Raw genomic sequence first — 101,712 nt, 5'->3', positions numbered from 1 at the left:
CTTTTTAACTGATAAGGACCAACGCAAGCAGCATGAGTTTTCAAATACTGATTTCCCAAATCACCATTTTTTTCGTGCTTCATGATCGTCTTACGATCAAGCAAAGCTGTTGCAGGACTTGCAACAATATTATTCAGAATGAGCTCTGCTGGATAAGGCTTATCAAATTTCATCACCACTGTTTTTTCATCAACAGCTTGCAAAGCATCATCAACATTTTGTTCTGTAATTCCATATTCATTAAAAATTGCCGCATTACCCATCTTCAATTTGACAACCCGCCTCATACCCCAAACAAGATCATTGGCATTGGCTGATCTACCATCGTTAAACTTTAAACCATCGCGCAAATGAAAGGTAATCACCGTACTGTGATCATCACCTGAAACATCCCAATGTGTTGCTAAAGCGGGAACCATTTTAGCAGGATCATCTGTTGCTGTACTGACTAAGTTATCACAAACATTGCGAACAATTTCACTTCCATAAACATCCGTGAGCTGCGCAGGATCAAACGTACTGATTGCATCAAGATTCCAAGCCATCACAAGGGTATCAGCCGGTGTTTTTGCTGAAACCTGTTGTACAACTACTCCCAGTGCAATAAGAGCAGCAACAAGAGATCCGCTACTTTTCAATATTTTTCTTTTTAAGTTCATAGACTTTTCCTTTTAAAGTTTATTGTATAAATTCCCCACGCAACAAGAATGTGCAAAATAATAAAATTAGACAAACCATAGGCTCTGAGAGATAAAGTATTAAAACTTTCAAATAACATCACTTATCAACCACTCCTCCTGCCCATAGTTACAAACCAACCCCTGAATTATGCACCGAAAAACAATCTAATATATGATGAATGACATAACCCATCACCAATTATTGATGATATTACAACGTCTACCATTGAAGGCTATAAGACAAAGACTTCTTCTCTCTTGTCGGACAAGCTCAGCTCTTCTTTACTCTAGCGTTTTTATGCCATCAAAGGACAATCCCCTGTTAGCTCAAAAACCTTAATAACAAAGAGCCTTCATGATAATTTGACATTTCAACAAAACAGAAAAATTTGCCCATCGCCCAACATCAACCACCTCTACCCCTTCTGCAAAAGGAATTTTGGATTTTTCCATAATTCCCCACTAAATAACAGCTTCTCATTATATCTTATTTCCAAATAAAAGGAGTACGGGCACCACAAACCTCTGACATTCCCTCACGCGTCCGTACATAACAAAGCTTTTTTCAATATTGTATTTTAAATACCTTTGCTCCTTTAACAACACTCAATTCATTGCTTGCATTTTTTCAGAAAAAAATCTTTTCAATGACTAAGGTTGAAATACCTAAATATAATACCTATATAAGCACACCCTTATCAGAATAGATAGTCTTTTTTTAAGTAAACTGTCTTGAAATATTATTTCTATACACAACAATAATAAGTCGGTTACAAAATCTTCAACGAACAAAAACTCTCACCCTGACGCGGAATATCGAAACGTTATAAAATTTCTCTACAAATTCTCAGCAACAAAAGGATATCCCTTCATTTAATGAAATGAAGCGCCCTGAAAATATCGCGAAAATGCAATAAAATACGCGTATATTTCAAAAAACAGCACTGTTATTACACCAGTACTAAGGTAGTGAACTTAAAAAAGTAAGAAAAAATAAAAAATGTTTTTCTTTTATGCTAGTAACATCGCTGTACTATGATAATATAATAAAAAACACGATCTTCGAAAGTATATTAAAATGAACCGAAAGAAAAAGTTGTTAAATTCTTCTCATGCGTTTCTTGGAGGAACATTAAACCGTGCTAGTCTAAAATTACTTATCCTTTCATTCTTCATTGGCATCGTAATGAATTTTTTGGGATGGACACCTCGAAACCTCATACAAAGAATAGTAGATTTTTTTCAATCACTATGGAAAGCAGGATTTATAACGCTTACAAATTTCTTTCATATAACTATGACGGGAGCTATTGTTGTTGTACCTATTTTTCTTATCTTACGAATTTTTCATAAAAAATAAAAGCCTTAACATTTTCCTTGCGCTAATCTTTTCGAAAAATCAAACGACATAAAAATCCTGTAGTAATAGCAATAATCACTGCAACAATACCATATAAAAAACGATACTTGTGCGCTGCATAAAAAATTGTATAAGCGATATGTGCTTTAACAATTTCAAGAGTCGTTGTTGCACTATCAATAAACTGTCCATCACGAAAAAGATAAGCACGAACTTTATAATGTCCAACAGGAATATTTGCTGGCAAACGAAAATGTGCTGTGAAAAGTGTGTCAGAACCAAAACGAACACCACCTACTTCCTCATAATAAAGGCTTTTAGCTTTTTGCAATTTTATAAGTTCATCGCGAAAGCTTTGTATTTTTTTCTGATCTTGTTCATCCGTCTGTAATGGCAAATAGAGCAATCCTAACCCCAAGCGTTTATAATCTTCAATGCTCGTAATATCGTCAATTTCACGTGTTGTGACCATAGAGTAAAAAAGAGGAACCTTTTTAAAAATAAGAGAATCTGTATTAACCCATACACCGGCATTGCGTTTTTTTTCTCGCATCACCATTGTCCGATCTTGTCCCTCCAAGCTTACAACAATATCATAACGGTTTTGTCGAGAATATAACGGATCAATATTTTCCAAAACACCAGCAATATAAAGATCACGACCAGCAAAATTTGCATCCACAGTAATCGTATTCGTTGTTACGATAATTTGGACAGTTTCGTGGTCAAGTTGATCAATGGATGTAGCTGGCGTCCCAACATGTGACCATGTAGAAAAAGAAATAAAACAAAAAAAACCTGTAATGATGTATAAAGAAAATAATCTACCCATTTTTATCTCATAAGAATATCCAGAGAGAAAAGATTATCAGGGCGTATAAATAATTGAAAAGCAAGACGCATACACACAATCAACACTAAACATGCAAGCGCCATACGCAATTGTTCAGCCTTTAACTTCCTTCCAGCCCTTGTTCCATATTGCGCACCAATACTTCCTCCAAGCATTAACAAAAAAGCCAAGACAATATCAACGGACTGATTAGTCATACTTTGCAAAACTGTCGTGAAAGAAGACACAAATGTAATCTGAAAAAGTGAAGTCCCAATCACCACACTGGTTGGAACACGCAGAAGATAAATCAATGCTGGTATCATAAAGAACCCCCCACCAATTCCCATAATAGAAGACAACAACCCCACAATGAGACCAATCCCTAAAACTGGAATAATGCTAACATATATCATAGATGTCCGAAAACGCATTTTTAAGGGTAAGCGATGAATCCAGTTATGTCGACCAGCAAGACGAATATTGGCTTTTCCTGCCTTACGCTTGCGCATCATATCATACCAACTTTCAACGATCATTAAGCTTCCTACACTTCCAAGAAGAATCACATAAAGAAGCGAAATCATTAAGTCTAATTGACCTAACTTTTTCAAAACAGAGAAAACCTGAATCCCGATTAAAGAACCACCCCCTCCTCCAATCGCTAAAAGAATACCAAGTTTAATATCGAGCGTACGTCTTCTAAAATGTGTAATTGCTCCTGTTACAGATGACGCAATCATCTGGTTAGCACCTGTTCCAACAGCAATAGCAGGAGGAATATTATAAAAAATCAATAACGGTGTGATGAGAAACCCACCACCGATTCCAAAAAGGCCTGAAAAAAAACCAGCAACGACTCCCATACCAATCAAGATCAGCATATTGAGTGACATTTCAGCAATTGGTAAATAAATACTCACTTACAGAACCTTCAAGATAATCTGAGGTTTTTTTAACAATTAGAGAATCCTTCTCCAATTATCCTCTTTTCCAATAATCTTTGTTGCGTGTTTAAAAGAATAATTCTAGTTGCTATAGCTTTCGTACAAACACGAATGCGCAATACATTTCACATCTATTAACATCAACATCATACAAATTAAAAAAAACGAGCTCCTTTTAAAAAGCTATAAAGACATAACGTTATCGCTACCACAAATACAACGGTTAAAAAACAAAGAACACTTTTTTTTACCAAATAAGATAAAAAGGAGACATGTTCCCGAGACTGCGCCTTTAAAGAAGAAAAATCATTCTCACTGCAATGATTAGATACCTGAACATCCATCATACCCTTTTCTTCTATCACAGCACGCTTCACTACTCCCTCATCCTTTTTAAAAGAAGGTTTCAGAGCATCACTGGGCAAAGAACTTCTATTTTCTTGCTGCAACGTATTTTCAACATTTGTTTGGAGTGGAATTATACCGTTTTGTTTTGAAAAATTTTGCATCTTTTGAAGGAATAAACGTTCTTGATTTTCCTGACATTCCATATGAGCAAGTTTTTGTACAACAGAATCAGGTGATTTTGAACGAGATACCCGTCGTGTTACCGCTTCTTCTTCTAAGCTTTTTTTTTCACTCTGCAAACTTTTAACAATTGTTTTAATCTGCTCTAAAGACTCAAAAAGCTTTTTTTCTCTTTGACGACGTATATAATGTTCAGCCAAAATGGCTCGACTAATATCATCTAAGTAAGATTTAAAATGCTCTTCTACAGAACTCTGCTGCATCAAAGAACGAGGCGGATGCTTCATTTGCATTTGCGTATAAACGGTGCGTAATTTTTGAGCAATATCCGACATCGTTACTTCTACAGAAGTATCCATTCTTTCTTTCTGTTCAACAAAAGAAAAGAATTTACCATTCCTAACCTGATTGGTCGCCTGATCGATCGTATGACCCTTCGTATTCACAAACGCCTACCCCTCATTAACCTTTTTGAAAAGAATCGTAACAAATGATGAGAAAGTGTGCTCTATTTTAGTAAATAGAGCTTTAAGAAGTCCTAAAAACTTTTTTGTTAGAAATATTTTCCCCAATCTTTATCCAAAATACTTGAAAGACAGATCTTTAATTTTTCTGTCTTCAAGATTTGAAGAGCAAAATCATTTCCCCATTTTTATCTTTTTCACTTAATTTTTCATTGTATAAAGGACCTATTGCACCATCATAAACAAAGCATAAGAAACTAAAAAAGAATATTCTCACAAGACAGATTGATTTTTTTACTTTTTATTCAAGCAAATAAGGCAATTATAGCAATGCAAAAATATGAAGATTGAAAATAACGACGAGAAAGTACAAGTAAACGTAAAAAAAGCTTATATGAAAGATAACACAGGTTATAAATGAGACTTCATTCTAAACAATTTGGTTTCTTATGAGTATTGCTATAAACTTGTGGTCATACAAACAAAGAGGATCATTATGAAGATAATTGTCGCTGTCAAACGTGTTGTTGATTATAACATCAAGATACGCGTCAAACCCGATAGTACAGGTGTTGATCTGTCTCACGTAAAAATGTCTATGAATCCTTTTGATGAGATAGCCGTGGAGGAGGCTATTCGCCAGAAAGAATCCGGTAAAATTTCAGAAGTTCTTCTTGTTTCAATTGGCCCAGAAGCAGCCCAAGAAACTCTACGAACAGGACTTGCAATGGGCGCTGATCGCGCACTTCTTGTCACAACAGATCAAACACTTGAACCCTTAGCAATTGCTAAGGTTCTCAAAGCTATTGTTGATGAAGAAAAACCCGATATGGTCTTTTTAGGAAAACAAGCAATTGATGATGATAGCAACCAAACAGGACAAATGCTCGCAGCTCTTCTTGGTTGGGGACAGGCAACTTTCGCTTCACATCTTAACATAGAAAATGGGCATGCTACAGTTACTCGTGAAGTTGATAATGGAACACAAACTCTTTGTCTTCCCCTTCCCATGGTTATGACTGCCGATCTACGGCTCAATGAACCGCGTTACACCTCTCTCCCCAATATCATGAAAGCAAAAAAGAAAATCATTGAACAAAAATCTCTTGCTGATCTTGGCATCGATACGGAAGCACGCTTAACAATTTTAAGCGTTGAAGAGCCAAAACCCCGTCAACCCGGTATTAAAGTGGCGAATGTAGTAGAGCTTGTCAGTGCGCTAAAACAAAAGAACTGCATTTAATATTCTCACCACTAGAGTAAAAGCAACACTCACATAAAAGGGCAAAAACTTATGGCAATTCTTTTATTGGCTGATCATAATACAGAAGAAACAGCAAAAGCGCTCACCGCTGCACGCGCACTCAGTAATGATATCGATATTCTGGTTTGCGGAGAAAAAATTCAAACGATAGCGGAAAATAGTGCTAAACTTAATGGTGTGCGGCAAGTTCTTATTGCAAAAGCAGACTATTTAGCCCATCAACTTGCCGAGCCTATGGCAGATACAATTCTCACGTTAGCAAATGATTATGATGTGATCATGGCTGCATCCAGCAGCACTGGAAAAAATGTGATGCCACGCGTAGCAGCCCTTCTTGATCTTGTACAAATTTCAGATATTACCGCCGTTCTTTCACCTGATACCTTCAAACGACCCATTTATGCAGGCAATGTACTTGAAACTGTCCGTACCAATGATCATAAAAAAATTATAACAGTTCGCACAGCTTCTTTCACACCAACGCCTTCCCAAAATAATTCTGCTCCCATTAAAATAATAACACCAGCTCCCAATCCAAATCTTTCTTCTTTCGTAAAAGAAGAAACCAACAAAAGTGATCGTCCTGATCTTACCTCTGCACGTGTTATTATATCAGGCGGGCGTGGTCTTGGTTCTCAAGAACAATTTATGGCACTTCTTCTTCCTCTTGCAAACAAATTAGATGCCGCTTTAGGTGCCAGCCGCGCAGCAGTTGATGCAGGCTACGCCCCCAATGAATGGCAAATTGGACAAACAGGAAAAGTCGTTGCCCCTGAACTCTATATCGCTGTTGGCATTTCCGGTGCAATCCAGCATTTAGCAGGTATAATGGATGCACAAATTATTGTTGCCATTAATAAAGATGAAGAAGCTCCCATCATGCAAATTGCCGATTACAGCCTTGTAGGTGATCTCCACCAAATTATTCCAGAATTGGAGAAAGCTTTATAAGCCATGAAAGAACCTCTGCATGACCAACGTGAAAGTATGGAGTTTGATATAGTCATTGTCGGAGCAGGACCTGCAGGGCTTTCTGCCGCAATTCGTTTTAAACAAATTAATCCTGAGCTTTCTGTCACAATTGTTGAAAAAGGGACCGAAGTTGGTGCACATATTCTCTCGGGCGCAGTTGTTGACCCCATTGGTATCGATACACTCTTACCAGAATGGAGAAATGACAACGACCATCCCTTCACAACCCCCGTCACCCAAGACAAATTTTTTTTTCTAAAGCCTCAAAAAGCGACACTATTGCCCAATATTTTGCATCCCAGAATCTTATCAAATAACGGATGTTATATCGTTTCGCTTGGAAGCGTCTGCCGCTGGCTAAGCAAAAAAGCTGAAGCGTTGGGTGTTGAAATCTATCCTGGTTTTGCAGCAACAGAGCCCATTATCCAAAAAGATAACGGAGCTATTATTGGTGTTCTCACCGGTGATATGGGGCTTAACAAAGATGGAACCCCTGGAAAAAATTATATGCCTGGTATGGCTTTATTGGCAAAATATACTCTGATTGCGGAAGGAGCACGCGGCTCAATTGCAAAACAACTGATAAAACATTTCAACCTTAGCAAAAATCGTGAACCACAAAAATTTGGTCTTGGCCTCAAAGAACTCTGGGAAATTGATCCCCATAAACACCAACGCGGTTTAGTGCAACATTTCACGGGTTGGCCTTTAGACAATAATACCGGTGGTGGTGGCTTTCTTTATCACCAAGAAAACAATGTCATTTCTGTCGGTTTTGTTGTGCACTTAGATTACAAAAATCCTTATCTTTCTCCTTTTGAAGAATTTCAACGTTTTAAAACACATCCAAAACTCTATGAAATCTTCAAAGGTGCAAAACGTCTTTCCTATGGTGCACGTGTTATCAGCGAAGGAGGTTGGCAATCTGTACCAAAACTCACCTTTCCTGGTGGAGCACTTATTGGCTGCTCTGCTGGCTTTGTCAATGTTCCTCGTATCAAAGGCTCACACAATGCCATCTTATCTGGCATATTAGCTGCCGATAAAATCGCTACCGCTCTCGCGCAAGGACGTGCCCATGATGAGGTCAAAGAAATCGAAGAACAGTGGCGAAAAGGTCCCATTGGCAAAGATCTTTATAAAGTGAGAAATGCCAAACCGCTCTGGGCACAATATGGGACAAAATATGGAATTAAACTTGCCGGTTTTGATATGTGGTGGCAACAGCTGTTCGGATTTTCCTTATTTAAAACACTCCCCCACAAAAAGGAAGATTATGCATATCTTGAACCAGCAGAAAAATTTCAACCCATTGCTTATCCAAAACCAGATGGTGTTGTAACCTTTGATCGCCTTTCAAGTGTTGCCCTTTCCAATACGCACCATGAAGAAAATCAACCTTGCCATTTAAAAATAACCTCATTAAGAAAACAAAAAGACTCCGAATATGCAATCTATGGGGCACCTTCCACACACTATTGCCCCGCCGCTGTCTACGAGTGGCTAGAGTATAATGATCATCTGACTTATATTATCAACGCTTCAAATTGCATACATTGTAAAACATGCGATATCAAAGATCCGAACCAAAATATCACTTGGACCTGTCCGCAAGGCAATGAGGGCCCCTTCTATCCCAATATGTAATGCCCCAATGTATAATCATTGTTCACTCTCCTAAAATTGAAATATCCAAAACGTAATAAATAAAAATATTTCCCTCAGATCAGAAATCTATCAATCCCCTTCCTGCATACGTTCTTTCACAATGTAAAAAGGACTCTATTTTCATATAAAACACTCTCCCCACCGCATGACTTTTTTCAATAGCAAAACATAACATATTTTTATCAAAAATTTTTTATCTAAATGACAAAACAATAATGAATATATCTTGACAATTCTGCGATAAAGAAACAGCAGCGCTTCTCGAAAATCTGAAGGAAAATAAGTCCGCTCTACTTTGCCCCCTCTCCTACATGATCCAAAATGCTTTTAGCCCCCTCATAAGAAACATCAATTGTTTTAACTAGCCAAGAACAAAACCCATGAAGATGCGCTTCAAGTTTATTTTTTCTCTTACACTTTGCCAAGTAATGCTCACTAAAGAAAACCACAGAAAAATGTAGAAAAAACATTGCGAGATAACGAGATAAAGAGCATGCTTGTTCAAGCTATTTCAATGTTTCTACTAATAATGACACAAAAAAATCTTTAATATCACATTGACCTTTTATTTTTTCATCAAGGATAATCGCCTTGCATCTAACCTTTACCAATATACTGCAATGAATATGTACAAACACCGTAAGAATAAGCAGATGCCAAACCATGGAGACTATCGCTATTAGCAAAACCATCTGATAAAAAGCCAAAATAGCTTTCATGACCACTCTATGACGCGTTTTATAGGGTTGTTTTTCTTATAAAGCTTGTGCATTCGCTGTTTCTTGTAAATCAACATCCAAATTTAACACAAGTAGTATATTTAAAAGAAAGATTAAGGTAAATGAAAGCTCTGCGCGCCGTTCCAGCTTTTGTAGTTAGAGCAAAAATATTGCGTATTCTATTTGATTAATCTCTGAAACGAAAATACAGCTTCATTTAGCAAGAATATGAAATCTGAAAGGAGAGAAACCTGTTTTCCTCTTTACTATCATCTATCCATTCGGTTTTAGAACTTTCAAAAGCATCACAATATCTTTTAAAAAGAAGAAACCACAAATTGCCCCTGCTTTTATTACTTACGTTTTTTTATGGGAGCATATCCTTCAGAAAAATAAGGCATCCAAAATTAAAACAGACTTGTGTTGTTCACTCATGGGCTTGTTTTTAAGAGATAGCTCTTAACACATATCGAACAATTATTTTGCGACACTATTCAAAAAAAGTATAACGTACTCCTGTGAACAAACACTTCCATATTTACGAAATAAAAAATACGAGCTAACAGCGTCATTTTCTCTGCGAGCCCCAATGATGCAATAATCTTTGCTTTGAGAAGGCTTCAAAATGCACGAAAATAATTTTGATTAATTGACTATGAAATGAGATAGTTTTACGATATTTAAAGCTCCTAATCAATATGCAAAACGATAAATTATCAATTATAAATCAAATCTTTAAGATAAAAATTAGCCTTAAACGTTTCTAAGGTACTCATTCATACTGTTAAAGCTGTAGAGAATATGAAAAAATGAAATATTTTTCTGATAAGGGCTTATCTTTGATCAATAACAATACAATTAGCTGTTTATGTTTCAAAACAGGCTGTTTACATTTGCTCAGAAAAACAGTTTGGATATCAATAGAATATTTGAAAGATAGACGTTATGGAAATAGTCTAAAAAGCTTAGCTTTTAAAAGATCACAGCCAAGCGTGAGATGGTGGCATAGGTAAAATTGTTTTTTGGTTCTCGAAGGAAAAACTTTATAGAAAATCATGGAGCTGATAGAATATTGGTTACATCTGGAATTTGTTTTACTAAAAAAATAACGCGGATCAAAATAGATAATAATGTTAGATTAAGACGTTAAAGATGAGATTATCTTATTGAAGTGTAATCGATTATTCGAGTAAGGTAAGCTTTTATAATGATAAAAATGTGCTGGTAAAAATGAGCCAAAATGGCTTATGAGTATGGATAAAAATCTTGTGGTGAGGGAAATTTGATGAAAAGAAAAGAGCATGTGTGAAAAAGCATATTTTATAGGTGCGCATGCTTATTCTGCCCCCGTTATAGAATCAGGGCTTTATCTTGTGGCAACGCCTATAGGAAATCTTGCAGATATTACGCTTCGTGCTTTGCAAGTGCTTGCAGGAATTGATATTTTAGCGTGTGAAGATACGCGGGTAACGCGTGTTTTGTTGGAACGTTACGGGATTCAAAAAAAACCTTTTCTCTATCATGAATATAATGCGCAAAAAGCGGGTCCGAAGCTCTTAGCAGCTTTAGCAGAAAACAAAACAGTCGCGCTTGTTTCAGATGCGGGAACACCACTTATTTCTGATCCCGGATTTCGATTGGTGGAAGAAGCCCGTAAAGCTGGTCATAAAATTATTCCTATTCCTGGAGCATCCGCTCTTTTAGCCGCTCTTATACCGACAGGGCTTCCTACTGATAGCTTTTTTTTTGCAGGTTTTTTGAGTGCACGCAAGCTACAGCGCCGAAAACGGTTGGAACAATTAAAAGAGATTCCAGCAACTTTGATTTTTTATGAATCACCGCATCGTCTTGTTGAAACTTTACAGGATATGGTCACTCTTTTTTCGGCTGATCGACCTGCTGCCATTTGTCGTGAATTAACAAAGAAGTTTGAAACAGTAAATGTTTCCAATTTGGGAAACTTGTTGGAAAATTACAGAAAACAAGCACATATTCGTGGGGAAATTGTTGTGCTTGTTGGAGAATCACCTTCTTCTTTAAATGTGATAAGTGATCAAAAAATTGATGAAATGCTATTAGAACGCGCACAGACACATTCCGCTGCTCAAGCAGCAGCTTTGGTTGCAAAAGAGACCGGTTTTAAAAAGCAGGAACTTTTTCAGCGATTAATTTTTTTAAAAAATGCGTAAGATGATACAAAAAAAACGTAGACAAAAGTCTTTTTATCGAGGGATTCGTGCAGAAAAATTGGCAGCTTGGTGGCTACGTTGCAAAGGGTTTCATATTGCCGAAATGCGTTTTAAAACAAAGTGTGGTGAAATTGATTTAATTGCACGACGTGGAAATCTTGTGTTAATTGTTGAAGTTAAAGCACGTTCAACGTTAGCTGAAGCAATGGAAGCGGTCTCCCGAATGAATGAAAGGCGAATTGAGGCAGCAGCCGATATTTGGCTCGCACGGCAAAAAGATTATGCCCTTTTGTCTGTACGCTTTGATTTGATTGCAATTTTACCTTGGCGTTGGCCACAGCATATCCCTGCATTTTTTACATCTGATTAATGAAAGGCAGACCCCATTTTAACCATACTCAATAAAAAACATTTCGTTTTTATGTGCATATGCGTTAAAAAGTGTGTAATCGTTTGAGCGCTATAAGGAGCGAAATATGGATGATTATGAAAAGTTTGCAACAGCTTTACTCATTGTTTTTGGAGCGCTGATTATTGGTGGTTTAATGGCAATGCATATTGTACTTATGAATAAACCAGGGTTTTTATTTGCATTAGCCGCAGCTGTTGTTGGTTGGTTTTCTGCTTTTGCCGTTCTCTTTGACAAACCAAAAATCTATCTGGGCTTGATTATTCTTGCTATATTATGTGTTGCTTCTTCAATTAGCGTTTATGTTAGTTAAAGCACCTGAAATGTTGATTGAGATTCCTTTTAAAATATAAAACTGAAGAATAAAAATGAAACTTGGCTTTTTGGGAACAGGTACAATCAGTGCTTCAATGGTGAATGGACTCATGACAAGCACCTTTGATGTTTCTTCCATTATTGTTTCACCTCGCAATGCACAAACAGCAGAGCGCCTTTCAAACACTTATGATAAAGTTATAATTGCTGAAAATAACCAAGCGTTGCTTGATGTTAGTGATTGTGTTTTTCTTTGCTTGCCCAACCAAATTGCAGAAGGCGTTTTGCGCTCTCTTCGTTTTCGTCCAGAACAGCTGGTTATTTCCGTACTTGCTATGGCAAAAGCAGCAGAAATAGAAGAGTGGATTAATCATAAAGTTTATCGTGCTGTTCCATTACCTTTTGTTGCAGAGTGCAAAAATTTAACCCCAATTTATCCCGATCATTCCTTTTTACGCACTTTATTTGATGCATTGGGGGGCACATTGGTGCTGGATAAGGAAGAGCACTTTAATCTTTTTATGACGGCTGGTTCACTTATGGGAGTATATTTTAATTTTATAGAAACCGCTCATCAATGGTTTATAACACAGGGGTTAAAAAAACAGCAATCAGCAGAGTTTCTTACCATGATGTTTGGAAATCTTACGGATGAAATGCGTAAAATTATGGCAACGGATCATTCTGCATTTCTCGATTTTGCACTGCTTGAAAAAGAGTTTTCAACAAAGGGTGGAACAAATGAATTTTTGTCAAATTACTTTTCTCATCAAGGGGGAAGGAATGCTTTAACAACAGCTCTTGAGGCTACTTTGCAAAAAATGAATGCTTCTAGAAAGACTTAACCAACATTTTTTATCAGCTCAATAAGAAAGAGCTAAATGTTGAGATTGATATCAAGAAAATTCATATCGAAAAATGCTTTTTTTACACCTGAAAAAGATACCACCTTATGAAAAGAATTGATTTTTTAAATATTTTTTACAACCGTTTACAATTTTTCTAAATTATTTTTATTTTCTGTCTTCTTTTATCCTCAATACCAATATTTTTTTTCTACCTCATGGCTCTATCTCTTCAATTTGGTTCCCCTTCAGGTTATCCAAACGCATGAATAATTTTTTGTTTATTTAACCTATATACTCCACTCACACATTAAAACTTCCCCTTACAAAGAAGCAACTATTTTTATGTCCTTCATGATTGTGTTTTAATATCTTAAACAAACATCCATTCAAAAGAGTTGATTTTTTATTTGATCAACAATTTTACGATACAGGTTAGTATGCTCTGTACTAGGCTTAGCAACAAAAATAGGGATCCCCTCATCTGAAGAAAATCGTAAAGCTGCATCAAGCGGTATTTCCGCTAAGAAAGGGACTTCTCGACGTTCCGCTTCTGCCCGTGCACCACCATAGCCAAAAACATCATAGCGTTTTCCCGTATCAGGAGCGATAAAATAACTCATATTCTCAATAATTCCTAAAATAGGAACATTGACTTTCATAAACATTTCTATTGCTTTACGCGCATCCACTAAAGCAAGATCTTGGGGCGTAGAGACAACCAACGCACCTGTTAATTGTACCTGTTGTGCAAGCGTTAGTTGTGCATCCCCTGTACCGGGCGGCATATCAACGACTAAAACGTCCAGAGGTCCCCATAAAACGTCTCGTAACAATTGCGTTACCGCTGCCATAACCATAGGACCACGCCATACTACCGGCTTTTCTTCCTCAACCAAAAATCCCATCGACATCAATTTAAGTCCGAATTTTTCAAGAGGTTGAATCTTTTTTTCTCCAATGAGCTGTGGTTTTTGATTAACAAGTCCTGTCAAACGCGGCAAAGATGGACCATAAATATCAGCATCCATCACCCCCGTCTTGAAACCAGAATCTTGTAAAGCTAAGGCGATATTTATTGCCATCGTCGATTTTCCGACCCCTCCTTTTCCAGAAGCAACAGCAATCACATGCCGCACACCTTCTATGGGCATTTTGATCGGTAAGAGATTTGCTCTCCGTCTAGGTGCTGCCTTTGTTGTTTTTTCTGCTGTAAGTGTGACAACAACAGATTTCACTCCCTCCAAAGCACATACCATCTTTTCAGCAGAACGACGCAATGATTCCCATTCTTGCACACCTCCATCAGGAACTGTAATGGAAAAAAAAACCTTACCATCAGCAATCAATATTTCTGAAAGAAGCCCCAACGACACGATATCACTTTCAAGATCTGGTCCTTTGATTTTACGTAATACGTTGCGGACAGCCTCACTTGTAATAGAATCCACGTTCTTTCCTCTCTATAAAAATACCAGCAAATATAAGCATAAGAACGAAAAATACTTACAGGTTCATCACCTGATAATTTTCTACTTTACTCAAAATTATAAAGTATAAATTACTTATATCTTTTCTCTTTAAAAATATGAAACCATCCTTAAATAAAGAATCTCAAACATAAAATCTGCTATAAAATCCTATCAATCGTGTTTGTCTACAACCACTTTAATGAATGTTCTGATAAAAATTTTGTAAAAACAAAAACTGAAAAAATTTTTAATATTAAAGGATACTTTAAATTGAGTATACAATAATCAGTCACACTTTCTTTAATTCTTTAACGCCCTAGTCATTTATTTTCTATAGACTTAATCGTTATTTCTGACACTCTTACAGTATCGTAAAAAAAGTATCACAGACGATTATAAGGTGTTTTGTATTCTTTCAAGAGCGAGAAAAACAATCTAAGATTGACTTTTTTTATATTTTTCCTTATGGGTTAACAGCCGTATGATAGGATAAAATCGTTCATCTCGCGCATAACTGCTCATAAAACGAAGATTAAGAAGGGCCGCACTCCGCGGTATTTAAATAAATGAAACGTACTTACCAACCCTCTAAACTTGTCCGTAAACGCCGCCATGGGTTTCGTGCACGCATGGCTACAGCTGGAGGACGTAAAGTTATTGCTGCAAGACGTGCTCGTGGACGTAAGCGGCTCTCTGCTTAACCATTTAAATTTTCACAACCGTTGAGGATTGCTCACCATTTCTTCGTTGTGAAACTTTTGTTATGAACCTCTAATGCCTGCTTGCAGGCATTTAGTGAAATTGCGAAATGTTCTTTTATGAAGAAAAAACATCCCTGCCGTATTCGCAAAAGAGCAGACTTTTTGGCTGTCCGTACAGGAGAAAAGCGGCGTGGTCCTTTATTTTTGCTCGAAGTTAAATCTCGTGAACAAACAACAGAAAGAAAAGATTCTCTTGTTGCACGTGTAGGCTTCACTGTTACTCGTAAAAACGGTAATGCTGTGAAACGTAATCGTATCAAAAGGCGCTTGCGTGAAGCCGTAAGAGTTGGTGTAACAAACCACATGGAAGCAGGAACAGACTATGTCATTGTAGCATATCGTGATGCGTTACATGCGCCTTTTACATCCTTAATTAGTGAATTAAATCGGCGAATAAAACCAAAAATAAAACATCAGCAACAACAACAAGGGTGTACGGATGGAATATAACCGCAATTTCTTTATCGCTATTGGCTTATCTTTCGTAGTGCTCATCGCATGGCAATTTCTTCATGTTGCTCCCAAACAAGCAAAGTTACAAAAACAACAAGTCATCACACAGCAATTGTCAAAACAACAATCAACCCTTTCTACTACCACGACGAATTTTTCTGACGATACCTCAACGCATCAAGCAACATCTATCATCGAACAGCCAATGACACCTGAAATCCGGAAAGCTGTATTGGCCAAAACAAAGCGTATTGCGATCAAAACCAATGAACTGGAAGGCTCTATTAATCTTGTTGGAGCACAATTTGATGATCTTCACCTCAAAAAATATCGTTTAACAGTCGATAAAAAATCACCGGAAATCGATTTGCTGAATCCTAAGGGTTTCAAAACGACCTACCTTGCTGAATTTGGTTTTGCAAGTGCATCTTTACCAGCAAAAGCTTTGCCACAATCGGATACACAATGGCAAATAGAGGGAAACAATACAATCCTGACTCCTTCAACACCCATCACTTTAATTTATAATAATGGACAAGGACAGATCTTCCGGCGTATTCTTTCTGTTGATGATCATTTCATGTTTACCATTGAAGATTCTATCAGCAATGAAAGTGATCAACCAATATATCTCTCATCCTATGCCCGCGTTGCACGTGCAGCACCACCAGAACATACAAATGCAACCTATTTACTTCATGAAGGTATGATAGGTATTGCAGGAGATTCGCTCAAAACTGAAAAATATAAAACCTTAGCAGAGCTTGACCCGAATCCTGATAATGGGCAGAAGAGTATGACTTTCTCCAAAGTAACAGGAGGTTGGATTGGTATTACCGATAAATATTGGGCTGTAGCAGTTATTCCCCCGCAAAATAAAGAATATACAAGCCGTTTTATTTATTTTGATCGTTTGCAAACGCATTATCAGTCTGACTTGCTAGGATCGCTTTTAACGATTGCTCCAAATGAAACAAAAACTATTACAAATCGGCTTTTTGCTGGTGCAAAACAAGTTGAAATTATTAATAACTATCAAAATGATCTAAAAATCAAAAAGTTTGCTCTTTTAATTGACTGGGGTTGGTTTGATTTCATCACCAAACCAATGTTTTCTCTCATTGATGTTCTTTATAAACAAACAGGAAATTTTGGTATCGCCATCCTTCTTGTCACAGTGCTCTTAAAAACTCTTCTTTTTCCTCTAGCCAATAAATCTTATAAATCTATGGCACGCATGAAGCTTTTACAACCGCGGTTGCTAGAAATAAAAGAAAAATATCCCGATGATAGAACCAAGCAACAACAAGCAATAATAGAACTATATAAAACCGAAAAAATTAATCCCCTTGCTGGTTGTTGGCCAATGTTGGTTCAATTCCCAATATTCTTTGCTCTTTATAAAGTTCTCTATATCACCATTGAAATGCGCCATGCCCCTTTCTTTGGCTGGATTAAAGATTTAGCGGCACCCGATCCAACTTCTCTTTTTAACTTGTTTGGTCTCTTACCGTATACAACTCCAACATTCCTTATGATTGGTGCATGGCCTTTGATTATGGGAATAACGATGTTTTTACAAATGCGTATGAATCCCGCTCCTCAAGACCAAACCCAAGCGATGATATTCACATGGATGCCTGTTGTCTTTACTTTTATGCTCGCCTCTTTCCCTGTTGGTCTCGTTATCTATTGGGCATGGAACAATATATTATCAATCATTCAGCAAGGTATCATGATGAAGCGCCAAGGAGTTAAAATTGAGCTTTTCGATAATCTGAAAACCATGTGGAGAAAATCACCCAAAAAAGAAGTGCATGAATGACAAGAGATTCTTCCCTTTCTGGAATTTTTTCTCGCAATTGGATTTTTATTCGTGGTGTACCAGCAATACGCTTTCTCCCCCCTGAAGGACCACCAGAAATTGCATTTGCAGGACGTTCCAATGTTGGAAAATCATCTTTAATAAACGCACTCGTCGAACAAAAAAGCTTAGCACGCACCTCAAATACACCAGGACGAACTCAAGAGCTTAATTATTTTGTCCCCGATGGCTTCAGTGGGCAGCTGGGAGATCTTCCCCCTCTAGCATTAGTAGATATGCCTGGTTATGGTTTCGCTGCTGCTCCTAAAAATCTGGTTGATGCGTGGACAAATTTGATTTTTAGCTATTTACGGGGGCGCACAACATTAAAACGTGTATATATCTTAATTGATTCACGGCACGGAATCAAAAATAATGATGAAGATGTTCTTGCTCTCCTTGATAAAGCAGCCGTTTCTTATCAAATTGTTTTGACAAAAAGCGATAAAATCAAATCAAATGCCTTGGAAAAATTAATTATAAGCACACAAACAAAGCTTCTCAAACGTCCGGCAGCTTATCCTGAGCTTCTTGTAACCTCTTCAGAAAAAGCTCTCGGTTTAGAAGAATTACGTGCTGCCATTTTGCAAACCATCGCATAAAAGAACAATTGCTATTATTAACAATTTATTAATTATAATTACTAGCAGCTGCTAATGATCTTGTACTTCTAGTCAAGCATCTTTATAAAAATGATTACTTGAAAGAATTCTCATCAACTCTATTTGATAGTGTAAATTATGCTGACACTTTTTCACTCTCCCCTATCCGCTGCCTCGCGCTTCATACGCCTCATTCTTGGGGAATATGGTGTAACCACTCAACTGATTGAAGAATATGAATGGGCAAGAAGACACGAATTTCTAGCCCTCAATCCCGCTGGTCATGTTCCTGTTTTTCTCGATGAACACGAGGTTCCATTATCAGGTCCTCTTGTTATCTGCGAATATTTAGACGAAACACATGGAAGTTTACGACAAGACAATAAGCTCTTTCCGGAAAATCCTTTAGATCGTGCGGAAGTACGCCGTCTCAATGACTGGTTCTTAAATAAATTCGAAAATGAAGCAACGCGCCATATCGTACGAGAACGAATCCATAAACGTGAAATGCCACTTGCCATTGGTGGTGGTGCTCCTAATTCACAAATTTTACGCAATGCACGTGCCAATATTTTACCACATATGAACTATCTCAACTGGCTCTGTGCCTCTCGCGATAGCTTAGTCGGTTCTACCTTGTCCTATGCAGACCTAGCAGCAGCAGCCTCTATTTCTGTACTTGACTTTCTAGGGGAAATTGACTGGGAACAATCTCCTGCTGCCAAAGACTGGTATATGAGAATTAAATCACGCCCTTCTTTTCGTTCTCTTTTAACAGATCGCGTCCGCGGAATTGTTGCAAGTGCTCACTATGCAGATCTTGATTTCTAGCCTTCTCCCACAAACAAAAGTAAAAACGATATTTTATCTACAGGATATTTATAGGCTTATGAATTTTTATGCATGCGTATAAACAATACGATAATACATTGATTTAGAATCATATTAAACAGAGAATAAGCCCCCCATAATATTTTCTTATTTTATCCCCCCTTATAATGCATGAAAAAAATCACTTTCTTGACGTGTTACAAAAAGATTAGCATAGGAATAATAAGAAAGGATTTTAAATACTCTCTTTAAATATAAGAGCTGTAGCATCACTGGAAGCTAGGAAAATGAAATAACAATACTTAACGCATGTTATCCTCCATTCTCCCCAATATATGAAAAAACGCATTACATAACATATATACTCTTTGCTCTATAATAAACAAAGCCTCATCATGCGTTTTTACAACATAACAATTTTTTCAACTGACTTTCCTAAAAGATAAAGAATCCGACCAACTCTCGTGTGTAAACAATCCAACTTCTTGTTGGTCCCTTATTTCCACCCCCCTTTTACGTAATTTTATTAATAAATAACATATTGATATAAAATGATTAAATAATCTTTTTTTTAACTTGAATCATCAATTCCAAATACCTTTTTCTCATTACCTTCATCAAATTTGAAACAATCAAAATCGCTTGCTTATGCGTCACACATGGAATTGGTTCGTGAAAAAATATTAAAGAAAAGAATGGAAATGCCTAAGTACCAAGGATTGTTAAAACATTAAAGGCTAACAAAACGTACGCTAGTGCTAATTTTCTCTTTTATGAAGCATAAAGATAGTGGCGCAGAATAGATTTTATATTATTCATGGATACTCTCTCGTGATACCACTCACGAGCACTATCATAAAATAAGTTTAGAAGTATTGAGAAATATTTCTTTAAGACAAGCGCATGAATTGACAACATAAGTGTATTTGTTTGGGATATCTTGTTTTGCATGAAGAACGCCCCTCCCCTTAAAGAACGAAAGAAACAAAAACGTGAAGTAATACACTATCTTCATTAGGTTTCATAAGAAAACCTTACTTAGGAATATTCATCACACACTCTAACGAAAAACATCTCTACTTAGATTTGTAGATCATATATTACTTTCTCTAAACAACAATGTTTTACAGCACAACAAGATAAATTAAAGCAGGAAATTTTTTTCCTATAAAGAAAAAGAACCATTGGAAAGAAGGCAAGAATTTGCCTATACTGCACAGTGAAATGTCATAAGGAGATAAGAATGCGCCTTACAGTTGTTGGTGCAAATGGAAGAATGGGACGTGAACTGATTACAGCAATCCAACAGAGGAGAGATGTAGAGCTTTGTGCTGTTCTTGTACGCAAAGGCTCACCGTTTGTAGGAAAAGATGCCAGTGCCTTAATTGGTTCAGATTCTCTTGGGATTGTCATTACTGACGATCCTGAAAATGCCTTTTCTAACACAGAAGGTATTTTAGATTTTTCTCAACCAGAAGCCAGTATTCTTTATGCTAACTACGCTGCTCAAAAAAGCCTTGTCCATATTATTGGCACCACAGGATTTAGCAAAACAGAAGAAGAAAAAATTGCAGATTTTGCGAAATATACAACAATTGTCAAATCCGGAAATATGAGCCTTGGAATAAATCTTTTGGCCAACCTTGTAAAGAAAGCCGCTAAAGCATTAGGCGCCGATGATTTTGATATCGAAGTTTATGAAATGCATCACGCGAACAAAGTTGACGCCCCTTCTGGAACAGCCCTTCTTCTTGGCCAAGCAGCAGCTGAAGGGCGCAATGTTATGCTTAAAAATGTACGTGTCAACGAACGCAATGGTCATATAGGTAAACGCGAAAAAGGCTCCATTGGCTTTTCTTGTTCACGTGGTGGAACAGTTGTTGGAGAACACAGTGTCATTTTTGCCGGTTCCCATGAGCGCATTATTCTTTCACATACAGCGCAAGAACGCTCTATCTTTGCCAATGGCGCATTAAAAGCAGCTTTGTGGGCAAAAAATCATGAAAACGGTCTTTATTCAATGCTCGATGTTTTGGGATTGAACGATGAATTTTAAACAATCAATAGAATAGAGGCAATTCATAATGGAACGCATACTTGTACTAATTCGTCATGGACAAAGTGAATGGAATCTCAAAAACCTTTTTACCGGTTGGAAAGATCCCGATTTAACAGAAAAAGGTCATGCAGAAGCGATAGCAGCAGGAAAAAAACTGAAAGAATATGGTTTGAAGTTTGATATCGCTTATACATCTGCCTTACAGCGTGCTCAAAAAACGGCTCAGCACATTTTAGAGCAAATGGGACAATCAGATTTAGAAGTGATAAAAAATCCCGCATTAAATGAACGTAATTATGGTGATCTTTCTGGTTTAAATAAAGATGAAGTACGCCAACAATGGGGACAAGAGCAAGTGCAAATGTGGCGCCGCTCTTATACGATTGCGCCCCCGAATGGAGAAAGCCTACGCGACACCGGTGCGCGCATCTGGCCTTATTATCTTTACCACATCCAGCCTCATATTTTGCGCTCCCAAACTGTTTTGATCGCAGCGCATGGAAACTCTCTTCGTGCTCTTATTATGGCACTTGAAGGTCTCTCCGGTGAGGAAATTATATCTCAAGAATTAGCGACCGGCATTCCTATTATTTATACATTTAATCCGGATTCAACAATTTTATCGAAGACAGTCCTCACACCTTAAACTTCTAAAATCATGATCTCCCAAAAAATCAATTCAATCGTTTTAAGCTAAAAAAATAAATTCTATAATTTCATTGACAGAATTGCTTGATACGCTTAGATCAATTTTATGAGCCCAGATGGCGGAATTGGTAGACGCGCAGGTTTCAGGTACCTGTGCCGCAAGGCGTGGAGGTTCGAGTCCTCTTTTGGGCACCATTTTCATCTTTAATATATTGAAATACATAGATTTTTTCTTTAAATAACCATTTTAAGACCACCTTTTGAACCGCCTTCTACGGTTTATACAACTTTACCTAATTTACTCCTATTTTCTCCTTATTTTTCTTTGGAGTGACGGTTAAGATCTCTTTCTTTCTCCACCTCACTGCTCTACCTAGCTTATATAGTTCTGGAAATACCCCTTTGAAATACCTAATTACAAATCGTGGTTGTGGATACACTAAAAAGCTTTGCACATTCACGGGTTGTTACATATCTATCTCCATCATCAAGTATCATCTCATTACCTTTCTCTTTTTTATGTTATACAAATGGGCGAGGGTGTTGGGGGAAGAAACCCCATAGGTTTAAGCAGCTTTTGTCAAAATCTTTTGCATCTCTTGTTCTATTTCCGCTAAGAAGGTTTCAACAGTTTTATTGATCTCTTCAATGTGTTTCTCATCACGGAGGATGCGTTTGATTTTCATTCTCAAACCAGTAGATTTACCTACAAAGTTTGGATTATAGCTAATGAAATCACACCATTTGCATCCTATGCATGCCATTTGGAATTGCATCTGCGCGTGATATTCAGGCTTGATTTCGTCATACACAAAAAAACAAAGATGAGTCGTTGATTGTGGACATTTGACTTCAATTAAACCGTCTTCTCCAATAAGCCCCTTTTGTAAAGGTGAATCGTGATGGAGAAATCGTAGAATAGCCAGCAAGCGCAGCTGTTACAAGTATCATTGCTAAAACTGATTTTACACATGGCTTTTGGCATTCTCCTTAAAACAAAGTAATCAATGGCATTGTTGGAACTGCGCGTCCAATTGATTTTTCCATTGATGATAGATCAAGCCGCGCCAACCTTCTCAATGAACAAACCATCACAACAATTATCCGCGAAAACGATTATCGTCTTTGGGGCAATTGCACTCTTTCAAGTAATACAAAATTTGCTTTCTTATCGGTGGTGAGAACCGATGATATGATCAATGACGCCATTTTGCGTGGGCATCTATAGGCTGTCGACCGCAATATCAAAAAAAACTACATGAGTGACGTGAGTGAAAGCGTCATCCATATGGATAAAGAGGATACATGATAGGTTATAAACCAGATGTAGAGCCCCTCATTAAAAAGGTTGCTTAAGTACCTCCCTTCCCCCATCTTTAAAAGTGGGAAGCAGATCAAGCTGCTTCTTCTAAAGCCGCTTGTTCCTTACAATTATTTTGGATAGGCGTTAAGCTAATCTGCAAATTTAAAGCACTCAAAACACTGAGAAAAGTAGAAAGTCGTGGGTCACCCTTGTCGCTTAAAGAACGATAAAGAGACTCTCTTGATAACCCTGTATTTTGAGCGATTTTACTCATTCCTTGATTTTTCGCTATTATGCCAAGAGCATGCGCAAGATACTTGCTATCCTTGCTTTCAAGAGCATCTTGTAAAAGAATTTTCTGAGTCTCAGGCGTTTTGAAATATTCCCTTGTATCAAACTTGGTGATTTCCATTTTTTATTTCCTTTACTAATTAAAGAGCTTTTTCAATATCTTTTTGCTGAGTAGATTTATCGCCGCCATTAAGTAACAAAATAATCTCTTTTCCTTGTTTGAAAAAATAAACACGATAGCCTAGTCCGCGATTTATTTTTAATTCTCCAATTCCACGAAAGAATTTTGCGTTACCAAGAAATCCTGTTTCTATTCTTGCAATCCGTGTAACAACATGTGCTTGCGCAATCTCATCTTTTAAATAATCTAGCAATTTCATAAAGTATTTTGTTTTGTACACTGTAAATAGTTGTGTCTTATCAGATACAGAATAAATACTGTCAAATACATTATTTTGTTCCAGTGAAAAAGCTACATAGGTTTTAACAAGCCATCCTTTCGAATGAGAAAAATGTCAATTTTTTAATCCAGCTCTGCTTTTTGCGGAGCTTTTTTTATGAAGAAGCATATGCGAAAATATCATCAGAAGGACTTGCACTCATTAAACAATGGGAAGGTTTGCGTTTGAACGCCTATAAAGATGCCATTGGGGTGTGGACAATAGGTTATAGACATACAAACAGTGCTGGAGGCAATTTCTCGTAAAGAAATCCCCCCCCTTGCCCGACGCAAATTTTCTTTTTGTTTTTGGTGAATTGGGTCAATTCCTTGATCCCAAAAGTCATAACAAGCTGAAGCCTTGAACCGTGCTTCTTTTAAAGATACATTGCTACAAAAGCCTAATCCCGTTTCTCGTCGTCTTTTATTGAGGTCAAACCTAAAAATCCATCATCCTTGATCTGATGCAGTTTTTATAAGCCATAAACCAGCTCTGTCAGCATATTTGCCTTTAGATAGATTTTTTACAGATAAGACTAATAGCTTATCACATGTTCTTATTTTTCGAACCACCTTTTAAAAGCCACCTTTTGAATCGCGCTTGGAGCACTTTCATCTGATACCAAGATTATATTAAAAAAAATAATAAATAAAATAAAAACAATTAGTTATTAAATAGAAAAAAGATAAACCGCGCTATCAGGTGATATTGTAGAGAATTCTAAGGGAAAAAATTGGTGCATAAACGTGCACGCCATCCGCACCACTCTATGTGAATTTTCTTTATCTTCTAATTGTTTAGATAGAAAAACTATCTTTCAGTTTACTTTTTTTTACGCTATAATGATATTATCATATGATAACGTAATAATACAAAAAACGAATCATTCAATCTTTGCAAATAAATATTTTAGCTACACCTTGTGAACCAAAGAATTTTCATTCTTAACAATTAAGAATTTAAATAATTCTTTCTTATCTCCTCATCATCACTCAAAATCAAAGACCCTTTCTCACCATAAAATAGCATTTACAATGCATAACATTAAAAAAATAAAGGCCCTATCAAAGAGATAGGACCTCTTAAATTTAAGCTCCTTTATCCTACAAAGCTAGAATTTGTAAGCTATTCCTGCGCGAAAATCATTCGTCTTATACTTAACTTCAATCTCGTCTTTAAATTTCTTTTTACCAAAATCTGAATAACGATATTCCGCACGCACAACAAGATGATCTGTCATTGCAAAATCAACACCACCACCGAGAGTATAACCAATCATCGTTTTTGTTACATCCGATGTCCTATTAAAGGGCTCACCTCCCGTAATTACTGTCGACAAAATATCTTGAAACTGTCCATAAGCAACACCACCAGCAATATAAGGCATCACACGCCCCGCAGAAAATCCAACACGCACCCGTGTAGCACCTGTCCATTTTTGTTTTAACGTATGATTAAAAGTTAAACTATCTTTATCCTCTGCAACAGAGCGAGACAATCCTCTACCCTGTCTACTGACAAGTTTTGCCCTTTTTCGACTTTTTTCTTCAGTACCCGATCCTTCAGTACCCGATCCTTCAGTGCCCGATCCTTCAGTGCCCGATCCTTCAGTACCCGATCCTTCAGTGCCCGATCCTTCAGTACCCGATCCTTCAGTACCCGATCCACCAGTGTCAGGACCACCAGCACTCGATTCATCAGCATAAAATCTTGTTTTTGTATCCTTTTTTTCCGTTAAAAGCATATCCGTATCAATCCCAACAATAAAATTATTACCGAGATCAAAATTAACACCCGCATAAAAACCACCTATAAATCCAGAAAGCTCAGGCATATCCTGTTTCTCGACAGGTACCCATGGTTTACTTTTACTCTCCTCATCAGGATAGAGAGGAATATCAACATCACGCGTTATTGCAGAAGTCTTACCTGAAAAGCCACCCACTTGCCCCCCGAAATAAATACCTGCCCAAGAAAAAGGTGAAGAAGCAACAACTTCTGAGGCAACATGTACTGGCTCTTCATGAGCCACCACATCTGCAGCCTGTACTATAGAAGGTGAAATCAAAGAAAAAACAGATGCTGTTATAAATTTTGTATTCATAAAATTATACCCCATTGCTAAATTTAAATATAATCAAAAATCACATTTAGAAAAACAAAGTTTTATAAAATATTATGCTGCAAAATCGCATGTACTCCTTTATAGTTACATATAGTTACATTTAAATCTATCACTAGATTGGTATATCTTTACATCAAAATTTAATATTATCAAATAAATTTTAAAATATTAGAATAATGAATACTTTAGATAATAAATATTTAATAAAAATACCTATTATATTTTTTAATGAGGAAATATAAAACATTTTGTATCAAAACAAACGCAAAAAAATCACAAAACAGTATATTTTACACCTTTTTTCGTAAGAAAAATTCTAAAAATGGTGTAAATATTTTTAGAAAATAGATATTTATTAAAAATATTATAAATACCTCAATATTCTTATATCCAAAATGCATACTGTAGATTCTATATAGTATAAAAATATACTTAATTTATACTAAAATCATACCTTTTTTCTACCATTTTTAAAGGATGAGATTATTAATACGACAATATCATTGTCCTTCTAAATCTTATCTCCAAATAAAAATTCTCAATCATTTTATTTAAAAATTGCTCTTCCCCGACTGATTTCTATATTATCATCTGCCTTTATTGCAAAACGGTCTTTATTAGGAAAAGTTATAAAACATCCCTTCATACAAATTGTAATTGTTTGATGAGTATTTAAAGAAACTTTTGAAGGTATACTTCCCTCGACAACAATGAGAGATTGTACCTTTAAATCTGTATTCTTCACTGTTGCGGCAAAAGCTGGTATGGTAAAAATATTCAACAGAATAACTGTACTCAAAGCATAAATATATTTCAGCATTCTAAGATTCCTTCCTCAGCAAAACGCTTATATAAGACAAATCGAAGAGCATTGGTCACATGAGAAGGTGAAGTAATATTAGGCACATAAATAGCTAAATTAAAGGAAAAACTCTTATGATCAAATGCTGTAAAACTCACCTGCGGGGTAGGATTTTTTAAAATGCCTTCTGTCGCAAAAGCAATCTCCAACAAAATTTCAGCAACATGCTCTGGAGCAACCTTAGATGATACTGTAACAGGTATATCAATTCGTCCTACTTTATTACGTCTAGTCCAATTACTAACGTTGTTATTAATAAGGCTTGAATTGGGAATAATAATCGTCTTACGCTGAATGGTTTCAAGTTCCGTTGCACGCACACTAATACGCTTAACAACACCACCTACTGCTCCAGATTCTATATAGTCTCCTATTTTAAATGGTCTTCCAACTAAAATAATAAGTCCAGAGACAAAGTTTTGGACAATATTCTGTAAACCAAAACCTATACCAAGTGAAAGTCCTCCAGCAATGAGAGCGAAATTTCTAAGATCCAAACCTGCCATTGACAATCCCGTCAAAGCAGACACAACAACGCCTCCATAACTTATCACTGTTTTGATAGAATTACGTATACCAGAATCGAACTCTCCATGAACCAACACCACACTATCTAACCAACCAATAAATCGGCGAATAAGAAACCAGCAAACACAAAAAGAAATAATTCCTGTTACAATAGAAATCAAAGAAAGAGTAATATTTCCAATCTGAAAACCGGTAACCAATTGCCATAATACTGCTTTCAAATCAGAATAGGAAAATCCAAACTGTACAGCAATTGGCATTGCACAAAATACAACAACAAATAAATTGAGAAAAACGCTCACAAAAACTCCCAATTGATTCATCGTTTTTTCTTCTAAATGAAACCTCTGCATCAAAAGATGACCAACCGTTGTTTTCATAAATTGGCCTTTAGTTCCAAGTGCTTGAGCGCTTTGTATTCCTAAATACATGAGAACTAAAAATGCTCCACCAATCATAATTTGCTGCATAATAAAACGTGCAAGACCAACATAACCTAAAAGATTCAACACAAAGAGCAGTAACCCCAAGCCAATAAGAGGAATGCGTATATAAAATGGCCAAAAGTATGGTTCTTTTTTTTCTCCTTGAAAACGCTTACGTCTAAATCGCAAAGGTACAAATGATATTATAAACAGCAATATCGCTACAAGAAAAACAGCAATAAAACTTTTAGCAATTGTCAAAGATAGAGGCGCTGAAATGATTTGATAAATACTATCAAGAACAGCATCAAATGCCAACACACCCGCTAAAGAAGTGAGTAAAATCACTAATTGATAAGCAGACGATGGTGCAATACTGAGAAGACGCGCATGGGGCATATTCGAAGATAAAAGAACAATTGCTAAGCGATTGATTAAAAATACTAAAATAATCTGACAACCTATCATATCAAAAACTGTTGTAAGCTTACCTAGATCTAAGTTAAAACTACGAAACAAAAACAACACAAGATAAACGCAAAAAGTACATATAAGCGAAGGTAAGAGAACTGAAATAAAGGCGATCAATAAGCGTTGTAAATAAGATATTTCCTCATTAGACTTCCTAAAGTGGCAATACACATGAACAAGAACTTTTCGAGAAAAATACGAAAGACCCAAAGTGATAAAAAGTGGAATTAAAAAGGAAAGAAATAGTTGTAATAACTTGAAATAAAATATAAAACTCCACCAAGAATTTAACAACAAAAGAAAATCGGATGAAGCCTCTTTTGTTTTTTGGGCGAGCTGTTGAACCATCGGAATCGAAAACTCAAGCCTATACGTAAGCGTGCGTTTAAAAAGCTCCCGAGATTGAGAAATAGAAAGTTCAGCTATTCTATTTGCCGCTAAGAAAATTTCTTCGAAACGAAGCATGATACTGTTAATTTTAGCTTTTTGCTCTATCAAGTAAGAATATTCTTTCACTGAGCTTTTCATTTTTTTTACGTCACGATGAAGCTCTGTTAATTGATCAAGAAGTGTATTAATCTCATTAAGAGGAGGACGCAAAACAAATGCTGCCTCAATAGCACGTTCACTGATATCTTGTGCACGTAACCGCAATTCTTCTAAAGAACGCTCATCTTCTGACTTTCTGTCAAAATCTCTTTTTAAAGTTTCACTATTTTCTTCAAGAGTCTCAATAATCAACTGTTGTTGTTGAATAATTTTATCAACTGAATAAGAATCTATTGTTTGTTCGACAATTGTATTTTGTGCACCCCTATTCCCCCATGCACCAGAATTAAATACAAAGATAATCCCCAAAAGAAGGAAAAGTATGTGGATGTTTTCTCTACAAAATGAATACATATCGACCTTATGCGCACAAAAAGGATTTTATCCCCCCCTCCTTAATATGGTATAAAGCAGATATTTTCAACTTTTGTAGAATAATCTTATAAAAGCTTTCCCTTATCCTATAATACTGATAATAAGAGAAAAGGATAATAAATAAGCTGAACTCAATAAGATTAAAGAAGGCACTCTAGCATGTGTTTTTTGCACCTCTATTGCAAAAAAGAAGATTTTCTTCCTTTGACAACTTGGATTTTTCTATCCAGTTTAGGTGTATTCTTGACGAGCAACCTAGGAACGCGTGCTTATTTAATCAAACAATCACACACCAATAATATCATTAAAACGAATAGATTTGATTTACACAATAAATGTAATCAGTTGAATGTTACCACAACTGAAAACAAAAAACTTGTAACACTCCATACAGAATCTATTTTTACGAGAACCTTTCAAAAAATCCTAACATTGGATTTCTTTTTAATAAAGATTCCAGCTATTGATACACGATTTCGTAGCGTTAAAACGCAATATTTCTCAAATAAACGCGCTCCTCCTAATGAACACACTTAAATTCTCTTCCTTGAATTATAAAACGATCATCTTATTTTACTTGTGCTTTTAACTTTGAATAACTGTTAGATTGCCTATTAGCGGAATATATCATGCGTACACCTGGTTGGTTAACTACCCTTTATTGTTTTATTCTTTTAAGCAGCATTTATGTTGCCTTGCCCAATTTATTTTCATACGAACAAGTTAAAAACTCGAAATTCTTACCCGACACCCGTGTAGCACTTGGTCTTGACCTTCAAGGAGGCTCTTCTCTCCTGCTCGAGGTTGATAGCAAAACGTTAAAACGCGATCAGTTACACATAGTTTTAGGCAGTGTACGCAATGTATTGCGTGAAAAACAAATCCGCACCTCAAGTGTGCGTATCGTTGAAGATAGCATTATTGCCCTTATTTCTGATCCATCGCAAACTGAAAAAGCACTCTCTGCTTTGAAAACATTAATAACCCCCATACACAGTAGCTTTGGTACAACAGAACATAACATCACGATCAGTGCTCAAAATGAAACTCTCCGCGTCACATTAACGGAAGCTGGTATAAAAGACCGTGTAAGCAATGCTATTGAACAAAGCTTAGAAATCATCCGTCGCCGTATAGATCAAGTTGGTGTTTCAGAACCAGCCATCCAAAAGGTCGGAAATGATCGTATTATGGTCCAATTGCCCGGACTACAAGATCCAAAACAACTACGTGATCTTTTAGGAACAACCGCTAAGATGAGTTTTCATCTTGTTCCTTCTAATGTGGACCCCAATAATCCCCCTATAGGTGTTTCTATTCTTCCTGGATATACTGATGCAACACAGCATTATGCAATTTATGATCAAATCGCTTTAGATGGAAATGTCCTGAAAGATGCCCGTGCAGGTTTTGACCCCCAAATACCAGGGCGTTCCATTATTTCATTTACTCTAGATTCCGCTGGTGCAAAAATATTTGCCGATATAACACGACAAAATATTAACCGTCCTTTTGCCATTGTTCTGGATAATAAGGTTTTAACCGCTCCTACCATCAATAGTGTCATTCCCAATGGACAAGGTCAAATTACAGGAAACTTTGACCCCAAAGAAGCCTCAACTCTGGCTGCTCTGCTTCGTGCCGGTTCCCTCCCCGCACCACTCACGGTCATTGAAGAGAGAACCGTAGGTCCAAATCTTGGTGCTGATGCCATCCAAATGGGACTTTACACCGGCATAATTGGCTTTATTCTTGTTGCAATTTTTATTTTTCTTCTCTACCGCATTTGGGGATTAATTGCCAATATAGCACTAGCTCTACACACGATTTTAACATTTGCTGCACTGAGTCTTTTGGGAGCTACGCTTACGCTACCTGGTATTGCTGGTATTATTTTAGGCATCGGTATTGCCGTTGATGCTAATATTCTCATCAATGAACGTATCCGTGAAGAAAGTCGAAAAGGTGTGAGTGCTTTTGCAGCCCTAGATCGTGGATTTAAACACGCTTTTGCAACCATTGTTGATGCAAATGTTACAGCAATTATAGCGACTGTCTTACTATTTTGGTTTGGCACCGGTCCCGTTCGTGGTTTTGCCGTAACAATGTTGCTTGGTATTATCATCTCCATGTTTACAAATATCACCATTGTACGCATCATCATGATTTGGATCGTTCGTAAATGGAAAATTAAAAAATTGCATATTCACTCTGCTTTCAACATCATGCCAGAAAACACAACTTTCCACTTTATGAAAGCACGTTTCATTGGTATTGGCGTCTCAATTGTTTTATCAATGGCTTCAGTCTTTCTCTTTTTTAAGCCTGGATTGAACTTCGGAATTGATTTCATTGGCGGAAGCCAAATGAGTATTACCACGGAAGCACCAGCAGATCTAGCAACTCTGCGTTCCAAGCTTTCTACTCTTAATATTGGTGAAGTTACCTTGCAAAATATTGATAACGAAAACACCGTATTAATTCGCATGCAGAAACAAAGCGGTAGCGAAGCACAACAAACCATCGCCATTGATAAGGTCAAAACAGCTGTACAAAATATCTATCCCGATACCACATTCGATCAAATAGAAGTTGTTGGTCCCAAAATTTCAGGCGAGCTTGCCACAGCTGCTTTTACTGCTGTTATCCTTGCGGCTATTGCCATGTCTCTCTATATATGGTTACGCTTCGAATGGTTCTTTGCTATTGGAGCAATTATCACTCTCATTCTAGACACCACAAAAATGATTGGCTTTTTTGCTTTATTTCAATTTGATTTTAATTTAACGGCTATCGCTGCACTCTTAACAATTGTTGGATATTCTATAAATGATAAAGTTGTCGTCTATGATAGGATGCGCGAAAATATGCGTCTTTATAAAAAAATGCCGTTGCGCGAGCTGATTGATCTGTCAATTAATCAGGTTCTTGTACGTTGTTTTTTTACATCAGCCACAACAATTCTTGCTATGCTCCCCATGGCGATATGGGGTGGAAGTGCTGTTCATAATTTTGCATTGCCCATGGTCTTTGGGATTATTATTGCAACATCATCCTCTATCTTTATTGCTGCTCCTATTTTACTCCTGCTAGGGAATTGGTGGCGTGAGCGAAATAATCGTGCAAATACCAAAGTGAAATGAAAATGCCCTTTAATACGTATGATACATTTCGCTTCTCTTCTCATAGAAATATAGTCATTTTCATTCATTCGCTTTTTGATCAAGAATAGTAAATAATCCATGCTCCACGACACACCACTTATCACAACTATTGTTGCAGGTTTATGTTTAGCATTTCTCTTAGGAATGATTGCTAGCCGTTTGCGTATTTCACCACTTGTAGGCTATTTGTTAGCCGGTGTTATTGTGGGACCCAATACAGGCGGATTTAAAATAGATTCCGTCATCATTAATCAACTTGCTGAAATTGGTATTATTTTGCTGATGTTTGGTGTTGGGCTCCACTTTTCATTAAAAGATCTTTTATCTGTCAAAGCTATTGCTGTCCCCGCTGCTATTGCACAAATGGCATTTTCTACTTTTCTAGGTTTGTGCCTTGGTTTGATTATGGGATGGGGCTTCAGTGGTAGTTTGATCTTCGGCCTTGCTTTATCCATAGCAAGTACTGTTATCCTTCTACGTGCTTTGCAAGAGCGTCATCTTATTGAAACAGAAAAAGGACGCATTGCCGTTGGATGGTTGATTATTGAGGATTTAGCAATGGTCCTTATACTTGTCCTCATTCCTTCCTTGGCAAGTGCCCTCAGCAATACCAAAAAAGAAGCGTTGGATCCTCTTGTTCAATGGTTGGATTTAAGTATTTGGGGTATTTTTGGTCTCACCATCCTGAAAGTGATTGTATTTATTGCACTTATGCTCGTCATTGGGCGACGCGTTATCCCATGGCTTTTAAAAATGAGCGCACAATCGGGATCACGTGAATTATTTCGTCTTAGCGTTTTTGCTATTGCATTAGGAGTAGCTTTCGGAGCTGCTCATTTATTTGGTGTTTCTCTTTCTCTTGGTGCTTTTTTTGCTGGTATGGTCATGAGCGAATCAGAATTAAGCCACCGTGCCGCGGAAGAATCTTTACCACTACGCGATGCCTTTTCTGTTCTCTTTTTTGTTTCTGTAGGCATGTTATTTGACCCAGAGAAACTCTTAACTCATTTTTTTCCTCTCTTAGCAACCTTATTCATTATCGTAATCGGAAAATCTGCTGTTGCCTTTTTCATCGTTAAGGCTTTTCGCTATTCTAATGCAACAGCTTTGACTATTTCTGCAAGCCTTGCCCAAATCGGAGAATTTTCCTTTATCCTTGCTGGTTTAAGTTTAAGCTTAGGACTTTTAAACAATGACGCTCATGATTTAATTCTTGGAGGAGCAATTTTTTCTATTTTGCTCAATCCTCTTGTTTTCATTGCCTGTAATAAAATTAAAAAACGTCTAGAAAAAAATTCTGCATCTTCACAAAATGCCCAAACAATTATTGATATTGATCCACAAGATCCTGACCAAGATTTTTTACCGATGACCTTAAAAAATAACCATATCGTAATTATTGGCTATGGTCGTATTGGTAAATGTGTTGCATTATCTTTAATAAATAGAGGTAACCCTGTAGTGATCGTAGAAGAATCAAAACGCCTCTCTGATAAAGCGATTGCAGATGGCTTTGAGGCTATTTGCGGTAATATCATTCAACAAGAAATAATGAACGCAGCAAATATAAATAATGCACATAAAGTTGTTATTACAATGCGAAGCACCATTGAAGTAGGAGAATGTATCGTGAATATACGTGATATGAAGAAAGATATCCAGATAATCACACATGCATTATCCGACACAGAAACAGCATATCTCATTGATTTAGGTGCTGATGTTGTAGTAACGGATGATGAAGAAGTTGCCAATGGCATTATGGAGTATATAACGGAACGAAGATCTGTACAGAATGTGCTCAATCATGAAAATTTATAGAAAACATAAAATGGATAAAGAATCGTGAAAATAAAGCAATTTATATGGCCCTTGATTGGTATCTTAGCAATGCTGATATCTATTCGGATTCTTTATATGAAACTCTCTGCCATTTCATTTGGGGATGTATTGGAGCGCTTGAGCGATTTAAATGCACAGCACTGGTTACTAGCCTGTTTATGTTCCCTCCTAGCTTATGCTGCTCTTGCTGGATATGATCGAATTGCCTTACAACATCTAGGCCATAAAATTTCTTGGATTTTTATCGCTATATGTTCATTTACAACCTACGCTCTTTCACACAATATCGGTGCTTCAGTTTTTTCTGGTGCCGTTGTGCGCTATCGCGCCTATAAAATGAAAGGATTAAGCGGAACAGAAATCGCAATATTAGTAGGTTTTTGCTCTTTTACTTTTGTAATCGGCACAATCTTACTTTTGGGAATCGTTTTGGTGCTGCAACCCGAAATTATCACCCTCATTCATAAAGAACTTCCTGAATGGCTAGGGACAACGAGTGGAGCAATTTTACTCAGCTGTATAGCACTTTATACGTTTGGCAGCTGGCTTCAGTTAAAACCCTTACGCTTGGGTAAGAAAATTCAACTTTCCTATCCACGGTTGAAAATTGTTATTCAACAGCTTCTCATTAGCCCTCTAGAGCTTTTAGGAGCAGCAGGAATTATATATGCTGTTCTCCCACACAACGCAGATATTCATTTTATCTCTGTTCTTGGTGTTTTCCTAGCATCTTTTACAATAACTCTTCTCTCCAATGCTCCAGCAGGAGGAGTAGGAGTTCTTGAAGCTCTCTTCATAACAGGCATGCCCAATATAAATCCAACCGATGTTATTGCAGCACTTATTGTCTTTAGAATGTTTTATTTGATTATACCGCTCATCATTTCATTATTTGTGGTCGCCATTTTTGAAGCGCATCAATATTGGAAAAGAACCTCCAAAACACCACCTGAATAAATAAAAAGCTATCAGCGACTTCTTTTTTGTGTGCCTATAAAGATTATCATCCATGCTAAATTCGATTGTATATGTAAATTAATACAAACATTAATTGTATTAATCTTTTTTATATTGAAACTTGAAGGTCCCCTTTTATAAGAATCTTACTTTACAAAAAGCATAGAAATATTTATCTATTTTCCTTCAAAAAAACTCCCATAGACTTGAATATTAAAAGGACTATTTCATTATGTAATCGATTTGTATGTTGGATAAAACACATCATTGCAAAAAACAAATGCTCAAATTAAAAACCTCTATCTGAAAATAACTTTATTTTATTATTAAAAAAAGAAAAAGTATATAAATCAAGAATACTTAACCCTTTTAATAAAAGAATTTTTCCTAAACGATCATAATAAAAATACAAGGAAAAACTTTACGAAATTTTCATCTCTCAGTGCTCTTCCCCATTACACAGTAACACCCGTAAAAGCCATTGTTGCATCATCATCTTTATACTTAATAAAAGAGAAAGCCTGTGCCATTATACTATTTTTCCAATGTTGTGATAACTTTTGACGCTTAAGAACGTTAATAAGTATCATTTTTATGCTTTTCTTCAATAGTCTTTATCCACACGTTAATCTCATTTATAATGCAAAAGTAATAATTTTAATTAATTCATTATAAATCAATATATTATAATGATTCTGAGCAGCTTTCTTAATGTTTATCTTTTTAGCGGTTAAGCTAACGGGAAAACAGCATAACGTAACTGCACGGTTTAATATTTTAGAACTTGAATCCTTATTAAAGCTTATTTTCTATCGTTTAGCAGGTATTAGCTTTAAACTATTAAACTGATCTAATTTTATTCCTGTTATGTCCAGCTAATTACTTTGTTTTATTTTGATTCACCCTCTTGGAATACTGATGATTATTACAGAGATTTTTTGTTTAAGCGGGAGAGTTATCAAAAAATATCCACGCTGCTGACACAACTAAAATGTAAAGTCTCTTCTATCTTTAAACAATATGCCAAAAATCCAAAAAATTTTAGTCAATTTATATTAAAAGAAGTGAAAACTCTTGATTTTTATACCCCTTTAAATAACACAATTGTCGGTAAGAAACTTCTCCTTACCAATTGCGATTAAAAAAAAAGAAACAACATTAAAAGATCTTTAAGCCCCCTAAAAGTACAAAACCTGATGACTAAGCTATATCAACAATCTTTACTTTTACACAAACGCATATGGGAAAATCCTACTTCCCAATTTTATTTAGCAACTCGTATTTTAAAAAAATTTACGCAATCAATACGTTATTTATGGTATCAAATCAAATGGTGGGTGATGAGGGGATCGAACCCACGACCCGCTGATTAAGAGTCAGCTGCTCTACCGACTGAGCTAATCACCCATAAGCTTCCCGAAAGATGAGAATGAGCGTTTCTATAACGCTCCTAAGGATGGATGTCCAGATATTTTGTTGTTTGTTATATAGACTCATTGTCTGTAAGGTTAAAAATATGATATTCACCACTTGATCTTATATAAAAATAAACCCATTATAGGAAGCTTTATAAATAAATGTTCTGATTGTTATACAGAACCTACAGTTGGAGGATTATCGAGCATAATGCCCGAGCAAAATTTAGAGGAACCTTCTTGTGGTTGTAAGCGGGATGGGGCATCATTTTGTTTTATCAATAATCACATGCATTCAAGCAATATTTTGCTGTTGTTTTCGTTGAATATAAATTTTTTTACATTCAATGTTCATGATCCAATATACGAATAAAAGCCTATGAATTTTTTTTGTCAATCGCGCGCTTTTAAGCTTCTAAAAGGTAAGGAATGATGGAATGGATCACTGATCCCCATGCGTGGTTTGGTTTGATCACGCTGGTTTTTCTCGAAATTGTTTTAGGAATAGATAACCTTATCTTTATTGCAATTTTAGCTGAAAAATTGCCACTGCGTTTGCGTGACCGCGCACGCTTTCTAGGTCTTACTTTAGCACTAATTATGCGGCTCTTCCTTCTTACAGTTATCGGATGGGTTATGAGACTCGATAGGGTAATTCTTTCATTTTCATCTTTTGTCTTTAGTTGGCATAGCTTTATTTTAATCGGTGGTGGAGCCTTTTTGCTAGCAAAGGGAACGCTAGAATTACATGAAAGGTTAGAAGGGGTATCACATGAAAGAAAAACAGGCGTTGCTTATGCTGTTTTTTGGCAAGTAATTGTTCAAATCGTGGTGCTGGATGCCGTTTTTTCACTAGACAGTATTATTACCGCGACAGGTATGATTGCAAAAGAGCAGGCAACAGTTATGTATATCGCAGTCATAGCTGCTATGGGAGTAATGATGTGCGGATCTGGTGTTCTTATGCGTTTTATTAATCGTCATCCCACTATTGTAATCCTCTGTCTTGGTTTTTTGATGATGATTGGTTTCACTCTCATTGTTGAAGGATTTGGTTTTCATATTCCCAAAGGGTATTTGTATGCTGCTATTGGTTTTTCTGTTCTCATCGAAGCTTTTAATCAAATTGGACGTCGTAACCGTGAAAAAATGATTAAAACAAATGATCTACGCAGTAGAACAGCTGATGCTGTTTTGAGGCTCTTAGGAGGAGGAAGTAAAGATAGTCATCTTGCTGAGACTGTAGATGTTATTGCTGAACAGGCTGCAGCTTCTGAGTTGTTTAGACCAGAAGAAAAGGAGATGATTCGTGGTGTTCTCGATTTAGCTGATCGCCCTGTTCGCTCTATCATGTCGCCGCGTAATGAGATTGAGTGGTTAGATTTAAATGCTGATGAAAATGAAATGCGTGAAGAATTACAAAAGGTTAAACATAGCCGCTTAATTCTTGCGCGTGAAAAAGTAGATGAATTTGTTGGCGTTGCGTTGACAAAAGATCTTCTTTTGAATTTGGCTGAGGGGAAAAAAATTAATTGGAAAAAAGCTATGCGAGAACCCCTCGTTGTTCATGAAAATACAAGTGTTTTACGATTGATGGAGCAATTACGTCATTCTTCGATTCAGCTTGCAATTATTGTTGATGAGCATGGATCTTTTGAAGGAATTGCAACACCAACCGATATTCTTGAAGCTATTGCAGGAGACTTTCCTGATGACGACGAAGAACTCATGATCGCAGAACAACTTGAAAATGGCAGTCTTCTTGTCGAGGGATATGCTGATATCCGCCGTTTAAGTGGTTACCTTGGGCGTAACCTTGTGGATGAAGCAGATCGTTATACGACTCTGGCAGGCTTTATGCTTTGGCAGTTTGGTCATTTACCAAATGAGGGAGAAAGTTTTGAAACTGATGGTTTACACTTTAAAGTGATTGAAATGGAACGCCGAAACATATCTAAAATCCTTATTTCTCCAATTGTCTTACCAGAAAAAAGCTAATTCTTTTTATAAGCAAAATGAATAAAAAGATTTTTTTATGATTAAAAATTGAAAAGAATAAGAAGTTGATGACTTAATTGCATTTCATTATTTTTATATTTTTTAAGCGTAAAGTAATGAACATACAAAAGTTATGTTATCAATAAACTTTCTATTATAAAAATTTTCATTGATGATTTACAAAAAGCTGTAAGAGAAAAAATGATGCAAAATTATTTGTCAATGGTCATTAATCTCAAAAATTATGAATATATACAACATTTTGATTTATAATAATTATTTATTATAACATTAGCTTCACATCAAGAAATCATCTTTCAAACATCAGATTTCCGCCAATGGATAGAACTCCGCCATTGTTGGGTTCACTCAACTGATAATGGCAGCGTTAAACTAGACTCTGGTTCCTATAATTTTTTGAGATCTTCTTGATATTTCTTATCTTTTGTTTCGATAAATTTAGCTATTTTTTTCCTTCCAAGAATAAAGCTCCACCTCTCTGGAAAGCTCTTATTAAGAACTTTGTTTTTCTTCCACATGGCTCATATTTTTTGCTACTTTTGCAATTAAAGTGTAGCTGAGTTTCTTAGATTTCACCACTTCTTTGGCTAAAGCCAATGCACGTTCAAGATGAGTCTTTTGGGTATTTTTATCAACGCCTAAATGATCCCCTGCACTGAAACTTTGATAATAAGATTGTAAGGTTGCAACATCACCCAATAAAGCCAGTGCACCAATATGAAGTAGCTATAATCTGCATCATCTATCTTGATAACCTTATATGCCTCAACTTCACTCTTTTGCCAAGGTAGTGCTCCATATCTGGAACAAAAGCATTCATGAAGATCAATTTTTTTCCATCACCCATTTCAAGACATAATCAAGCTCTAATTTCAACCAATCCGCATATATTTCTTCTTCATAAACTCTCAACCACTTTTTATCAAAGTCAAATTTTAAATCTTGTAAGTGCTGAGAATTGATAGGAGTCAATTACCATGCAGGCAGCAGCTAAAATACCAGTACTAATCGAAAATCCAACATCAAATTGCGGATAACCTTTGATAATTGCGTCATTATAAAGAACTTGTACTTCACGATCTGGTAGTTGATAACGTGCTGAATAATTATCTACCTCCTTAATTTTCTCAACAGACCAATCAAGATTTTTGAAGAGCGCTGTTGCACTCTCCATGGCTAAAAAATTCTTTGCTCTACCTCAAAAAAGGTTGTATCTATATCAAAAGTCAAAAGCGAAGCAGCTTTCTGCAAATAAAATTGATAACGCCGTATAAGAGAAGAATCTTATCAATAAGGTCTTTGGTGATTTCTTTTGCAACGTCTAAACGAGATGAAATCTTATCATAAAAAACAAACAACAAAGTCAATAGTTTGTGTGAAATTATTTTATATGAATTCCATTTAGAATTCACACTTTATACGTGATTCAATTGACCATTTTTTATAAACAATTGCCATGTATGAATAGACTATAAAAAGCAAATTATGATACAAGTGTTATAAGGCATGTAAACATTCAAATGAAGTAAAAAGCAGCTATCATTCATAACAGTTCATAAATTTTATGATACGTTTTTATCACACACAAATCGCATTGTTAAAAACGTAATCGTTTGAAATTATCGATAACATAAATTGCATGCGCTTAAAGAATAGTATGGGTTTTACTTTTTTTTTGAGCGAAACCTTAAAAGAAATAATCATTTGAAGCTATCATAAGATAGATTTTAATTCATTAAGAACACATAAAAGGATTTAAAGACAAGTCGATTTTAAAGCGCCGCTTACTAAAAAGTTAGTAAATGACAAGCTGGCATTATATAAATACTATCATCACAACAGATAATAAAATTGATAATGTTATGTCTTATGAAATCAAAAGTCTTTTAATGATATAATGCAAGCAAACAAGCAAAAAACGTTTTAAAAGAGGCATTTTGATAATGTGCTTTGTTTCAAATGCTCCCTCAAAAATGAAGGCGTTATTCTTAATACGTTTTATAACCATAAACAAAGTGTTTATAGGTTCTGTAATTCAAATGAGTGATTAAAAATCATACCTGTCATTTATGTTCCTTTTGATAAGTTTTAATCAATAAAATAGAACGCTTGCAATATGATACGTTGTATATATGCATTCATTATTGATTTCTTTTGTATGATCTGTAGCACCTCTATTTAAAAGCCGCGTCATATCAATTGACACAGCTTTCTTTTATGACAGGTTTTTATAGCCATCAAAAAGGCGCTCCCCACGCCTGTCATTTATTCTGTTTATCAATCTTGACAACATTATCACTTTCATAAACCTCACAATTTATGGGAACCGAATATAAATCGCTATGTCTTTTTATTCTTGCATTGCCATATACATTACCTCTAATCACGAAATAACCAGAGATCTTGGCATTGCCATAAACTTTGCCATACTAACAACAGCATGATCATAAACCTCGGCATTGCTACGAATAGGTACACTACCGGATAATTTTGCATTTCCATAAACCCGCGCATAATGATAAACTCAAACGTTATAAGAAAGATGAGCATTGTCATAAATATGAGCACCAAAATACACGCGGGTTTTATCACATATAAGGGCATTGCCATACACATAGCCACCAATGGCAGCATTGCCATTGCCCCTTGCATTTTCATAAACACGACCAGATTTTACAACACAGGCATTATCAGCAACCCAGCAATTGCCATCATGAGAGAGATTGCTTTCATTTTCAATAAAACCATCTAGATCGCTTTTTTTACATCACCAAAATCTTTTAAAGCACAAATGCAATATAATATATGACCAGTCACGAAATCCATTTGATTGGTCAATTCATATTTTGGGGATGTTTTTTCTTATTAACAGGAGCGATTTCATTTGCAATGGAATAAATAACGGGGATGTTTTTTGATATTGTTGTCATAATTAAACCTGTATGTTTTTAAAAATTTTGAACAAACATTAAGCCGACTTCAAACCAAATATTTGTCGCATCAAGCGTCCTGTTCAAACTAATAATAACATATTCATTACCTAGTAGAATACCAACTCCTACACCTGCATAAAGCGAAGCAATAATCCGCCTATTATGGCTATACTGCATGACCATAATAGAACCCAAAACCATCATTGCTACACTCGCAACACCAGAAGCAAATCGGATCAAAAGGACCAAGTGTTAACGCCATGGAAATAATAAGTGCACTCATTACTATAGCTGCACAAAATAGCATGTGAGGAGCAAGAGATATATTCCCAATTCTGCCAAACGTAAAGAACATACTCCCAACTAAATAACCACCATAATTAGCGCTAGCTATATAAAAAGGTTGATTAAAGGTAAACAACCCCTCATCCAACATAACTGGCAATATTGGTGTATAAAGAAATCACCCGATACCCATTCTCAAAACCATAAGAACCATACCGAATACAGCGTTTTGAAATAATTCAAATCTTGACGATTATTTTTATCCCTATTATTATTCCTTTAACTGGTGATATTTCTCATCCGCGTTCCATTTCACCATAACAGCCTTTAGCTCCAAAAATAGAATAAAAGCAAATTTAGCTATCTATTTTAATGCTCAAAACAATATATTTAGCGATCTACTGTCAAAATTGCCAGATCAATTATACAATAACATATTGAATTAATATGTATTTTTATGTTATAAATGTTTATATTTAAATTGAAAGCATATTTAGATAATCTTGCTTTTTTATCTCGATATTCAAAATGACTAACCGAAAAGTTATATACGCAATCGTAAATTTTACTTCTCTTAAAATCATTTTCTTATTCGCTATAAAACTTAATAAACAACTCAAATGACCATTTTCATAAAAGAGGAAATTGGCTTCTTTTTAGGTAATATTGTTATTTAGGATAATATGAAGTTGAAGAATTTGGTGCACCCGACAGAATTCGAATCTGTGACCTCTGCCTTCGGAGGGCAGCGCTCTATCCAGCTGAGCTACGGGTGCTTCAAACTGATTATTAAAATCAGTTATGGTCTTTTAACCAATCATACTCTTAGCTTCAATGCTAAATTATCATTTTAATAAAAAATTACTTGTTTGTAACTTATCTAACAACGCACTCCTCTTACTTTTCAATGATACTTTACCTTGAAATAACTTCTCTTTATTCAATGCTCTTTTTATTATAAAAAGAGCTTTTGTTACAACTTCAAAACTCTCAAAAATAAATTACAACATACATTATAAATATCAGGATAATTTTTTAATGACTACATTACCAAGTCGCTTTCATTTTATTTCCGCAGAAACTGAGGACGCTATCAAAGCTACCCATAAATTAATTTCTGTTTATGGTCATTCTTCTCTGGAAGAAACTGATATTGTTGTTGCAATCGGTGGTGATGGGACAATGTTACAAACCGTACGAGACGTCATGAACACAGGCAAACCTATTTATGGCATGAATCAAGGTTCCGTAGGATTTCTTATGAATGAATTTCATGAAAAAAAATTGCCCAATCGTATTGCTGTCGCACATAAAAAAGAAATTCATCCCCTACGCATGATTGCAAAATCTGAATGTCAAGATTCTATCGAGGCGCTTGCAATTAATGAAGTATCCCTCTTTCGGCAATCTTATCAAGCCGCAAAAATTCGCATCACCATTGATAACAACGTACGCATGGAACAATTAAGTTGTGATGGTGTTCTCGTCGCTACACCAGCTGGATCGACCGCCTATAATTTATCAGCACAAGGACCTATCTTACCTCTTATGGCCCCCCTTATGGCCCTCACTCCCGTTAGTCCTTTTCGCCCTCGGCGTTGGCATGGAGCTTTGCTTCCCAATACAGTAATAGTGCGCTTTGATATGCTTGAACCTGACAAACGCCCTGTCAACGCTGCTGCAGATAATATTGAAGTTAAATCTGTTCATTCAGTTACTATTTCAATGGCAACAGAAGTAACAGCTTCAATCCTTTTTGACTCAAATCATTCATGGGATGAGCGCATTTTATCAGAACAATTTCGCTATTAATGATTGTATTATGCGTTTTATATGTATATGATTGTTATAGTTAGTTTTTTTGTGAAAACATCTTAACACTTTTTAAGAGTGTAGAATATTGGTTATAATCATCATTTAGATAGCGCAGTTAAAATCACAGAGCAATTGATAAAAAAATGATACCATCTTTAAACAGTTTTGATGATTTAGGTCTTTCCGCAAAGGTTATTAATGCGGTGAAATCAGCGGGATATACAACTCCAACACCTATTCAAAGTGAAACAATTCCGCATGTCCTTCAAAGAAAAGACGTTTTAGGAATCGCCCAAACGGGAACAGGTAAAACCGCCTCTTTCGTATTGCCTATGCTCACTCTCCTTGAAAAAGGTCGTGCAAGAGCACGAATGCCCCGTACGCTCATCTTAGAACCAACACGGGAAATTGCAGCTCAAGTTGAAGAAAATTTCGATAAATACGGAATAAATCATCGTTTAAATGTTGCTCTTTTGATTGGTGGAGTTTCTTTTGAACTCCAAGATCGCAAACTTGAACGGGGAGCTGATGTTCTTATCGCAACGCCAGGACGCCTTCTTGATCATTGCGAGCGCGGTAAACTGCTCCTGATGGGTGTTGAAATCCTTGTTATTGATGAAGCTGATCGCATGTTGGATATGGGCTTTATTCCTGATATTGAACGCATCTGTAAGCTAACTCCTTTTACGCGTCAAACTTTGTTCTTTTCTGCAACAATGGCACCAGAAATTACAAAATTAACGAAACAATTTTTACATTCTCCTGTATCTGTTGAAGTTACAAAAGCATCCTCAACCGCAACCACAATTACACAGAGGCTCGTCAAATCTGGAAGTAAGTCATGGGATAAAAGAGCTGTTTTGCGAGAACTTATTCATAATGAAGGTGCAGAGCTTCAAAATGCAATCATTTTCTGTAATCGAAAGAGAGATATCTCTGAACTTTTTAGATCGCTCATCAAACATAACTTTAATGTAGGGGCACTTCATGGAGATATGGACCAATATTCGCGCATGAACACCCTAGCTGATTTTAAAAATAATAAACTTACACTTCTTGTTGCTTCTGATGTTGCTGCCCGTGGACTCGATATTCCAGCTGTAAGTCATGTCTTTAACTATGATGTTCCTACACATGCTGAAGACTATATCCATCGAATTGGTCGTACAGGGCGTGCAAATCGTAGCGGAAAAGCTTTTACAATTGTCACAAAAGCTGATCAAAAATATATCAATGCCATTGAGGAAATGAGTAATGAAAAAATTGAATGGCTCAATGGAGATCTCTCAACTTTAATAGTCGATGATCAAACAGAAGATATTGTTGTAAAGAAAAAATCTTCAAAATCATCAAAGAAAACTGCTCCCAAAGAGCCTGTTGCTCACACTAAAAAATCTGTAGAAGAGAATAAAACAGAATATATCAAAAATGCAAATAATAAAGAGAAACCCTCTGAGCACCAACGCCCACGAAAAAATAAGAATTACACGCCCCTTGGATTTGGTGATGATATTCCTGCTTTCATGCTTATAAAAACGTGTAAATAAATCCGTTCTTTACTCTCTTTAAGAGTGAAATGAACGAAATGCTTTAAAAAAGCCGCTCTTATTTCCTAGAGAGTCTTTCTGCTACCTTTTCACGCCCTAAAAGCTGCAAAATTTTTCCCATTTCAGGTCCATGATCCATGCCTGTAAGTGCCTGACGTAATGGCATAAATAAAGCTTTTCCTTTTCGACCTGTTTTTTCTTTTAATGCTGTTGTCCAAATTTTCCAACTTTCCTCCTTCAAAGCACCTTCAGGTAAGAAATCGAGTGATTGGCGCACAAAAGCACGATCCTCTAGTGCCACTGTATCAAAATTCTGTTCATCATGAATGATTTTCCACCACAAAACAGCATCATTGACTTTATTAATATTGCTTCTTATCGCGTTCCAGAAATATTCCGCCTTATCTCCCTCAATAGAAAGTTTTTTAAGGCGCATTTTTACTTCCTCATAGGTTAACTCATGGACAAGATGACTATTCAAAGCAAGAAGATCAGCAATATCAAATTTTGCAACGGATCTTGACGTATCTTGGAGATTAAAATGCTCTAAAAGCGCTGCTTGATTAGGATAGGGATGCACATTTTGCGATGTCCCAATCAAAACGGCAAGGCATTGAACAGCTATAGATTCAAATCCTTCTTCCCGTAGAGAACGAATAGAAAGATCATTATTACGTTTTGAAAATCCTTTTCCTAAAACTGTCGCCAATAAATTGGTATGAGCAAAAACCGGTAATTCTGCATTAAGAGCTTTAAAAATAGCAATTTGAGCGCCTGTATTTGTAATATGATCATCCCCACGAATAATATGCGTAATAGCCATATCTACATCATCAACAATAGAGGGCAATGTATAAAGATAGCTTCCATCTTCACGAATAAGAACAGGATCTGAAAGAGAAGCCAAATCAATCGTCTGCTTTCCCTTTATTGCATCATTCCAGCAAACTTCTGTTCGCTTTGTTTGTAAAGGATCACTTTCAAAATTAGGAAGAAGAAAACGCCAATGGGGTTTACGACCTTGAGATTCAAAGTTTTTTTTCTCTTCTGCTGTCAATTTTAATGCTGCACGGTTATAAATAGGAGGCAATTTGCGTGAAAGCTGGATTTTACGACGTCGCTCTAATTCTTCTGCAGTCTCATAACAGGGATAAAGAAGCCCGCGTTGTTTGAGAATTTCCGCAACTTCATCATATCGATTAAATCGCTTAGATTGGTAATAAATTGAATCTGGTTGAATACCAAGCCATTCAAGGTCAACAGCAATAGCATCGATATATTCTTGTTTAGAACGTTCAACATCTGTATCATCATAGCGCAAAATAAATGCTCCATTATGCGCTTGCGCATAAAGCCAATTGAAAAGCGCAATACGGATATTGCCAATATGAATATAACCTGTTGGAGAGGGAGCAAAACGAACTTTAACCATAAAATAATACTCAATTTTTATCGCGAAAATGATTGACTATGGGATAGCGACGATCGCGTCCGAAACTCTTGTAACTGATTTTTACACCGGGTGCAGATTGTCGTCTTTTATATTCGGCACCATAAAGAAGCTGTTCAACTTTCTCAACAGTTTCCCGTGAATGCCCACGTTTAATAATATCACAAATACTCATGTCATTTTCTACAAGAGATTGCAAGATATCATCTAGAATAGGATAAGGCGGAAGAGAATCTTCATCTTTTTGATTTTCCCGCAGCTCTGCAGAAGGCGCTTTTTCTATAATATTGGATGGAATGACAATTCCTTCTGGTCCTTTCAAATTGTGCAAGTGATTTTTATTGCGCCACTCAGCTAATGCATAAACCTGCATTTTATAAATATCTTTAAGAGGATTAAACCCGCCATTCATATCACCATACAGTGTCGCATATCCTACAGCCATTTCCGACTTATTGCCTGTCGTTACCACCAATGAACCGAATTTATTTGAAAGAGCCATTAAAAGTGTACCGCGTATACGACTTTGAAGATTTTCTTCTGTTATATCAGGGGGTAAGCCTAAAAAAACTGGCGCCATTGTCTTTAAAAAAGCTTCAACAGGTTGCTCAATCGGTATTATTTCATAATGACATCCTAGAAGTTGTGCACATTCTTTAGCATCTTTTAACGATTCTTGTGAAGTATAGTGATAAGGCATCATAATGGTGCGAACTCTCTCAGAGCCAAGAGCATCCACCGCCATTGCCGTACACAGGGCTGAATCAATTCCTCCTGAAAGACCAAGAATAACATCCTTAAAGCGATTTTTATTAACGTAATCTCTCAAACCTAAAACACAAGCTTGATAATCGGCCGCTAATCCATTGAGAAGACTTTCATTAGGACCTGAAATACAGTGCCATCCCGTCGTTATTTTTTGCCAATGGCTTAAAGCAATATGGCTATCAAAGTGCTTCATTTGAAATATCTTTTTTCCTTCTTCATTCAAGGCAAAAGACCCACCATCAAAAACGAGCTCATCTTGACCACCAACTTGATTAGCATAAATAATTGGTACCCCAGATCGTAGAGCTTGCGTATGAACAACATCTATACGTTTTAAGGTTTTATTACGATAGTAGGGAGATCCGTTAAGGACAAGAATAATTTCCGCTCCTTTATTACCAAGCTCCGCACAAAGTGAAGAATCATTCCAAATATCTTCACAAATCACTATTCCTAGTCCTACCCCACGATAGATAAGAGGCTCAGGTCGTGGGCCTGAAGAAAATAAACGCTTTTCATCAAATTCAGCATAATTAGGTAGATCAAACTTCAAACTTTCGGCAATGACTCGCCCTTCATCAAGAAGCATGACACCGTTGTAAATATTGCCATTGCGTCTTAATGGAAGACCAATGACAATTCCTGGTCCGCCTACGGTTATCTTTGCTAATTTCTTAACAGTCTCTTCACATGTTTTTGTAAAAGCAGGTTTTAGAACAAGATCTTCCGGCGGATAAGCGCTTATAAAAAGTTCCGTGAATAAAACAAGATCAGCCCCCTCTTCTTTGGCCTTTTGATGTGCCATGACAGCTAAAGAAAAATTCCCCTCAATATCACCAACAATAGGATTTAATTGGGCAATTGATACCCGAAAATCATTTTTCATAAGCCTTTGTATCATTTCATCAGTTTAGCAACCACAACTTTATTCTTCATCATCAGGAAATATCACTTTTTTAAAAATTCTCTTCTGCCATAATGACCTAAAAGTATATTAGGAAATTTTTTCCTACCCACCAGCAGCAATTCCTAACGAATCAGTCACACGATTTTTTTTAAGGAGTTCAGCAACAAGAAAAGCCAATTCTAACGCTTGATCTGCGTTTAACCGTGGATCACATTGCGTATGATAACGATCAGATAAATCGTCTACAGAAATAGCATGCGCCCCTCCTGTACATTCAGTAACATCACGACCTGTCATCTCGATATGGATGCCTCCTGGATAAGTTCCCTCTCCATGATGTACTGCAAAAAAATTCTCTACTTCTTTTAAAACATAATCAAAAGGACGCGTCTTATAACCATTGGCAGTAATCGTATTGCCATGCATTGGATCACATGACCATATAACCGCACGCTTCTCACGTTCAACGGCACGGATGAGTTTAGGCAGATAATTTTCAACTTTATCATACCCAAAACGCGTAATGAGAGTAAGCCGCCCCAGCTCGTTTTCTGGATTTAAAATATCAATTAATTTTAAAAGCTCATCAGGTTCAATGGAAGGACCACATTTTAATCCTATAGGATTTTTAATGCCGCGACAATATTCAACGTGAGCATGGTCAATCTGACGTGTACGGTCACCAATCCATAACATATGACCGGATGTTGCATACCAATTTCCTGAAGTTGAATCAATCCGAGTCAAAGCCTCTTCATAACCAAGCAAAAGTGCTTCATGACTGGTATAAAAAGATGTTTCACGCAATGAAGAATGTGTTTTGGATGTAATCCCTATAGAACGCATAAAATCAATTGCTTCAGAAATACGCTCTGCCAATAATTCATAACGTTCCCCCTGCGGACTGTTAGAAACAAAACTCAACATCCATGTGTGTACATTTTCTAAATTAGCATAGCCACCTTGTGAAAAAGCACGCAATAGATTAAGTGTTGCCGCAGATTGGCGATAAGCCATAGACATTCGTTGCGGATCTGGAATACGAGAATCGGCTTCAAACTCAATGCCATTAATAATATCCCCCCGATAAGCAGGAAATTCAACTCCCTCTTTGCTTTCGATATCAGAAGAGCGGGGCTTTGCAAATTGACCAGCAATACGACCAATTTTAACAACCGGTTTAGAACTACCAAAGGTTAAAACAATCGCCATTTGCAAAAATACACGAAAAAAATCACGGATATTATCAGCTTCATGTTCTGCAAAGCTTTCGGCACAATCACCACCTTGCAATAAAAAAGCTTGTCCTTTTGCAACAGCTGCTAATTCATTTTTTAAATCACGTGCTTCACCGGCAAAAACTAAAGGAGGATAACTTCTCAGTTTTCGTTCAACATCTTCTAACATAGACTTATCCGGATAAGTCGGAACTTGTTTAATTGGCCTTGTTCTCCAAGAGTCAGGTGCCCATTCTTTTATCATTACACTCTCTCTAAAGATTAATCTTACAGATTGGCATATCAAAAGCTTTTTACCGCAATATATGCTGTTTAACTTTCTATTTTCTTCCCATTTTCATATATATAACTTGGTTTATACATCGTTACCAATTCTTCTGCCATCGTTGGATGCACTGCCATCGTTTCATCAAAGATATCTTTCGTCAGCTTTCCTTTGAGAGCTATCCCAATAAGCTGTGCCATCTCACCAGCGTTTTCCCCTAAAATATGAGCGCCCACAACAATACGGCTTTCACCATCAACAATGAGTTTCATAAGCATTTTCTCTGAACTATCAGAAAGAACATTACGCATAGGACGAAAAACTGTACGATAAATTTCAAGACGCTTATAACGACGTACCGCATCTTCTTCTGAAAGACCAACTGTTCCAATCTCTGGCTGAGAAAAAACTGCCGTCGTAATTAAATCATAATCAGGTGTCGTGGGAATATTCTCAAACGCAGTCTTCACGAAACACATTGCATCATGAATCGCAACAGGTGTTAATTGAATATGACCTGTTACATCACCAACAGCCCAAATGTGGGGTACATTCGTTGTCATTCTTTCATCAACAACAACTGCACCAAATTCATCCACTTGAACACCTGCTCGCTCAAGTCTTAAACCTGTTGTATTTGGTACACGCCCCGTAGCCAACATAATCTGATCGGCACTAATCGTTTGCCCATTTGATAAAATAACTTCATAACAATTTTCTGCAGCCTGCACTTTAGAAATTGTTACACCATAGAGAATAGAAATCCCTTTTTCAGTCATTTCATCGCTGAGCAATTGCCGCAAATCATGATCAAAACCACGAAGGATTAAATCACCACGATGGAGCAGCGTTGTTTTTACACCTAATTCATGAAAAATATTAGCAAATTCAACACCTATATACCCTCCACCAACAATGACTATTGATTTTGGGAGTTGATCAAGGTCAAAAATCTCATTAGAAGTGAGGCAAAATCCACCGCCTTCTATGGAAGTATTTGGTGCAACTTTTGCCCCTGTTGCAATCAAAATTTTTTCTGCACTTACCCGCTCACCCGTGGCAGAAAGCTCTAATGTGTGATCATCTACAAAAGTAGCACGACTTTCATAAATATGCACATTGTTATTCTCTAATCCCTTACGATATAGCCCTTCTAACCTTGATATTTCTTTATTTTTAGCTGCAACCAACTTTTCCCAACTAAAAATTGGATCCGCATATTTCCACCCAAAACCGACACTTTTCTTAAATTCTTTTACATATTGTGATGCATAAACATAAAGTTTTTTGGGAACACAACCACGAATAACACAAGTGCCCCCTATCCGATATTCCTCTGCTATAGCAACACGCTTACCGAGTCCTCCAGCAAGCCGTGCTGCACGCACTCCACCAGAACCACTTCCAATAACAAATAAATCAAAGTCAAAAGAGCCCACGAATTATTCCTTCTTATGTATCTGCAAGAATAGGCTAAGATCATTTATTATCAAATGAAAGTCTTTTTTCTTTTGAAGAAGCATTTTTTTATAAAGCCGTATTCTAAAAAGACCTACTCTCATTAAAATATTAAAAACGGCGGGAAAACCGCCGCTATTTAAAAAATCAGAAATTGCCCAGTGGTTGTCATGATATTAATCAAGCTATTTTTTATTTTCTGAAGATTCTGATTTTATAGGCATATTTGTAGGCACAGTAGAATTATTCAAATTAAGTATTTCAGACATTTCTTTTTTCACATTTTCTACAAGATCCCGCATAAGCGCAGAACGCCATACATCAAATGCTGAATAAGAATCACGTGCGATATTGGGAACTTCTGTCAAAAACTTTTTACCGGTATCAGAACTGTAGAATGCTGTTATTGCATCAAGCTCTTTTTGAGTAAAATATTTTGCATATACATGAGCAATCTCTTTTTCTAGATCAGAGCGCCTTTTAATTAAAGCAAGCGCCTGCTTATCAACAATATCAGAAATAGCCTCTGCCAAATTTGGATCATCCCTCATCAGTGCAGTTTTAAGATCATCTACTGCATTTGGTAAAAAACTATCAAACTGATCTGTTGCGTGAATGGCACTTATAGCTTTTCTAGCTGAAGCTAAATGTTGATCGCTCACACCTTGTGCATAAGCCATTCCAATATTCACAATAAAAATAGCAATTGCACCAAAATATACGACAAAACGCTGAAAAGAAAATATTATTCTCATTTAATGATTACCCCGATCGCTAATTATAATTTTAATTCGTTTTCTATCTAAAATCTTTAAGATCTTTTTTTACTGTGCTAACATATCGTCATGAAACTGTCTTCTCTAAAAATCAAAAGATTCTAAAATTTTTGTTTGACCATCGGCCATAGCTACAATTGCACGTGAAGCCAATCCCAAAAAAAGGCCATGCTCAACAACACCAGGAATGGCAAGAAGTGCGTCCGATAATGGTTTTGGTTCCAAAATGCAGCCCCAAAATGCATCAAGAATAAAATGACCACCATCTGTTTCAAAAGGATTTTTTCCATTCATTCGCAATACAATTTCTCCAGAAAGCCCTAAGTCATCAGCGACTTTTTCGATGGCTCTGCGTGTTGTATGGATACCAAATGGATTAACTTCAATTGGTAGTGCAAAAGCACCAAGTCGTTTTACCACCTTTGTTTCATCAGCAATGACAAGCATTGCACGGGATGCCGATGCTACAATTTTTTCATACAACAATGCTCCCCCTCCACCTTTAATGAGCATCATCTCAGGACCAATTTCATCTGCTCCGTCAATATCAAGATCCAGTTCAGGTATTTGTTCTAAAGTGCTAACAGGCACTCCAAACTTACGACAGAGTTGTTCAGAATATCGTGAAGTAGCAACACCAGTCACTCGCAAACCATCCGAAACACGCTCACCAAGAAGACGAATAAATTCATTGACTGTCGAACCAGATCCAATACCAAGCCGCATATCATCTTCAATAAATTCAAGCGCTTTAATAGCTGCCATTTTTTTTAACTGCTGAACATCCATGAATGACTTTGCCTTTTATCCGTATAAGCAGCACTTATCACCCCTATTACCACCGATAATAATGATAATAAAAGATAACCTCTTGACGCAATCTATTTAAATTTACCATCATCTTTTGCTTGAAGAGATGTTACTCGTTATAGAAATATATGATAAGAATAAAATAGAATAATCAACAATTATCTTTTTTATTTCTTTGAGAAAATTTGTTAGCATTTTTCTCATTCAATAAAAATTTTTGATTTATCTTGTGCTATCAATAGGATGCACATACCGATTTTTTTTGAAAAATTTAAAATGATCAGATATAAAAATCATCTGTTTCTAGAAAACTGTAGGTTATTATCTCGTTTCAATGACTTTGATAAACTTACTAATTTAAATACCGCAAAATTTTATCAGAAAAGTCTTCTATTATTTTTTGTTTTGTCATTATCCAAATGTGAAGCAAAATATGATAGATTATATTTTTTATGAATGCTGTCTGTGCATATTCCATGGTCTATGAAACCCTAGCGAAGACCAAATAATATCTCCACCTTTGGTCATCATAACGCTTCCTCGTGATAACAATTGTTGAGGCGTAAATATTATTTTTGCCTTCTTATAACATGTTGGATTACGCATTACAAATGTCTGAATGAGAATATCTGCCTCTACACATTGATCTGTTTCTCTCTGTAAAACAACTACTTTTAATCCATTCTCTAATAATGACGTACATACATGATAATCACAAATAAATTGTCCGTGCAATGAAGGACCATATTTTGTTGGTTTAATCGTTTCATTCACACGAAATGACTTTTTCCATATGGATGTCGTGAACTTAGAAATATGGTAACGATCAATATATAATTTTTTATCATGGATAACGCCCACGAGACGCATATTATCTGCTATAATAAGTTGTACAGGTGAATGCATTACGCAAATAGAAATACCAGCCAAAATAAACAAACTAAAAAAGAGCCGGATGGGTGTTTTGCAAAAAGTCAGTCCAACCAAGCCTATACTCAATAAAACCAACGCAGATAACGGCATAAAACCAGGATTCAGATCAGGAGAAATAGCCTTGATAGCATGCGCAATCTTTATCACAAGATCAACACCAAACCCCATAATTTGAAGGGGAAGCCATTCGAATCCTCCTAACATTGCGAGGACTGCAATTAATCCAAAAGGAATGACGAAAATTGAAATGACAGGCAAAGCAAAAGCATTACTGATAATGCTCAAAGATGCCGTATTAGAAAAATGATAAGCAGCATAAATTCCACTTGCACTCCCTGCAACAAGGGAAGAAGCACATGTTGAAAGCATCGATAAGAAAGCAAAATTTATCACTCCTCCTCCAACATAAGAGGGAGTTGTTTTTCTTTTACGAAAAAATGATCTTCCACTCCACCAATCAAAAAAAGCGATCAAAGCAGCAGTCGCAGAAAAGGACATTTGAAAGCTAGGACCTAATATTTCATGGGGTGTCATCGCTAGGGTTACCAACCCTGCAATAGAAAAATTACGCATTGTTATAGCAGAGCGATTACACAATATAGCAACCAACATAACAGCAATCATCACAAAACTTCTTTGCGCTGATATTGCTAAGCCCGACAATAACAAATAAAAAGCTGTTATCATAAACGCAATGATAGCAGCAAATTTTTTACTGGAATAATAGGAAGAAAAAACTGGAAAAAATGCTAAAAAACTACGGATACTCAAAAGAACTATGCCGCTTAACAACGCCATATGTAAACCTGATATTGATAAAATATGGGCTAATCCAGCCGTACGTAATGCCTCATTTGTCTCATTTGAAATGCCAGCACGCTGCCCTGTTATGAGAGCAGCAGCAACACTCCCCTTTTCTCCTTCAAGGGCTATACGGATTCTTTGTGTCATCTTCGTGCGTAAATTTTCAATTTTCTGTAGAATGATAGCGAATATTCCATCAGGCTGCGAAACCGATATTTTTCTTGGTTTTCCTAAATAAACGCCTTGTGCCCCAATTCTTTTAAAATAATTATGAAAACTAAAATCGTAGCCTCCTGGACGCACTGGCCCAGAAAATGCACGAATCTTAACTTTCCCATATAGTCCATCACCAATTGCTAAGCCAGATGGCAAATATCTTGCCGATAAACGAATACGATGAAGACTATGGCATAATATGGGCTTTTCTGTACTCAAAACATCCAAAACTAAACGAAATCCCCCTTTGGTGCCTGACTCAATAGAAACAATTCTTCCCGTCAATGTGGTGACGATGTCACTGCTTAACATGGGTGTTGCAATACGCCACGTTTCTATTTTTGCCGCCAAAGCACCCAATATAATACAAAACAAAAATCCCACGGGAATCCATATTTTTCGATAAAAACGTGCAACATAGAATATTCCCAGAAAAATACTGACCAACGCCCCCAATTGTCCCCAACTTGGCTCCCACTCTAAATGAAAGTAAAAAATTATTCCTAGGGCAAAAAAGACTAAAATCAGCGAAAAAAGGATACCAAAAGAAACTTCTTTATTGATACAATCTTCTAGCCATTTGCGAAAACGAATGATTACTTCTTTTGAGAGTGTCAATAAAAAAAGTTTTTGTTGGTTATAACTGCCGTTCTTTGCATCATCATATCTAGAAAAAATACTCTGCCCTATTTGACATGGCTTTTTTCTTTCTGTAACAGATTTTTCGGATAAACCCTCTTTAACTTTACTTTGATAAAACATCCGCCCCCCACTTTAACTCGCAATATGGCTATTGCACACCCCATCACCTATGCTAACATGATTTTTCTATAAAGTTCTATAAGTAATATCTCAGTTTAAAGGAAAATATTTCGTGTCTGTTATTACTCGTTTTGCCCCTTCACCCACTGGCTTTCTTCATATTGGTGGCGCTCGTACTGCTCTTTTTAATTGGCTTTATGCAAAACATACCGGTGGAAAAATGCTTTTACGAATTGAAGATACAGACCGAGAGCGCTCAACAGAAGCAGCTGTAAAAGCTATTATAGATGGCTTGCACTGGATGGGGCTTAGTTATGATGGCACCCCTATTTCGCAATTTGAACGTGCTGAACGTCACCGACAAATCGCCGAACAGTTGGTCAAAAACGGCAAAGCATATTATTGTTATGCTTCACCTGAGGAGTTAGCTGAAATGCGTGAAAAAGCCCGTGCAGAAGGGCGCCCACCACGTTATGATGGACGTTGGCGGGACCGTGATCGTTCTGAAGCTCCTAAAGGTGTTAAGCCTGTTATTCGCATCAAAGCCCCTGAAGATGGAGAAACGATTGTACATGATCGTGTTCAAGGTGATGTTCGTTTTCCTAATAAAGATCTCGATGACTTTATTATTTTGCGTTCTGATGGTTCGCCTACTTATATGCATGCTGTTGTCGTTGATGATCATGATATGGGCATCACACATATTATACGTGGGGATGATCATCTTACCAATGCTGCCCGACAAATGATCATCTTTAAGGCAATGGGATGGGATATTCCTGTTATGGCACACATTCCTCTTATCCATGGTGAAAACGGTGCAAAATTATCAAAGCGGCATGGTGCACTCGGTGTTGATGCCTACCGAACAATGGGATATCTTCCTGCTGCTTTGCGCAATTACCTTGTCCGTTTAGGTTGGAGTCATGGTGATGACGAACTGATGTCGCTTAAAGATATGATTTCTTGGTTTGACATTGAGGATATTAACAAAGGTGCTGCTCGTTTTGATCTCAAAAAGCTCGATTCCATCAACGGACACTATATGCGCATGAGTAATGATCAAGAACTTTTTGATGCCGCTCTTAATATTCTACCAGAAACCGATAGGGGAGCACAAATTATTGAAAGACTTGATGAAAAACGCCGTGTTCAATTTTTAAAAGCAATCCCGCATTTGAAAGAACGTTCAAAAACACTGTGCGAACTGATCGACAATGCCTCCTTCATTTTTACGCAACGACCTTTACAACTTGATGAAAAAGCACAAATGCTCTTAGATAAAAATGGACGAACCATTTTAAATGATCTTTATCTTGCCCTGAAAGCTTGCCCCTCTTGGGATACAAAAACCCTAGATGAAACACTTCGCTCTTGTGTACAAACACAGAATCTCAAATTTGGATCTATCGCCCAACCACTTCGCGCAGCTCTTACAGGATCTGCAACATCACCAGGTGTTTTGGATGTTCTTATTTTATTAGGACGCGATGAATCCCTTCATCGCATCAAGGACCAACTTATCACAACAATATGCTCATAATGTGTACTGAGTATATTTCCTCAAATAGGGATCTATACAGATATCTCAACGCGCCCTAGAAGAGTTTTTTATGTTATATCATTGAAATACATTTTTTATTGAGTAATAATGATCAATAAGGAAATATTTTTAGATTGCATGTACTCACTTTTAGAGGCAATCTACCCTTAAATATAAGTAAGAAAAGCTTCAGTTATACATCCCCCACTCTGATGAAGCAGAGTCTTAATTTTTAGAAGTGAAGGATCTGAAAGGAATACCGAATGTCTGAGAATAACGCATATATTATTGTGAATGATAAAAAAGTAGAGCTTCCCTTGCGTAAAGGCACGAGTGGACCTGAAGTCATTGAAATTGCTTCTCTCTACAAAAAAGCCGATATTTTTACTTATGATCCTGGTTTTACTTCAACAGCTTCTTGTGAATCAAAAATTACTTATATCGACGGTGATAAAGGCATATTGCTTTATCGTGGTTATCCTATTGATCAATTAGCTGAAAAAGGAGACTTTCTCGAAAGTTGTTATCTTTTACTTTATGGTGAACTCCCAACACAGCAAGAAAAAAATGAATTTGATCGATGTATTATGCAGCATACCATGGTACACGAACAGTTTGCACGCTTCTTCCATGGCTTCCGCCGTGATTCTCATCCTATGGCCGTCATGGTTGCCTGCCTTGGCGCTATGTCTGCGTTCTATCACGACTCTATTGATATTACAGATCCTCACCAGAGAATGATTGCTTCTGTTCGTCTTATCTCAAAAGTTCCAACGCTTGCTGCTATGGCCTATAAATACAGTATCGGACAAGCATTTGTTTATCCACGTAATGATCTTAGTTATGCTGCAAATTTCCTCCGTATGTGCTTTGCTGTTCCTTGTGAAGAATATAAAACAAACCCTGTGCTTGCTCGGGCGATGGATCAAATCTTTATCCTTCATGCAGATCATGAACAAAATGCTTCTACATCTACGGTACGTCTTGCTGGATCCTCGGGTGCTAATCCGTTTGCCTGTATTGCAGCAGGTGTTGCATGCCTTTGGGGACCAGCACATGGTGGTGCCAATGAAGCATGTTTAAAAATGCTACAAGAAATAGGTTCTATTGAAAGAATTCCTGAATTTATTGCACGTGCAAAAGATAAAAATGATCCTTTCCGCCTTATGGGCTTTGGGCACCGTGTCTATAAAAATTATGACCCACGTGCAAAAATCATGCAAAAAACCTGTCATGAAGTTTTAAAAGAACTCAACATTCAAGATGACCCGCTTCTTGATATTGCAATAGAACTTGAAAAAATTGCCTTAAGTGATGAATATTTTATTGAGAAAAAGCTTTATCCCAATGTTGATTTCTATTCCGGCCTTACATTAAAAGCTCTAGGTTTTCCAACTGAAATGTTTACTGTTCTTTTTGCATTGGCGCGCAGTGTCGGGTGGGTGGCACAATGGAAAGAAATGATTGAAGACCCTGCACAAAAAATTGGTCGTCCTCGACAACTCTACACAGGCTATGCTATGCGTGACTATGTTCCTATAGATGAACGTGCAAATTAAAAAAAGAAATCAATAAAGCTTCAGTTTACTGAAGCTTTATTGAAAATAATCCAAAAATATCCTTTGAGAATTTTTATAAAACGTGATTTTAAAACTCTTTCTACAGAGGTAACATCATCATAAAAATTTACTAAAAAATTCTAAGTTTTAAATTGAGAATACTCTTCTGCAAGTTAGCCAAACATTTAGCAAAAAGAAATTGAAAATTTTACCTTATAATTCTCATTATCTTTAATGGAAGTGTATTTCCTGTCATTCCCTCATGTTTAAAAACCTTATTACATATTAAAATCTAGCAATGTAAGAATTTTACTTTCTATCTTCTCCAGATAAAATTGCAAAAGACTTACATTAAGTGCTTCTTTAAAATGCCAAAAACTTCTTATCCCTTTTCAAGTAGATTAGAATAAAAATACTTTACATTTTATCCTGTTAAGAGCTGAAATTTTCTTTGTATTTAAGTTAATATTTTTCCTTTTAAATCTAACTTATTGATTTTTAAATAAAAATATTAAAAATCATCATATAATCAACAAGAGGTGTACTTCTTTCCTGTATTTTTTATTCCCATACTTGATAAAAATAAATCATTTTTTTGATAATGATATCCAGCATAATGATAGCAAAATGAACACAGATAAATTTTTTACATTGCTCCAAAAGAGCTTACAGATTATAAAAATGCATGATGGTTTCATATTTGCCAGCTTATCTAATAGGAGAACATAATGAAATTATTAGCAGGAGCTCTTATAATAAGCGCAACACTGTTTACCCTATCGGCCAATTCTCAAACGCTGAAAATTGCAAGCGATGCCTCTTATCCGCCATTTAGTTATATTGACTCAAATAACGAACTTCAAGGGTTTGATATTGATATATCTTATGCGCTTTGTAAAAAAATGAATGTTGAATGTACTATTGTCACACAAGACTTCGAGGGGATGATTCCTGGTCTTCTTGCCAAAAAATACGATGCTATCGTTTCTTCCCTTTCTCCTACAAAAGAGCGCTTACAAAAAATTGATTTTACAGATCCTTACTACAATACTGTACTCGCTGTTATCGTTACCAAAAATTCGGGAATTAAAGAAATCTCAACACAAAACTTTAGAGGTAAAAATCTTGGAGTACAATCGAATACAACACAAGCTGCATATGCGGAAGATCATTATGCCTCTGAAGGAGTGAATATCAAACTTTATCCTACAGCAATAGAAGCTAATCGTGATCTTTTAAGCCATCGGCTTGATATCATTATCTTTGATAAATTAAAAGCATTAAATTGGCTTGAAAATGAAGGAAAAGATTGCTGTATCCTCCTAGGAACTCTAGAAGAAACAAAATTTCCTGTTGCAATTGCACTCCGTCAAAATAATAACGATCTTAAAAACAGTTTTAATAAAGCAATAGAAGAAATCCGCGCCGATGGAACCTATGAAAAAATTATGAAAAAATATTTTACTTTCAATATCGATTAGATATCACTATGAATTAAAATTCAGTCTTTATATTTAAGGAGTATTTTTTAACTCTTTATTGGACATGCAAAGATAATTGGAAATTCGGCAGTTTTATAAGAAAATTTACATTTATCAAAATAGTTTTTAATTGTTCCTCGATATCTAAACATTTTATAGAATATAATGACAACAATAAGGTTGTATTTTTATCGTATCAAAATCTAATTTTTTCTTTATGTTCAAATTGAATAGCCTTACTTTCAAGAAAAATCCTTAGTTTTTACTCATGAAATGATTCAAATCTATCATTTCGTGAAAATTAAGCTATCATACAAGCAATAAGATATTTATTCTTTTTTTATCAATAAAAAAGATAATTTTTTTGATAATAATGTCCAACATAATGATCTAAAATAAACATCAATAAATTTTTGAATTGCTCCCAAAAAGCTTACAGATTATAAAAACATAGTGATTTCATATTTGCCCGCTTATCCAATAGGAGAACATCATGAAACTATTAGCAGGAGCTCTTATAATAAGCGCCGCACTATTCACCCAATTGGCTGATGCGAAAACATTAAAAATTGCGAGTGAAGGCACCTACCCTCCCTTTAGTTATATTGACTCAAATAATAAATTGCAGGGACTTGATATTGATATATCTTATGCACTTTGTAAAAAAATGAATGTTGAGTGTACTGTTGTCACACAAGACTTCGAGGGAATGATTCCTGGACTTATTGCAAAAAAATATGATGCTATCATTGCCTCCCTCTCTCTCACACAAGAGCGCTTACAAAAAATTGACTTCACAGATCCTTACTACGATACAGCACTGGCTGTTATTGTTACCAAAGCTTCGGGAATTAAAGAAATCTCAACACAAGACTTTAGAGGTAAAAATCTTGGTGTACAATCAAATACAACACAAGCTTTCTATGCAGAAGATCATTATGCTTCTGAAGAGGTGAAAATTAAACTCTACCCTTCCACAATAGAAGTGAATCGTGACCTTTTAAATCATCGACTTGATGTGATTATTGTTGATAAATTACAAGCATTAAATTGGCTTAAAAATGAAGGAAAAGATTGCTGTCTCCTCCTTGGAACTCTAGAAGAAACAAAATTTCCTGTTGCAATTGCACTGCGTCAAAATAATAATGATCTTAAAAATAAGTTCAATAAGGCGCTAAAAGAAATCCGTTTAGATGGAACTTATGAGAAAATTATGAGAAAATATTTTACAAGTGATATCTATTAAATATCAATATGATGTTTAAATGAAACCCGCTAGTTATTTCTAAAAAATATTATCTAACTCTTTCATGAGGAACACAAGAATGATTGAAAATTTAGCATTGCTATCATTTAGCAATGGTGGATGGGGAGCGGTTATACTTTCTAGTGCAGGAATGACATTGTCATTGGCATTATGTTGTGGACTTCTAGGACTTCCTCTAGGTCTTCTAAATGCAGTGATGATTCGATCCAATATTAAGATGGCCAAAGCGATGGCACGCCTCTTTTCAACGGTATTTCGTGGACTACCAGAGCTTTTAACTTTGTTTTTAGTTTACTACGGGTTACAAAGCCTTATTCAAAATGTCTTTGACTATTTTAATTTTGAAATCATGTTCAGTATCAATGCTTTTGTTGCTGGTGTTCTTGCGCTTAGTATGGTTCTTGCAGCTTTTTCTTGTGAGGTTTGGCTTGGAGCATTTAATATTTTTGATAAAGGACAATATGAAGCGGCTAAAGCTTTAGGCCTTTCACGGTCAACCACATTTTTTCGTATTGTCTTTCCTCAGCTCATCCGAAATGCCTTGCCAGGACTTTCTAATAATTGGCTTACTTTACTGAAAGATACATCCCTTGTTTCAACCATCGCACTTGTTGACCTCATGCGACAAACGAACTTAGCTGTCGCTGCTACCAATAAACCCATGCTATTTTATCTTGTAGCATGCTTACTCTATTTGTTATTTTCAGCGGTTTTTACTGCAATTTTACGCCATTTGGAAACATACACTCAAATAGGCGATAAAAAGGTGCTACGTCAATGATTCCTGAGTGGCTTTATTTCCTTTTCAATCCTGATCTTTTAAGCCATTATGGACCAAAATTTATTAATGGCTTTATTGTTACTGTTGAGCTTGTTTCTATTTCTTGTTCTCTTGGTTTTTTTCTTGGTATGCTTATTGCTTTTGCACGTCTATCAAAAAATACATTTTTACAGTATTGTGCAAACGCTTATGTCTATTTTTTCCGTGGCTCTCCTTTATTAGCTCAACTCTTCCTTTTTTATTATGGACTTGGTTCAATGAATGACTTCTGGCAGCAGGTTGGTTTGTGGTGGTTTTTTCAAAACGCGTGGTATTGTTGTCTTTTTATTTTTACTCTCAATTCTGCTGCCTATCAATCTGAGATCTTTAAAGGAAGTTTTCTATCCGTAACAACTGGGCAACGTGAAGCATCAAAAGCTTTAGGTCTAAGTAACTCTGTCACATTTTTTAGAGTTATTCTTCCACAAGCAATGATTGTAGCATTACGCCCCCTAGGAAATGAGTTGATTTTAATGATTAAATCCAGTGCTCTTGCCTCACTTATTACTGTTTATGATTTAATGGGGGTTGCTAAACTCACTTATTCACGGACTTTCGATTTTCAAGTTTACGTTTGGGCTGCTCTTATCTATCTCTTTATCGTTGAACTCATTCATCGTTTTATTGTTTTTATCGAACAGCGCCTCACTCGATATTTACGGTAAATAAAATGATCATAAAAAACTTTACAAACAAAAATATTAAATTAATCAAGTTATTCATCAATGAAAGAATAAAATAAGATGAATTTGAAAAATAATAAATCGATCTCTCCCTGTAAAAACCCTGTGATCTCTATTCGAAATCTAAATAAATGGTATGGAAACTTTCAGGTCCTGCATGATATCAACTTTAATGTTCAAGCTGGTGAACATATCGTTATTTGTGGACCATCGGGATCAGGAAAATCAACGTTAATCCGTTGTATTAATCAATTAGAACAAGCACAAAAGGGTTCAATCTGTATCCATAATGTTGATATCCATACCGCTCCTATACAACAGCAAAAAAATGTTCTTCGTAAGATAGGAATGGTCTTTCAGAACTTTAATTTATTTCCCCACATGAGTGTTATACAAAATTGTGTTTTAGCACCTATGACAGTTCAAGGACTTTCCAAACAACAAGCACAAGAACGGGCAATTCGTTACTTAACGCATGTTGGTATTGAAAAACACTGTGAAAAATATCCTTTACAACTTTCTGGTGGGCAACAGCAACGTGTTGCGATTGCCCGTGCACTTTGTATGGAACCTGAAGTCATGCTTTTTGATGAACCAACCTCTGCTCTTGATCCAGAAAGTGTGGGAGAAGTTTTAGACGTGATGGCTCGATTGGCCGATACAGGGATCACAATGCTTTGTGTTACCCATGAAATGGGCTTCGCACGTAAAGTCTCAGAAAGAATACTCTTTCTAGAAAATGGAAAAATTATTGAAGATACAGCCTCTGAAGAATTTTTTACTAATCCTAAAAGCCAACGTGCTTGTAATTTTCTTGCTAAAATTAAATATTAATTATTAACATATTGCTTTATTTATACAATTTTATTCCTGCTTTTTAAAAGAGTGATAATTGTTTGTGCGCCAACAACCCCCGATGGTACTTCAGTTTTCATTTTCTGTTCTACCATCTCAAAGGCATCGAGTTGTGCCTGTCGTATTAAAGGATTAAACAAAAGTTGTTCTACTTGTCTTGCTAACATGCCTGGGCGTAGAAATTCATCAAAATATTCCGGTACAATAGGCTTATCAGAAATAATATTGGGAAGAGCTGCACTCCATAAAATTATTTTAGGGAAAATAAAGAATTTAGAAAAACGATCAAGTTTATAGCAAAGGACCGTTGGAATTTTAGCTAATGCTAATTCAAGTGAAACCGTTCCAGATGCTGCAAGTGCAACATCTGCTTGTGCAAAAGCACGCCATTTTGCATCTTCACCAACTACAATTTCCACTTTGCTTTTCCAGCCTTGTACAAAATCACGAATTTTATCCGCTAAACGTGGTAAGGTTGGTAAAATAATACGTAAATGAGGAATACGTTTTACAAGAATCTCTACTGTTTCTCGAAAAATAGGCATTAAAGAACGAATTTCTAAATTGCGTGATCCTGGTAAAATAACTAATGTAGGCGATGATGTTTGTGTATCGATCAAATTTCTTTGTTCTAATTGGCATTTTTTTTCTGACTGAACGATCAAAAGGGAAGGATATGTCAAAAGACGATGTCCAACATAAGTCGTGGGAGGACCACCCAAATCTTGCATAATCTTTTCTTCAAAAGGAAAAACCGCTAAAACATGGTCAACAAACTTGCGCATAGCTTTAGCGCGCTCTGGACGCCATGCCCAAACGGTTGGTGCAACATATTTAATGATAGGAATAGAAGGCGCTAAAACGCGCACCTTTTTTGCAACACGATGCGTGAAATCAGGACTATCAATAATAATGAGGCAATCAGGTTGTTCTTGTGCAATAAATTTGGATAAATTGCGAATATGTAGCAACAATAATGGTAGTTTTTTCAACACCTCCTTTAAACCTATTAAAGCAATATCATGGGAATCAAAAAAGCTTTTTAAACCTAATGCCTTTAAATGCCTCCCCCCAACACCAATCAAATGAATATTGCATCCTGTTTGTTGTGATAAACAAGAAATTAAATCGGACGCAAGTAAATCACCAGATTCCTCCCCTGAAACCACAGCAATCTTTAAAAAACAATTATTCATGACCAAACTTTTCAAATGTCTCTATAAATAGAGAATATTTGTTGGCTTTTTCTATTGTTGTTTTCACCGATAATATTAGACTTCTATTTGCCTCCACCGCAACACCAGATAAACCACTCTTTGCAATATTCATTATTGTCGCGGGCCCAATTGATGGTAAATCAACGCGATTATCCTGTTGTGGTTTTGCACATTTTACAAGAATGCCACCTTTAAGGGGAATTTGCCCTCTTTCTCGCATTTCACAAACACGCCACAACATATTATCAGTTCCCTCAGCGCCCTCCAGTGCAACCACCCTTCCTTGGACAACGACAACGGCTTGCCCGATATCTAATTGACCTAACAGCTTTGCTGCTTCTGCTGCTAAAAAAATATCTTTTTTTTCTTTTCGCGTAGCACGCCGCACTGTTAAATCAAACTCTACGGGAGCTAAAAGATCTGCGACTATCTCGTGAGCACCAACAACACGAAAACCATACGTTTCAATAATCCGTATAAAAGCTTTTAATAACGCATCATCCCCTCTCTTCAAAGCTCCGATTAACTTAGGAAGAGCTAAAAATGTTGTCCAGTCCAGTCGCAATTGTTTAAGAAGTGGGCGCTTTTTCACACCACCTGCCAAAACAACATTATAAACTCCAGCCTCTTTTAAGATTTTAACGAGTCGCGCTAACTCCACAATTGATAGCTCGCAATGCTCATAGCGATAAAGAACAGAATCTGCCTCACCACGCAAAAGAACAAGAAAAGGATTCTCTCCATTCTTCTCAAGAGCCTGCGCAACAGTAATCGGTAGAACACCATTTCCTGCTATAATAGCAGTACGGCCGGAAAGAAAACTTCTGGCTCCCCACATAGGCATTTTTAATCCTTACGTTCTTTTACTCTATCACCTTCAAATTTTGGTGTACAATAAAAACGTTTTCCTTCTTCCTTAATAAAATTAACTATATCAAGAACAGACTGAGAAGAAGAATAGAAAGAAGCAACATCACTGACACGCTCTTTAAATGGTTTGCTATGATCAAAAAGCATAGCAACCGCATGACGGAGTGCATGAATATCTTGACGCTCAAGTCCTGCACGCTTCATGCCGATAATATTGAGGCCAGCAAGTTTTGCCTGTACCCCAACAGCTGTTCCATAGGGAATGAGATCACCAACCAATGCCGATACACCACCAATAAATGCATGATGCCCAACACGAACAAATTGATGCACAGCAGCACCCCCACCAATAATCACATAATCACCAATAATAACATGACCAGCTATCATCACATTATTTGCGAATGTTACATGATTCCCTACATGACAATCATGAGCAATATGCGCATAACAAAAAAATTGGCAATTATCACCAACAACTGTCATTCCTACACTCGAATCGGAACCCCTATGCATTGTTACGCCTTCACGAATCGTGCAGTTTTCACCAATCGAAAGAGTCGTAGCCCCTCCCTTATGTTTATTATTTTGCGGATCTGCTCCCAAAACTGCATGAGAAAATACTTTACTCTTGGCTCCTAACGTTGTCTTCCCCATTATCACAACATGACTCATCAAACTGCATCCATCACCAATAACAGCATCTGAACTAATATGACAAAACGGTCCAACTTGTACATTCTCACCAAGCTGCGCTCCATTCTCCACAAGAGCAGTTGGATGGATTTTCGTACCGGACATTTTTAAATTCCCATCAAATATCTTTTATTCTTGTTCGACAATCATCGCAGCAATTTCTGCTTCAGCGACGCGGACATCTTCTACTTTTGCAACGCACGAAAAACGTCTCATACCAGATCTTTTTTTCAAGAGCTGAACATGAATCTTGAGCTGATCACCAGGCATAACCGGCTTACGAAATTTTGCATTATCAACCGTCATAAGGTAAACTAAATTTGTTTGCTTATTACCTAAATTTAAAAGTGCTATTGCTCCTGCTGTTTGTGCCATAGCTTCTAAAATCAAAACTCCAGGCATAACAGGCTTCGCGGGAAAATGTCCCGTAAAATGCGGCTCATTAATCGTTATATTTTTAATACCAATCGCTTCTTGCTCACCATCAATATCAATGATACGATCAATTAATAAAAATGGATAACGGTGCGGTAATATTGATAATAGTTTTTCAATATCGACAGCCTCTAAATTTTTAGTCTTTTCACTGCTGATCATATCAGCGTTTCTCCTTTTTAACTTTTCCCATACTGCGCAATGTCGCTACTTCACGAAACCATTGTTTAAATGGTCGCGCTGGACTACCTCCCCATTTTTCGCCATCCGGAATGTCATTCATAACACCACTACGAGCAGCAATCTGAACACATTTACCTATTATGATGTGATCGGCTACTCCAACACCTCCGCCAAGCTGAGACATATCCCCTATCGATGTACTTCCCGCAATGCCACACTGAGCGGCAATAAGACAATAGCGGCCGATTTTTACATTGTGGGCAATTTGTACAAGATTATCAATCTTGCTTCCTTTACCAATAACAGTATCTTGAAATGTCCCACGATCAATTGTCGTGTTCGCACCAACTTCTACACCATCCTCAATAATAACGCGACCCAGCTGTGGAACTTTCTCGATTCCAGAAATGCCCCCAACATAACCAAAACCATCTTGCCCAATGCAAACACCAGGATAAAGCTGAACCTTATCACCTATTATAGAACACTGAACTGTTACCTTAGGAGCAATATAGCAGTCACATCCAATACGGCAATTTTCACCGATAACAGCTGTGGATGAAATAAGGGTTCCTGCACCAATCTCAACATTTCTACCAATAACAGCTCCCGCTTCAATACACACATCATGTGCCAACTTAGCCGTTGGATGAATATGCGCATGCGATGAAATCCCCTTCGATCCTAACCAAGGCATTGGCTTGACAGAATCTGGAAACAAAATACGACCAATCTGAGCAAAGTCACGCTGTGGTGTGGATGTTACCAAAATTGCCATAGTTTCGGGAACTTTAAAAACAATCTCATTCGTACAAAAAACAGCAACAGCAGAACTGTCCAGTAAAGCATCAGAAAACTTCCGATGCTCTACAAAAACAAGAGAACCCTCCACAGCACTCTCAAGTGAAGAAAGAGTATTGATAACTTTATGAGAAAACTCTGGATTAAGAAGCTTTGCACCCGTCAACTCAGCAACATTTGCAACTGTCAATTGCCGGGACGGCGTAAAAAAAAATGTATCCGCCATCAAAACACTTTCTCTCCCAGCTTAAGCTATTCTCTTCAAGTTTTTCCTTCTTAAAATCGCTCAAATCAGAACTTCGTAGAAATACCAAAATTCAATTGTTGCAAACGATCACCTTCCTGCTTCGTTATTGGCCAAGCATAATCAAAACGCAAAGGACCAAACGGAGAATCCCACATCAAACTCACACCTGCAGATGAACGCCAAGCACTTTTGGTATTGGTAACAGACGGTTCACCCTTAAAAACGGCTTTATAATTATTGCCATAAAGCGTGGCAATATCCGCAAATAAAGCACCGCGCAACCCGAACCCTTCAGGCACAACAGGGATAGGAAACTGTACTTCAGCAGTCGCATTCATATATGTTGTTCCCCCCAAGAAATAAACCTCACCCTTACTGGAAACCTGACGTGGACCTATTCCATTATATTTGAACCCTCGAATCATATCAGTATTCGCTTTAAACATATCGAAAATACGAACACCATCTCGGCCCATTCCGTGGATATAACCACCCCCAAAGGAAAGCAAACCAACAATATCCTTCTGATCAGAAAGAGTCTTGTACATCATCGCCTTACCCGTGGTCTTCAAGAACTTTGCACTTCCACCAAGCCCTGCATATTCCTGAAGAAGATGCACGTACCACCCATCATGAGGGGATCTCATATCATCAATCGTATTATAGGTGAAACCATAACTAATTGATGAACGTTTCCAAGGGCTTTGTTTTGCAGCTTGAACAATCGCACCAGAATATTTCCCATATAATTCTATTACATCACTCTCTTTGTCAAAATCGTACTCTCCGCCAAAATCATATTCTTCCTGTACATAAGAATAAGCTACATTAGCAGATAATTGATTATTAATAGGTAATGAAAACCGTAGCGATCCACCTGTCTGTCGTACATCATAGGCCTTATCAGCACGATAAGTACTACGAAAAACATCAACGCCAGCAGATAAACGATACCCTAAGAAATAAGGATCAACAAATGATAAATTATAATTACGAGATTTTTCTTGCCCCGCACCTAATCCTAAACGAACATATTGACCACGTCCCCCAAGATTACGTTCAGTAACAGAAACTTCAAGTGACATACCAGGACTTGTTCCCCCTGTTGTATACCCTCCAGAAAGAGAGAGATCTCCTGTTGAAGCTTCAACGACATCTATTACTAAAATAACTTGGTCAGATTGATCTGTGGGAACCATTGAAATATTAACGGCTTTGAAGAAACCTAAACTTTCTAGACGACGTTTTGCCCGCTGTAATAAAGTTTGATTGTAAGCATCCCCTTCGTTTAAATCAATCTCACGGCGAATGACGTAATCACGCGTTTTCTCATTGCCACGTATATCAATACGCTGAATATAAGCACGTGTACCCTGTTCAATATTATATAAAATTGAAATTGTATGATTTGCTAAATTACGATTTCCCCGCGGCTCAACTTTAGCAAAAGCATATCCCGAATCAGCAACCTTGTTATTAATAATTGCAACAGACTGTTCAATATCTTCTGCACTATAAACATCACCTGGCTGGGTTTTAAGCCCCCTTTTCACAGATTGAACGTCAATTCCATCAACATCACTTTCAACCTGAATATCACTAATTTTATAGCGCACACCCTCATCAAGAACGAAAGAAATTTTATATGTATTGCTTGCTGCATCAAAAGTCGCTTTAGAAGAGACTACACGAAAATCTGCATAACCACGATTATAATAAAAGCGACGTAAAGCTTCTTCATCAGCAGCGAGACGCTCTTCACTGTAAACATCACCTCCCAACAACTTCGAAAAAATTCCTGAAGTTTTTGTTGAAATCACATCACGCAAACGGCGACTTCCAAAGACACTATTCCCCTTAAAAGTGATATCACCAATCTTTGTTTTTTGCCCTTCAACAACATTAAATACTACATTAACTCGCCCTTTTCCAAGGTTAATCGTTTGAACGTTGACAGTGATATTATTACGACCAAGAGTTTTATAAGCTTCACGAATTGTATTTATATCAGCAGAAAGCTTAGCAGAATTAAAAGGCTCATTCGGTTTTAAAGAAATAAACCGCTTAAGATCTGGGTCTTTAAAAGATTTATTTCCCTGAAACAATATCTGATTGACAACCTCATATTCTTTTACGAATACAACCAATTTATCACCTACCGGATTTATTTTAACATCATAAAATAAACCCAATTCGAAAAGATTCTTCACAGCATTATCAACATCAGCACTGGAAACCCCTTGTCCAGCCTTAATCCCCATATTGTCTCGAATCGCCTGAGAACTTACAAACTTATTCCCACGAACCTCAATAGAACGGACTACAGATGCTTGTATTTCTCCAACCGCAGCAATTGACATAAAAACCGTTGCTGGGGCAATCATCCCCATTTTTAACACCAATACAGATGCTGCATTTAAAAACTTTGAATTTGTAGTCATTGGCTTTTTTACCTTACTCTTGTTCCTTGGACATGATGCCTTAAAAAGCTAACTGCCATAACAACCTTTTTACAGCGAGACTTTTCATTCCTTAATTACTCATTATAATGTACGACGCCACAACATTTTGCAGACATGGTAAACAACCTTCAATTTGTTTTCGCTATTATTACTCAATTTATAAAGCGTTTTCCATAATTTAATTAGCTAAACCAACAAAAATAATCATTAAAAAAGACAAAGATCATAAAAAGGAGAAGAATGGAAAAACCTAAACGAAAAATAATTCCCTGGATTTTAGCAGATATTTCCCTCCCAGTAATGACCTCAATGACATGCAATAAAAGATGCCCACCATCAAGCGGTAGAATCGGAAAAAGGTTAATAAGCCCAACACTTATTGAAAGAAAAGCTGCCAAATTCAACAAAGAGACAAAACCTGTCTCGCTCACTTTCCAAGCAATTTTAACGGTTTTAGAAGGTCCACTTAGCCGACAACGGTCCTCTTTTCCTCCTATTAAACGACTCATAAAAAGAACGGTTTGAGTGACGATAAACACAGTACGGTCTGAAGCTTCTCTTACAGCTGTTACAAAACCATAGCGAATATGTTTTATATAAGTTGGATCTAAATGTGCAGGATTATTTAAATCAATAGGAACACCTACACCTATCATAGCACTTCGTGTTCGATTACCAAATCCATCATCTCGCTCAACGATTTTCGGAGTAATCACCGTTGTAAAGAATCGCCCCATGCGTTCTATTTTAAACTCTATGGGTTCTCTTCCGTGAAAAGCCACATAATTCATCAAATCTTCAAAACTTTCAACCCGTCGTCCATCCATTTCAACAAAACGATCACCTAACTCCAAACCAGACTGAAGAGCAGGGCTATCTTTTACCAAAGAACCAACAACGGGCTCAATGGCTACACGACCATAGATAAAGAAAAAAAATGTTAGAATAACAACAGTAAAAAGGGCATTGAAAAAAGGACCGGCAAAAACAGTTGCTGCTTTTTTCCAAGCATGCGCACTAGCAAATGAACCGTCAACAATCAGAGATGATTGGGATGATACCGTATCATTTTTTCCCTCATCCCCAACAAACTTTACATACCCTCCTACGGGGATAAGTGCTAAGCGCCACTTCGTGCCATGCTTATCTGTATAACTCGCTATTTCTGGCCCAAATCCAAGCGAAAAAACTAACGCCTTAATACCACACCACCGACCAATGAGATAATGCCCAAACTCGTGCACAAAAATGATAATCATAATGATGAAAAGAATACTCAAACTTCTTAAAAGAAAATCACCCATAGTGACGATATAATTTAAAAGTCCCAAACTACCTTCTCCCAATTAGATCATACTAAAAAGATTAAAAGGTGCATCCATATCAGACATAAATGAACCAATTAAATAAAGAAGAAAAGCTGCCCCTACCAATCCATCTATACGATCCATAAAACCACCATGTCCAGGCAATAAAGAACTAGAATCTTTAACAGAAAACCGTCTTTTGAGCCATGATTGCCCTAAATCACTCAATTGTGAAACAATTGACAAAACAAGTGTAAGGAGTGGCACAAAAAAACTTGCTAAATTTATATCAAAAAATCCAAAAGCAACCCATATACCACCGAAAACTCCGACAAATGTACCACCAAGTGCTCCTGACCATGTTTTATTAGGAGAAAATTGTGGTGCTAATTTAGGTCCCCCTAATGCACGTCCGATAAAATACCCGCCAATATCTGTTCCCCACACTATCGTAAATAAGAAAATAACAACTTGGAACCCCAACATTTCATGATCCCGTAGAAAGCATAAAGCAACAACAGGAAAAGATGCATATAAAAAACCACAAAAAACCCAACCACTCTTTTTTATAGATATAATAGCCAACACCGCAGCCAAAACGATTAAAACACAAAAAATCAATGAAGCAGATACACTCAACACTAAAAAAAAGCCAAAGATCAAATAAAAGGTACTTGCTAATATTTTTTGTAAAATACACCATTTCTCTTTAGTAATACTCATCCACTCATAAAGAACAAAACCGCCAATACACCATACAAATAAAAAAAAGGAGATTCCTCCCAACCATGTTAGATACAATGCAATAAAACCAAACACAAAAGCTGTCAGAACACGATAAACCAAATTAGACAAAACAACATCCAAACAATAAAAATAGAAAATACAAGCTCTAAAATTGACGTAAGAAAAACCTCCCTACGCAATATTTTTATTTCATACTTGTATAAATTTCCCTTATAATTTATCATAAACAATTCAGTTTACCAAGATAGCGCTTATGAGACAAATAATCAATGAAAACAGCTTCGAAAATCTCCGTCAAGATTGATCCTAAAGTATTTTTTTAATATTTTCTCAAATATAAAATGAAAAAGCAGCTACCTATGCCCCATATAAATTAACTAATATAGGTTTCATATAAAAACACTTCTCTATCAAATATTCGTCGTAAAAAAACGAATTACACCGCATAGCATCTGCTTCATCGATTATACTCACATGTTTTATAATGGAAAATAAGAGAAAGGTTAGGCTTGTTTTTTTGTGTTATATTCTTTCCCCAACCCTCATCTTAGAATATTTAAATAATTTCTAAGAATGCTTTCATTATGCTGTTTAACAAAGACATGCTAAACTGAAAGCCCTCACCATGCTGCTCAATAGCGTCTTCTAGCAAAGGACATGATTCACCACGCAGATTAAAAAATTAAAACATCTGCCCTTTCAAATCAATCTCTCCCATATCAAAATGATAAAATACCTTCCTGCATCACACCTTGTTATCACAGAGCACACCACTTCCCTTATCTATAGAAACAATTTACAGGCTGGGAGTAAACATCCTTTTCTAACAACAAAATCGTCTTAAACGTGCATAATTTCAGATTCTTTTACGGCTAAAATTTTATCAATATCAGCAATCGTTTCATCTGTGAGTTTTTGAACTTTTTCAGACAAACTATGGGCTTCATCTTGTCCAATTTCACCATCTTTTTCTAACTTTTTCAAATTGTCCATACCATCCCGACGAACATGACGTGTAGCAACACGCGCTTGCTCTGCATAGTGATGTGCAATTTTTACAAGTTCTTTACGGCGCTCTTCATTCAACTCAGGCAAAGGAATACGTAAATTCGTACCATCAGTTATGGGATTTAAACCAAGACCAGAATCGCGAATAGCGCGCTCTACAGCTCCTACCATCGTTTTATCCCATACAGAAACAGAAAGCATCCGAGGTTCGGGAACAGAAATATTAGCAACCTGATTTATGTGCACAACAGAACCATAAGATTCAACGGTCAACGGCTCTAATAAACTGGCCGATGCACGTCCAGTCCGCAAACCACCTAATTCATGTTTAAAAGCCGTAATAGCACCATCCATGCGACGTTTCAGATCATCCATAATTGATGTAACATTCATATTTCTGTCTCCTTCAATTGTCCTTTGAAGCTTACCCTTATTCCGATACTATTGTAAAGCGTCCTGTTCCATTCAAGACCTTAGCCAAACCGCCTTTTTCATGAATGGAATACACAATAATCGGTACATTGTTCTCACGTGCTAAAGTGACCGCCGTTGAATCCATAACAGATAATCCCCATTGTAACACTTCAACATGTGTTAATTGGTCAAAACGCTTAGCCGTAGGGTCTATCTTTGGATCTGCTGAATAAATACCATCAACTTGTGTTCCTTTAAGAAGGACATCCGCACCAATCTCAGCTGCACGCAAAGTAGCAGCAGAATCAGTGGTAAAAAATGGATTTCCTGTACCGCCCGCAAAAATAACAACTTTTCCCTGATTCATATAAGCTATTGCTTTACGCTGCGAAAAACTTTCACAAATTTGTGGCATAGCAATCGCAGAGAGTACAACAGTTTCAACCCCTAATTTTGTCAAAGATGTTCGCAATGCTAAAGAGTTGATAGCAGTTGCAAGCATTCCCATATGATCACCTGTCACTCGGTCTCCACCATGGGAAGCAACAGCAACGCCACGAAAAATATTTCCCCCACCGATAACAACCGCAACTTCTATCCCCATTGTGCGCACTTCTGCAATATCAGCGGCAATACGATCTACAACAGAAACATCAATGCCAAAACTTTGCCCCCCCATAAGAGCTTCACCAGAAGCCTTTAAAAGAATACGTTTATACGGAAGTGCTAATGCCATTAATAATCTCCCCAAAAGCACATTTACTTTTTGCTTTTGACATCACGAAGGGCACCACTTTTTTTCACGTGACGCCCTCTCAACAATTACATCATCCCCATCAGAGATTCTACAACCAACGATATGACTTTAAATCTCTAATCAAGAGTTTGCAATAACTAGCCTTTTACAGCAGCAGCAACCTCTGCAGCAAAATCAGACTCCTCTTTTTCCACACCTTCACCCAATGCAAAACGAATAAAGCCTGTAATTTTTGCTGGTGCGCCAATTGATTTTTCAGCATCCTTTAAAGCTGCCTCAACAGTCATATCAGGATTCATAACGAAAGCTTGAGAAAGCAAAACAACCTCTTCAAAAAACTTACGCATACGTCCTTCTACCATTTTTTCAATGATATTTTCAGGCTTTCCAGATTGACGTGCTTGATCTGAAAAAATTGCTTTTTCACGTTCAACAGCAGCAGCATCAACATCTTGTGCTGTAAGCGCTAAGGGATTGGTTGCTGCAATATGCATCGCAACCTGCCGACCAAAAGCAAGAGCAGCCTCTTTATTTCCTGTTGTTTCAATTGCAACCAAAACACCAAGCTTACCAAGACCATCAGCTACACTATTGTGTATATAAGTCGCAACAACACCATTCTCAACAGACAATTTAGCGGAACGACGAAATGTCATATTTTCGCCAATTGTACCAATTGCATCTTTAATCGTAAGCTCTACAGTCTTCTCAGAACCTGGATAAAGAGAAACAGAAACAGATTCAACATCACCTGGCGTATCTAAAGCAGCAGTTGCTACATTGCGCACGATATCTTGGAATCCGGCATTGCGTGCAACAAAATCTGTTTCAGAATTAATCTCAACCAAAACCGCATTTAAATCTTTTGATACGACTCCGATTAATCCTTCAGCCGCTGTACGACCGGCCTTTTTATCTGCTTTAGCTATTCCTTTTTTACGAAGCCAATCAACAGCAGCTTCCATATCACCACTGGTTTCAGCTAGAGCAGCTTTACAGTCCATCATACCAGCGCCAGATAGTTCTCGAAGTTCTTTTACTTGTGCAGCAGTAATGCTCATATTTGCCTCTTTATTTTGTAATAGTGAAAGCGTGCAAAACTCCTCTGCACGCCTATAACTTCTTCTTTAGACAATAAAAGTACCTTAATTAGGCGTTTTATATTATTCAGAAACTTCTGAAACCGCATTTTCTTCCAAAATAGGCTCCACAGGCGCATCAACTTGAGCTCCTAAATCGATACCCATTGCTCCTTGCTGGCGTGCAATACCATCAAGGGCGGCACGAGCAAAAAGATCGCAATAAAGAGAAATTGCACGTGAAGCATCATCATTACCTGGTATCGGATGCGTTACGTCATCAGGATCGCAATTTGTATCAATAATAGCAATAACAGGAATGCCTAAACGTTTTGCTTCCTGAAGGGCAATATTTTCTTTATTCGTATCGATGACAAATATAAGATCTGGAACAGATCCCATATCTTTAATACCACCAAGCGCACGATTAAGCTTTTCACGGTCACGTTCAAGATTTAAACGTTCTTTTTTGGTAAAACCTTGCGCCTCAGCAGCAAGAATTTTGTCAAGCTTTCGCAAACGATGTATCGAATTGGAAATCGTTTTCCAGTTTGTGAGCATGCCGCCAAGCCAGCGTGCATTAACGTAATACTGGGCAGAACGATTCGCCGCATCAGCGATAATGTCAGATGCTTGCCGTTTCGTACCAACAAAGAGAATACGACCACCACGCGCAACAGTATCTGAAACAAGTTTAAGCGCTTGGTGTAAAAGCGGAACGGTCTGAGCAAGATCAATAATATGGATATTATTACGCTGACCATAAATATAGGGAGTCATTTTGGGATTCCAACGATGAGTCTGGTGACCAAAATGCACACCTGCTTCTAAAAGCTGGTGCATAGTAAAATCGGGTAGTGCCATAAATCTTATCCTTTCCGGTTCAACCTCCGCGGAAAAAGCAGGAAAACCTACTACCGGCGGATGCTTGCTAGAATTTTCTCACAAATTATTTGCAAACACCCAAACTCCGCGTGTGGAATAGCGCAAACATACTAATATTTGATTCTTTTTCAAGTCATTTTCTTTAATCATTTAATATTTGCATTTTCACATTGATTAAGATCTTTTCCAAGTTCCAAGAATTCGAGACTGTTCAATTTTGCACGCACTGAAAAAGTTCCATAATCTATATGAAGATCACGCATGATACCATTCTCATGTAAAAGAAAACTGCTACGATAAATCGGCAAACCATCTTTATTTTCTCCATCATCAAAATAAGAAATTGTAACAGGCCAATATTCGTCTTCATCCAATTTTCTCACTTTTTCCGTTTCGCTATCAGATAAAAGCGCCTTCTTTTCCCCTATGACGATACTTTCTTTTATAACTTTATCTGCTTTATTTGTCCCATCAAATACAGTAACATTGTAAAAATGATGCCCTGCTTTTGCATGGCGGATAATATTTTTTAGTTGCATCATTGGAAATTCAGCCATTGCGAGCTTATACTCTTTTTCCTTTGGCTTTTTTAAGGTAACTGTAATACCATCTTGAGTACGCTCCGCGACCCCCTCAGCACGATGCGCAACCTCTTCTCCCTCTTGATCTGTAATATTAAAACGGAATGTACGGCTGTCTCCTGTTTCATAACTCGTCGTCTGTTGATCCGTTAAACGTACCGGCATATCTTCAATGTGAACACGACTAATAAAACGAAAACGTGTGCTATAGCCTTGGCATGCCGAACCAGTAAGCTCGTAAACCATTCGCCCTGACATCGCAGAAATTGTCATATCATGAGAAACGCTATCGAGATGAAAATCATAAATTGCTCGATGAGGCACAATAAAAATAGGCTCTTCAGCTCTCGCTGTACATAAAAAAACAATATATAAAATTATTATAAATAATGATCTAATCATTCCCAAATTCCAAACTTTATCCCCGTTGCATAACATCATACAATAAGGCAAAAAAGGCTAATTTCTCAATTAACCACACATTTCCTTAAATCAAAAAATAGATTATACAATGAATGTATTATAGAGCAGCTATGGAGTTTAAATTATGACCAATATGATTGAAAAAAACTTAGAGAAATTCGGAATCACTCTTCCTGAAATAACCTCCCCCCTTGCCAATTACATCACCACTTCACAAAGTGGCAATCAACTCTTTATTTCTGGACAACTCCCTCTTATTAATGGAAAACCAATAGCCATCGGTAAAGTTGGTGCAACTGTGAATACCGAACAAGCCCAAAAAGCATCCGAAGCTTGCGCTCTCAATATTCTCGCTCAACTCCAAGCAACTCTAGGTGACTTAAATAAAATAAAACGTGTGGTAAAAATTACTGTTTTTGTGGCTGTAGATTCTCATTTTACCGATATTCCTTTTGTTGCCAATGGAGCTTCTAATTTATTCGTCAATATCCTTGGTGAAATTGGGAAACACGCCCGTTCTGCTATTGGTGTTGCCTCTCTTCCTATGGATGTTCCTGTAGAAGTTGAAGCCATCATAGAAATCTAAGCCTTCATTAAGACAGTGCACCATCCTAAATATAACTAAAGTCACAATACTTCTTTGTCTTAAACTCTGATAAACTTTGTATTTTTTCGTTTTTAATTAAAATCTTAAACTTACAATAAAAGGAAATATTTGTATGAAACAAGCTTATGACAATAACAATATTTTTGCTAAATTGATTCGCAATGAAATCCCTTCTGTTCGTGTCTACGAAGATGATGATGTTATTGGATTTATGGATATCATGCCACAGGCACCAGGTCATACGCTGGTCATTCCTAAAAAAGGCTCTAGAAACTTACTTGATGCAGATACTGAAACATTATTTCCTGTTATTAAAGCTGTTCAAAAAATTGCAAATGCCGTCAAAAAAGCCTTTCAAGCAGATGGCATAACTGTCATGCAATTTAATGAAGCAGCTAGTCAACAAACAGTTTATCATCTCCATTTCCATATTATACCACGTATGGAGGGAATAGAACTTACCCCTCATAATAATATAATAACGCCTACAGAAATACTTGAAGAGAATGCAAAGAAAATTCGTGCAGCCTTATAACACACTCTTAAGTTGTTGTGCTTTTTTTTCCTACACGTTTTTTTGTAAAATTTTCCATTTTACTTTTCTTTGAACTTGCAGATATATCGGAAGATGAAATTTCTAACTGTAAGCTTTCTTTTTTGCCATTTGATTTTTGTGTCAATACGCGAACAATGCCACCGTTGCGTAACTTTCCAAATAAAATTTCATCAGCTAATGGCTTTTTAATATATTCTTGTATAACACGCCCTAATGGGCGTGCTCCCATCTGAGAATCGTATCCCTTATTGGAAAGCCATAAAGTTGCAGAAGGGCTTAATTCAAAACAAATTCCCCGATCAGCTAATTGTGCTTCAAGCTGAAAAATAAATTTTTGCACTATCTGATTGATGATTAAATGAGATAAAGGTGCAAACGGAATAATTGCATCTAACCGATTACGAAACTCTGGTGTAAATAACCGATTGATTGCTTCTATATCCTCACCATCACGATGTACTTTCCCAAATCCAATAGCTGATTTTGCCATATCTGAAGCACCAGCATTGGTTGTCATAATCAAAATAACATTGCGGAAATCAATTTTCTTACCATTATGGTCTGTTAATCTACCATAATCCATTACCTGCAATAAAATATTAAATAACTCTGGATGTGCTTTCTCAATCTCATCTAGCAATAGGACTGCGTGAGGCTTCTGATCAACAGCATCTGTAAGGAGACCTCCTTGATCAAACCCTATATAACCTGGAGGAGCTCCGATTAAACGTGCTACCGTATGCCGTTCCATATATTCTGACATATCAAAACGCAATAATTCAATGCCTAAAGATGATGCAAGCTGTTTTGCAACTTCAGTTTTTCCTACACCTGTTGGTCCTGAAAATAAGTAACTTCCTATTGGTTTATCCGGTTCGCGTAAACCTGCTCGCGCCAATTTTATGGATGAAACTAAGACGGAAATTGCCTGATCTTGCCCATAAACAACATGTTTGAGTTCTCTTTCAAGCTTACTCAGTATCTTCTGATCATTCCGAGAAACTGTTTTTGGTGGAATTCTTGCAATTGTAGCAACAGTGGCTTCAATTTCTTTAACACCTATACTCTTCTTGCGTTGTTTTTGTGGCAAAAGCTTTTGCGCTGCGCCACTTTCATCAATAATATCAATTGCTTTGTCAGGTAACCTACGGTCAATTATATAACGTGAAGATAATTCTACGGATGCCTTCATCGCCTGATCTGTATATTTAATCTGATGAAAATCTTCAAAGTAAGGCTTCATCCCCTGCAAAATCTTAATCGCATCTGTAACGGAAGGTTCATTAATATCAATCTTCTGAAAACGACGCTCTAAAGCACGATCTTGTTCAAAGAATTTGCGATATTCTCTGTAAGTCGTCGAACCAATACATCGCATAGTTCCAGAAGATAATACAGGTTTTAAAAGATTTGCTGCATCCATATTTCCCCCTAATGTCGCTCCTGCTCCAATTAAGGTATGAATTTCATCAATAAATAAAATAGCATCTGGATACAGCTCAAACTCTTTAATAACTTGCTTTAAGCGTTCTTCAAAATCACCGCGATAACGTGTACCAGCAACAAGTCCCCCCATATCAAGAGAAAATATTGTTGCATTTGATAAAACTTCAGGTACTTGCCCATCAACAATGCGCTTTGCCAATCCCTCAATAATAGCGGTTTTCCCCACTCCAGGATCACCAACCAAAAGCGGATTGTTTTTTGACCTTCGACATAAAATCTGAATCATGCGTGAAATTTCTATTTCACGGCCAATTAATAAATCAATTTTTCCATTAAGCGCTTTACAATTGAGATCAACACAATAATTCGTTAAAGCACTTGTTCCTCTTTCACCATTATCCGAAATCTGCTGATCTAATTGCTCTTCAAGTCCTTCAAGTAACATGGATAACCCATCATCACGTGTGATACCATGCGAAATAAAACGTACAGCATCATAGCGTGTCATTCCCATTTCTTGAAGAAAATATGCTGCATGGCTTTCACGTTCAGAAAAAATTGCAACAAGAACATTTGCCCCCGATACTTCATCTTTTCCAGCTGATTGTGCATGAATCACCGCACGTTGGATAACACGCTGGAAAAAAGCTGTAGGCTTCGTATCCTCATCAGCTCTAATCTGTTCATCTAACTCTGAGCGAAGATAATTGGTTAAACGCTCTCGTAATTCCTCCACATCTACCTGGCAAGCCTGAATAACAGAATTTGCATCGGCATCATCTAACAGCGCAAGTAGAAGATGCTCTAATGTTGCGTATTCATGCCGTGCTTGAGTAGCAATTGTTAATGCACGATGCAAAACCTCTTCAAGACTAGGTGTAAAAGATGGCATAATTCCTCACTTCCATTCCATTACACATTGTAACGGATGTTCATTTTGACGCGCACATTCCCTCACTTGTAATATTTTCATTTCAGCGACTTCATAAGTATAAGTTCCACATTCTCCTATCCCACTGTGATGAACATTTAACATTATTTGCGTTGCCTCTTCGAAACTTTTTTTAAAAAAGTTCTTCAAAACGAAAACAACAAAATCCATAGGTGTGTAATCATCATTAAGCAAAAAAACTCGACATAATTTAGGTTTTTCGAGTTTTGCTCTAGCCTTAGGCATTATAACCGCACCATGCCTAACTTCATCCCAATTCTTGCCCTTTTCATTATGCATAATATGAGCTATAGAGTTTATTATGAGCGTCTGTCCCATTATCGTTTTCCATGCAGTACATTTTTATTAATTTTAAGTTCTTTCATAACTATTGCAATACCTGTATGTATTAGAAAAAGATTTCCTCTATGGTTAGACTTCAATCACTCACTCATAAAATAACTTCTGTAAACAAATTAGTAATACCATTCGTCTAAACTGCATCAACAAATTACAGAAAAGGAAGCTTTATAGAAGTTTTTCAGGATAAATGGAGAAATAGGATACTGCAAGTGTATATTAATTATCAAAAAATTATGCGCTACTGTAAAACAATAGCAATTTCTTTTGTTGTGTTAGCTTTTTCTTACTGTTGGGCATCAGCCACACCTCAAGGAGCCTATCCTGATAAGTATGCGGCTATTGTTATAGATGCTACTACGGGAAAAACTCTATTTCAAGCCAATGCAACACTGAAACGTTATCCTGCTTCTTTAACAAAGATGATGACATTGTACTTACTCTTTGAAGCTATGCAGATGCGTCGTGTGACACCAAATACACCAATTCCTGTTTCACATTATGCAGCAATGCGTCCACCGACAAAAATTGGGTTTAAAGCAGGCCAAACAATTTCTGCAGAATCAGCAGCTAAAGCACTCATTACAAGATCCGCAAATGATGTTGCTGCTGCCATTGCAGAATATCTTGGAGGTAGTGAAAAAAAATTCGCTCAAATGATGACTATAAAAGCTCGTAAACTTGGCATGAAACATACACATTTCGCAAATGCTTCAGGACTTCCGGATGTGCACAATTATTCTACAGCACGAGATATAGCAACTTTGTCATTAGCTTTACGTAAACATTTTCCAAAACAATATAAATTGTTCAAAACAAAAAGTTTTAATTTCCGTGGGCATAAAATTAACAGCCACAATAAACTCGTTAAAATAATGAAAGGTGTCGATGGAATTAAAACAGGATACACACAAATGTCAGGTTCTAATTTAGCAACTTCAATGCGTCTTGATGGGCGCTCTGTTGTCGCTGTTGTTATGGGAGGGAAATCATCTACTGCACGTGACGAGCATATGGCTAGCCTATTGAATCAATATTTGCCTAAAGCAAGCCAAATGAAAAGTGGTGAACGTTTAATGGCTTCTGTACGCTATCACTTACCGACTGGCGCCAATACTCCTATACCAACCATTAAAGCTGATTCAAATAATTTTGACGATGAAATTTCAACTATGTTGACAGCATTTGCAGAACAACCTAAAAACTCCAATATCGCAATAACGGCTGTAAATAAGGTAATTATCCCAATACCAAACCCTCAAAAAACTATACCGGTTGAAACTCATAAAATTGTAACAGCCTCTTTGTCCACAAATGCCGGATGGGCTATCCAAATTGGTTCTCTTCCTAGTGAAGAACAAGCAAAAACTTTACTTTTAAAAGCAAAAAATATAGCTTTTTCTACTTTAAAGCACGCATCTTCACACATGCAACTATTTGAAAAAAGTGGGCAGCGTTATTACCGAGCGCGCTTTACAGGGTTTCAATCAAAAAAAGCTGCATTTGATGCTTGCTCTACATTAAAGAAAGCAAATTTTAACTGCTATACTGTAGCCTACTAAAAATTTTTGAATTCTGCGTTAAGGATAGTATTATGACAGATAATGCTTTTGCTTCATTCCATAAAAAAGAAATTTTATTGAAGCAATCATCCCTCCTTTCATTGCGTTCTCTTCACGATGCTGCCGCAAAACTTACTGGTTTAAAATACAATTCGACTGCATTAGATACACAATCTCTTGTTAACCTTCTCATTTGCCAAACAATACGCAACCGTCGTCTCGTAATGCCTCCTGTACGCATTCATTTACGCGTTGCTAGCCAAACTGGTAATGTGCCTATTAAAATCCGTCTAGGAGCAACAAATATTTAATTCTACAGACCATCTCTAAAAAATTATTTTATTATTAGCCATTATCTACAGCCTTAGAAAAACCTTTGATAAACATACTTTTTTCTTAAATTATGGAATTGTGCTGACAGCTTTTCCAACTATCTAATACCTCCAAGCTTTCAATAAAACCATTATTAAGGACATAAAAAACACCCAATATTTTTCCACTTTTTGATTTAATATAAAAATTATTCTTGATATCTTTTTGGAAAAAAATGAATAGCTTCATTGGATGAAAGCTTATCATTTTAGGGATTATTGTAAAAGCTCAATAAAGAAACTCCCTCTTAATAACGGTCTCCTCTACAACATAAACGCTGTAAAAAATAATCTAACTCCCCTTACTTTTATTTCTTTTAACAGACAAAGAAAATTGGGAAATACAAATACTATCGATGAAAAAACGTAAAAGAAATTATCAGATTAAATATCATGATAACGATTTCCATAAGATTTTAATTTATAATTTATTTTTTGCATATTGAATAAGAGGTTTTCGTAAAATTCTCTTATTTTCCTTCTTATATTGAATCAGTCAAAATCGTTCGCTTGCTCATCACGAGCAAGATTGGCATTAAACTATAAAAAAAGGAATCAAAATATCTCTTATGAATCATTTCAAGTACTCTAGGATCTTTTGTAACATTGAAAGTTGAAAAAAGGATGATAGTGCTGGTTTTCTCCCTCTATAAATAAAGATGCTAATACTCTATAGGTTTTATACCATTCATGGGAAACTTACATTACACTATTCATATGCAAGATACTGATTTATAAAGATAGTTCATTATTTTGCATGTTAGATGAGAATCTCGAATATCGTAAGATTCTCTCATTTGAAATTTGTTTATGTTGAATCAATCCAAATCGTTCTCTTGCATATTACGAGCGAGATTAGTGTGTGGCGTGAGACCGTACCAAAAAGACTCAAAATGCCTATAATGAACCGTTTTAAATGCCAAGGGCTTTGGTCCCCATACAGGGGGGGATGGTAAAGTGTGTAATCGTGCCAGCGTACTCTTTTTATTAAGCATAAAGATGGGGACAGCTCAATGGATTTACTGTTATACCATTCACAGGTGCCATCGCGAAATGAGTTTGGGAGCGTTGAGAGATATTTCTTTAAAACAAACTCATGAATGAGTAACACGATAATGTTCTATCGTGTGCATTCTATTCTCATGAGAATTTTGATAAATATTTTTTAATGTATACGCTATTATTTATTTTATTTTTTTTGACGGTACAGAATTTATAAATAAAAAAAATATTTCCAATATATCTCTTAATTATTGTAAATTAGCATTTCTTTTCAAGGTATTTTTTACCATACTAGGTATCAAAAGATCTTCACTTCTAAAAATTAAAATCTTTAAAATTCTCTCTCCTCATCATAATTATTCAGATTTAACACAAATTTTCCTTGGATACTCAGGCATAATCTTCCATTACTTAAAAGATATGGCTATGGAAACTTTTAAAAGCCATAAAACCCAGCTAAAAAATAATGGCAGACTGATCACTAATTTTACTTTACGCTTTTTTATTTTTTCTAAATTAGACTTTTTCCCATTTTAGAGACAAATCAGATAGATACTGATACTACTCCCCCTCCAAACTTGCATGCCAAAGCTACTATTCGTTAAGAAAACACTGAATCATCTCGAATTTATTTCAAGCTGCTGTTGCATTAAAGTGGAATTTTGATTTACAAGTAACAAAAAAACATAAGCTTTATCAGGAAACACGATCCCTCTCCCAAAAATTCCAGTTATGGATTGAGAAATGTTTCAGCTCCTAACAAGATATTGTATTAACTGCAAGACCACCTTTACTTGTCTCTTTATAGCGTTCACTCATATCATGACCAGTCTGGCGCATTGTTTCTATACAAGCATCAAGAGAAACAAAATGATCTCCATTACCATATAATGCAAGAGAAGAAGCCGTTACCGCCTTAACAGCTCCCATTGCATTACGCTCAATACAAGGAACTTGTACAAGACCTGCAACAGGATCACATGTCATTCCCAAATGATGTTCAAGCGCTATTTCTGCCGCATTTTCAATTTGAGCTGGCGTTCCACCTAACGCTGCGGTCAACCCTGCTGCGGCCATTGAAGATGCCGTTCCAACTTCACCTTGACACCCAACTTCTGCACCAGAAATAGAGGCATTATGTTTGATAACACCGCCTATAGCTGCTGCCGTTAATAGAAAATTATGTATTCCCTCTCGATCTGAATCATCATTAAATTGAAGATAATAACGCAAAACTGCTGGGACAACACCAGCTGCCCCATTTGTTGGGGCTGTAACAACACGACCACCTGCTGCATTTTCCTCATTGACTGCTATAGCATATACCGAAAGCCAATCATTTGCCCAAAGTGGATAATTGCGATTTTTCTTTTGATTTTCCAAAAGCGTTTCATGCAACTTTTTAGCACGCCTTAGAACACGCAATCCACCAGGCAACTCACCTTCTTGTGAAAGACCTCTATCAATGCAATTTGTCATCGCTGAAAAAATTTCATCAAGCCCTGTATCAAGAGAAGAACGCTCTATCTTTGTTTCTTCATTTAAGCGCTTCATTTCAGCAATTGAAAGTCCTGATTTTTCTGCCATTGATAACATTGCACCAGCAGAATCAAATGGATATGGCACCTCTAATGTTTCTGGTTGTATATTATCATTCATATGGCTTAACTCATCCTCAGTCACAACAAAGCCACCACCGATAGAATAATAAATCTGCCGCAACAGAACATTCCCATCAGTATTAAGTCCTTCAAAGGCTAGTCCATTTGTATGTCCTGGGAGGATTTTCTTTCGTTCAAAAATAAGATCATGCTGCACATCAAACTGATAAGCGGGATGTCCTTCTGGTTGCACTTTTTTTTCACGTATAACTTTTTCTAACAATCCCCCCATGCTATCAGGATCAACAGTAGAAGCTTTTTCTCCTAAAAGTCCTAATATGATAGCCCTATCTGTTGCATGACCAATACCTGTGAAAGCTAAAGAACCATAAAGATAAACACGTATACGAGAAACTTGAATATCAGACGACCGAGAAAAATCTCCTATCTTTTGCAAAAACATATTAGCAGCTGTCATCGGTCCCATCGTATGTGAGCTAGAAGGACCAATCCCAATTTTAAAAAGTTCAAAAACAGATAGAAACACGTATCACCTCAAAACTATAGTACAGCTTGAGCATATATGCTTTTTCATAACGTTTGTCCCGTTTAAAATCAAATTGCGAGATAAACTAAAAAAATGACAGCAATAAATACGAATGTCGCTCGTCTTGCTACCACCCAACACTTTCTCTCTATAGTGTTTTCCATTAGACTCACCTTCAAAAAACGGACAATGCCCCTAGAGCCACCGCTCTTAATGTTTCAAACGTAGTAAAATAAGTGTTAATATGCAATATTAAAATTCAATAAGGATGCGAAATTCTTATCGGAAATATTTTTCATAATGCACCAAGTTCTTCAAAACGTATGCTTAATTATATAAAATATTTTATGGATATGTTTCAATGAAACGTACAAATTTTTCTAACGGTTCTCGTTCTGTCTCAAAATTGTTTTCTGGAGCACTCATATCGCGATAACCAAGTGCCATACCACAGATAATATGGCGATCAGAAGGAATAGATAAAAGCGTACGAATCTGTTTATGATAATCAGCAAAAGCAGCTTGAGGACAGGTATCTAATCCAAATCCACGTGCAGCTAACATAATGGTCTGCATAAACATACCCAAATCAAGCCAACTCCCCATTTCCATGTCGTGATCCATTGTAAATAAGAGTCCTACAGGTGCATCAAAAAATAAAAAATTTCGCGCCTTTTGATGAAGTATTTTTTCTTCATCACCTTTTTGAATTCCAAGACTCTGATAAAGATCCAAACCAACTTTTCGACGCCTTGAAATATAAGGCTCACGCCACTGACGTGGATAATAACTATACTCACGCTCTCCTTTTACACCTGAAAGCACAAGTTGTGAAAGCTCTTGCCCTACTTTCTGTAATACACTTCCTGTAAGCACAATCACTTGCCATGGCTGAATATTTGTTCCAGATGGTGCACGTGCTGCAAGTTTTAAGATTTCTTTGATTGTTTCCAAACTAACTGGCTGATCAGTAAAAGCGCGAATTGACTTTCGTGATAAAATAGATTGAAAAACACTCATAGGAGAGACTGCCATTGTTTTTACTTTCTTTATGAAAAATAATTTTTTTACTTATTAAGGACAATATATTGCGAAAATACCTTCGCAGCTTTTTTCGAACACTCTATTTCTTTAAATAACTTACACATTTCACGTATTGTTAAAGATTCCCCTTAGAGATAGTATAACCCATCTCTTTTAATAGAAAAAAATTGTCTAAAAGCAGATGAAATAAATTTTATAATCAATGATTAACCCCCAACTCCGCTAAGCTCTCAAAAAAACTCTCCTCAATTCGTTCTAAATCCTGTAGAAGATCATCAATATCATGCTGCATCTGCTTTAAATCAGCTCGTTTTTTATGAATTCCTGCAATTAATTTCTTAAGCTTTTTCTCATCATCAGGTGGTTTTCCAACCATTGTCAACATATCAGATATTTCAGACAACGAAAATTTAACTCTTTTAGCACGCAGAATTTGTTTTAACTTATGACGATCCGTTTGTGTATAAAGCCGTGTATTTCCACGCCGAAAAGGAATAAGAAGTCCCTCTTCTTCATAATAACGCAAAGTCCGAGCTGTTATTGAAAACTCACGTGTTAATTTTCCAATTGAATAATATTCGTACATTTTTTCATTCTGTCTTCATAGATCTCATTGTGATAAGAAATATGTCTATTTTTTATAATACTTAGTGAGCACCCTAATCTCTACTCTCCTGCATTCTAATTTAGAAGAAGATACATTCTTGTCATACAAGTATTGTATAGTAGAGAATCAATTATTTTTTAGATTACAGAAAAGACTATCGATCTTTCATTATAAGTCCTTTAAAATCTTTATAGAAGATATCAATCAATAATTTTTCTAAAATTCAAAATCAATCATTATTCGATTTGTAGATAATCAACTCTTTTCCTTGAATATGGCTTTTGAGCTTCACATATTTTGGAAAAATTCTATACTGCTTTTAGAAATTAAGAAACTTTAAAATAAAGCAACAAAAAAGATAAGCATCATTACAAAATAATAAGCTACTAAAGATGTTTAAAATAACTATCGCCTTATAATTTTTGATATTTTCAGGAAAATATGCAACTTCTGCATTTCGAAATAAAAAAACGTCTGAATAGAAAGTTCAGACGTTTTTTTATTATGTTATGTTATGTTATATTTAAATTATTCAGCAACAGCCCCAGTTGTCATATTTGTCAACATAGCCTTAGCCACTTCGTTATTACTAGACTTACGCTGCTCATCTACAATCAAATCATCACGAACGGCAGCAATACGACGGATTTGAGAAATCGTACCACCTGTACCTGCTGGAATAAGACGACCGACAATAACGTTCTCTTTAAGCCCTTGCAAAGTATCAATTTTACCAGAAACTGCTGCTTCAGTAAGAACACGTGTTGTTTCCTGAAACGATGCCGCCGAAATGAAAGAAGGCGTTTGAAGAGAAGCTTTTGTAATTCCAAGAAGAATGGGATTACCAGATGCAGGTTTCTTCCCTTCTGCAATCAAATTATCATTGATTTCATCAAGTTCAATACGATCAACATTATCACCTGGAATATAACCAGAATCTCCAGATTCAGTAATTTCAACTTTTTGCAACATTTGACGAACAATCACTTCAATGTGCTTGTCATTAATAAGAACTCCCTGCAAACGATAAACCTCCTGAATCTCATTAACAAGATAAGATGCCAAAGCTTCAACCCCCTTAATCGCCAAGATATCATGAGGTGCTGGATTACCATCAAGGATATAATCTCCCTTTTCAATTTGATCACCTTCTTGGAAGTGAAACAACTTACCTTTTGGAATCAAATATTCTACTGCCTCAAGAGTTTCATCATTTGGTTCAATAATGATACGACGTTTATTCTTATAACCACGGCCGAATCGAATCGTACCACTTACTTCAGCAATAATCGCATGATCCTTTGGACGACGCGCTTCAAAAAGCTCAGCCACACGTGGTAAACCACCCGTAATATCTTTCGTCTTGGCACTTTCCATTGGCAAACGAGCAATAACATCACCAGCCTTAACATGAGCACCAAGCTCAACAGAAAGAATAGTTTCCACTGACATCATATACCGGGCTTCACCTCCCTTATACAATTTAGCAATGGATTCACCTTCTTTATCTGCATGGATAATAATGGCTGGTTTAAGATCCGCACCACGTGGATTAGCGCGCCAATCAATCACCAAACGCTTCGTAATACCCGTAGATTCATCAGCTGTTTCAGTGACAGATAAACCATCAATCATATCTTCAAAACCCACATAGCCTTCAACTTCCGTTAAAATTGGACGTGTGTAAGGATCCCATTCTGCTATACGTTGGCCACGTTTAACCATATCACCATCATCAACAAAAATATGGGCACCATAGCTAACACGATGTACAACGCGTTCTTTTCCTAACTCATCCTTGATAAGGATAGCCATATTACGCCCCATCACAACCAAATGTCCTTCAGAGTTACGAACCACATTACGATTACGAATCTCCACCTTACCTTCATAAGATGCCTCTAAATAAGATGAATCAACAACCTGCGCAGTTCCTCCTAAGTGGAAAGTACGCATAGTAAGCTGTGTTCCCGGCTCACCAATGGATTGAGCAGCAATAACACCAACGGCTTCTCCCTGATTAACAGGTGTTCCACGCGCCAAATCACGACCATAGCATTTTGCACAAACACCAAGACGTGTTTCACATGTTAAAGCAGAACGAATTTGAACAGATTGAATTCCAGCTTCTTCAATCTTCGCGACATCAGCTTCCTCAATCATCGCTCCACCTTCAAGGATAACCTCTCCAGAGACAGGATGTAGAATATCAACAAGCGCTGTACGACCAAGAATCCTTTGCCCAAGGGAGGCAACAATTTGTCCTGCATCAACAATTGGCTGCATGGTAAGCCCTTTTGCAGTACCACAATCAACTGCTGAAATAATAGCATCCTGTGCAACATCAACAAGACGCCGTGTTAAATAACCAGAGTTCGCCGTCTTTAACGCAGTATCAGCAAGTCCTTTACGTGCACCATGCGTGGAATTGAAGTATTCATTAACAGTTAGACCTTCTTTAAAATTTGAAATAATGGGGGTTTCAATAATTTCACCCGATGGTTTTGCCATTAATCCACGCATACCGGCCAATTGTCTCATCTGGTTAGCAGAACCACGTGCTCCAGAATGCGACATCATATAGATCGAATTCATCGGTCGTTGACGACCTGTTTTAGGATCAAAATCAACGGCTTGAATACGTTTCATCATTTCATCTGCAACGCGATCTGTACATTTACCCCAAGCATCTACAACCTTATTGTATTTTTCACCTTGTGTAATCAAACCGTCATTATATTGCTGTTCGTACTCCTTAGCCAAAGCTTCTGTCTCTGCAACTAAACGCGACTTACTATCAGGAATAACCATATCATCCTTACCGAATGAAATTCCTGCACGACAAGCATAAGAAAAACCAAGCTGCATAATACGGTCACAAAAAATAACCGTCTCTTTTTGTCCACAGTGCCGATAAACATGATCAATCATTTTAGAAATATTCTTTTTCGTCATTTCTTGATTGACAATATCAAATGAGATATCCGAATTTTTTGGCAAAAGCTCACCGATAATCAAACGACCAGGTGTCGTATCATAAAGTTTAGAAACTTCTTTTCCATCCTTCCCCATATTCTTAACACGGCCTTTAATCTTCGTATGAAGCGTTACAACCTTATTTTCCAAGGCATAATGAAGCTCACCTATGTCAGAAAAAGCCATTCCTTCACCTGGTTCTTTTTCAGAAACAATTGAAAGATAATAAAGACCAAGAACCATATCCTGTGAGGGAACAATAATTGGGGCACCATTGGCCGGATGAAGAATATTATTGGTCGACATCATCAAAACACGGGCTTCAAGCTGTGCTTCAAGAGAAAGCGGAACGTGAACCGCCATCTGATCTCCATCAAAATCCGCATTAAAAGCAGTACACACCAGTGGATGAAGTTGAATAGCTTTGCCTTCAATTAAGATAGGTTCAAAAGCCTGAATCCCCAAACGGTGCAATGTTGGCGCACGGTTGAGTAAAACAGGGTGTTCACGAATAACCTCATCCAAGATATCCCAAACTTCTGGATGTTCTTTTTCAACAAGCTTCTTTGCCTGCTTTACCGTTGATGAATAGCCTTTTGCATCAAGCCGCGCATAAATAAAAGGCTTAAACAATTCAAGAGCCATTTTTTTGGGAAGACCACATTGATGCAGTTTTAATTCAGGACCCGTCACGATAACAGAACGCCCCGAGTAATCAACACGCTTTCCAAGTAAGTTCTGACGGAAACGTCCTTGCTTACCCTTCAACATATCTGATAGGGACTTGAGAGGACGTTTATTGGCTCCAGTAATCACACGCCCACGCCGTCCATTATCAAACAATGCATCAACAGCTTCTTGTACCATACGCTTTTCATTGCGCACGATAATTCCAGGAGCACGCAATTCAATCAGCCGTTTCAAGCGGTTATTACGATTAATAACCCGCCGATAAAGATCATTCAGATCTGATGTCGCAAAACGCCCACCATCAAGCGGAACCAATGGACGCAAATCCGGTGGAATAACCGGAATTGTTTTCATAATCATCCACTCTGGCTTATTTCCAGATTCAAGAAAATTTTCAACGATTTTAAGTCGTTTAATCAGTTTTTTCTGCTTTAACTCTGAAGTTGTTTCAGCTAATTCGAGACGCAAATCATTGGCGATTTTATTTAACTCCATACCAGCTAAAAGCTCGTAAATAGCTTCAGCGCCAATCATAGCTGTAAACTGATCTTCTCCAAACTCATCAATAGCAAGCATATATTCTTCTTCAGAAAGAAGCTGATGGAGCTTAAGAGATGTCAATCCTGGTTCGGTTACAATATAATTCTCAAAATAAAGAACGCGCTCAATATCTTTTAAAGTTAAATCTAAAAGTGTAGAAATACGACCTGGTAATGATTTAAGAAACCATATATGCGCAACTGGTGCCGCAAGTTCAATATGCCCCATACGCTCACGACGTACGCGCGAAAGAGTAACCTCTACACCACATTTTTCACAAATAATGCCCTTATATTTCATGCGTTTATATTTGCCACATAGACATTCATAGTCTTTAATAGGGCCAAATATACGTGCACAAAAAAGACCATCACGCTCTGGTTTAAAAGTCCTATAATTAATAGTCTCAGGCTTCTTAATCTCACCATACGACCAGGACAAAATTTTCTCAGGACTCGCAATAGAAATGCGAATAGAGTCAAATGTCTGCGCTGGCGCTTGAGGATTGAAAAGATTCATGACCTCGTGGTTCATGCTGTTCTCCTTCAAAGATTCTTAGAACCTGTTGTAATATCTCATTTGTTTTATAACAGATCTTCTTTAAAATACATTTACTTTTAAAAATGACCTGTATAACCTTAATAAGGTTATTGAGCCTCTTAAAATAATCAGAGCGCAGCCTTTTTCTACTGCGCTCCTTGAATTATTATTCTGCTGTATCAGACAATGCCCGCTGTGCAATAAGTTCACGCGCATCATCAAGCTCCACATTAAGAGCAAGTGAGCGCATTTCTTTTACCAACACATTAAAGCTTTCGGGTATACCCGCCTCAAATGTATCATCACCACGCACAATTGCCTCATAGACTTTCGTTCGACCAGCCACATCATCTGATTTTACTGTTAGCATCTCCTGCAAAGTATATGCAGCACCATAAGCTTCAAGTGCCCAAACCTCCATTTCACCAAAACGCTGACCACCAAACTGTGCCTTACCTCCTAATGGCTGCTGCGTAACAAGTGAATAGGGACCAATAGAACGTGCATGAATCTTATCATCAACAAGGTGATGCAATTTCAACATGTAAATATATCCCACCGTTACTGGACGATCAAAAGGCTCTCCAGTACGACCATCATAAAGCGTAACCTGCCCTGAACTATCTAAGCCTGCGTCCTCCAGCATCATGTTGATATCAGACTCATGTGCTCCATCAAAAACAGGCGTTGCAATTGAAACCCCTTTCTTCATCTGTAATGCCAATTTGTAAAGGCTTTCATTATCATACTGACGGACTGGTTCATTTTGATTATCATCAGGCATAAGATTTTCAATACGCTGACGCAACGGCAATATATCCCCAGTCTCTTGATACAATTCTAACAAATCACCAATCTTCTTGCCCATCCCCGCACATGCCCAACCAAGATGCGTCTCAAGAATTTGTCCAACATTCATACGACTAGGCACACCAAGCGGATTCAAGACGATATCAGCATGAGTCCCATCTTCAAGAAATGGCATATCTTCTACGGGAAGAATACGTGAAACAACACCCTTATTCCCGTGACGTCCTGCCATCTTATCACCTGGTTGGATTTTGCGCTTCACAGCCACAAAAACCTTCACCATTTTCATGACACCAGGAGGCATTTCATCACCTCTTTGGACCTTTTCAACTTTATCCATAAAGCGACGTTGTAATGCTTCTTTTGATTCATCATATTGCTTGCGCAAAGCTTCAATTTCATTTTGAAGCTTTTCATCCTCAACAGCAAATTGCCACCACTGGGATCGTGGATAATGCCCCATTACTGTACTATCAAGCTTTTTGCTTCCCGAAAAGCCTTTCGGACCTTCTACAGCAACTTTACCTGTCAACATATCGGTAAGGCGCGCATAAACATTGCGATCAAGAATAGACTGCTCATCATCACGGTCTTTTGCTAAACGCTCAATTTCTTCACGCTCAATTGCCATCGCACGTTCATCTTTTTCCACGCCATGGCGATTAAAAACGCGAACTTCAACAACAGTACCAAAAGTTCCAGGAGGCATACGCATAGAAGTATCACGAACATCGGATGCCTTTTCCCCAAAAATTGCACGCAGAAGCTTTTCTTCCGGCGTCATGGGACTTTCACCTTTTGGGGTAATCTTTCCAACTAAAATATCACCTGGTTGAACTTCAGCACCAATATAAATAATGCCAGCTTCATCAAGATTTCTTAACGCTTCTTCCGCAACATTAGGAATGTCGCGCGTAATTTCCTCAGGACCAAGTTTTGTATCGCGTGCTGCAACTTCAAATTCCTCAATATGAATTGAAGTAAAAACATCATCAGCAACAATGCGCTCGGATAACAAAATAGAATCTTCATAATTGTATCCATTCCAAGGCATAAAGGCTACGAGAACATTCCGCCCAAGAGCTAAATCACCAAGATCCGTAGATGGACCATCTGCAATGATATCACCTTTCTCTACCCTATCACCGACATGTACAAGAGGACGCTGATTAATACAAGTGGACTGATTAGAACGCTGAAATTTCTGTAGGCGGTAAATATCAACGCCTGATTTTGAAGGATCTAAATCTTCTGTTGCACGGATAACAATACGGGTAGCATCGACTTGATCAACAACACCACTACGTTTTGCACTCACAGCAGCTCCTGAATCGCGTGCAACAATGGCTTCCATTCCCGTCCCAACAAATGGCGCCTCAGCACGTACAAGAGGAACTGCCTGACGCTGCATGTTCGATCCCATAAGCGCACGATTCGCATCATCATTTTCCAAAAAAGGAATAAGCGCTGCTGCAACTGAAACCAACTGTTTTGGTGAAACATCCATCAAATCAACATGATCACGCGGCGCCATTAAAACTTCACCAGCATGACGGCAAACAACAAACTCTTCTGTAAAACGACCTTCACTATCTAATGACGAATTAGCTTGAGCGACATAATGCTTTGCTTCTTCCATCGCTGAAAGATAAATAACTTCTTTTGTGACTTTTCCATCAACAATTTTTCGATATGGGCTTTCAATAAAGCCATATTTGTTAACTCGCGCAAATGTTGCTAAGGAGTTAATCAGACCGATATTAGGACCTTCCGGTGTTTCAATGGGACAAATACGACCATAATGCGTAGGATGTACGTCACGGACTTCAAAACCCGCACGTTCACGAGTCAAACCACCTGGACCAAGAGCAGAAAGACGGCGCTTATGGGTAATCTCCGACAATGGATTAGTTTGATCCATAAACTGCGACAATTGCGAAGACCCAAAAAACTCACGAACTGCTGCTGCAGCAGGCTTTGCATTGATCAAATCCTGTGGCATAACTGTATCAATTTCAACCGATGACATACGCTCTTTTATCGCACGCTCCATACGAAGAAGACCAATGCGATATTGATTTTCCATTAACTCCCCAACGGAACGAACGCGACGGTTGCCAAGATTATCAATATCATCAATTTCGCCACGACCATCACGCAATTCAACCAACATCTTAACAACAGCGAGAATATCCTCTTGGCGTAAAATGCGAACTGTATCTGGACAATCAAGATCCATACGCAAATTCATCTTAACACGCCCAACGGCTGAAAGATCATAACGCTCTGGATCAAAAAACAATGAATGGAACATTGCTTCTGCTGTATCGATTGTTGGGGGCTCACCTGGACGCATCACTCGGTAAATATCAAATAACGCATCCTGCCGACTTTCATTCTTATCTACCTTTAAAGTATTGCGGATATAAGCGCCAATATTCATGTGATCAATATCAAGGATATTGATTTGATCAGCACTAACATCAAGCAAAACCTTTAATACTTTTTCGTCAATTTCATCACCAGCTTCAAGGTAAATTTCACCTGTTTCGTAATTGACGATATCTTCGGCTAGATAACAACCTAATAAATCATCTTCACTAACTTTAACCGCTTTAAGTCCTTTTTCTGCCAAAGACTTCGCAGTACGAACTGTTAATTTTTTACCAGCCTCCGCGACGACTTCACCACTATCTGCATCTATAAGGTCAGAAATGAGCTTCATTCCTTTAAAGCGATCAACAGAATAAGGAACTCGCCATCCTTCTCCATCACGCTCATAAGTCACTTTATCATAAAACGTCGATAAAATATCTGACGCATCCATACCCAGTGCCATCAAAAGACTAGTAACAGGAATCTTACGCCGTCGATCAATACGCGCATAAATGATGTCCTTAGCATCAAACTCAATATCAAGCCAAGAACCACGATATGGAATAACACGAGCAGCAAAAAGAAGCTTTCCTGATGAATGGGACTTTCCTTTATCATGGTCAAAAAAGACACCAGGAGAACGATGCATCTGCGAAACAATAACACGTTCCGTACCATTAACAATAAAGGTACCATTCGTCGTCATTAAAGGCATATCGCCCATATAAACGCCTTGCTCTTTAATGTCTTTGATATCTTTGGAGCCAGTATCCTCATCAACATCAAAAACAATCAAACGTAATATGACCTTTAATGGGGCAGCATAAGTTAAATCACGTTGACGGCACTCCTCAACATCAAATTTTGGTAAATCAAATTCATAACCAACAAACTCAAGCATAGCTGTACCGGAAAAATCTGAAATAGGAAAAACCGATTTAAAAACAGCTTGCAAACCTTCATCTGGTCGTCCACCTTTCGGTTCCTCAACCATGAGAAACTGATCGTATGACGCTTTTTGAACCTCAATAAGATTCGGCATTTCTGCTACTTCAGGAATCTTACCAAAAAATTTGCGTACGCGCTTACGACCATTGAATTGAGACATCATTGCGTGAGTCTGAGCCATCGTCGCTCCTTGATCTTTACTCTTCAAGGTAGACCAACCTTGAAAGCCTTATATCATTAACCTGCATATGCAGACCAGTTCACTTGATACTCAAAATGAGCATCTTTAACTTTCCCCATCAACATAAGCCATTTATCTTTTTGACTCTATGATGAAGGGACGGGTAGTGCCAACCTATCCCGTTACTGTTACGAAACCGTTGGGAAAAGGTTTTTTTACTCATTATTTTTCCTCTTTGTATTAAGAGAAAGAAAATCGGCGAACATAAATGCCCGCCGATAAAATTAAATTTACTTAAGTTCCACTTTAGCACCAGCAGCTTCAAGTTGAGATTTAATTTTTTCTGCTTCTTCTTTAGAAGCACCCTCTTTAATAGGCTTAGGTGCCCCTTCAACCAGATCTTTAGCTTCTTTAAGACCAAGTCCAGTAAGAGCACGAACTTCCTTAATAACATTAATTTTTTGCGCGCCACCTTCAACAAGAATAACATCAAATTCTGTTTTTTCTTCAGCAGCTGGAGCAGCAGCACCAGCAACAGCAGCGACAGCTACAGGAGCAGCAGCCGAAACTCCCCACTTCTCTTCAAGTAACTTAGAAAGCTCAGCGGCTTCCAAAAGGGTTAGATTAGAAAGGTCTTCTACGATCTTCTCTAGATCAGCCATTTTTAAATTCCTTCAATTAAAAGATTTGAACCATTATTAAATCTTATCCAAAAAAACAGAAAAGCATTAAAGCCCTTCCATAAACGTGAATACAAACAGCCTTAAGCCGCCTTATCCTCCTGAGCATATGCTCCAATGACACGTGCAACCTGACCAGCAGGAGCATTAACAACCTGTGCAATACGGGTCGCAGGGGTAGAAATCATACCCACAAGTTTTGCACGCAACTCGTTTAATGAAGGCAATGAAGCCAATGACTTCACAGCATCTACAGTTAAACTTGTTGCACCCATTGAACCGCCAAGGATGACAAATTTGTCATTGCTTTTCGCAAAATCAACAGCAACTTTCGGTGCTGTGATTGGATCTTCTGAATAAGCAATAAGTGTTTGTCCAGTAAACAAACCCACTATCGATTCAGATTCCGTGCCCTGAAGAGCGATTTTAGCAAGACGGTTTTTGGCGACTTTAACGGCACCGCCAGCTTCACCCATTTTCGAACGTAGATCATTCATCTGTGAAACTGTCAGACCGGAATAATGTGCAACAACAACAGAACCAGACTTCCGAAAAGCCTCGTTAAGCCATGTAACAAATTCGCGTTTTTCCGCTCTATTCACTGTCTCTCTCCATTTAACAGATTTGCTTAAAACAAACCTGTTGGTTACCTTTGATAACATAAAATACTTCATGTCACCGATGAGGATCCTGTCCCCTTTTTCACGCACAGCGTTCAAAGGCAACCTTGGCTCAAACCCTTTAAGTCTTTTAACTCTCAGTTTTTACCCCAGTCTCATGCAGGTTTTTTTTGATTAAGATACTTAAAAGCATCACCTACAATCTCGGACAGGATATTCCGGAATTTCTTCCGGTATAACCTAAGCCCTATAAAGCTTAGATAGCTAAATGCTGATCAAAACCAGCATTTTAAATACAATTTTGATATTCACATACCTCAAAATAAAATTATAAATCAGCTTATATTAGCTCTGAACGAACCGTTGCTGGATCAACTTTAATACCAATTCCCATAGTCGAAGAAATAGCAACGCGCTTAATATACTCACCTTTTGCACCTTGCGGTTTGGCTTTAATAACTGCACTTGCAAAGGCCTTTATATTTTCTACGATTTTTTCAACACCAAAAGAAGCCTTACCAATACCAGCATGCACAATACCAGCTTTTTCTACACGAAACTCAACAGCACCACCTTTAGAAGCTTTGACAGCACCGGCAACATCAAGTGTTACAGTACCAACTTTCGGATTCGGCATCAAACTCCGTGGACCAAGAATCTTACCAAGACGACCAACAAGAGGCATCATGTCTGGTGTTGCAATACAACGATCGAAGTCTATAGTCCCTCCATTAATGCTTTCAAACAAATCTTCGGCCCCCACAATATCAGCTCCTGCCGCCTTAGCTTCCTCAGCCTTATCCCCACGAGCAAAAACGGCAACACGAATATTTCTTCCTGTTCCATTAGGCAAATGAGCAACTCCACGAACCATTTGATCAGCATGACGAGGATCAACACCCAAGTTCATGGAAATTTCGATTGTTTCATCAAACTTAGCAACTGCACGCTCCTTAACCATTGAAACGGCATCTTTTAAAGCGTAAAGCTCATTAAAATCAATATCTTTTCGGATATTTTTTATTCTTTTTGCTACTTTTGCCATAATATTAGCCCACCACTTCCAAGCCCATCGAGCGAGCAGAACCTTCAACCATACGCATTGCTGCCTCAATGTCATTCGCATTAAGATCTTTCATCTTTGATTCCGCAATCGAACGAATTTTATCGCGAGAAATGCTTCCTACAGACACTTTACCAGGCTCTTTTGAACCAGACTTCAGGTTTGCTTCCTTCTTTAAAAAGAATGATACAGGAGGCGTTTTGAGAGAAAATGTGAAAGACTTATCTTGGTAATACGTAATAACAACTGGAATCGGTGCTCCCTTTTCCATTTCTTGTGTAGCTGCATTAAACGCCTTACAAAATTCCATAATATTAATACCGCGTTGCCCAAGAGCTGGACCAATCGGTGGAGATGGAGTAGCAGCTCCTGCAGGAACCTGCAACTTAAGCTGACCTATACTTTTTTTTGCCATAACAATCTGCCTTTAATTTCACTGGTATACTGACAATTTATCTTGCCCGTTACCCGCCGCAGTCACGTGGTTCGGATCATTAAGCCGACAAAAGCCATAAATCACCTCCCACTCCTTCCTTAAAGTAATTAAAACTACTCTAAGTTTAATCAGAGTTTTTCAACCTGACCAAATTCCAAATCAACAGGCGTAGGACGCCCAAAAATAAGCACCTCAACCTTAAGACGAGAGCGCTCTTCTTCAACCTCTTGAACAATTCCATTAAACGAAACAAAAGGACCATCAGCAACGCGAACTTGCTCTCCAACCTCAAACAATACAGAAGACTTTGGAGACTCAACCCTTTCTTGAACTTGTTTGAGAATCTGCTCAACCTCTCGATCAGAAATGGGAACAGGACGCGCATCCGATCCTAAAAAACCTGTCACTTTAGGCGTATTCTTAATAAGATGATAAACTTCATCTGTTAACTCAGCACGAACAAGAACATAACCAGGAAAAAATTTCCGCTCAGCATCAACTTTGCGTCCACGACGAACCTCTACAACACGCTCTGTTGGAACAAAAATCTTTTCAAAAAGATGATCAAGTCCTTTTTGCTTTGCTTCCTTATCAATAGCTTCCGCTACTTTCTTTTCAAAATTTGAATATGCCTGAACAATATACCAACGAGCTGCCACAGTCACACTTCCTTACATTCTCAACTAAAAAGATATTTCAGAAGATCAATAACCCGCCAAACACCAAAATGCATAACCTGATCCACAATAAAAAAGAAAGCTGAAGCCAACGCAGCTACCAACAAAACCATAACAGTAGAAATAACCGTCTCACGACGTGTAGGCCATTTCACTTTAACTGTTTCTGCATAAACCTGCTTCAAAAAGGTAATCGGATTGGTTTTAGATGCCATCGTCACACTATACTCTCTCTAGCCCTATTGTGTTTTATACAATAAAATAAACAGAAAAAAATGCAAAAGCCAACTTTCAGACTTATGCAATTTCCTCACTTCCTATTCAATACCGTTTCATACACAAAAAAACAAGCCCTATATCAAAAAAAGCGAAAAAGGCAGCAAAATCCACTCCCTTATATGTAAAACTCTATTCCCTTTGGCAGGGGCAGCAGGACTTGAACCCGCGACCTGCGGTTTTGGAGACCGCCGCTCTACCAACTGAGCTATACCCCTAACTCTCAAAACTAAAACACTTTTAACACCCCTTTAACAAGCATTATTTATTCAATGATTTTAGAGACGATACCGGCACCAACAGTACGACCACCTTCACGAATAGCAAAAC

At 37.1% G+C, this 101,712-nt stretch carries 81 protein-coding genes, 4 tRNA genes and 7 pseudogenes; 36 read left to right on the top strand and 56 right to left on the bottom strand.

The genetic code is table 11. The features are described 5' to 3' along the window. Positions 1-659: ABC transporter substrate-binding protein (locus ACFIJQ_RS06285; protein ID WP_375629139.1), on the bottom strand; the 659-nt coding region annotated here is incomplete at its 3' end. Between the two features lie 1,099 nt (positions 660-1,758). On the opposite strand from ACFIJQ_RS06285, the gene ACFIJQ_RS06280 reads away from it, so the two are divergent. Continuing rightward, positions 1,759-2,040, top strand: a complete 282-nt coding sequence (locus ACFIJQ_RS06280; protein ID WP_026500288.1) for a DUF6460 domain-containing protein — start codon at positions 1,759-1,761, stop codon at positions 2,038-2,040. 22 nt (positions 2,041-2,062) lie between these two features. On the opposite strand, the gene ACFIJQ_RS06275 is transcribed toward ACFIJQ_RS06280, so the two are convergent. The 3 genes from ACFIJQ_RS06275 to ACFIJQ_RS06265 form a co-directional block, all read right to left on the bottom strand. Further along, entirely contained in the window at positions 2,063-2,872 is an 810-nt protein-coding gene (locus tag ACFIJQ_RS06275) for a TIGR02186 family protein (RefSeq protein ID WP_375629136.1), read from the bottom strand. A 2-nt stretch (positions 2,873-2,874) separates the two neighbouring features. After that, complete coding sequence (locus tag ACFIJQ_RS06270) at positions 2,875-3,795, bottom strand: sulfite exporter TauE/SafE family protein (protein WP_015856288.1); 921 nt, start codon at positions 3,793-3,795, stop codon at positions 2,875-2,877. A 179-nt stretch (positions 3,796-3,974) separates the two neighbouring features. Further along, positions 3,975-4,793, bottom strand: coding sequence for a hypothetical protein (locus tag ACFIJQ_RS06265; protein WP_273788093.1), 819 nt, complete (start codon positions 4,791-4,793; stop codon positions 3,975-3,977). Positions 4,794-5,307: 514 nt separating this feature from the next. Here ACFIJQ_RS06265 and ACFIJQ_RS06260 point away from each other — a divergent pair. From ACFIJQ_RS06260 to ACFIJQ_RS06230, 7 genes are all read left to right on the top strand, one after another. Continuing rightward, positions 5,308-6,054 carry an electron transfer flavoprotein subunit beta/FixA family protein gene (locus ACFIJQ_RS06260; protein ID WP_375629132.1) on the top strand — a complete coding sequence of 249 codons (747 nt, stop codon included), beginning with the start codon at positions 5,308-5,310 and terminating at the stop codon, positions 6,052-6,054. Between the two features lie 51 nt (positions 6,055-6,105). After that, on the top strand, positions 6,106-7,026 hold the full coding sequence (locus ACFIJQ_RS06255; protein ID WP_375629129.1) for an electron transfer flavoprotein subunit alpha/FixB family protein: 921 nt from the start codon (positions 6,106-6,108) through the stop codon (positions 7,024-7,026). Between the two features lie 3 nt (positions 7,027-7,029). Further along, positions 7,030-8,694 (top strand): electron transfer flavoprotein-ubiquinone oxidoreductase, encoded by a 1,665-nt coding sequence (locus ACFIJQ_RS06250; RefSeq protein WP_273788096.1) that lies wholly within the window; start codon positions 7,030-7,032, stop codon positions 8,692-8,694. Between the two features lie 2,041 nt (positions 8,695-10,735). After that, on the top strand, positions 10,736-11,623 hold the full coding sequence (gene rsmI / locus ACFIJQ_RS06245) for a 16S rRNA (cytidine(1402)-2'-O)-methyltransferase (RefSeq protein ID WP_375629125.1): 888 nt from the start codon (positions 10,736-10,738) through the stop codon (positions 11,621-11,623). Between the two features lie 4 nt (positions 11,624-11,627). Beyond that, positions 11,628-11,993, top strand: a complete 366-nt coding sequence (locus ACFIJQ_RS06240; RefSeq protein WP_273788146.1) for a YraN family protein — start codon at positions 11,628-11,630, stop codon at positions 11,991-11,993. Positions 11,994-12,099: 106 nt separating this feature from the next. Then, positions 12,100-12,345: a hypothetical protein gene (locus tag ACFIJQ_RS06235; protein ID WP_273788098.1), complete on the top strand. Its 246-nt coding sequence runs from the start codon at positions 12,100-12,102 to the stop codon at positions 12,343-12,345. A gap of 55 nt (positions 12,346-12,400) precedes the next feature. Next, the gene (locus tag ACFIJQ_RS06230) at positions 12,401-13,192 is read left to right on the top strand and encodes a pyrroline-5-carboxylate reductase (RefSeq protein WP_375629122.1); all 792 of its coding nucleotides are present in this window, start codon (positions 12,401-12,403) and stop codon (positions 13,190-13,192) included. 389 nt (positions 13,193-13,581) lie between these two features. On the opposite strand, the gene ACFIJQ_RS06225 is transcribed toward ACFIJQ_RS06230, so the two are convergent. Then, positions 13,582-14,643, bottom strand: a complete 1,062-nt coding sequence (locus ACFIJQ_RS06225; protein WP_375629119.1) for an Mrp/NBP35 family ATP-binding protein — start codon at positions 14,641-14,643, stop codon at positions 13,582-13,584. Between the two features lie 587 nt (positions 14,644-15,230). On the opposite strand from ACFIJQ_RS06225, the gene rpmH reads away from it, so the two are divergent. From rpmH to ACFIJQ_RS06185, 8 genes are all read left to right on the top strand, one after another. Next, positions 15,231-15,365: a 50S ribosomal protein L34 gene (gene rpmH / locus ACFIJQ_RS06220; protein ID WP_005864709.1), complete on the top strand. Its 135-nt coding sequence runs from the start codon at positions 15,231-15,233 to the stop codon at positions 15,363-15,365. A gap of 117 nt (positions 15,366-15,482) precedes the next feature. Then, complete coding sequence (gene rnpA, locus ACFIJQ_RS06215; protein ID WP_015856278.1) at positions 15,483-15,875, top strand: ribonuclease P protein component; 393 nt, start codon at positions 15,483-15,485, stop codon at positions 15,873-15,875. Then, the gene (yidC, locus tag ACFIJQ_RS06210) at positions 15,865-17,703 is read left to right on the top strand and encodes a membrane protein insertase YidC (RefSeq protein ID WP_375629116.1); all 1,839 of its coding nucleotides are present in this window, start codon (positions 15,865-15,867) and stop codon (positions 17,701-17,703) included. The genes rnpA and yidC overlap by 11 nt, the downstream gene beginning before the upstream one ends. Continuing rightward, complete coding sequence (gene yihA, locus ACFIJQ_RS06205) at positions 17,700-18,344, top strand: ribosome biogenesis GTP-binding protein YihA/YsxC (protein ID WP_375629113.1); 645 nt, start codon at positions 17,700-17,702, stop codon at positions 18,342-18,344. Before yidC ends, yihA begins: the two co-directional genes overlap by 4 nt. Positions 18,345-18,482: 138 nt before the next feature. Continuing rightward, complete coding sequence (locus ACFIJQ_RS06200; protein WP_273788102.1) at positions 18,483-19,175, top strand: glutathione S-transferase family protein; 693 nt, start codon at positions 18,483-18,485, stop codon at positions 19,173-19,175. Between the two features lie 1,243 nt (positions 19,176-20,418). After that, on the top strand, positions 20,419-21,231 hold the full coding sequence (gene dapB / locus ACFIJQ_RS06195; RefSeq protein ID WP_375629109.1) for a 4-hydroxy-tetrahydrodipicolinate reductase: 813 nt from the start codon (positions 20,419-20,421) through the stop codon (positions 21,229-21,231). A 28-nt stretch (positions 21,232-21,259) separates the two neighbouring features. Then, on the top strand, positions 21,260-21,880 hold the full coding sequence (locus ACFIJQ_RS06190) for a 2,3-bisphosphoglycerate-dependent phosphoglycerate mutase (RefSeq protein ID WP_273788104.1): 621 nt from the start codon (positions 21,260-21,262) through the stop codon (positions 21,878-21,880). A gap of 112 nt (positions 21,881-21,992) precedes the next feature. Then, positions 21,993-22,077 (top strand) — tRNA-Leu (locus ACFIJQ_RS06185). 98 nt (positions 22,078-22,175) lie between these two features. Here ACFIJQ_RS06185 and ACFIJQ_RS06180 read toward each other — a convergent pair. Next, a pseudogene (locus ACFIJQ_RS06180) lies at positions 22,176-22,380 on the bottom strand (helix-turn-helix transcriptional regulator). Between the two features lie 68 nt (positions 22,381-22,448). Continuing rightward, positions 22,449-22,763, bottom strand: a pseudogene (locus ACFIJQ_RS06175) (YqaJ viral recombinase family protein); the annotation flags it as partial. Here ACFIJQ_RS06175 and ACFIJQ_RS06170 point away from each other — a divergent pair. Next, a pseudogene (locus ACFIJQ_RS06170) lies at positions 22,763-23,107 on the top strand (phage tail sheath subtilisin-like domain-containing protein); the annotation flags it as partial. The pseudogenes ACFIJQ_RS06175 and ACFIJQ_RS06170 sit on opposite strands and share 1 nt — an antisense overlap. A gap of 169 nt (positions 23,108-23,276) precedes the next feature. On the opposite strand, the gene ACFIJQ_RS06165 reads toward ACFIJQ_RS06170, so the two are convergent. Next, entirely contained in the window at positions 23,277-23,597 is a 321-nt protein-coding gene (locus tag ACFIJQ_RS06165; protein WP_375629106.1) for an addiction module antidote protein, read from the bottom strand. Positions 23,598-23,616: 19 nt separating this feature from the next. Next, positions 23,617-23,913: a type II toxin-antitoxin system RelE/ParE family toxin gene (locus tag ACFIJQ_RS06160; RefSeq protein ID WP_338071674.1), complete on the bottom strand. Its 297-nt coding sequence runs from the start codon at positions 23,911-23,913 to the stop codon at positions 23,617-23,619. 104 nt (positions 23,914-24,017) lie between these two features. Between ACFIJQ_RS06160 and ACFIJQ_RS06155 the strand changes: the two are divergent. Next, positions 24,018-24,176: pseudogene (locus tag ACFIJQ_RS06155) on the top strand (lysozyme); the annotation flags it as partial. A gap of 48 nt (positions 24,177-24,224) precedes the next feature. On the opposite strand, the pseudogene ACFIJQ_RS06150 reads toward ACFIJQ_RS06155, so the two are convergent. From ACFIJQ_RS06150 to ACFIJQ_RS06135, 4 genes and pseudogenes are all read right to left on the bottom strand, one after another. Next, positions 24,225-24,362: pseudogene (locus tag ACFIJQ_RS06150) on the bottom strand (integrase); the annotation flags it as partial. A gap of 665 nt (positions 24,363-25,027) precedes the next feature. Further along, positions 25,028-26,020 (bottom strand): outer membrane protein, encoded by a 993-nt coding sequence (locus ACFIJQ_RS06145; protein ID WP_375629103.1) that lies wholly within the window; start codon positions 26,018-26,020, stop codon positions 25,028-25,030. A gap of 568 nt (positions 26,021-26,588) precedes the next feature. Next, positions 26,589-26,861, bottom strand: a complete 273-nt coding sequence (locus tag ACFIJQ_RS06140) for a hypothetical protein (protein WP_375629101.1) — start codon at positions 26,859-26,861, stop codon at positions 26,589-26,591. Continuing rightward, positions 26,855-29,230 (bottom strand): mechanosensitive ion channel domain-containing protein, encoded by a 2,376-nt coding sequence (locus ACFIJQ_RS06135; RefSeq protein WP_375629098.1) that lies wholly within the window; start codon positions 29,228-29,230, stop codon positions 26,855-26,857. Before ACFIJQ_RS06135 ends, ACFIJQ_RS06140 begins: the two co-directional genes overlap by 7 nt. A gap of 180 nt (positions 29,231-29,410) precedes the next feature. Between ACFIJQ_RS06135 and ACFIJQ_RS06130 the strand changes: the two genes are divergently transcribed. From ACFIJQ_RS06130 to ACFIJQ_RS06115, 4 genes are all read left to right on the top strand, one after another. Then, the gene (locus ACFIJQ_RS06130; RefSeq protein WP_375629096.1) at positions 29,411-29,788 is read left to right on the top strand and encodes a hypothetical protein; all 378 of its coding nucleotides are present in this window, start codon (positions 29,411-29,413) and stop codon (positions 29,786-29,788) included. A gap of 92 nt (positions 29,789-29,880) precedes the next feature. Further along, positions 29,881-32,394, top strand: coding sequence for a protein translocase subunit SecD (gene secD / locus ACFIJQ_RS06125; protein ID WP_375629093.1), 2,514 nt, complete (start codon positions 29,881-29,883; stop codon positions 32,392-32,394). 99 nt (positions 32,395-32,493) lie between these two features. Beyond that, positions 32,494-34,236 (top strand): YbaL family putative K(+) efflux transporter, encoded by a 1,743-nt coding sequence (gene ybaL / locus ACFIJQ_RS06120; RefSeq protein WP_273788112.1) that lies wholly within the window; start codon positions 32,494-32,496, stop codon positions 34,234-34,236. 24 nt (positions 34,237-34,260) lie between these two features. Then, complete coding sequence (locus ACFIJQ_RS06115; RefSeq protein WP_273788113.1) at positions 34,261-35,214, top strand: YbhN family protein; 954 nt, start codon at positions 34,261-34,263, stop codon at positions 35,212-35,214. Between the two features lie 455 nt (positions 35,215-35,669). Here the strand turns inward: ACFIJQ_RS06115 and ACFIJQ_RS06110 are convergent, their stop codons facing one another. Next, entirely contained in the window at positions 35,670-35,804 is a 135-nt protein-coding gene (locus tag ACFIJQ_RS06110; RefSeq protein WP_273788114.1) for a hypothetical protein, read from the bottom strand. Positions 35,805-36,545: 741 nt separating this feature from the next. After that, positions 36,546-36,621 (bottom strand) — tRNA-Lys (locus tag ACFIJQ_RS06105). A gap of 437 nt (positions 36,622-37,058) precedes the next feature. On the opposite strand from ACFIJQ_RS06105, the gene ACFIJQ_RS06100 reads away from it, so the two are divergent. Then, positions 37,059-38,627 (top strand): TerC family protein, encoded by a 1,569-nt coding sequence (locus ACFIJQ_RS06100; RefSeq protein WP_375629087.1) that lies wholly within the window; start codon positions 37,059-37,061, stop codon positions 38,625-38,627. A gap of 513 nt (positions 38,628-39,140) precedes the next feature. On the opposite strand, the gene ACFIJQ_RS06095 is transcribed toward ACFIJQ_RS06100, so the two are convergent. From ACFIJQ_RS06095 to ACFIJQ_RS06070, 6 genes and pseudogenes are all read right to left on the bottom strand, one after another. Beyond that, positions 39,141-39,365, bottom strand: a complete 225-nt coding sequence (locus ACFIJQ_RS06095) for a DUF6990 domain-containing protein (RefSeq protein ID WP_375629145.1) — start codon at positions 39,363-39,365, stop codon at positions 39,141-39,143. Positions 39,366-39,576: 211 nt separating this feature from the next. Next, the gene (locus ACFIJQ_RS06090; protein ID WP_375629084.1) at positions 39,577-39,822 is read right to left on the bottom strand and encodes a hypothetical protein; all 246 of its coding nucleotides are present in this window, start codon (positions 39,820-39,822) and stop codon (positions 39,577-39,579) included. 1,087 nt (positions 39,823-40,909) lie between these two features. After that, positions 40,910-41,474 (bottom strand): annotated as a pseudogene (locus ACFIJQ_RS06085) (hypothetical protein). Between the two features lie 122 nt (positions 41,475-41,596). Beyond that, on the bottom strand, positions 41,597-41,830 hold the full coding sequence (locus ACFIJQ_RS06080) for a YbfB/YjiJ family MFS transporter (RefSeq protein ID WP_375629081.1): 234 nt from the start codon (positions 41,828-41,830) through the stop codon (positions 41,597-41,599). Continuing rightward, a complete protein-coding gene (locus ACFIJQ_RS06075; protein ID WP_375629142.1) occupies positions 41,748-42,017 on the bottom strand; it encodes a YbfB/YjiJ family MFS transporter in 270 nt (89 codons plus the stop codon). Before ACFIJQ_RS06075 ends, ACFIJQ_RS06080 begins: the two co-directional genes overlap by 83 nt. Positions 42,018-42,565: 548 nt before the next feature. Further along, positions 42,566-42,642 (bottom strand) — tRNA-Arg (locus ACFIJQ_RS06070). A 262-nt stretch (positions 42,643-42,904) separates the two neighbouring features. Between ACFIJQ_RS06070 and ACFIJQ_RS06065 the strand changes: the two genes are divergently transcribed. Both ACFIJQ_RS06065 and ACFIJQ_RS06060 read left to right on the top strand, forming a co-directional pair. Next, entirely contained in the window at positions 42,905-43,678 is a 774-nt protein-coding gene (locus ACFIJQ_RS06065; RefSeq protein WP_012755068.1) for an NAD kinase, read from the top strand. Between the two features lie 146 nt (positions 43,679-43,824). Continuing rightward, positions 43,825-45,228, top strand: coding sequence for a DEAD/DEAH box helicase (locus ACFIJQ_RS06060; protein ID WP_273788120.1), 1,404 nt, complete (start codon positions 43,825-43,827; stop codon positions 45,226-45,228). A 58-nt stretch (positions 45,229-45,286) separates the two neighbouring features. Here ACFIJQ_RS06060 and gltX (ACFIJQ_RS06055) read toward each other — a convergent pair whose 3' ends face one another. From gltX (ACFIJQ_RS06055) to ACFIJQ_RS06025, 7 genes are all read right to left on the bottom strand, one after another. Continuing rightward, positions 45,287-46,660: a glutamate--tRNA ligase gene (gene gltX, locus ACFIJQ_RS06055; protein WP_375629077.1), complete on the bottom strand. Its 1,374-nt coding sequence runs from the start codon at positions 46,658-46,660 to the stop codon at positions 45,287-45,289. Between the two features lie 10 nt (positions 46,661-46,670). Beyond that, entirely contained in the window at positions 46,671-48,332 is a 1,662-nt protein-coding gene (locus tag ACFIJQ_RS06050) for an NAD+ synthase (protein WP_375629074.1), read from the bottom strand. A 123-nt stretch (positions 48,333-48,455) separates the two neighbouring features. Then, positions 48,456-49,835 (bottom strand): class II 3-deoxy-7-phosphoheptulonate synthase, encoded by a 1,380-nt coding sequence (locus ACFIJQ_RS06045; protein WP_273788123.1) that lies wholly within the window; start codon positions 49,833-49,835, stop codon positions 48,456-48,458. Between the two features lie 68 nt (positions 49,836-49,903). Further along, the gene (gene gor / locus ACFIJQ_RS06040; protein WP_012755063.1) at positions 49,904-51,295 is read right to left on the bottom strand and encodes a glutathione-disulfide reductase; all 1,392 of its coding nucleotides are present in this window, start codon (positions 51,293-51,295) and stop codon (positions 49,904-49,906) included. Between the two features lie 204 nt (positions 51,296-51,499). Continuing rightward, a complete protein-coding gene (locus ACFIJQ_RS06035; RefSeq protein WP_273788124.1) occupies positions 51,500-52,069 on the bottom strand; it encodes a DUF2059 domain-containing protein in 570 nt (189 codons plus the stop codon). A 105-nt stretch (positions 52,070-52,174) separates the two neighbouring features. Then, positions 52,175-52,879, bottom strand: coding sequence for a ribose-5-phosphate isomerase RpiA (gene rpiA / locus ACFIJQ_RS06030; RefSeq protein ID WP_273788125.1), 705 nt, complete (start codon positions 52,877-52,879; stop codon positions 52,175-52,177). 471 nt (positions 52,880-53,350) lie between these two features. Further along, on the bottom strand, positions 53,351-55,615 hold the full coding sequence (locus ACFIJQ_RS06025) for a ComEC/Rec2 family competence protein (RefSeq protein WP_375629069.1): 2,265 nt from the start codon (positions 55,613-55,615) through the stop codon (positions 53,351-53,353). Between the two features lie 112 nt (positions 55,616-55,727). Between ACFIJQ_RS06025 and gltX (ACFIJQ_RS06020) the strand changes: the two genes are divergently transcribed. The 7 genes from gltX (ACFIJQ_RS06020) (at position 55,728) to ACFIJQ_RS05990 (ending at position 63,802) form a co-directional block, all read left to right on the top strand. Further along, the gene (gene gltX, locus ACFIJQ_RS06020) at positions 55,728-57,158 is read left to right on the top strand and encodes a glutamate--tRNA ligase (RefSeq protein ID WP_375629066.1); all 1,431 of its coding nucleotides are present in this window, start codon (positions 55,728-55,730) and stop codon (positions 57,156-57,158) included. Between the two features lie 263 nt (positions 57,159-57,421). Beyond that, the gene (gltA, locus tag ACFIJQ_RS06015) at positions 57,422-58,717 is read left to right on the top strand and encodes a citrate synthase (protein WP_375629063.1); all 1,296 of its coding nucleotides are present in this window, start codon (positions 57,422-57,424) and stop codon (positions 58,715-58,717) included. A gap of 728 nt (positions 58,718-59,445) precedes the next feature. Continuing rightward, complete coding sequence (locus ACFIJQ_RS06010; RefSeq protein WP_273788128.1) at positions 59,446-60,198, top strand: transporter substrate-binding domain-containing protein; 753 nt, start codon at positions 59,446-59,448, stop codon at positions 60,196-60,198. Positions 60,199-60,691: 493 nt separating this feature from the next. Beyond that, positions 60,692-61,444: a transporter substrate-binding domain-containing protein gene (locus ACFIJQ_RS06005; protein WP_012755056.1), complete on the top strand. Its 753-nt coding sequence runs from the start codon at positions 60,692-60,694 to the stop codon at positions 61,442-61,444. A gap of 79 nt (positions 61,445-61,523) precedes the next feature. After that, a complete protein-coding gene (locus ACFIJQ_RS06000; RefSeq protein ID WP_012755055.1) occupies positions 61,524-62,246 on the top strand; it encodes an ABC transporter permease in 723 nt (240 codons plus the stop codon). After that, positions 62,243-62,950, top strand: coding sequence for an ABC transporter permease (locus tag ACFIJQ_RS05995; protein WP_375620077.1), 708 nt, complete (start codon positions 62,243-62,245; stop codon positions 62,948-62,950). The genes ACFIJQ_RS06000 and ACFIJQ_RS05995 overlap by 4 nt, the downstream gene beginning before the upstream one ends. A 78-nt stretch (positions 62,951-63,028) precedes the next feature. Beyond that, positions 63,029-63,802, top strand: a complete 774-nt coding sequence (locus ACFIJQ_RS05990) for an amino acid ABC transporter ATP-binding protein (protein WP_375629059.1) — start codon at positions 63,029-63,031, stop codon at positions 63,800-63,802. 20 nt (positions 63,803-63,822) lie between these two features. Here ACFIJQ_RS05990 and lpxB read toward each other — a convergent pair whose 3' ends face one another. The 13 genes from lpxB to ACFIJQ_RS05925 form a co-directional block, all read right to left on the bottom strand. Beyond that, the gene (lpxB, locus tag ACFIJQ_RS05985) at positions 63,823-65,019 is read right to left on the bottom strand and encodes a lipid-A-disaccharide synthase (protein ID WP_375629056.1); all 1,197 of its coding nucleotides are present in this window, start codon (positions 65,017-65,019) and stop codon (positions 63,823-63,825) included. Continuing rightward, entirely contained in the window at positions 65,012-65,884 is an 873-nt protein-coding gene (locus ACFIJQ_RS05980) for an LpxI family protein (RefSeq protein ID WP_273788131.1), read from the bottom strand. The genes lpxB and ACFIJQ_RS05980 overlap by 8 nt, the downstream gene beginning before the upstream one ends. Before the next feature lie 2 nt (positions 65,885-65,886). After that, positions 65,887-66,711, bottom strand: coding sequence for an acyl-ACP--UDP-N-acetylglucosamine O-acyltransferase (gene lpxA, locus ACFIJQ_RS05975; RefSeq protein ID WP_012755050.1), 825 nt, complete (start codon positions 66,709-66,711; stop codon positions 65,887-65,889). Between the two features lie 24 nt (positions 66,712-66,735). Next, positions 66,736-67,203, bottom strand: coding sequence for a 3-hydroxyacyl-ACP dehydratase FabZ (fabZ, locus tag ACFIJQ_RS05970; RefSeq protein WP_375629053.1), 468 nt, complete (start codon positions 67,201-67,203; stop codon positions 66,736-66,738). Between the two features lies 1 nt (position 67,204). Further along, the gene (gene lpxD, locus ACFIJQ_RS05965) at positions 67,205-68,251 is read right to left on the bottom strand and encodes a UDP-3-O-(3-hydroxymyristoyl)glucosamine N-acyltransferase (protein ID WP_012755048.1); all 1,047 of its coding nucleotides are present in this window, start codon (positions 68,249-68,251) and stop codon (positions 67,205-67,207) included. Positions 68,252-68,316: 65 nt separating this feature from the next. Beyond that, positions 68,317-70,713, bottom strand: a complete 2,397-nt coding sequence (bamA, locus tag ACFIJQ_RS05960) for an outer membrane protein assembly factor BamA (protein ID WP_273788132.1) — start codon at positions 70,711-70,713, stop codon at positions 68,317-68,319. A 203-nt stretch (positions 70,714-70,916) separates the two neighbouring features. After that, the gene (locus tag ACFIJQ_RS05955; RefSeq protein WP_273788133.1) at positions 70,917-72,065 is read right to left on the bottom strand and encodes an RIP metalloprotease; all 1,149 of its coding nucleotides are present in this window, start codon (positions 72,063-72,065) and stop codon (positions 70,917-70,919) included. A 15-nt stretch (positions 72,066-72,080) separates the two neighbouring features. Then, positions 72,081-72,896, bottom strand: coding sequence for a phosphatidate cytidylyltransferase (locus tag ACFIJQ_RS05950; protein WP_375629049.1), 816 nt, complete (start codon positions 72,894-72,896; stop codon positions 72,081-72,083). 732 nt (positions 72,897-73,628) lie between these two features. Beyond that, positions 73,629-74,189, bottom strand: a complete 561-nt coding sequence (gene frr / locus ACFIJQ_RS05945) for a ribosome recycling factor (RefSeq protein WP_012755044.1) — start codon at positions 74,187-74,189, stop codon at positions 73,629-73,631. Between the two features lie 37 nt (positions 74,190-74,226). Beyond that, positions 74,227-74,946 carry a UMP kinase gene (pyrH, locus tag ACFIJQ_RS05940; protein ID WP_012755043.1) on the bottom strand — a complete coding sequence of 240 codons (720 nt, stop codon included), beginning with the start codon at positions 74,944-74,946 and terminating at the stop codon, positions 74,227-74,229. Positions 74,947-75,104: 158 nt separating this feature from the next. Next, the gene (tsf, locus tag ACFIJQ_RS05935; RefSeq protein WP_012755042.1) at positions 75,105-76,028 is read right to left on the bottom strand and encodes a translation elongation factor Ts; all 924 of its coding nucleotides are present in this window, start codon (positions 76,026-76,028) and stop codon (positions 75,105-75,107) included. Positions 76,029-76,130: 102 nt separating this feature from the next. Further along, a complete protein-coding gene (rpsB, locus tag ACFIJQ_RS05930; RefSeq protein ID WP_273788135.1) occupies positions 76,131-76,910 on the bottom strand; it encodes a 30S ribosomal protein S2 in 780 nt (259 codons plus the stop codon). Positions 76,911-77,077: 167 nt separating this feature from the next. Further along, positions 77,078-77,914 carry a cell envelope integrity EipB family protein gene (locus tag ACFIJQ_RS05925; RefSeq protein ID WP_375629046.1) on the bottom strand — a complete coding sequence of 279 codons (837 nt, stop codon included), beginning with the start codon at positions 77,912-77,914 and terminating at the stop codon, positions 77,078-77,080. A gap of 145 nt (positions 77,915-78,059) precedes the next feature. On the opposite strand from ACFIJQ_RS05925, the gene ACFIJQ_RS05920 reads away from it, so the two are divergent. Both ACFIJQ_RS05920 and ACFIJQ_RS05915 read left to right on the top strand, forming a co-directional pair. Then, on the top strand, positions 78,060-78,521 hold the full coding sequence (locus ACFIJQ_RS05920) for a RidA family protein (protein ID WP_375629044.1): 462 nt from the start codon (positions 78,060-78,062) through the stop codon (positions 78,519-78,521). Between the two features lie 133 nt (positions 78,522-78,654). Continuing rightward, entirely contained in the window at positions 78,655-79,077 is a 423-nt protein-coding gene (locus ACFIJQ_RS05915) for an HIT family protein (protein WP_012755038.1), read from the top strand. Positions 79,078-79,084: 7 nt separating this feature from the next. Here the strand turns inward: ACFIJQ_RS05915 and clpA are convergent, their stop codons facing one another. Then, the gene (gene clpA, locus ACFIJQ_RS05910) at positions 79,085-81,436 is read right to left on the bottom strand and encodes an ATP-dependent Clp protease ATP-binding subunit ClpA (RefSeq protein WP_012755037.1); all 2,352 of its coding nucleotides are present in this window, start codon (positions 81,434-81,436) and stop codon (positions 79,085-79,087) included. 6 nt (positions 81,437-81,442) lie between these two features. Next, positions 81,443-81,814, bottom strand: coding sequence for an ATP-dependent Clp protease adapter ClpS (gene clpS, locus ACFIJQ_RS05905; RefSeq protein ID WP_375620064.1), 372 nt, complete (start codon positions 81,812-81,814; stop codon positions 81,443-81,445). A gap of 233 nt (positions 81,815-82,047) precedes the next feature. On the opposite strand from clpS, the gene ACFIJQ_RS05900 reads away from it, so the two are divergent. Next, on the top strand, positions 82,048-83,397 hold the full coding sequence (locus ACFIJQ_RS05900; RefSeq protein WP_273788140.1) for a D-alanyl-D-alanine carboxypeptidase: 1,350 nt from the start codon (positions 82,048-82,050) through the stop codon (positions 83,395-83,397). Positions 83,398-83,429: 32 nt separating this feature from the next. Continuing rightward, positions 83,430-83,708: a hypothetical protein gene (locus ACFIJQ_RS05895; RefSeq protein WP_012755034.1), complete on the top strand. Its 279-nt coding sequence runs from the start codon at positions 83,430-83,432 to the stop codon at positions 83,706-83,708. A gap of 1,818 nt (positions 83,709-85,526) precedes the next feature. Here the strand turns inward: ACFIJQ_RS05895 and ACFIJQ_RS05890 are convergent. From ACFIJQ_RS05890 to ACFIJQ_RS05830, 13 genes and pseudogenes are all read right to left on the bottom strand, one after another. Next, positions 85,527-86,918, bottom strand: a complete 1,392-nt coding sequence (locus tag ACFIJQ_RS05890) for an L-serine ammonia-lyase (RefSeq protein ID WP_375629041.1) — start codon at positions 86,916-86,918, stop codon at positions 85,527-85,529. Positions 86,919-87,263: 345 nt separating this feature from the next. After that, positions 87,264-87,953: a nitroreductase gene (locus ACFIJQ_RS05885; protein ID WP_375629040.1), complete on the bottom strand. Its 690-nt coding sequence runs from the start codon at positions 87,951-87,953 to the stop codon at positions 87,264-87,266. A 208-nt stretch (positions 87,954-88,161) separates the two neighbouring features. Further along, entirely contained in the window at positions 88,162-88,548 is a 387-nt protein-coding gene (locus ACFIJQ_RS05880; protein WP_012755031.1) for a MerR family DNA-binding transcriptional regulator, read from the bottom strand. Positions 88,549-89,097: 549 nt separating this feature from the next. Further along, positions 89,098-93,309, bottom strand: a complete 4,212-nt coding sequence (gene rpoC, locus ACFIJQ_RS05875; RefSeq protein ID WP_273788142.1) for a DNA-directed RNA polymerase subunit beta' — start codon at positions 93,307-93,309, stop codon at positions 89,098-89,100. A gap of 172 nt (positions 93,310-93,481) precedes the next feature. Beyond that, positions 93,482-97,630, bottom strand: a complete 4,149-nt coding sequence (rpoB, locus tag ACFIJQ_RS05870) for a DNA-directed RNA polymerase subunit beta (protein ID WP_273788143.1) — start codon at positions 97,628-97,630, stop codon at positions 93,482-93,484. A gap of 290 nt (positions 97,631-97,920) precedes the next feature. Continuing rightward, a complete protein-coding gene (rplL, locus tag ACFIJQ_RS05865) occupies positions 97,921-98,292 on the bottom strand; it encodes a 50S ribosomal protein L7/L12 (protein WP_012755028.1) in 372 nt (123 codons plus the stop codon). 101 nt (positions 98,293-98,393) lie between these two features. After that, on the bottom strand, positions 98,394-98,912 hold the full coding sequence (gene rplJ / locus ACFIJQ_RS05860; RefSeq protein WP_012755027.1) for a 50S ribosomal protein L10: 519 nt from the start codon (positions 98,910-98,912) through the stop codon (positions 98,394-98,396). 358 nt (positions 98,913-99,270) lie between these two features. Then, complete coding sequence (gene rplA, locus ACFIJQ_RS05855; RefSeq protein ID WP_375629037.1) at positions 99,271-99,975, bottom strand: 50S ribosomal protein L1; 705 nt, start codon at positions 99,973-99,975, stop codon at positions 99,271-99,273. 4 nt (positions 99,976-99,979) lie between these two features. Continuing rightward, positions 99,980-100,408, bottom strand: a complete 429-nt coding sequence (rplK, locus tag ACFIJQ_RS05850) for a 50S ribosomal protein L11 (RefSeq protein ID WP_273723157.1) — start codon at positions 100,406-100,408, stop codon at positions 99,980-99,982. Between the two features lie 149 nt (positions 100,409-100,557). Next, the gene (gene nusG, locus ACFIJQ_RS05845; protein WP_012755024.1) at positions 100,558-101,088 is read right to left on the bottom strand and encodes a transcription termination/antitermination protein NusG; all 531 of its coding nucleotides are present in this window, start codon (positions 101,086-101,088) and stop codon (positions 100,558-100,560) included. A 20-nt stretch (positions 101,089-101,108) separates the two neighbouring features. Further along, positions 101,109-101,321: a preprotein translocase subunit SecE gene (gene secE / locus ACFIJQ_RS05840; RefSeq protein WP_375629035.1), complete on the bottom strand. Its 213-nt coding sequence runs from the start codon at positions 101,319-101,321 to the stop codon at positions 101,109-101,111. Between the two features lie 203 nt (positions 101,322-101,524). Beyond that, a tRNA-Trp gene (locus ACFIJQ_RS05835) sits at positions 101,525-101,600 on the bottom strand. 47 nt (positions 101,601-101,647) lie between these two features. Next, positions 101,648-101,712: pseudogene (locus ACFIJQ_RS05830) on the bottom strand (elongation factor Tu); the annotation flags it as partial.

This window comes from Bartonella sp. TT67HLJMS (genome assembly GCF_042193375.1).
Taxonomy (GTDB): domain Bacteria; phylum Pseudomonadota; class Alphaproteobacteria; order Rhizobiales; family Rhizobiaceae; genus Bartonella; species Bartonella grahamii.
Note: the sequence above shows the minus strand (reverse complement) of the source record. Positions and strands in the feature narration are given on the sequence as shown.

What these genes read in the sequence shown, in the direction of transcription:
- ACFIJQ_RS06280 (WP_026500288.1), top strand. Translation starts at nt 1,759, where the DNA reads ATGAACCGAAAGAAAAAGTTGTTAAATTCTTCTCATGCGTTTCTTGGA.
- ACFIJQ_RS06275 (WP_375629136.1), bottom strand. Translation starts at nt 2,872, where the DNA reads ATGGGTAGATTATTTTCTTTATACATCATTACAGGTTTTTTTTGTTTT.
- ACFIJQ_RS06260 (WP_375629132.1), top strand. Translation starts at nt 5,308, where the DNA reads ATGAAGATAATTGTCGCTGTCAAACGTGTTGTTGATTATAACATCAAG.
- ACFIJQ_RS06255 (WP_375629129.1), top strand. Translation starts at nt 6,106, where the DNA reads ATGGCAATTCTTTTATTGGCTGATCATAATACAGAAGAAACAGCAAAA.
- ACFIJQ_RS06250 (WP_273788096.1), top strand. Translation starts at nt 7,030, where the DNA reads ATGAAAGAACCTCTGCATGACCAACGTGAAAGTATGGAGTTTGATATA.
- rsmI (WP_375629125.1), top strand. Translation starts at nt 10,736, where the DNA reads ATGTGTGAAAAAGCATATTTTATAGGTGCGCATGCTTATTCTGCCCCC.
- ACFIJQ_RS06235 (WP_273788098.1), top strand. Translation starts at nt 12,100, where the DNA reads ATGGATGATTATGAAAAGTTTGCAACAGCTTTACTCATTGTTTTTGGA.
- ACFIJQ_RS06230 (WP_375629122.1), top strand. Translation starts at nt 12,401, where the DNA reads ATGAAACTTGGCTTTTTGGGAACAGGTACAATCAGTGCTTCAATGGTG.
- rpmH (WP_005864709.1), top strand. Translation starts at nt 15,231, where the DNA reads ATGAAACGTACTTACCAACCCTCTAAACTTGTCCGTAAACGCCGCCAT.
- rnpA (WP_015856278.1), top strand. Translation starts at nt 15,483, where the DNA reads ATGAAGAAAAAACATCCCTGCCGTATTCGCAAAAGAGCAGACTTTTTG.
- yidC (WP_375629116.1), top strand. Translation starts at nt 15,865, where the DNA reads ATGGAATATAACCGCAATTTCTTTATCGCTATTGGCTTATCTTTCGTA.
- yihA (WP_375629113.1), top strand. Translation starts at nt 17,700, where the DNA reads ATGACAAGAGATTCTTCCCTTTCTGGAATTTTTTCTCGCAATTGGATT.
- ACFIJQ_RS06200 (WP_273788102.1), top strand. Translation starts at nt 18,483, where the DNA reads ATGCTGACACTTTTTCACTCTCCCCTATCCGCTGCCTCGCGCTTCATA.
- dapB (WP_375629109.1), top strand. Translation starts at nt 20,419, where the DNA reads ATGCGCCTTACAGTTGTTGGTGCAAATGGAAGAATGGGACGTGAACTG.
- ACFIJQ_RS06190 (WP_273788104.1), top strand. Translation starts at nt 21,260, where the DNA reads ATGGAACGCATACTTGTACTAATTCGTCATGGACAAAGTGAATGGAAT.
- ACFIJQ_RS06165 (WP_375629106.1), bottom strand. Translation starts at nt 23,597, where the DNA reads ATGGAAATCACCAAGTTTGATACAAGGGAATATTTCAAAACGCCTGAG.
- ACFIJQ_RS06145 (WP_375629103.1), bottom strand. Translation starts at nt 26,020, where the DNA reads ATGAATACAAAATTTATAACAGCATCTGTTTTTTCTTTGATTTCACCT.
- ACFIJQ_RS06140 (WP_375629101.1), bottom strand. Translation starts at nt 26,861, where the DNA reads ATGCTGAAATATATTTATGCTTTGAGTACAGTTATTCTGTTGAATATT.
- ACFIJQ_RS06135 (WP_375629098.1), bottom strand. Translation starts at nt 29,230, where the DNA reads ATGTATTCATTTTGTAGAGAAAACATCCACATACTTTTCCTTCTTTTG.
- ACFIJQ_RS06130 (WP_375629096.1), top strand. Translation starts at nt 29,411, where the DNA reads ATGTGTTTTTTGCACCTCTATTGCAAAAAAGAAGATTTTCTTCCTTTG.
- secD (WP_375629093.1), top strand. Translation starts at nt 29,881, where the DNA reads ATGCGTACACCTGGTTGGTTAACTACCCTTTATTGTTTTATTCTTTTA.
- ybaL (WP_273788112.1), top strand. Translation starts at nt 32,494, where the DNA reads ATGCTCCACGACACACCACTTATCACAACTATTGTTGCAGGTTTATGT.
- ACFIJQ_RS06110 (WP_273788114.1), bottom strand. Translation starts at nt 35,804, where the DNA reads ATGATACTTATTAACGTTCTTAAGCGTCAAAAGTTATCACAACATTGG.
- ACFIJQ_RS06100 (WP_375629087.1), top strand. Translation starts at nt 37,059, where the DNA reads ATGATGGAATGGATCACTGATCCCCATGCGTGGTTTGGTTTGATCACG.
- ACFIJQ_RS06090 (WP_375629084.1), bottom strand. Translation starts at nt 39,822, where the DNA reads ATGGAGAGTGCAACAGCGCTCTTCAAAAATCTTGATTGGTCTGTTGAG.
- ACFIJQ_RS06075 (WP_375629142.1), bottom strand. Translation starts at nt 42,017, where the DNA reads ATGTTGGATGAGGGGTTGTTTACCTTTAATCAACCTTTTTATATAGCT.
- ACFIJQ_RS06065 (WP_012755068.1), top strand. Translation starts at nt 42,905, where the DNA reads ATGACTACATTACCAAGTCGCTTTCATTTTATTTCCGCAGAAACTGAG.
- ACFIJQ_RS06060 (WP_273788120.1), top strand. Translation starts at nt 43,825, where the DNA reads ATGATACCATCTTTAAACAGTTTTGATGATTTAGGTCTTTCCGCAAAG.
- gltX (WP_375629077.1), bottom strand. Translation starts at nt 46,660, where the DNA reads ATGGTTAAAGTTCGTTTTGCTCCCTCTCCAACAGGTTATATTCATATT.
- ACFIJQ_RS06050 (WP_375629074.1), bottom strand. Translation starts at nt 48,332, where the DNA reads ATGAAAAATGATTTTCGGGTATCAATTGCCCAATTAAATCCTATTGTT.
- ACFIJQ_RS06045 (WP_273788123.1), bottom strand. Translation starts at nt 49,835, where the DNA reads ATGATAAAAGAATGGGCACCTGACTCTTGGAGAACAAGGCCAATTAAA.
- ACFIJQ_RS06035 (WP_273788124.1), bottom strand. Translation starts at nt 52,069, where the DNA reads ATGAGAATAATATTTTCTTTTCAGCGTTTTGTCGTATATTTTGGTGCA.
- rpiA (WP_273788125.1), bottom strand. Translation starts at nt 52,879, where the DNA reads ATGGATGTTCAGCAGTTAAAAAAAATGGCAGCTATTAAAGCGCTTGAA.
- ACFIJQ_RS06025 (WP_375629069.1), bottom strand. Translation starts at nt 55,615, where the DNA reads ATGTTTTATCAAAGTAAAGTTAAAGAGGGTTTATCCGAAAAATCTGTT.
- gltA (WP_375629063.1), top strand. Translation starts at nt 57,422, where the DNA reads ATGTCTGAGAATAACGCATATATTATTGTGAATGATAAAAAAGTAGAG.
- ACFIJQ_RS06010 (WP_273788128.1), top strand. Translation starts at nt 59,446, where the DNA reads ATGAAATTATTAGCAGGAGCTCTTATAATAAGCGCAACACTGTTTACC.
- ACFIJQ_RS06005 (WP_012755056.1), top strand. Translation starts at nt 60,692, where the DNA reads ATGAAACTATTAGCAGGAGCTCTTATAATAAGCGCCGCACTATTCACC.
- ACFIJQ_RS06000 (WP_012755055.1), top strand. Translation starts at nt 61,524, where the DNA reads ATGATTGAAAATTTAGCATTGCTATCATTTAGCAATGGTGGATGGGGA.
- ACFIJQ_RS05995 (WP_375620077.1), top strand. Translation starts at nt 62,243, where the DNA reads ATGATTCCTGAGTGGCTTTATTTCCTTTTCAATCCTGATCTTTTAAGC.
- ACFIJQ_RS05990 (WP_375629059.1), top strand. Translation starts at nt 63,029, where the DNA reads ATGAATTTGAAAAATAATAAATCGATCTCTCCCTGTAAAAACCCTGTG.
- lpxB (WP_375629056.1), bottom strand. Translation starts at nt 65,019, where the DNA reads ATGAATAATTGTTTTTTAAAGATTGCTGTGGTTTCAGGGGAGGAATCT.
- ACFIJQ_RS05980 (WP_273788131.1), bottom strand. Translation starts at nt 65,884, where the DNA reads ATGCCTATGTGGGGAGCCAGAAGTTTTCTTTCCGGCCGTACTGCTATT.
- lpxA (WP_012755050.1), bottom strand. Translation starts at nt 66,711, where the DNA reads ATGTCCGGTACGAAAATCCATCCAACTGCTCTTGTGGAGAATGGAGCG.
- fabZ (WP_375629053.1), bottom strand. Translation starts at nt 67,203, where the DNA reads ATGATCAGCAGTGAAAAGACTAAAAATTTAGAGGCTGTCGATATTGAA.
- lpxD (WP_012755048.1), bottom strand. Translation starts at nt 68,251, where the DNA reads ATGGCGGATACATTTTTTTTTACGCCGTCCCGGCAATTGACAGTTGCA.
- bamA (WP_273788132.1), bottom strand. Translation starts at nt 70,713, where the DNA reads ATGACTACAAATTCAAAGTTTTTAAATGCAGCATCTGTATTGGTGTTA.
- frr (WP_012755044.1), bottom strand. Translation starts at nt 74,189, where the DNA reads ATGAATGTTACATCAATTATGGATGATCTGAAACGTCGCATGGATGGT.
- pyrH (WP_012755043.1), bottom strand. Translation starts at nt 74,946, where the DNA reads ATGGCATTAGCACTTCCGTATAAACGTATTCTTTTAAAGGCTTCTGGT.
- tsf (WP_012755042.1), bottom strand. Translation starts at nt 76,028, where the DNA reads ATGAGCATTACTGCTGCACAAGTAAAAGAACTTCGAGAACTATCTGGC.
- rpsB (WP_273788135.1), bottom strand. Translation starts at nt 76,910, where the DNA reads ATGGCACTACCCGATTTTACTATGCACCAGCTTTTAGAAGCAGGTGTG.
- ACFIJQ_RS05925 (WP_375629046.1), bottom strand. Translation starts at nt 77,914, where the DNA reads ATGATTAGATCATTATTTATAATAATTTTATATATTGTTTTTTTATGT.
- ACFIJQ_RS05920 (WP_375629044.1), top strand. Translation starts at nt 78,060, where the DNA reads ATGACCAATATGATTGAAAAAAACTTAGAGAAATTCGGAATCACTCTT.
- ACFIJQ_RS05915 (WP_012755038.1), top strand. Translation starts at nt 78,655, where the DNA reads ATGAAACAAGCTTATGACAATAACAATATTTTTGCTAAATTGATTCGC.
- clpA (WP_012755037.1), bottom strand. Translation starts at nt 81,436, where the DNA reads ATGCCATCTTTTACACCTAGTCTTGAAGAGGTTTTGCATCGTGCATTA.
- clpS (WP_375620064.1), bottom strand. Translation starts at nt 81,814, where the DNA reads ATGGGACAGACGCTCATAATAAACTCTATAGCTCATATTATGCATAAT.
- ACFIJQ_RS05895 (WP_012755034.1), top strand. Translation starts at nt 83,430, where the DNA reads ATGACAGATAATGCTTTTGCTTCATTCCATAAAAAAGAAATTTTATTG.
- ACFIJQ_RS05885 (WP_375629040.1), bottom strand. Translation starts at nt 87,953, where the DNA reads ATGGCAGTCTCTCCTATGAGTGTTTTTCAATCTATTTTATCACGAAAG.
- ACFIJQ_RS05880 (WP_012755031.1), bottom strand. Translation starts at nt 88,548, where the DNA reads ATGTACGAATATTATTCAATTGGAAAATTAACACGTGAGTTTTCAATA.
- rpoC (WP_273788142.1), bottom strand. Translation starts at nt 93,309, where the DNA reads ATGAACCACGAGGTCATGAATCTTTTCAATCCTCAAGCGCCAGCGCAG.
- rpoB (WP_273788143.1), bottom strand. Translation starts at nt 97,630, where the DNA reads ATGGCTCAGACTCACGCAATGATGTCTCAATTCAATGGTCGTAAGCGC.
- rplL (WP_012755028.1), bottom strand. Translation starts at nt 98,292, where the DNA reads ATGGCTGATCTAGAGAAGATCGTAGAAGACCTTTCTAATCTAACCCTT.
- rplA (WP_375629037.1), bottom strand. Translation starts at nt 99,975, where the DNA reads ATGGCAAAAGTAGCAAAAAGAATAAAAAATATCCGAAAAGATATTGAT.
- rplK (WP_273723157.1), bottom strand. Translation starts at nt 100,408, where the DNA reads ATGGCAAAAAAAAGTATAGGTCAGCTTAAGTTGCAGGTTCCTGCAGGA.
- secE (WP_375629035.1), bottom strand. Translation starts at nt 101,321, where the DNA reads ATGGCATCTAAAACCAATCCGATTACCTTTTTGAAGCAGGTTTATGCA.